At 44.1% G+C, this 115,343-nt stretch carries 113 protein-coding genes (2 of these 113 running past the window's edge); 89 read left to right on the plus strand and 24 right to left on the minus strand.

What is annotated here, in order from left to right:
• Both argS and PPM_RS10330 read left to right on the plus strand, forming a co-directional pair.
• Window positions 1-226: the final stretch of an arginine--tRNA ligase gene (gene argS / locus PPM_RS10325; RefSeq protein ID WP_013370768.1), read on the plus strand. 1,499 nt of this gene lie to the left of the window's left edge; the window shows 226 of its 1,725 coding nt (coding positions 1,500-1,725); its start codon lies beyond the left edge, outside the window; its stop codon occupies window positions 224-226.
• 276 nt (window positions 227-502) lie between these two features.
• Window positions 503-1,471, plus strand: a complete 969-nt coding sequence (locus PPM_RS10330) for an S-layer homology domain-containing protein (protein ID WP_013370769.1) — start codon at window positions 503-505, stop codon at window positions 1,469-1,471.
• A 113-nt stretch (window positions 1,472-1,584) separates the two neighbouring features.
• Here the strand turns inward: PPM_RS10330 and PPM_RS10335 are convergent, their stop codons facing one another.
• Together PPM_RS10335 and PPM_RS10340 are read right to left on the minus strand one after the other, a co-directional pair.
• Entirely contained in the window at window positions 1,585-3,675 is a 2,091-nt protein-coding gene (locus PPM_RS10335; protein WP_013370770.1) for an ABC transporter ATP-binding protein, read from the minus strand.
• On the minus strand, window positions 3,675-5,432 hold the full coding sequence (locus tag PPM_RS10340; protein ID WP_013370771.1) for an ABC transporter ATP-binding protein: 1,758 nt from the start codon (window positions 5,430-5,432) through the stop codon (window positions 3,675-3,677). The genes PPM_RS10335 and PPM_RS10340 overlap by 1 nt, the downstream gene beginning before the upstream one ends.
• A gap of 50 nt (window positions 5,433-5,482) precedes the next feature.
• Here PPM_RS10340 and PPM_RS28455 point away from each other — a divergent pair, with 50 nt between their 5' ends.
• Both PPM_RS28455 and PPM_RS10345 read left to right on the plus strand, forming a co-directional pair.
• Complete coding sequence (locus tag PPM_RS28455) at window positions 5,483-5,683, plus strand: hypothetical protein (protein WP_013370772.1); 201 nt, start codon at window positions 5,483-5,485, stop codon at window positions 5,681-5,683.
• Between the two features lie 335 nt (window positions 5,684-6,018).
• The gene (locus tag PPM_RS10345; protein WP_013370773.1) at window positions 6,019-6,321 is read left to right on the plus strand and encodes a HesB/YadR/YfhF family protein; all 303 of its coding nucleotides are present in this window, start codon (window positions 6,019-6,021) and stop codon (window positions 6,319-6,321) included.
• Between the two features lie 132 nt (window positions 6,322-6,453).
• Here the strand turns inward: PPM_RS10345 and PPM_RS10350 are convergent, their stop codons facing one another.
• From PPM_RS10350 to PPM_RS10360, 3 genes are all read right to left on the minus strand, one after another.
• Window positions 6,454-6,966 carry a hypothetical protein gene (locus tag PPM_RS10350; RefSeq protein WP_013370774.1) on the minus strand — a complete coding sequence of 171 codons (513 nt, stop codon included), beginning with the start codon at window positions 6,964-6,966 and terminating at the stop codon, window positions 6,454-6,456.
• A gap of 139 nt (window positions 6,967-7,105) precedes the next feature.
• Complete coding sequence (locus PPM_RS10355; protein WP_013370775.1) at window positions 7,106-7,549, minus strand: DUF441 domain-containing protein; 444 nt, start codon at window positions 7,547-7,549, stop codon at window positions 7,106-7,108.
• A gap of 22 nt (window positions 7,550-7,571) precedes the next feature.
• Window positions 7,572-8,543 carry a YpdA family putative bacillithiol disulfide reductase gene (locus tag PPM_RS10360; RefSeq protein WP_013370776.1) on the minus strand — a complete coding sequence of 324 codons (972 nt, stop codon included), beginning with the start codon at window positions 8,541-8,543 and terminating at the stop codon, window positions 7,572-7,574.
• Between the two features lie 261 nt (window positions 8,544-8,804).
• Here PPM_RS10360 and PPM_RS10365 point away from each other — a divergent pair, with 261 nt between their 5' ends.
• The 3 genes from PPM_RS10365 to PPM_RS10375 all read left to right on the plus strand — a co-directional run bounded on the left by PPM_RS10365 (window position 8,805) and on the right by PPM_RS10375 (window position 11,396).
• Complete coding sequence (locus PPM_RS10365; RefSeq protein WP_013370777.1) at window positions 8,805-9,401, plus strand: metalloregulator ArsR/SmtB family transcription factor; 597 nt, start codon at window positions 8,805-8,807, stop codon at window positions 9,399-9,401.
• A gap of 476 nt (window positions 9,402-9,877) precedes the next feature.
• On the plus strand, window positions 9,878-10,975 hold the full coding sequence (rsgA, locus tag PPM_RS10370; RefSeq protein WP_013370778.1) for a ribosome small subunit-dependent GTPase A: 1,098 nt from the start codon (window positions 9,878-9,880) through the stop codon (window positions 10,973-10,975).
• An 82-nt stretch (window positions 10,976-11,057) separates the two neighbouring features.
• Complete coding sequence (locus tag PPM_RS10375) at window positions 11,058-11,396, plus strand: L,D-transpeptidase (RefSeq protein ID WP_013370779.1); 339 nt, start codon at window positions 11,058-11,060, stop codon at window positions 11,394-11,396.
• 35 nt (window positions 11,397-11,431) lie between these two features.
• Here PPM_RS10375 and PPM_RS10380 read toward each other — a convergent pair whose 3' ends face one another.
• Entirely contained in the window at window positions 11,432-12,451 is a 1,020-nt protein-coding gene (locus tag PPM_RS10380) for a hypothetical protein (protein WP_013370780.1), read from the minus strand.
• 215 nt (window positions 12,452-12,666) lie between these two features.
• On the opposite strand from PPM_RS10380, the gene PPM_RS29610 reads away from it, so the two are divergent.
• A complete protein-coding gene (locus PPM_RS29610; RefSeq protein WP_013370781.1) occupies window positions 12,667-12,816 on the plus strand; it encodes a hypothetical protein in 150 nt (49 codons plus the stop codon).
• Window positions 12,817-12,944: 128 nt separating this feature from the next.
• Here PPM_RS29610 and PPM_RS10385 read toward each other — a convergent pair whose 3' ends face one another.
• The gene (locus PPM_RS10385) at window positions 12,945-13,184 is read right to left on the minus strand and encodes a hypothetical protein (RefSeq protein ID WP_013370782.1); all 240 of its coding nucleotides are present in this window, start codon (window positions 13,182-13,184) and stop codon (window positions 12,945-12,947) included.
• A gap of 390 nt (window positions 13,185-13,574) precedes the next feature.
• On the opposite strand from PPM_RS10385, the gene PPM_RS10390 reads away from it, so the two are divergent.
• The 9 genes from PPM_RS10390 to PPM_RS10430 all read left to right on the plus strand — a co-directional run bounded on the left by PPM_RS10390 (window position 13,575) and on the right by PPM_RS10430 (window position 24,901).
• Complete coding sequence (locus PPM_RS10390) at window positions 13,575-13,895, plus strand: hypothetical protein (RefSeq protein ID WP_013370783.1); 321 nt, start codon at window positions 13,575-13,577, stop codon at window positions 13,893-13,895.
• Between the two features lie 67 nt (window positions 13,896-13,962).
• Window positions 13,963-17,958, plus strand: coding sequence for a type VII secretion protein EssC (essC, locus tag PPM_RS10395; protein ID WP_013370784.1), 3,996 nt, complete (start codon window positions 13,963-13,965; stop codon window positions 17,956-17,958).
• Window positions 17,959-17,974: 16 nt separating this feature from the next.
• On the plus strand, window positions 17,975-18,817 hold the full coding sequence (locus tag PPM_RS10400) for a hypothetical protein (protein ID WP_013370785.1): 843 nt from the start codon (window positions 17,975-17,977) through the stop codon (window positions 18,815-18,817).
• Window positions 18,818-18,822: 5 nt separating this feature from the next.
• Entirely contained in the window at window positions 18,823-19,359 is a 537-nt protein-coding gene (locus tag PPM_RS10405; RefSeq protein WP_013370786.1) for a WXG100 family type VII secretion target, read from the plus strand.
• 258 nt (window positions 19,360-19,617) lie between these two features.
• Window positions 19,618-19,893 carry a WXG100 family type VII secretion target gene (locus PPM_RS10410; RefSeq protein WP_007430133.1) on the plus strand — a complete coding sequence of 92 codons (276 nt, stop codon included), beginning with the start codon at window positions 19,618-19,620 and terminating at the stop codon, window positions 19,891-19,893.
• Between the two features lie 202 nt (window positions 19,894-20,095).
• Window positions 20,096-22,138, plus strand: coding sequence for a membrane protein (locus PPM_RS10415; protein WP_013370787.1), 2,043 nt, complete (start codon window positions 20,096-20,098; stop codon window positions 22,136-22,138).
• An 84-nt stretch (window positions 22,139-22,222) separates the two neighbouring features.
• Window positions 22,223-22,975 (plus strand): vWA domain-containing protein, encoded by a 753-nt coding sequence (locus tag PPM_RS10420; protein ID WP_013370788.1) that lies wholly within the window; start codon window positions 22,223-22,225, stop codon window positions 22,973-22,975.
• A gap of 12 nt (window positions 22,976-22,987) precedes the next feature.
• Complete coding sequence (locus PPM_RS10425) at window positions 22,988-23,824, plus strand: hypothetical protein (protein WP_013370789.1); 837 nt, start codon at window positions 22,988-22,990, stop codon at window positions 23,822-23,824.
• Window positions 23,825-24,091: 267 nt separating this feature from the next.
• Complete coding sequence (locus tag PPM_RS10430; protein ID WP_013370790.1) at window positions 24,092-24,901, plus strand: SDR family oxidoreductase; 810 nt, start codon at window positions 24,092-24,094, stop codon at window positions 24,899-24,901.
• 749 nt (window positions 24,902-25,650) lie between these two features.
• Here the strand turns inward: PPM_RS10430 and PPM_RS10435 are convergent.
• Window positions 25,651-26,871, minus strand: a complete 1,221-nt coding sequence (locus tag PPM_RS10435; RefSeq protein WP_013370791.1) for a peptidase M56 — start codon at window positions 26,869-26,871, stop codon at window positions 25,651-25,653.
• 272 nt (window positions 26,872-27,143) lie between these two features.
• Here PPM_RS10435 and PPM_RS10440 point away from each other — a divergent pair, with 272 nt between their 5' ends.
• The 11 genes from PPM_RS10440 to PPM_RS10490 all read left to right on the plus strand — a co-directional run bounded on the left by PPM_RS10440 (window position 27,144) and on the right by PPM_RS10490 (window position 37,676).
• Window positions 27,144-28,046 carry a copper amine oxidase N-terminal domain-containing protein gene (locus PPM_RS10440; RefSeq protein WP_013370792.1) on the plus strand — a complete coding sequence of 301 codons (903 nt, stop codon included), beginning with the start codon at window positions 27,144-27,146 and terminating at the stop codon, window positions 28,044-28,046.
• A gap of 795 nt (window positions 28,047-28,841) precedes the next feature.
• Complete coding sequence (locus tag PPM_RS10445) at window positions 28,842-29,270, plus strand: hypothetical protein (protein ID WP_013370793.1); 429 nt, start codon at window positions 28,842-28,844, stop codon at window positions 29,268-29,270.
• Window positions 29,271-29,604: 334 nt separating this feature from the next.
• Window positions 29,605-30,198, plus strand: a complete 594-nt coding sequence (locus tag PPM_RS10450; RefSeq protein WP_013370794.1) for a chloramphenicol phosphotransferase CPT family protein — start codon at window positions 29,605-29,607, stop codon at window positions 30,196-30,198.
• Window positions 30,199-30,835: 637 nt separating this feature from the next.
• The gene (locus tag PPM_RS27990) at window positions 30,836-31,192 is read left to right on the plus strand and encodes an IS110 family transposase (RefSeq protein WP_148266402.1); all 357 of its coding nucleotides are present in this window, start codon (window positions 30,836-30,838) and stop codon (window positions 31,190-31,192) included.
• A 646-nt stretch (window positions 31,193-31,838) separates the two neighbouring features.
• Window positions 31,839-32,105 (plus strand): transposase, encoded by a 267-nt coding sequence (locus PPM_RS29965; protein WP_419775817.1) that lies wholly within the window; start codon window positions 31,839-31,841, stop codon window positions 32,103-32,105.
• Window positions 32,106-32,433: 328 nt separating this feature from the next.
• Complete coding sequence (locus PPM_RS10460; RefSeq protein WP_013370797.1) at window positions 32,434-32,628, plus strand: hypothetical protein; 195 nt, start codon at window positions 32,434-32,436, stop codon at window positions 32,626-32,628.
• A 164-nt stretch (window positions 32,629-32,792) separates the two neighbouring features.
• Entirely contained in the window at window positions 32,793-33,317 is a 525-nt protein-coding gene (locus PPM_RS10465; RefSeq protein WP_014599682.1) for a hypothetical protein, read from the plus strand.
• Window positions 33,318-34,447: 1,130 nt separating this feature from the next.
• Complete coding sequence (locus tag PPM_RS10475) at window positions 34,448-35,302, plus strand: hypothetical protein (protein ID WP_013370800.1); 855 nt, start codon at window positions 34,448-34,450, stop codon at window positions 35,300-35,302.
• Window positions 35,303-36,149: 847 nt separating this feature from the next.
• Window positions 36,150-36,569, plus strand: coding sequence for a hypothetical protein (locus PPM_RS10480; RefSeq protein WP_013370801.1), 420 nt, complete (start codon window positions 36,150-36,152; stop codon window positions 36,567-36,569).
• A 540-nt stretch (window positions 36,570-37,109) separates the two neighbouring features.
• Window positions 37,110-37,349, plus strand: coding sequence for a hypothetical protein (locus tag PPM_RS10485; protein WP_013370804.1), 240 nt, complete (start codon window positions 37,110-37,112; stop codon window positions 37,347-37,349).
• Window positions 37,350-37,676, plus strand: a complete 327-nt coding sequence (locus PPM_RS10490; protein ID WP_228392897.1) for a hypothetical protein — start codon at window positions 37,350-37,352, stop codon at window positions 37,674-37,676.
• Window positions 37,677-37,783: 107 nt separating this feature from the next.
• On the opposite strand, the gene PPM_RS10495 is transcribed toward PPM_RS10490, so the two are convergent.
• A complete protein-coding gene (locus PPM_RS10495) occupies window positions 37,784-38,146 on the minus strand; it encodes a hypothetical protein (protein WP_013370806.1) in 363 nt (120 codons plus the stop codon).
• Window positions 38,147-38,612: 466 nt separating this feature from the next.
• Between PPM_RS10495 and PPM_RS10500 the strand changes: the two genes are divergently transcribed.
• Window positions 38,613-38,897, plus strand: coding sequence for a hypothetical protein (locus PPM_RS10500; RefSeq protein WP_013370807.1), 285 nt, complete (start codon window positions 38,613-38,615; stop codon window positions 38,895-38,897).
• Window positions 38,898-39,071: 174 nt separating this feature from the next.
• Here the strand turns inward: PPM_RS10500 and PPM_RS10505 are convergent, their stop codons facing one another.
• Window positions 39,072-39,434, minus strand: a complete 363-nt coding sequence (locus PPM_RS10505) for a DUF4181 domain-containing protein (RefSeq protein ID WP_228392898.1) — start codon at window positions 39,432-39,434, stop codon at window positions 39,072-39,074.
• Between the two features lie 527 nt (window positions 39,435-39,961).
• Here PPM_RS10505 and PPM_RS10515 point away from each other — a divergent pair.
• A complete protein-coding gene (locus PPM_RS10515) occupies window positions 39,962-40,861 on the plus strand; it encodes a copper amine oxidase N-terminal domain-containing protein (RefSeq protein ID WP_013370810.1) in 900 nt (299 codons plus the stop codon).
• A 108-nt stretch (window positions 40,862-40,969) separates the two neighbouring features.
• Window positions 40,970-41,851: a copper amine oxidase N-terminal domain-containing protein gene (locus PPM_RS10520; RefSeq protein WP_013370811.1), complete on the plus strand. Its 882-nt coding sequence runs from the start codon at window positions 40,970-40,972 to the stop codon at window positions 41,849-41,851.
• A gap of 194 nt (window positions 41,852-42,045) precedes the next feature.
• Here PPM_RS10520 and PPM_RS10525 read toward each other — a convergent pair whose 3' ends face one another.
• Complete coding sequence (locus PPM_RS10525) at window positions 42,046-42,528, minus strand: hypothetical protein (protein WP_013370812.1); 483 nt, start codon at window positions 42,526-42,528, stop codon at window positions 42,046-42,048.
• Window positions 42,529-42,717: 189 nt separating this feature from the next.
• Between PPM_RS10525 and PPM_RS29970 the strand changes: the two genes are divergently transcribed.
• From PPM_RS29970 to PPM_RS10560, 8 genes are all read left to right on the plus strand, one after another.
• The gene (locus PPM_RS29970; RefSeq protein ID WP_013370813.1) at window positions 42,718-42,939 is read left to right on the plus strand and encodes a hypothetical protein; all 222 of its coding nucleotides are present in this window, start codon (window positions 42,718-42,720) and stop codon (window positions 42,937-42,939) included.
• A gap of 196 nt (window positions 42,940-43,135) precedes the next feature.
• A complete protein-coding gene (locus PPM_RS10535; protein ID WP_013370814.1) occupies window positions 43,136-44,050 on the plus strand; it encodes a copper amine oxidase N-terminal domain-containing protein in 915 nt (304 codons plus the stop codon).
• Window positions 44,051-44,227: 177 nt separating this feature from the next.
• Window positions 44,228-45,112 carry a TolB family protein gene (locus PPM_RS10540; protein WP_013370815.1) on the plus strand — a complete coding sequence of 295 codons (885 nt, stop codon included), beginning with the start codon at window positions 44,228-44,230 and terminating at the stop codon, window positions 45,110-45,112.
• Between the two features lie 88 nt (window positions 45,113-45,200).
• Window positions 45,201-45,371: a hypothetical protein gene (locus PPM_RS10545; RefSeq protein ID WP_013370816.1), complete on the plus strand. Its 171-nt coding sequence runs from the start codon at window positions 45,201-45,203 to the stop codon at window positions 45,369-45,371.
• A 329-nt stretch (window positions 45,372-45,700) separates the two neighbouring features.
• Window positions 45,701-47,119, plus strand: a complete 1,419-nt coding sequence (locus PPM_RS10550; RefSeq protein ID WP_014599685.1) for a helix-turn-helix domain-containing protein — start codon at window positions 45,701-45,703, stop codon at window positions 47,117-47,119.
• 303 nt (window positions 47,120-47,422) lie between these two features.
• A complete protein-coding gene (locus PPM_RS28475) occupies window positions 47,423-47,590 on the plus strand; it encodes an aspartyl-phosphate phosphatase Spo0E family protein (RefSeq protein WP_013370820.1) in 168 nt (55 codons plus the stop codon).
• A gap of 100 nt (window positions 47,591-47,690) precedes the next feature.
• Window positions 47,691-47,885, plus strand: a complete 195-nt coding sequence (locus PPM_RS10555; RefSeq protein WP_013370821.1) for a Rha family transcriptional regulator — start codon at window positions 47,691-47,693, stop codon at window positions 47,883-47,885.
• Window positions 47,886-48,000: 115 nt separating this feature from the next.
• A complete protein-coding gene (locus tag PPM_RS10560; protein ID WP_043885934.1) occupies window positions 48,001-48,375 on the plus strand; it encodes a DnaJ family domain-containing protein in 375 nt (124 codons plus the stop codon).
• Between the two features lie 64 nt (window positions 48,376-48,439).
• Here the strand turns inward: PPM_RS10560 and gluQRS are convergent, their stop codons facing one another.
• Window positions 48,440-49,435, minus strand: coding sequence for a tRNA glutamyl-Q(34) synthetase GluQRS (gene gluQRS / locus PPM_RS10565; protein WP_014599686.1), 996 nt, complete (start codon window positions 49,433-49,435; stop codon window positions 48,440-48,442).
• A gap of 344 nt (window positions 49,436-49,779) precedes the next feature.
• Between gluQRS and hrpB the strand changes: the two genes are divergently transcribed.
• From hrpB to PPM_RS10590, 5 genes are all read left to right on the plus strand, one after another.
• The gene (gene hrpB, locus PPM_RS10570; protein ID WP_014599687.1) at window positions 49,780-52,308 is read left to right on the plus strand and encodes an ATP-dependent helicase HrpB; all 2,529 of its coding nucleotides are present in this window, start codon (window positions 49,780-49,782) and stop codon (window positions 52,306-52,308) included.
• A 122-nt stretch (window positions 52,309-52,430) separates the two neighbouring features.
• Window positions 52,431-53,015: a general stress protein gene (locus tag PPM_RS10575; protein ID WP_013370825.1), complete on the plus strand. Its 585-nt coding sequence runs from the start codon at window positions 52,431-52,433 to the stop codon at window positions 53,013-53,015.
• Between the two features lie 240 nt (window positions 53,016-53,255).
• Window positions 53,256-54,428, plus strand: coding sequence for an acyltransferase (locus PPM_RS10580; RefSeq protein WP_013370827.1), 1,173 nt, complete (start codon window positions 53,256-53,258; stop codon window positions 54,426-54,428).
• Window positions 54,429-54,746: 318 nt separating this feature from the next.
• A complete protein-coding gene (locus tag PPM_RS10585) occupies window positions 54,747-55,109 on the plus strand; it encodes a helix-turn-helix transcriptional regulator (protein WP_013370828.1) in 363 nt (120 codons plus the stop codon).
• Window positions 55,110-55,128: 19 nt separating this feature from the next.
• Window positions 55,129-56,133 (plus strand): Gfo/Idh/MocA family protein, encoded by a 1,005-nt coding sequence (locus tag PPM_RS10590; RefSeq protein ID WP_013370829.1) that lies wholly within the window; start codon window positions 55,129-55,131, stop codon window positions 56,131-56,133.
• Window positions 56,134-56,247: 114 nt separating this feature from the next.
• Here the strand turns inward: PPM_RS10590 and PPM_RS10595 are convergent, their stop codons facing one another.
• Entirely contained in the window at window positions 56,248-56,817 is a 570-nt protein-coding gene (locus PPM_RS10595; RefSeq protein WP_013370830.1) for a TraR/DksA C4-type zinc finger protein, read from the minus strand.
• Window positions 56,818-56,960: 143 nt separating this feature from the next.
• Here PPM_RS10595 and PPM_RS10600 point away from each other — a divergent pair, with 143 nt between their 5' ends.
• The 7 genes from PPM_RS10600 to PPM_RS10630 all read left to right on the plus strand — a co-directional run bounded on the left by PPM_RS10600 (window position 56,961) and on the right by PPM_RS10630 (window position 61,039).
• Window positions 56,961-57,338, plus strand: a complete 378-nt coding sequence (locus PPM_RS10600) for a DivIVA domain-containing protein (protein WP_013370831.1) — start codon at window positions 56,961-56,963, stop codon at window positions 57,336-57,338.
• Between the two features lie 97 nt (window positions 57,339-57,435).
• Window positions 57,436-57,870, plus strand: a complete 435-nt coding sequence (locus PPM_RS10605) for an Rrf2 family transcriptional regulator (RefSeq protein WP_013370832.1) — start codon at window positions 57,436-57,438, stop codon at window positions 57,868-57,870.
• A gap of 25 nt (window positions 57,871-57,895) precedes the next feature.
• On the plus strand, window positions 57,896-58,396 hold the full coding sequence (locus PPM_RS10610; RefSeq protein WP_013370833.1) for a metallophosphoesterase family protein: 501 nt from the start codon (window positions 57,896-57,898) through the stop codon (window positions 58,394-58,396).
• Between the two features lie 36 nt (window positions 58,397-58,432).
• Complete coding sequence (locus PPM_RS10615; protein WP_014599689.1) at window positions 58,433-58,759, plus strand: (2Fe-2S) ferredoxin domain-containing protein; 327 nt, start codon at window positions 58,433-58,435, stop codon at window positions 58,757-58,759.
• Between the two features lie 128 nt (window positions 58,760-58,887).
• Entirely contained in the window at window positions 58,888-59,166 is a 279-nt protein-coding gene (locus PPM_RS10620; protein WP_013370835.1) for a hypothetical protein, read from the plus strand.
• A 106-nt stretch (window positions 59,167-59,272) separates the two neighbouring features.
• Window positions 59,273-59,875 (plus strand): nitroreductase family protein, encoded by a 603-nt coding sequence (locus PPM_RS10625; RefSeq protein ID WP_013370836.1) that lies wholly within the window; start codon window positions 59,273-59,275, stop codon window positions 59,873-59,875.
• Between the two features lie 240 nt (window positions 59,876-60,115).
• Window positions 60,116-61,039, plus strand: coding sequence for an NAD(P)/FAD-dependent oxidoreductase (locus tag PPM_RS10630; RefSeq protein WP_013370837.1), 924 nt, complete (start codon window positions 60,116-60,118; stop codon window positions 61,037-61,039).
• A gap of 10 nt (window positions 61,040-61,049) precedes the next feature.
• Here the strand turns inward: PPM_RS10630 and PPM_RS10635 are convergent, their stop codons facing one another.
• Window positions 61,050-61,379: a hypothetical protein gene (locus PPM_RS10635; RefSeq protein WP_013370838.1), complete on the minus strand. Its 330-nt coding sequence runs from the start codon at window positions 61,377-61,379 to the stop codon at window positions 61,050-61,052.
• Window positions 61,380-61,523: 144 nt separating this feature from the next.
• Window positions 61,524-61,844: a winged helix-turn-helix transcriptional regulator gene (locus tag PPM_RS10640; protein WP_014599691.1), complete on the minus strand. Its 321-nt coding sequence runs from the start codon at window positions 61,842-61,844 to the stop codon at window positions 61,524-61,526.
• Window positions 61,845-62,135: 291 nt separating this feature from the next.
• Here PPM_RS10640 and zwf point away from each other — a divergent pair, with 291 nt between their 5' ends.
• The 8 genes from zwf (at window position 62,136) to PPM_RS10675 (ending at window position 70,211) form a co-directional block, all read left to right on the plus strand.
• Window positions 62,136-63,638 (plus strand): glucose-6-phosphate dehydrogenase, encoded by a 1,503-nt coding sequence (gene zwf / locus PPM_RS10645; RefSeq protein WP_014599692.1) that lies wholly within the window; start codon window positions 62,136-62,138, stop codon window positions 63,636-63,638.
• Window positions 63,639-63,695: 57 nt separating this feature from the next.
• Window positions 63,696-64,589 (plus strand): phosphogluconate dehydrogenase (NAD(+)-dependent, decarboxylating), encoded by an 894-nt coding sequence (gene gnd, locus PPM_RS10650; protein WP_013370842.1) that lies wholly within the window; start codon window positions 63,696-63,698, stop codon window positions 64,587-64,589.
• A 159-nt stretch (window positions 64,590-64,748) separates the two neighbouring features.
• A complete protein-coding gene (locus PPM_RS10655; protein ID WP_013370843.1) occupies window positions 64,749-65,423 on the plus strand; it encodes an SOS response-associated peptidase in 675 nt (224 codons plus the stop codon).
• A 378-nt stretch (window positions 65,424-65,801) separates the two neighbouring features.
• Complete coding sequence (locus PPM_RS10660; RefSeq protein WP_013370845.1) at window positions 65,802-67,010, plus strand: MFS transporter; 1,209 nt, start codon at window positions 65,802-65,804, stop codon at window positions 67,008-67,010.
• A 55-nt stretch (window positions 67,011-67,065) separates the two neighbouring features.
• Window positions 67,066-67,512 carry an OsmC family protein gene (locus PPM_RS10665; RefSeq protein ID WP_013370846.1) on the plus strand — a complete coding sequence of 149 codons (447 nt, stop codon included), beginning with the start codon at window positions 67,066-67,068 and terminating at the stop codon, window positions 67,510-67,512.
• A 69-nt stretch (window positions 67,513-67,581) separates the two neighbouring features.
• Window positions 67,582-68,673, plus strand: coding sequence for a lactonase family protein (locus PPM_RS10670; protein ID WP_013370847.1), 1,092 nt, complete (start codon window positions 67,582-67,584; stop codon window positions 68,671-68,673).
• 699 nt (window positions 68,674-69,372) lie between these two features.
• A complete protein-coding gene (locus PPM_RS29615; protein ID WP_013370850.1) occupies window positions 69,373-69,528 on the plus strand; it encodes a hypothetical protein in 156 nt (51 codons plus the stop codon).
• A 173-nt stretch (window positions 69,529-69,701) separates the two neighbouring features.
• A complete protein-coding gene (locus tag PPM_RS10675; protein WP_013370851.1) occupies window positions 69,702-70,211 on the plus strand; it encodes a hypothetical protein in 510 nt (169 codons plus the stop codon).
• Between the two features lie 136 nt (window positions 70,212-70,347).
• Here PPM_RS10675 and PPM_RS10680 read toward each other — a convergent pair whose 3' ends face one another.
• Window positions 70,348-70,974 (minus strand): FMN-dependent NADH-azoreductase, encoded by a 627-nt coding sequence (locus tag PPM_RS10680; protein ID WP_013370852.1) that lies wholly within the window; start codon window positions 70,972-70,974, stop codon window positions 70,348-70,350.
• A gap of 240 nt (window positions 70,975-71,214) precedes the next feature.
• Here PPM_RS10680 and murI point away from each other — a divergent pair, with 240 nt between their 5' ends.
• The 6 genes from murI to PPM_RS10710 all read left to right on the plus strand — a co-directional run bounded on the left by murI (window position 71,215) and on the right by PPM_RS10710 (window position 76,721).
• Window positions 71,215-72,069, plus strand: coding sequence for a glutamate racemase (murI, locus tag PPM_RS10685; RefSeq protein WP_013370853.1), 855 nt, complete (start codon window positions 71,215-71,217; stop codon window positions 72,067-72,069).
• Between the two features lie 91 nt (window positions 72,070-72,160).
• A complete protein-coding gene (locus PPM_RS10690; protein WP_013370854.1) occupies window positions 72,161-73,012 on the plus strand; it encodes an aminoglycoside phosphotransferase family protein in 852 nt (283 codons plus the stop codon).
• Between the two features lie 14 nt (window positions 73,013-73,026).
• Window positions 73,027-73,449 carry a metallothiol transferase FosB gene (fosB, locus tag PPM_RS10695; RefSeq protein WP_013370855.1) on the plus strand — a complete coding sequence of 141 codons (423 nt, stop codon included), beginning with the start codon at window positions 73,027-73,029 and terminating at the stop codon, window positions 73,447-73,449.
• Window positions 73,450-73,516: 67 nt separating this feature from the next.
• Complete coding sequence (locus PPM_RS10700; RefSeq protein ID WP_013370856.1) at window positions 73,517-74,911, plus strand: MATE family efflux transporter; 1,395 nt, start codon at window positions 73,517-73,519, stop codon at window positions 74,909-74,911.
• A 194-nt stretch (window positions 74,912-75,105) separates the two neighbouring features.
• Complete coding sequence (locus tag PPM_RS10705) at window positions 75,106-76,086, plus strand: S8 family peptidase (protein WP_013370857.1); 981 nt, start codon at window positions 75,106-75,108, stop codon at window positions 76,084-76,086.
• A 149-nt stretch (window positions 76,087-76,235) separates the two neighbouring features.
• Window positions 76,236-76,721 (plus strand): tetratricopeptide repeat protein, encoded by a 486-nt coding sequence (locus tag PPM_RS10710; protein ID WP_013370858.1) that lies wholly within the window; start codon window positions 76,236-76,238, stop codon window positions 76,719-76,721.
• A gap of 155 nt (window positions 76,722-76,876) precedes the next feature.
• On the opposite strand, the gene budA is transcribed toward PPM_RS10710, so the two are convergent.
• A complete protein-coding gene (budA, locus tag PPM_RS10715; RefSeq protein WP_013370859.1) occupies window positions 76,877-77,623 on the minus strand; it encodes an acetolactate decarboxylase in 747 nt (248 codons plus the stop codon).
• 163 nt (window positions 77,624-77,786) lie between these two features.
• On the minus strand, window positions 77,787-79,490 hold the full coding sequence (gene alsS, locus PPM_RS10720) for an acetolactate synthase AlsS (protein WP_172800005.1): 1,704 nt from the start codon (window positions 79,488-79,490) through the stop codon (window positions 77,787-77,789).
• Window positions 79,491-80,010: 520 nt separating this feature from the next.
• On the opposite strand from alsS, the gene uxaC reads away from it, so the two are divergent.
• From uxaC to PPM_RS10735, 3 genes are all read left to right on the plus strand, one after another.
• Entirely contained in the window at window positions 80,011-81,435 is a 1,425-nt protein-coding gene (gene uxaC, locus PPM_RS10725) for a glucuronate isomerase (RefSeq protein WP_013370861.1), read from the plus strand.
• Window positions 81,436-81,586: 151 nt separating this feature from the next.
• The gene (locus tag PPM_RS10730) at window positions 81,587-82,987 is read left to right on the plus strand and encodes a glycoside-pentoside-hexuronide (GPH):cation symporter (protein ID WP_013370862.1); all 1,401 of its coding nucleotides are present in this window, start codon (window positions 81,587-81,589) and stop codon (window positions 82,985-82,987) included.
• 87 nt (window positions 82,988-83,074) lie between these two features.
• Window positions 83,075-84,079 (plus strand): LacI family DNA-binding transcriptional regulator, encoded by a 1,005-nt coding sequence (locus PPM_RS10735; RefSeq protein WP_013370863.1) that lies wholly within the window; start codon window positions 83,075-83,077, stop codon window positions 84,077-84,079.
• Between the two features lie 93 nt (window positions 84,080-84,172).
• On the opposite strand, the gene poxB is transcribed toward PPM_RS10735, so the two are convergent.
• A complete protein-coding gene (gene poxB / locus PPM_RS10740; protein ID WP_013370864.1) occupies window positions 84,173-85,897 on the minus strand; it encodes a ubiquinone-dependent pyruvate dehydrogenase in 1,725 nt (574 codons plus the stop codon).
• A 314-nt stretch (window positions 85,898-86,211) separates the two neighbouring features.
• Here poxB and PPM_RS10745 point away from each other — a divergent pair, with 314 nt between their 5' ends.
• The 4 genes from PPM_RS10745 (at window position 86,212) to PPM_RS10760 (ending at window position 90,828) form a co-directional block, all read left to right on the plus strand.
• On the plus strand, window positions 86,212-87,705 hold the full coding sequence (locus tag PPM_RS10745; RefSeq protein ID WP_013370865.1) for a tagaturonate reductase: 1,494 nt from the start codon (window positions 86,212-86,214) through the stop codon (window positions 87,703-87,705).
• 17 nt (window positions 87,706-87,722) lie between these two features.
• Window positions 87,723-89,222, plus strand: a complete 1,500-nt coding sequence (locus tag PPM_RS10750) for a UxaA family hydrolase (protein ID WP_013370866.1) — start codon at window positions 87,723-87,725, stop codon at window positions 89,220-89,222.
• A 124-nt stretch (window positions 89,223-89,346) separates the two neighbouring features.
• A complete protein-coding gene (locus PPM_RS10755) occupies window positions 89,347-89,793 on the plus strand; it encodes a GNAT family N-acetyltransferase (protein WP_013370867.1) in 447 nt (148 codons plus the stop codon).
• Window positions 89,794-89,970: 177 nt separating this feature from the next.
• Entirely contained in the window at window positions 89,971-90,828 is an 858-nt protein-coding gene (locus tag PPM_RS10760; protein WP_013370868.1) for a hypothetical protein, read from the plus strand.
• A gap of 167 nt (window positions 90,829-90,995) precedes the next feature.
• On the opposite strand, the gene PPM_RS10765 is transcribed toward PPM_RS10760, so the two are convergent.
• Complete coding sequence (locus tag PPM_RS10765) at window positions 90,996-91,886, minus strand: hypothetical protein (RefSeq protein ID WP_013370869.1); 891 nt, start codon at window positions 91,884-91,886, stop codon at window positions 90,996-90,998.
• A 254-nt stretch (window positions 91,887-92,140) separates the two neighbouring features.
• Between PPM_RS10765 and PPM_RS10770 the strand changes: the two genes are divergently transcribed.
• The 6 genes from PPM_RS10770 (at window position 92,141) to PPM_RS10795 (ending at window position 99,429) form a co-directional block, all read left to right on the plus strand.
• Window positions 92,141-93,133: an ABC transporter permease gene (locus PPM_RS10770; protein ID WP_013370870.1), complete on the plus strand. Its 993-nt coding sequence runs from the start codon at window positions 92,141-92,143 to the stop codon at window positions 93,131-93,133.
• Window positions 93,134-93,147: 14 nt separating this feature from the next.
• A complete protein-coding gene (locus PPM_RS10775) occupies window positions 93,148-94,035 on the plus strand; it encodes a carbohydrate ABC transporter permease (protein ID WP_013370871.1) in 888 nt (295 codons plus the stop codon).
• 26 nt (window positions 94,036-94,061) lie between these two features.
• Entirely contained in the window at window positions 94,062-95,708 is a 1,647-nt protein-coding gene (locus PPM_RS10780) for an extracellular solute-binding protein (protein WP_043885936.1), read from the plus strand.
• Window positions 95,709-95,752: 44 nt separating this feature from the next.
• A complete protein-coding gene (locus PPM_RS10785) occupies window positions 95,753-97,714 on the plus strand; it encodes a sensor histidine kinase (RefSeq protein WP_013370873.1) in 1,962 nt (653 codons plus the stop codon).
• Window positions 97,686-98,486 carry a response regulator transcription factor gene (locus PPM_RS10790; RefSeq protein WP_013370874.1) on the plus strand — a complete coding sequence of 267 codons (801 nt, stop codon included), beginning with the start codon at window positions 97,686-97,688 and terminating at the stop codon, window positions 98,484-98,486. Before PPM_RS10785 ends, PPM_RS10790 begins: the two co-directional genes overlap by 29 nt.
• Before the next feature lie 130 nt (window positions 98,487-98,616).
• A complete protein-coding gene (locus PPM_RS10795) occupies window positions 98,617-99,429 on the plus strand; it encodes a DUF3891 family protein (RefSeq protein ID WP_013370875.1) in 813 nt (270 codons plus the stop codon).
• A gap of 129 nt (window positions 99,430-99,558) precedes the next feature.
• On the opposite strand, the gene PPM_RS29620 is transcribed toward PPM_RS10795, so the two are convergent.
• The gene (locus PPM_RS29620) at window positions 99,559-99,696 is read right to left on the minus strand and encodes a hypothetical protein (protein WP_013370876.1); all 138 of its coding nucleotides are present in this window, start codon (window positions 99,694-99,696) and stop codon (window positions 99,559-99,561) included.
• A 255-nt stretch (window positions 99,697-99,951) separates the two neighbouring features.
• Here PPM_RS29620 and PPM_RS10800 point away from each other — a divergent pair, with 255 nt between their 5' ends.
• The 6 genes from PPM_RS10800 (at window position 99,952) to PPM_RS10825 (ending at window position 109,471) form a co-directional block, all read left to right on the plus strand.
• On the plus strand, window positions 99,952-101,097 hold the full coding sequence (locus PPM_RS10800) for a glucose-1-phosphate adenylyltransferase (RefSeq protein ID WP_013370877.1): 1,146 nt from the start codon (window positions 99,952-99,954) through the stop codon (window positions 101,095-101,097).
• Window positions 101,098-101,120: 23 nt separating this feature from the next.
• Window positions 101,121-102,224, plus strand: coding sequence for a glucose-1-phosphate adenylyltransferase subunit GlgD (gene glgD / locus PPM_RS10805; protein WP_013370878.1), 1,104 nt, complete (start codon window positions 101,121-101,123; stop codon window positions 102,222-102,224).
• A 46-nt stretch (window positions 102,225-102,270) separates the two neighbouring features.
• Window positions 102,271-104,724, plus strand: a complete 2,454-nt coding sequence (locus PPM_RS10810; protein ID WP_013370879.1) for a glycogen/starch/alpha-glucan phosphorylase — start codon at window positions 102,271-102,273, stop codon at window positions 104,722-104,724.
• Between the two features lie 133 nt (window positions 104,725-104,857).
• The gene (locus PPM_RS10815; RefSeq protein ID WP_013370880.1) at window positions 104,858-105,466 is read left to right on the plus strand and encodes a DUF2062 domain-containing protein; all 609 of its coding nucleotides are present in this window, start codon (window positions 104,858-104,860) and stop codon (window positions 105,464-105,466) included.
• 154 nt (window positions 105,467-105,620) lie between these two features.
• Window positions 105,621-106,637 carry a hypothetical protein gene (locus PPM_RS10820; RefSeq protein ID WP_013370881.1) on the plus strand — a complete coding sequence of 339 codons (1,017 nt, stop codon included), beginning with the start codon at window positions 105,621-105,623 and terminating at the stop codon, window positions 106,635-106,637.
• A 158-nt stretch (window positions 106,638-106,795) separates the two neighbouring features.
• Window positions 106,796-109,471: a YhgE/Pip domain-containing protein gene (locus PPM_RS10825; RefSeq protein WP_013370882.1), complete on the plus strand. Its 2,676-nt coding sequence runs from the start codon at window positions 106,796-106,798 to the stop codon at window positions 109,469-109,471.
• A gap of 87 nt (window positions 109,472-109,558) precedes the next feature.
• On the opposite strand, the gene PPM_RS29515 is transcribed toward PPM_RS10825, so the two are convergent.
• Complete coding sequence (locus PPM_RS29515) at window positions 109,559-109,738, minus strand: hypothetical protein (protein WP_043885938.1); 180 nt, start codon at window positions 109,736-109,738, stop codon at window positions 109,559-109,561.
• On the opposite strand from PPM_RS29515, the gene PPM_RS29205 reads away from it, so the two are divergent.
• Together PPM_RS29205 and PPM_RS10835 are read left to right on the plus strand one after the other, a co-directional pair.
• Window positions 109,737-109,889 (plus strand): hypothetical protein, encoded by a 153-nt coding sequence (locus tag PPM_RS29205; protein WP_013370883.1) that lies wholly within the window; start codon window positions 109,737-109,739, stop codon window positions 109,887-109,889. The two genes, PPM_RS29515 and PPM_RS29205, sit on opposite strands and share 2 nt — an antisense overlap.
• Window positions 109,871-110,845 (plus strand): aldo/keto reductase, encoded by a 975-nt coding sequence (locus PPM_RS10835; protein ID WP_013370884.1) that lies wholly within the window; start codon window positions 109,871-109,873, stop codon window positions 110,843-110,845. Before PPM_RS29205 ends, PPM_RS10835 begins: the two co-directional genes overlap by 19 nt.
• Before the next feature lie 77 nt (window positions 110,846-110,922).
• Here the strand turns inward: PPM_RS10835 and PPM_RS10840 are convergent, their stop codons facing one another.
• Window positions 110,923-111,903 carry a multidrug resistance efflux transporter family protein gene (locus PPM_RS10840; RefSeq protein ID WP_013370885.1) on the minus strand — a complete coding sequence of 327 codons (981 nt, stop codon included), beginning with the start codon at window positions 111,901-111,903 and terminating at the stop codon, window positions 110,923-110,925.
• A 185-nt stretch (window positions 111,904-112,088) separates the two neighbouring features.
• On the opposite strand from PPM_RS10840, the gene PPM_RS10845 reads away from it, so the two are divergent.
• On the plus strand, window positions 112,089-113,285 hold the full coding sequence (locus tag PPM_RS10845) for a GTP-binding protein (protein WP_013370886.1): 1,197 nt from the start codon (window positions 112,089-112,091) through the stop codon (window positions 113,283-113,285).
• Here PPM_RS10845 and PPM_RS10850 read toward each other — a convergent pair.
• Entirely contained in the window at window positions 113,282-114,148 is an 867-nt protein-coding gene (locus tag PPM_RS10850) for a LysR family transcriptional regulator (protein WP_013370887.1), read from the minus strand. The two genes, PPM_RS10845 and PPM_RS10850, sit on opposite strands and share 4 nt — an antisense overlap.
• Window positions 114,149-114,278: 130 nt before the next feature.
• On the opposite strand from PPM_RS10850, the gene PPM_RS10855 reads away from it, so the two are divergent.
• A complete protein-coding gene (locus PPM_RS10855) occupies window positions 114,279-114,608 on the plus strand; it encodes an antibiotic biosynthesis monooxygenase family protein (protein ID WP_013370888.1) in 330 nt (109 codons plus the stop codon).
• Between the two features lie 79 nt (window positions 114,609-114,687).
• On the plus strand, window positions 114,688-115,343 hold the 5' portion of the coding sequence (locus PPM_RS10860; RefSeq protein ID WP_014599695.1) for a daunorubicin resistance protein DrrA family ABC transporter ATP-binding protein. It continues 364 nt past the right edge of the window; only the first 656 of its 1,020 coding nucleotides appear in the window; the start codon lies at window positions 114,688-114,690; the stop codon falls past the right edge of the window.

The following is a 115,343-nucleotide window of genomic DNA, read 5'->3' on the forward strand; positions in this document are numbered from 1 at the left end:
GCAGTTGGATCGCTATCACGGACAGCTAATACGTGCTGCTAGGCAACTGGAACCTTCAGTTATTGCGAGATTTGCATTAGATACAGCACAAGCGTTCAACCGTTTTTATGCTAAGGAAAGGATTGTCGATGGTGGACAATGGCGCATTCAGTTGGCGGAACAGACTGCGGATATGCTGGCAAGTACACTGCGACTTCTTGGACTGAAAGCCCCTAACCGGATGTAAGCTACCACAAGTGGGTATTTTTGTTAGGTACACTGCTGCTTTTGCTAGCTAAATTACTGCGAGTCAGCTCTTTTTCTCTAAAAGGTGCTACAAAAGGAAAACTGTCATAGACACTTTTGGATTTGCATGGAGATGGTGAGCAGAAAAGAGCAAGACGGGTTACACTATTCGCATGGTATTCCATTGTTTTGCAACCAATTTGTGCATATTTGAAACATTTGATGGTTTTATTGCGTCCGTAAGTATAGAAGCAAAGTAAACATGGAGGTGTATCTCATGATTAAAAATAAAAGCGTGGCAGCTGCGCTGCTTGTCGTCTGTTCATTGGCTGTGGCTACGTCGGCTTCTGCTTTTCGTGATATAAAGGGAGCTGAGCAGGAGAAGATCGTAAGTTCACTTCAGGACAAAGGAATTATTCAAGGGATAACCAAGGATAAATTTGCACCAGATCAAACACTCACGTATGCACAAGGAGTACACTTGGTTGTTCGTGCGATGGATCTTCAGGTTATGCCTGATTTCACAACGGGCTCCTTTGCAAACATTCCGGCTTCCGCATGGTATGCCGATTCCTACCGGATTGCAGTCCAGCACCAAATCCCTCTGTCACCGGATATTGATCCGAGCACCCGTATGACAAGGGAACAATTCGCGAATATTCTGTATAAAGCAGTGAGTGCAACAGGTGAATATCCTACGGTCCGTATGTTCATTAATGTAGCAGATGGCAAAAAATTAGACCAAAACTCGAACGAAGCAGTGCAATTTCTCCTGTTGACCAAAATTGCAAAATTGGACGAGGAGAGCAACTTTAACCCGGATCGTAAAGTAACACGGATGGAGGCAGCAGAAATGGTCTACCATGCATCCGAGTTTGTACAAAGTCATAAACCGGTGCAAGCCACTCCGGAAAATCCAGCTGAGCCTGTAGATCCGGTCCAACAAACCAATATTAGTATGAACATAGAGAAGGCGAATGATCAGCAGAACAAAGTGACCATCACCCGTCTGCAGGCACCTAACCCAGGATACGGCATTGAAGTGGATCACATCGACTACGTAGATGATACGAATGCAGTCATTTACTACAAGCTGACTAGTCCAAAACCGGGGGAAATGAATATTCAAGTCATTACGGATACCCACACCAGTACATTGGTAGACAGTAAGTATAAGGTTACGCTCAAAGCAGTCGATGGAACTGTGCTTCCGCCCACGGGAACAGGCACGTCTGTAGCTAAATAAAACTTTAAGCCATATGTCAATATATAAAATAAAGCCAGCGAGTTTCCATAAGAATGGGGACCGCTGGCTTTTTCTTGCTAAATGTTAATTGTAAGCCCAAGCTCTAGTATCATTTAAGCTTTAAATGCGATTTTGCCTGTAAGTAAGTCATTTTGCGCAGAAGATGTAGCTGAGGAAGACGCAGATTCTGCTGCAACCGTTCCTGACTGGAGTTGATACATTTGGAAGTAACGTCCGCCTTGGGCCATAAGCTCGTCATGGCTACCCCGTTCAACAATTTCACCCCGATGCAGCACCAAAATTTGGTCTGCACTACGAATGGTGGACAAACGGTGGGCAATGATAAAGGTCGTACGTCCCTTTTTAAGCACCTCAAGAGCAGATTGGATGAGTGCTTCCGTTTCGGTATCAATGTTGGCGGTAGCTTCATCCAGAATTAAAATGGCAGGATCAAAGGCTAACGCGCGAGCAAACGAAATAAGCTGGCGTTGCCCGGCGGATAAGGTACTGCCTTTTTCAATAACAGGCTCATCAAATCCTTGGGGCAAATGGGCTAACAGTTTGTCGGCTCCAACGTCATGCAGCGCTTTATTTACCTGCTCTCTTGTAATTCTGCTGTCTCCGAGACTGACATTAGAGGCTACCGTGCCTGTGAACAAATATGGATCTTGAAGAACAATACCCATATGATGGCGAAGCCATTGCTTAGGAATATTTTTGACAGGCGTTCCGTCAATGGTGATCGTCCCTTTTTGCGGATCATAGAACCGGAATAGCAGGTTGATAATCGAACTCTTACCTGATCCGGTATGCCCGACAAGGGCAACCGTTTGGCCAGGCTGTGCTGTAAAGGAAATATGCTTAAGCACATCATCCTTTTTGTAGGCAAAGGAAACGTCGTTAAATTCTACCTGGCCTTTGTAACGCGGCATAGTACCGTCTGTCACCGGCTCTCCAGTTTCGTCCATCAATTCAAATACACGTCCTGAGGATACGATGGAAGTATCCAGTACGGCAAGCTGGTTGACCATACCCGTAATAGGTTGGAACAAACGACCCAACACATCGACGAAGGCATACAATACCCCTAATGATATCGCACTACCTGTAGTGCCAAGCGCCGCAGATCCAAAATACCACAACACGACAGCGAAGGCGAGGTTTCTCAATACATTGACCAAATTATGCGAAGTAAAAGCGTTCAAATTCAGCATTTTATTCTGATGCTTCATATAGTCATCATTCAACTCTTCAAACTCTTGCTGTGTTTGTTTCTGATGCCGGAATACGCGAATAATGGACATCCCCTGAATGGATTCATTGATAATCGCATTAATCTCACTGAGTCTGGACCGAATGATCGTGTTATAGCGGGTTGCAACCTTGCGGTACAATATGATCCATAAGATCAGTAACGGTACAATAAATAGAGAGATCAGACCCAGTCTGAAGTCCAGTAAAAAGAGCGCAACATATACCCCTGTCATCGTTACAATCCCTGAAGTGAAGTTGGAGAGTACAGCCACAAACAAATCTTTGACTGCTTCCGTGTCATTCGTAACACGGGATACGACCTTGCCTGCGGGTAAGTTATCAAAAAAGTAAACTGGCAAGCGCTGAATGTGTGCGTAGAGATCAAGTCGAAGTTTCTGAATGACCTTGTTCGCCGAGGATTGCAGCCAGTATGTTTTGCCGAATTCGGCAAAAATCGAAACGACCAAAAAGAAGCAATACCACCCAATCAGCTGAAAGATGCCGGGCATTTCTGGTTTATAAAAGCTATACAGCTCATCAGCGGTTAAAGCCTTGGCTTTGTAATGAAAGGTGTCGGAGCTGCGTGTCACGGTCAACGTACCGTTCGTAAAGGATCGGTTACCATCCGCTACTTGGATAGAGCCATCGACAAATACAAAAGATTTGCCAACTTGTAAAATCCTCGCTTCGCGCCCTTTGGCCTCCCCGGCTTCAAAGCGATCTTCACGTTTAAAATGGGTTCCAGCGTAACTTACAGCGCCGTCCACACTAGTCGTCTCATAAAATGGTTTTTCAATAGCGAGCATATGGTCGTCAATCATCGTTTTGGCGATGAAGGGACCGGCCAGCTCGGCGGCTACTCCAATAGCCAAGGCGATAAGAGCGGCAATAAAACCCGCTTTGCTCGTCAGTGCATACTGGAACAGTCTTTTGCCGATATTGGGTTTCATTAGGATACCTCCCCTGAGGTCAGATCAGATTCCACTTGTTGCCGTTCATATTGTTGTCGGTACCATCCGTCAGCCTGAAGCAGCTCGTTGTGGGTTCCTTCCTCAATAATGCGTCCTTGCTCCAGCACGACGATCCGGTCTGCATGCTCTACAGCCGATAGACGGTGAGTGGAGATCAAGGTTGTTTTACCCGAGCGCTTATGCCGGATATTGTCAATAATACGTGCTTCCGTGCGAGCATCTACAGCTGACAGTGCATCGTCGAGCACTAGAATATCTGGATCACCGATAAAGGCGCGCGCAAGCGAAACACGCTGCTTCTGACCACCGGACAGGGCGATGCCTTTTTCTCCGACCAGTGTATCCAGCCCATCGGACAGGGTACCCAAATCTTGGTCAAAGGCAGCCGTACGGATCGCTTCCATGATGTCGTCATCATCTGCCCCGGGCTTCCCGAACTGAATGTTCTCGCGCACCGATTTGGAGAACAAGATTTGTTCTTGCGGCACGTAGCCAATCCAGCTGTGTAATTGTTCTACTGCAATGTCCTCCAGCCGGGTGTCGGAAATTAAAATATCACCACTGCCAGTCGGATATTCATGCAATAGCTGTTTGAGCAAAGTGGACTTCCCGCTGCCTGTTCGACCAACGACACCTAGTGTTTCTCCGCGTTTGAGCTCCAGGTTCACATGTGACAGATTGTCAACAGTGGAGGTAGGATAACGGAAAGTCACGTCTTTCATGGTGATGGATTCGGGACGATCCACTGGAACAGGTTGAGCTACATTCTGAACGTCTGGCTGGACATCGAGAGTTTCATTGACCCGGTCCAGAGAAGCGCTACCGCGCTGCATAATGTTAATCAGCTCGCCAATAGCAAACATCGGCCAGATCATCATTCCTAGATACATGTTAAAAGATACTAGTTCGCCTAGCGTGATATCGTTATGAAATACCAGATATATACCATACCCGAGACCGATAACGTAGCTAAGTCCTACACATAAACGGATCGTCGGTTCAAAGAGAGCATCCATCCGGGCAACTGCCAAGTTTTTACGAAACACATCCTCAGTAATATCGGCAAAACGTTTTTCGTCCATTCGTTCTTGCACATAAGCTCGAATGACACGGATACCTGCCACCGACTCCAACACTTGGTCGTTCATATCGCCAAATGCATCCTGTGCCAGTGTGTAACGCTCATGTACGGCTTTACCGTAAATACTCATGGCCAGCGCAATAAAAGGAAGGGGCAGAATGGCCGCCAGTGTTAGCTTCCAGCTAATCAGGGTGCCCATGGCAACCAATACAACGGTAAGGTAGACAGTGGAGTCTGTTAATGTCAACATACCGAAGCCTGCTGTACTTGCTACAGAGCGAAGGTCGTTCGTGGCACGAGCCATCAGATCACCTGTACGATTGCGTTCAAAAAATGGAGGGGTCATCCGCAGCAAATGATTCATAAAACGTGTGCGCAATAAGCGCTCCACCAGATTAGCACCACCAAACAGCTTGTGCATCCATATGTACGTAATGTAGTAGATGACGGCAAGAATCCCTATGATGTACAAAATATAACGCCAAAGCGAGGACCAGGAAATCGAACCACGTACAATCTCATCAATGGCGCTGCCTAGCAGCCGAGGTGGAGCGAGCTCCAAAACGCCAACCGCAATCAGCAAAAACAATCCAATAGAGTATCGGCTTCGTTCTCTTTTAAAAAACCAGCCTAAATTTTTGAGTACTGAAAACAAGAGGAATCCCATCCTTTCATGTCAAGTTCATTCGAGAGTTGTGTACCATTTTGAAGAAACAACAGCGGCTTGCTGCCACAAGTATAATTCGGCAACAGGCGCAAAAAAGGCATACCGTCCGCAGACGATATGCCTTAAATCTCAATATCATATGGCGCGCAGGTATTCTCAGCATACTCGCCACTGAAAAACTGCTTAAACGCAGGCAGCCACTCGTATTAAACCATACAACAGGAATGGCCCAATTCTGAAGGATGCGACAGGGGAGATGCTCCGGTATGAAGTTGTTGTGTTTGTAGATGTGGGTGAAATACAATCATAAATTTTAGCACCGGAAACACTCCTTTCTTCCTCAAAATGGGTTCATTCTTACATGAGTTATCGTTCAAATTGGTAATAAATTTCAAAATGGATCTCGTATGGTTGAATCTTAACACCCTCTTTTGCGAATTGTCAAACCTTTTTCAAAAAAATGTATATGACTTGTCCAGGAAGACGCATGGGGAGAGACGGTTGGTCGTTATTCCAAAAGATGCTATGATATAGTTGGCAAGACGTCATTTGTACAAGGAGATGAGCATAACGCATGAGCATACAGGTAACTGAACCTGCGGCACAGTGGTACATTAAGGAGCTTGGTTTGAATCGTGGAGATTCCATCCGTTTTTTTGTTCGCTATAGTTCCGGCGGTGGGTTGCATCCAGGCTTTTCTCTGGGAATTGCCGTAGAGCCTCCGCAGCACCCCGCATTACAGCATGAAGCGGCTGGCATTACGTTTTATATGGAGGATCAGGATTACTGGTATCTGAAAGGCCATCATCTGGAAGTGAAGTATTTGAAGGAACATGACGACATTATTTACACCTATGAAAAGGATGAACAAGCTTAATGCCTCCACGTTAAAAATAGCGTGCCAGTAATGGTTTTTGGACATGAAAAGCGGCGGAGTATCGTGTGGCAGGAGATGAAGCTGCACATGATACTCCGCCGCTTTATTGTGGTTAGGGCAGGATGTTGTATGTTAAGGGTTGTTAAACATCGGACCATCGACTGCAAAATCAAAATCATCAATATCGTACACATGTACAGGTACGGAAGCTTCGATAATGCGGTGGATCCAGTCCAGTTGATCAGTCAGGATGGGTAATGCTTCACGCTGAGCTGTCAACACCAGTTCGGTTTCAATCGGATCAAAATATTCTCCGTAATGCGCCGTATCAACTGCATTAATGACAATGAGTGATGTATTGGCATCGAATAGGATCGGCAAGCTTTTCGCCCAAGGCATCTGAAGGGCACGTCGAATTTTTTTCTGATTCAACGGTTCTTCAAAATAACTGATCAGCTCACTTACCTTTCGCTTCACATGTTGATCGTCCATAGGGTTATCCATGAGAGGCTCTGTGCTGTCCTGGAATTCGTACAGCTCTAGCAGTGATGTGTAGGGCACTATATATTCCACAGGGGCGGGAGATGTAAGCAACTGGCCGTATATAGCCACCATTACAGCTTCCGTTACAAATTGTCGAGACATCGGTCAAGCCTCCTGCATTTACCAAATTATGCGATATGAGTATAACACAAAGCGGGACTGAATTCAGCCAGATATGCAGATTGCTATCATTCATTTGTATATTTGTTGAACGGCTCTTTTTAATCCTGTGTCTAGAAATTTAGGAGCGACCGATTAATAAGGAGAGCAGCCCGGCAGCAATCAGAGGTCCAACCGGAACCCCTTTAAAGAAGGCAACGCCAATGACGGTCCCAATCAGTAGACCTGTTACAATAATAGGCTGTCCGGACATCAGAGTTACTCCGCGGCCGCCAAGGTAGGCTACCAGAATTCCGATACCAATCGCGAGCAGGGACTTCCAGTGCAGGAAGGACTCTGTCACCTGATTGATGCTGATTTTACCGCTGGCTAGCGGGGTCATGACCCCAATCGTCAAAATAATTATTCCGATCGTTAGGCCATACTTTTCAAGCCAGGGGAAAGCAGTATGAAAGCTGGTTACCCGCAGCAGTAGTAGTACAACCATAGCAATCGTCACGGTTGAGTTGCCACTGATAATTCCAAGGCCGGCTAGTACCAGTAAGATAAGTGAGCTGTAATCCATTCAGTTGTTCTCCTTCGATCGTTTAACTTTGGATATGTTCGGCGATTTGACGCCCGTGCCAGCGCCCTGTTTCAATAAACACTTCATTGGCATTGCTGCCTGAAGCGATAACTCCGGCGACATATATACCTGGGATGTTAGTTTCCATCGTGGTTGGATTAAATTCAGGTTTGTCCAGGTCCTCAGCCATGTGGACGCCGACAGACTCCAGTAGTTTTCGTTCTGGGTGAAATCCTGTTAGTGCCAGTACAAAATCGTTTTCGAGCTGGAACGCTTCTGTATTCATCGGACTGACGATGACATGGTCTGGATGAATTTCGGTAATGCGTGCGCCTAAGTGCAGCGTGATCTTCCCTTTTTGTACCATACTGTCGAATAATGGACGAACCCATGGTTTGATATATGGGGACAACTCATTACGACGATAAACCATATCAATCGTAGCCCCGACCCGCACCAATTCCATTGCAGCATCTACCGCAGAGTTACTGCCGCCGATGACTGCGACTCGGGTTCCTGTATAGGGATGAGCTTCGCTGAAATAGTGAGTGACTTTATCCAATTGTTCCCCAGGAATGCCTAAATAGTTCGGATGATCAAAATATCCCGTAGCCACTACGACATAGCGTGTCGAATAGCTCTTGGATATTTCCCGTTTGCTTAGGGTATGTACGGTAAATGTACCGTCTTCCTGCCGCTGAATGGATTGAGCCTCCTCATAATGCTGAATGTCCAGGTTATAATGTGAGGCTACTTTGCGATAGTACGCTAGTGCTTCATGACGAAAAGGCTTGTCATTGGGAGTGCTGAACGGAACATCACCGATTTCCAATAGTTCGGCGGTGCTAAAAAACTGCATATTTGTCGGATACAGAAAAATGGAGTGAACGATGTTGCTTTTTTCAATAATGATCGTTCGCAAACCTCTGCGGCTGCATTCGATTGCAGCGGATAGTCCGCAAGGTCCGCCACCGATAATGATTACGTCGTGCATTTGGATGAACCTCCAGTTATATTGGTTTATTTCGTCAAACGGATCTCAGAATTGATGCAAATAGCACAGTATGTGAGAAGTTTTCAAATAATAATCCTACCGTAATGTGTGCATAATATCCAGCCGTTTTCAGAAAGAGATAATGTGAGGGAAGAATTGACAGACACTTTTAACATACATATAATTAGATGAACATCTATTTAGATTAAGCGAATTCGCTTGCTTAGCAAACCTGTAGTAGTGAAAAGAGGTGCAGTTACAATGCAACTAGATAAAATGGTCAATTATCATAAAGCACTTGCGGACCCGACACGTATGCGAATATTACTCCTTTTATCCCGTGGGGAGATGCATGGCCAAGCTTTGGCGAAAAAGCTAAACCTATCACAGCCTACAGTTACGCATCATGCTTCCAAACTCCGTGAGGTTGGGTTAATTAAGGAACGACGTGATAAAAACACGGTGTATTTTACACTGAATCCAGAGCTGATTCGGCAGCATGCCGAGGCGACTGTGCGTTTTATCTTTGAAAAAGGAGAGGAAGAGGAAGATATGTCCGAACTGAATGAAACGTTGGAAGCAACGGTTTTACGCAATTTTTTTGCCAAGGACGGCAAGTTACGTCAAATTCCTGCCCAGTATAAGAAAAAATTGATCGTACTTCAGATGCTCGCCGAAAAGCTGGAGCCAGGCCGCATCTATCCTGAACGTGAACTAAACGAATGGATCAAGCAATACCATGAGGATTTTGCAACGATTCGGCGTGAACTGATCATGCATCAGTTTATGTACAGAGAGCGGGAAATGTACGAATTGAATCCGCGTGAAATGTGGACACGATGGGATCAAGTGCGTTAAACGAAACTTGAAATAGTTTAAAATATTTGAAATCAGCCTTGACAGACAATTGATGGACTTGTATGATAAAGGAAATTTTAGGAGGAGGCGATGTTATATGCGTACGAACATGAGTGGATGGGTTCAGCAGCAGAATGACTTGTCTCCCGCACGGACGATGCACGGCTAAAGACTGTTAGATCTATAGTCTTTGCTCAGCAGTTGGTTGGACAGTAGAACCAACGAAATCCGCAGGGAGTGATTCCCTGCGGATTTTTTTATGGTCAAGTGTTTTGTTATCCGTTTGTTGGTTTTGGGAGTGGTCTATGTAAGACTGCTTGCATATGTGAACGAACGGATCACATCGCCTGAACTGTATAGCCTCCGCAGGGGTTTCCCTGCGGATTTTTTGCGTTGTTTGCTTGCGGAGAGAAAATGTACACCTATCGAGTAACGTTACATCCAGAAAAATTAAACATAATTTCAGGAGGAAAATAATGAGTATACACGAATACGGTTGGTCTGATTACTGGAACGGTTTTTGGGACCAATGGAAGCAAAGCTATGAGGAACGAGCAGGAAACACGCAGATACGTCCTGCCCGCTTGATTGCCGATTATGGGCAAAAGGTGAAGCTTATTACGATGGATGGGGAACGCTGGGGAGCTGCTTCAGGTAAGCTAAGGCATGCTATGGTTGATCCAGCGGAAATGCCAGCTGTAGGGGATTGGGTGGCCATCACCACGTCGGACGAAGTATCGGATGCAGTAATCCATGCTGTCTTGCCACGCAAAAGCCAAATATCTAGACAGGCCGCGGGCTTTGAGACGAAAGAGCAACTCATCGCAACCAATGTAGATACGCTTTTTCTTGTTAATGCGTTGAATCATGATTTTAATATGCGCAGATTAGAACGGTATTTAATAATGGCCTGGAATAGCGGCGTAAACCCGGTTGTCGTGTTGAGTAAGAGTGACCTTTGTGACGATGTCGAACAGCGGGTTGCAGAAGCGGAGGGAGTTGCTCCTGGAGTACCTGTTATCGTTATTTCTGCTTTGCAGAACGAAGGCAGAGAGCAGCTGGAAGCGTTTCTTCAACCTGGCTGTACGGTTGCTTTGACTGGCTCTTCTGGTAGTGGCAAATCCACAATAGTGAACTGGCTTTCCGGAGCAGAAGTTCAACTGACACAGGATGTGAGGGAGGAAGACAGCCGAGGCAGGCATACAACCACACACCGACAACTTTTTCCCATTGCAAAGCAAGCTGTTTTGCTGGATACACCCGGGATGCGCGAGCTTAATCTGTGGGATGATTCCAAGGGTGTAGCTCATACCTTTGCCGATATTATGGAAACCGCGCAGCAATGTCGTTTTGCCGATTGTAAGCATAAGGGAGAAGCTGGCTGTGCGGTGGAGGAAGCTATCCAAAAAGGGGAATTATCAGAATCTAGAGTAAACAATTATCGCAAGATGCAACGGGAACTAGAGTATCAGGCACGCAAGGAAGCAGACCGACGTAGAAAGGATAGCCGTTCAAGTACAACTCCGGGCCGTAAGGATCAGCGAAGCGGTTGGCGACGTGATGTGGAGTGGTAAGTCGAGCTGTTTTGTAACATCATTTGTAGAAAAATAAGAAAATCTATGTGGTAGTCGGCATATGGTGTAAAGGGGTGAACATATGCCGAACTACAGCATTGTGGTGGATTTATCGGATCGTCGTCTATATTTAAAAGATGGAAGTCAGATCGTTCTTAGTTATCCAGTCGGTATTGGGAAGGTGGCTACACAGACACCGCATGGGCAGTTTACGATTATTAACAAACAGCCCAATCCGGGCGGTCCTTTCGGAGCGTTCTGGATGGGGCTGTCCAAGCCGCATTATGGCATTCACGGCACCAATGAGCCATCGTCCATTGGCCAGATGGTGTCACATGGCTGTATTCGAATGCAGAATAAGGATGTGCTGGAGCTTCAGGAGAAGGTAAGTATAGGAACGCCGGTCACGATACAGCCATAACGTCTAGACGATATAGGATTCCTTTGGCTGCCTAGTTACGATTTGGGTTGAATTTGGACACGGGCTTCAATCCGATTGGAGCCCTCTTTGTCGTCTGCGGATTTAACTAAAGATCCCGCAAGACGTTCTCCATTTGTACCGTAAGCCTGTTTGGCGTTGGTCCACATATCTTCGTTTGGTTCGAAACTTATGACCAGGGTGTAGCGGTTGGCAAGGCTCGGCTTTTTGACCCTCATGCTGAAGGAACCATCAGGCATGACCTTGGTTTGATCATCGTAGCCAAACTGCCATCGTCCCGGAAAATCAATTGTGAGCTTGACGTCCGAACCCTCGAGCAAATTGCTGCGTGCATATACATGATAATAATTTCCTTTCTGCTTCACATCAGGCTTAATCCACACTTGAGGGCTACCGTAGTCCTTTGGTTTGTTCCAGACAGGCTTGATTAGAGGGACATGTCGATCTTGTTCAGGATCAAACTCAGCACCTATCCGAATTTCTTGCAAAAGTTGTTCGTTTTCTTCGTATTGATATACATAAGGGCCTTCTAATTTATTGCCACCACTACCATACAAATTTCGTATTTCTTTGTCTTGGTCATCCGGGCGAAATAGAACAGTCAGATCCATACTACCCTGTATACCAGGTCGGTGCACTTGGAGTACAAAACTTCCGTCCTTTTGAATAGTTGCCTCGTCCGTGTATCCGGTTAACATAGAGTTTTTGACTGCAAGATTCCCTTTGATCCGTGCTCCAGAAGGCAGGTTAGAATGTCCTGTAACCTTCACTGTATTTTTATCAATACTTATGTCACCTGATATTTCGACATAGCTACTGCCTTGCTGATGGACAGGTGCATCGTTGGCGGCTCGTTCATCAAGGGATGATGCAGCTTGGTTCGGATTACCTGTCACGGTATAGGCACGTGCTTCAGCTTCGTGTTGGGCCATACTTCGAGTTGAGGCTTTCTCCCTGCTGCATGCAGCCAGCATAATTAGGATGAAGAACATACATAAAAGGTTCCAGCTTATTTTGGTCATCATGTGCTTACTCATGGTTTTTGCTCGCTCCTTGTCCGTAGCTTCCAGGCTATACTGATAAAACTTTCGAAACTTTATGTATTTACCCTATTTAAAGGGTATGTAATCCCGCCTGCTTTATCCTAGTCAAAGCGTGCGTGTTTAAACAACAGGTGGAATGGTTAAAAATGGATAGCCTGACCATCCCCTTGAAAAGCAGGGGCAGCTTGCTGTAAAGGAGCCTGAGTCATATGTCCATTGACCGTTTTATCTTAAAAAAGCTGGACAACTGCCAGGAAGAGCATACACGCGCTAATTTACTAGAACTGTTTAGAATACGAATTGAGAAGGCGCAGAATAAGGAACGAGGCGGTAAAAAGGGTTATCGCAGAATACTATAAATAGAGTCCGATCAAATGCATAGGCTGAGGTAAGTCATATGTAGCATGTTTCAAAACCGCTGATTTGGAGAGGGTGCCGAAATGCCCCTCTCTTTTTTGTGTCTAATGCAAACAAAAAAAAGTCCCTCTTAATAGAGGGACAATGCCAATGAATCATTTTCACTAACGCTATGCAGGATGGCTTCACAACCGACAATCTCTATACTGATCAAAGAGTTAAGACATTTTTGAAGGGCACGCTTGCCGCTGGAGATTTTGTTCTCCAAAGTATTACTTAGAAGTTTTAAGGTTTTTTGTACCGGTTGCTTATTTTCTTGATTGAAGTATACGGGAATACGTTTGTTTTGAAATGTAATTAATGTTCTCACAAAAATCACCTCACCTGAGTTATTTCATGGCTTTATTGTAGTGCCCGTTTCTTAAAATTACCTTAAAAACACCTTATAAAAACATAAAGGTCTGAAAAATTTACAAAGTGTTCACAACAATTTGGGTAACAATCGAATTTAGTTCTAACTAATCGACAAAATAACGTAAGCACGCAAATTAAATTTTGTAAATACCTATTTTTGATTCATATGACTCTAGCATTAATTTTAAGCATGCCTAAAGTCATTGTTTTATTTTGAGCGTGGGTATTTTGTAACAAATTGACAGTCTAATAGACGGATGCTACAGTTACGATAGCCATATTTCCGTAGAAATAGGCTTTTTGCGTGAGTATTGCTGTATAAATTAAGGATCGGGAGGGATGACAGATGATCCTGACCGTGCTTTCAGGACGACAGGAAACAGAGTGGTTTGATATTGAGGTGGCTGATGAATACTCGGTGGAACATTTAAAATTGATGCTGGGTGTGCGTATTTTTGGTGAGCCTCCGGCTGAAGGCATGCAATATATTATGGAAGCAAAATTCCCAGAAGGGCTTTGGTTCAGAGTGGAGGATAACCAGCTACTCACAGGAGCAGGTTTGCGGGAAGGCTGTACTGTGCGCATTCAGCGAGCTTTTTCGACAACTCAGGACGAGGCGCCTGTATATGGAAGGCGTTCTTTGTTTCAAACTGAAAAAAATGGGTAAATACACACATGAAATAATATGAAACCTTGGTAAAATGAAATAGTAAGCGAAAAGGGGGACTTTTGTCTTGAATGTATTATACCAGCGATCCCCGAGATTAAGACCGGCCCTCCGGGAGGAGAAGCTGGAGATTTTGCGGCCTCCGGCTGAGCCGAGCAAGCCGTCTTTTTCTATTATATCTATACTTATTCCGTTAATGATGACGTTGGTGACTGTAGGCTTTTACGTATATATGAGCAGAACAGGCAAGATGGGCAACAGTAACTATTTGATGTTCCAAATGGTTACTGTGGTCATGATGCTTACATCTTATACGATTCCTTTTTTCGTCTATTTAAATAATAAGAAGGAATATAAGCGCAAGTTGGAGGAGCGGGACCGAATGTATCGGGAACAGCTCCAAAAGCATCGTGAAGAACTCGAAATGAAACGCGAAGAGCAAATTCGCACACTATATGAAATTCACGGTGATCCGCAAATATGCACTCAAATCGTAAAAAACCGCAACAGTTCTCTTTGGGAACGATCCCCAGAGGATGAAGATTTTTTGCAGGTACGTATCGGGACCGGACAAGTTCCCTTTCATATTAAACTACAAATTCCACGACCTGACGGTTATGACCGTGATCCCTTGTTGGGGGCTGCAGATGAACTGGAGGAAGAATTTCGTTTGGTGGACGCTGCTTCCATCACATTACCGCTGTTTCAATCCAAAGTGGTTGGATTGGTCGGCGAGCGGGAGCATACCCTGGCTGCGTTAAGAGTCATCTTGGCACAAGTGACGGTTCGTCATTCGCCGGATGAAGTGAAAATTGCCTCCTTCTATGATGAGCGAGAGGAAAGTGAATGGTCTTGGATGCGCTGGCTCCCGCATGTGTGGGATGATGACCGAATCCAGAGAATGATGTCAGACCGCAGTAGTAGCGCCCATCAATTAGCTGACTTTCTGTTTGCCAGATTGAACCGCCGAAAAAATAATCGCAATGACCGTCAGGGCAAAGGTATGGAAGCGCCGTGTTATGTCATTGTTTTATCTGATACCCAACTGATTGAGGAAGAACCTTTGCTGCCGTTGTTGCTAGAGGACGGCCGAGCCATAGATGCGTGTACGATTGTGCTGGCTTCTCGTAAAGAGGCTTTGCCAATGCAGTGTCAGCTGATTGTGGAGGCTTCCAAGGAACAGGGTGTATATGCCCTTAAATCAGAATCAGCGGAGGTTGAACAGCAAAGTTTTAAACCGGATCGTTTGTCCAAAGAGGAAGCCGATGCATTGGCGCGGTACATGGCGCCTATTCGTTTGAAGCGTTCTTCGGCTTCTGATATTCCCGCTGTTCTGCCTCTTTTTGATATGATGAGTGTAGCAAGTGTGGAAGAACTGGATGTGGCAGACCGGTGGCGACGTAACCGCCATCCTGATACATTACCCGTCCCGATGGGCGTGCGGGCAGGCGGCAAAAAGATTATGATTAACCTGCATGATAAAATAGAGCGTCAAGGTCATGGTCCCCATGGCTTGATCGCCGGTACGACAGGTTCAGGGAAGAGTGAGGTTATTCAGTCTATCGTAGCCTCGCTCGCTGCTGAGTTTCACCCGCATGATCTTGCTTTTATGCTGATCGATTACAAGGGTGGAGGCATGTCCAACACGTTCGTTAACTTGCCGCATGTTGTGGGCACGATCACGAACCTGGACAATAATTTGATTGAGCGTGCTAAAATATCTCTTAAAGCAGAACTAGTTCGTCGACAGAAGATATTGAACGATGCGGGCAATTTACAACATATTGATGAATATTACAGACTACTCCGGCAGCGGCAGGAACAACCGCTGCCTCATCTGGTTATTATTATTGATGAATTTGCACAGTTAAAGCGGGATCAGCCAGAATTTATGGACGAGCTAATCAGTATTGCCGCAATTGGGCGGACATTAGGTGTCCATCTGATTTTGGCGACTCAAAAGCCTGCTGGTGTTGTAGATGATAAGATTTGGAGTAACTCCAGGTTCCGGATCTGCTTGCGGGTGCAAAGTGAAGGTGATAGCCGTGATATGTTGAAAATACCGAATGCCGCGTGGATAACGAAGCCGGGACGAGGATATTTTCAAGTGGGTAGCGACGAAGTGTTTGAAGAAATGCAATTTGCTTGGAGCGGTGCGCCGTATATAGGCAACAGAGACATTTCTTCTGCCTTACCTGTTCATGAAGTGAGACTGAACGGGAAACGTGAAGCGCTATTGACGGGTGGCGAACGGGCAAGCTCAGGCTTAAAAGGAGAAGAAGCTCCCAAACAGCTTCAGGTATTTATTGATTATATTGCAAAAGAAGCAGCTAAGGCAGGAATCGAACGTCTTCAGGGACCGTGGCTTCCGCCGCTGCCAGAAATGTTGGATTTAACTAATCTACCGCAATGTACCGAAATAGATAGTACATCATCATCCTTGGAGCTCAAGTCTCTTATTGGGCTGGTCGATGATTTGCCGAATCAACGGCAGGAGCCGATGTATGCGTCGCTGGATCATGGTCATTGGGCTGTGTATGGCATGCCGGGCATGGGGAAGACGACTTTTTTGCATACGTTGCTGATGTCCGCGGCTCAGCGTTACGCTGCGAATCATTGGAACGGTTATATCATTGATATGGGTCGAACCATGCGCGACTTTGGAGAGCTTCCACAAATCGGTGCTGTTATGATGGCCGAGGAGGATGACCGGATTAAACGGTTGTTCCGCTATCTGTTCAAGATGGTGGCCCTACGCAAGGAAATGCTTTCTGAGGCTGGCGTCAAAACAATAAGTTCTTTTCGACGTTCTGCTGTCGAGGATGTTCCGCAAATTGTCGTAGTTATTGATGGATACCTTAATTTTCGAAATGCCTATCCGGATGAAAATGAACTGCTGGAATCTCTTTTGCGTGAAGGTGGCAGTCTAGGTATCACGTTTATCATTACAGCGAACCGGATTACCGATGTGTTTGAGAAGTTCCGCAGTAACATACCTAATGCTGTTTCTTTCGAATTGGCTGATCCTAGTGACTACTATTATGCGGTAGGACGACCAGCCAAAACACCAGGACCGTTAATTCCGGGTCGGGCTCTGGTTAAAGGGCATGTTCCTCCGCTGGAGTTCCAGACGGCACTCCCTTCACCAGGAGAAGATGAGGCGGAACGATCAGCACAACTGCGTCGCAATATCGCTGGCATTGTGCAGGGATGGAAGGGCAAGCACGCACCCGCCATTCTCCCATTGCCTGAGCGGGTTCCACTGTTGGAATTACTTCAGCAGTGGGATCGGACGAGTGGACCATCAGGTGCGCTTCCTTATGAAGTACCTGTAGGCCTACAGAGTGACGATCTTGAGCCTTTTCTCCTGAATTTGAAAGAAGGGCCTAATTTTATCGTAGGTAGTCCAATGGAGGGTGGAAAAACCTCCTTCCTGATGAGTTGGATTATTTCGCTCGCTTATTACACGTCACCGGATCAAATGCAAGTCTATACGATCGATACACGCTATGGAGGCGGGGGACTATCCCGATTACGACATCTTCCTCATGTCAAGGCTGCTGCCGAAAGCGAGGAGGAAATGGGACCTCTGGTACAACAGGTGCATGATATCATTCAACAACGGAGCAAGGATGGGAATGATCCCGAACTGCTCCTGGTCATTGATGATGCGGATATGTTAAGCAAGCAACTGAACGATTTTATGATAAAGGATCAGCTTTCCGCCATTGTACGGTTGGGACGTGATCGCAATGTGCATGTCGTGCTATCGGGTGTGCCATCTGATTTCCCTACCTTTGGTGTGGACTGGTTTAATGATGTCAAGGCAAGCCAAAGCGGTATGCTTTTTGGAACACTGGATTCGAATGATTTATCGTTCTTTCGTATCCCTTATTCGGAAGCAAATGCTGCTGCTGGTGGCCTAAAAGTCCTGCCTCCTGGGCAGGGATACTACGTACGACGCAAATTTACCAGGATAAAAGCGGCGATTCCCTTCTCAGAGCAAATGAGCTGTGAGGATTGGATAACGAAAATTCGTGACCGATGGCATGTTGTAGTTTGAAGGGAGGTGGCTCATAATGTTAACGTTTCAAGCTTCCAAGCAGAAGTTAATAACCCTCAAGGCAAAGGAACTGTTTTTTCTGGCAGGCGTATTGGGTTCTGACAGACTGCTTGGGGTGGAAGATCCGTTTAAGGGCTATCTAGCAGAGGAGTTGGCGGAAGAGTGGGAGCAGGTTAAAGCTGCTCTTCTGGAAAAGGGTTATCTGAAGCAGGCCGATAAGGGCAAAGAGCTGGCTATGCCTCCTACCGTTTTTTCAAGAGTTGCTATCGCGGGATTATCCAACAGGGCTTGCCGTATACGCTATGTAAGGGGAGGTAAGCAGTTTGAAGGCTATCTTCATTGCACGAATGAGCGTGTGGTGGAGCTTGTGAAATCTGTTGACGAACCCGATGAATATCGTCTGTACGATCTGGGTAATGTGGAAAAGGCTTGCGAAACATTGATTGATAAAATGGGCTGGGTTGATCGGCTTGTACCTGAATCTCCCGCGCTTATGTTTTCCAAGCAGGCTTTTAATAAAATTTACGAGCAATCTGCTGGAGAAAGTTTGTCTCAAATCAGCAGTAAGCTAACCGAAGCTAGCGGAGATGAAGAGGGGGCGATGAGACTGGCTCAGTCTTTGAGTTCCCGTGTAGCCGAGGGAGAATTGCAATTGCTGGTCTGGAACGGCAGAGAGTGGGAGTCACAACGGGCAGCTTTTGTCCTGTGTCCTGCAATGAACTGGATATTTCGGATGAGCTCTGCGGGTAACGGAGACTGGTTGATTGCAGCTATGGCTTCAAGAGAACAGTTTGTGGATTTATTATTGAATTGGTTGAAACAGTCGGCAGTGACTGAAGAAGTGACAGAAGAAGGGTGATGGATATGCGCATTCGAGTTGAACCGGATGTGCTTCGGGGGCTTAGCGGGCAGCTACAGCATGCGGCGGAGCAAATTCAACAGTTAACAGCAGGTTTGGAGCAGGCGTTACAATCGCTGGATTGGGATGTATCTGCACGTGAGGCGATCTTGAATCAGTGGATGCAAGCCAAGCGGATGTCAGAACAGATTCATGCTTATCTCCATACATCAGGTACACAACTGAACCGAAAGGCAGAGCAGTTTCAGTCTGTTGACCACAACTATCAAACGATTCTGCCATTTGCCAGCCAACCATTGGGACGACCCGTCACGATGCTCGATTGGTCGAATCAACAATCACCGTCTATTCTGCCTGGGCAAGCTTCGGAAGGAAGCAGTCTAATTTCCAACCCGCAGTCTGTCGTACATGCTATTGCAGGTGTACAGCCTTCGGATGTAGGCACCCTGCATCAGGATATTCTGAAGCAGGCGTCTTCTAGCAGTCCGCAGGATTGGTATTTTACTGACCCGTCTATAGCAAGAGATCAGCCTGTCGCTTAGTTCGGATCGTTCCGAGATGATCTGGATCGACTTGTAAATCCATATGAATTTGTTATACCATTCCCGGTTTTATGGGACTAATATGGGACTTATTAGGTGGTTGTTTTATTAAGATTGTACTGTTAGATGCTGCTTTCTAGTTAAAAAGTGGGATTATTGCAATTAGGTCCTTTGCCTTTTGTAGGGAATTAAATAGCCATAGTACAATTTGAACCAGCTAAACAAAAACATTTTTTATCATCAAGGAGGACGCAAAAAATGGCAGGACGCATTTTAATTACCCCAGAACAGGTTGATCAGGTAGCTAACCAATTTAAACAAAGTGGTGAGCAAAGCCAGCAGATCGTTTCCAGCTTGACTCAATCCATCTCCGGTATGGAAGGTCAATGGGAAGGTATGACTAAACAACGCTTTTTCCAAGAGTTCCAAGAAGCTAGCAAACAAATGCAAGCTTTCGTAACGACTTTGAATAGCATTAGCCAAGAATTGACAGCTATCGCTAACAAATTCCGTACGGTTGACCAAGCAAAATAAGTTGTCATGCCTGATCGGCATTAACTTATCATATATCACTCTATAAAGAAGCAATATGTGAACCCATTCCTCACGGTTTGGCACAGATTGTACAGGAAAAACCGGGCGATCTTCGGATACCCGGTTTTCTTGCCATCCATAGACGTATATAATAAGGTGAGGAAAACTAGCATACTGAACGATATAAGGAGAGGGATGTTTCATGTCTTTTCAACCGAATCCGGGAGACGAATTGATCATAAACGGCACAGCTTATGTGGTTGGACGACATCCCGCTGCACCCGGTTTAGCCTATGCACAAGCAGGGAGGCAGGGAATTGTATACCAGCTGATTGCCAAAAACGGAGCACCGCATGAGGCGAAAGCCCTTAAAGTGTTTTTTCCGAAGTTCCGCATCCCGGCTATGGTTTATCAATCTGAGCATATGGAAACATACGGGGATATTCCCGGTTTGCAGGTATGCAAGCGTGATGTGCTCACTCCAGAAAGAAACGGAAGTCTGATCGCTGAGCAGCCTGATTTGCTGTACGCGGTGCTGATGCCATGGGTTCATGGTATGACATGGTTCGATTGTCTCACAGATCAGCGTCAGCTTGAGGCTTCCGATAGTCTGGCTTTAGCCAGAGCACTGGCAGGGATCGGTTCAGCGATGGAGCAAAAAGGATTGGCTCACTGTGATTTATCGGCGCCTAATGTTATGCTTCCGTTTTTTTCTGAAGTGGAACTGCCTGAAGGCACGTCAGCTGTCGAATTGGTAGACGTGGAGCAAATGTATAGCACCAAAATGGATCGTCCAGATGCACTATTAGCAGGATCGCCAGGGTATGCTGCACATCGTACCGTTCACAGCGGGTTATGGAGTGCATATGCAGACCGTTTTGCAGGGGCTATCATTATTGGGGAGATGCTAGGCTGGTCTGACCGTGTGGTGGTCGATAAAGCGTGGGGCGAAAGTTATTTTGATCAGCATGAAATGCAGACGCCTTGCGAACGTTATTTTATTTTACGGAAATCGCTTGAATCCCGTTGGGGCAGCAAGGTGGTAGAACTATTTAGTCGTGCCTGGGATAGTCAGGATTTAAGTAGTTGTCCTACCTTTGGCGAATGGTTGGTTGTACTTAATGCGGTTACTGAACAGGAAATTCCTGTTGAGACTATAGAAACTGAGCCAGCTGTGACAGAAACAATAGAATCGGCGGCGGCGGGGTCCTCAAGTGAAACGGTATCCTCTTTGGCAACCCCTGCACCGCTCAAAGCTGAACAGGCTGCATTGCTAAATCAGGATGTCCTAGAGCAGGGAGAGCGTGGAGTAACGGACAAGCTGTTTCGACAGGCGCGTGAACTGGAGCAGCAGAACAAACCTGCTGCAGCGTTGGAAGTCTATCGTTCGTTGTATCACTTTGTAGAAGACGGCAGTCCTTTGCATGTGGAGGTGTCGGCTGCGATTACAGGACTGGAGGAGCAGCTGAATCCCAAGATGCCAGAGCAACCTGAAAAATCGAAAGCCTGGTATCGCTCCAAAATGTTTATCGTTACAGCTTCGGCCGCAGTTGTTCTTTTGGCAGCTGGAATCCCAACTGTGAGTATTCTTGCAGATCAGTCTAATCAGCGACAAATCGAGGCTACAAAGCAAGAAGAGGCATTGAAGGCTGCAAAAGCGGCCGAGGAAAAGTTGGCAGCTGAGCAGGAGGCCGCTCAAAAATCGCTAACGGAGAAACAACGGCAGGAAGCTGAACAGCAGGCCAAACAACAGGCTCTTGCTGCTCAAAAGCAACAGGAAGAGCAAAAGAAACAACAAGCTCTGATCGCTCAACAGGTTAAATATGAAGCTTATCTCGCCCAAAAGGAACAAAACAAGCAGGCTGCTGCCAAGTTGGCGAAGCAAAAAGCATATGATCAACAGGCAAAGTATGAAAAATACCTGGCCTTGAAAAAGGAGCAGGAAGCTCGTGCCGCCAAGGAAGAAGCAGCTCGTAAAGCAGCAGCTGAGGCGGAACAAAAGCGAAAAGACGCTATACAGTCACGTAACAAGGAGAATGTTCTCCAGCTTATTTCCTTGTACAACAAGGCGTATGCTTCTCAGGAAGGTGGAAGCACGACGAAGGCAAAGAGCTTTGCCAAACGTTTTAGAGCATTATATGACAGTAATCCTTCTTATTATCGTTCAGTAGGTGAAGTGGGCTATCGGGCTTCCTCTATTTATAACTTTTTAGGAGATACGAATTTTAGACTGCCTAAAATTTGATGTTTCATATGTTTATATATGGAAGAATGATAGATTAGGAAACAGAGGCAGATCGAAGGTAACTGAGGGGAGCATGTACAAACCATGAACTATACAATACAGGCTTCACAACGTACTCCCGCCCTGATCATTTACCTGATTGACATCAGCGCGTCGATGAACATGCTGATGGAAGGGCGGCGGCGTATTGACGTTGTATATGAAGCTATATCGCTGGCGATCCGACAGATGGTTTTCCGATCGACCAAGGGAAATCGGTTGACTGCGCGCTATCGGATTGCAATTTTGGCTTATAGTGACGACGTGTATGACCTGCTGAATGGTGTCAAGGGAATTGATGAAATTGCGGCCATTGGTTCGTTGCCTGATTTGACACCCAAACGATTCTCAGATTCAGCAAAAGCCTTCTTGCAAGCTGAACGTATTTTGCAGGCGGAATTACCAGGGATGCAGGATTGTCCTGCACCTTTGGTCTGCCATATGACAGATGGTGTTTCCACAGGCGATGATCCGGAACCGATTGCGAAGCGCATTATGAACATGAGTGTACCAGACGGCAATGTACTGGTGGAAAATATATTTTTATCCGACAGGTTGCTGGAAACGCCTATTCAGGACCCACGTCGCTGGAAAGGGCTGACGCATAATACGCCGTTGCAGGATGAACATGCTGTGAAATTACGTAATATGTCTTCTGTACTTCCTGAAAGCTATCGGGAAATGCTGTTTGAGGCAGATTATCAGTTAGGTGAAGGAGCCATTATGATGCTACCTGGAACCTGTGCGGAACTGGTGTCCATTGGTTTTCAAATGTCAGCGGCAACGCCTGTACGGTAAGGAGGTAAAAGCATGAATCCACTGCTGTCCCTGCTCCCCACGAGCAAAAAAAAAGGATTGAATGCAAGGCTGACTCAGCAATTTGCTTACATAAGCTCTCAGACAGGCGATCAGCCTTTATCATCTCATCACAGTCGCTTTATGTGTCGTTATGGCTATGGAAGGTCTGCCGAATCTGCCAGCATGGGGGAAAGCGGACAGGATTTTGCCGCAGTACGTATTCATAAATCTGTCTGTTGTTTTGTCTTGTGTGATGGTGTCGGGCTCAGTTACCGAGGAGATTTTGCAGCCCGCTATCTAGGGTCTTCTTTACTGGATTGGATGGAACAGAGGCAGGATCTGTCTGCTAATCAATTGAAGGAGTATCTTGAGCGTCTGGCAGGTACAGCTACTGAGGAACTGGATCGGCAGCCTCTGGATCACGAATCAGGCTTAATGCGTTCAGTACTGGAAGATAAACGTCGTCAGGGAAGCCAGTCCATGTATATTTGCGGTAAAATCGAACTGCCGAAACGAGGTACCCGTGGTCGTCTCCGACTTGCCTGGCAAGGAGATTCACGTTTGCGATTGTGGAACGGTGCGGAAGAAATCAGCGAACTGTTTGATCATACCTTCTCTACTGCGGAGCGCTGGTCTACAAGCCGTGGGCCGATTGGAGGGAAGCCGCATTGGTACGAAAGAAGCATACCCGCAGATATGCCAATGAGATTACAAGTATATACGGACGGTTTGTCCGATTTAGATCCTATTCGCGAGCCTGTCCCTGATGAGCAGATACAGGTATTGCTGGATGCGTCTCATACCGGGGGACTTGATGATGATGCTGCATTTATTGAGCTGCAGTGGTAAATGAATAAGCCAAAGGACGTATACATCCATTATTTATGGTTGTAGAACGTCCTTTTTTTGATCAATCCATAGAAAACTACGAATAGGCAAGATATTGACGGAATGTAGCGAGAGAGAAGAAGAAAAGAAGTACTAATGCACGAAATATTCGATCTTTTCCTGAATATCGCAACGGAACAGCAAAAAATGCGCAAAAATGGTGATTATAAAGTATACCCTTTTGGGTAATCTTGTGATTATACAGATTATTAAAAGGGAGCGATACATATGAGCTACACATATGCAGGAGGCGCACGGTTTGAAGGTAAAACTGCTCTAATTACGGGGGCTGGCTCTGGCATTGGTAAGGCAACGGCCATTCAAATGGCTAGAGAAGGAGCAAATGTCGCTCTTTTTGACGTAAGTAATGATCGTATTTTGGAGACGGAAAGAGAAATTAATGCCATACGTGAAGGGGCAGCCCGGGCTTTTGACGTGGACATTGCCGATCCGGTGCGTGTGGAAAAAGCAGTTCTGGAAGCGGTTGAATTGTTTGGCGGACTGCATATCATTTTTGCCAATGCGGGGATTAACGGGGTCGTCGGACCGATCGAGGAGCTTAGCATTGAGGATTGGCGGCAAACATTGTCAACGAATCTGGATGGAACCTTCCTGACGGTGAAGTACACAATACCACATTTGAAAAAGAACGGTGGCGGCAGCATTATCATTACCAGCTCGATTAATGGAAATCAGCGTTTTACCAGCTTTGGGATGTCAGCCTACAGCACATCAAAGGCAGGTCAAACCGGTTTTGCTAAAATGGCAGCCCTGGAGCTGGCCAAGTTCCGTATTCGTGTCAATGTCATCTATCCAGGGGCTATTTCGACGAATATTGATGAAACCACGGAGAAATCAGAAGGGTTAAAGCAGATTACCATCCCTGTGCAATTTCCTGAAGGAGATCAGCCGTTGGCAGATGGACCGGGGCAACCCGAGCAGGTTGCTGATTTGGTGACATTCTTGGCATCTGATCATTCGCGTCACATCACTGGCGCACAAATTGTGATTGACGGGGCAGAGTCGTTATTGTTTTAGAACAAACCTTATAGTGTTTTTTATATTGCAGCCTATTGATATTTTTTTGATCAATGGGCCATATTTACACAGTTTCCTTATAAATATACTGGATAAATCTCTGGAATATATTTACTTTACTTTACTTTACTTTGCTTTATTTTATTTAATAGAAAAATAAGGGTTAGTAGAATAAACAGATACAATGAACAGTGGTTTTTTTTGAATACGACTTAAGTGCATGAGCACTAAATAGTTGGATTGCTCAGCATCTAAATTCCTGATTGTTTACAGATAAAGCAAATAGCACAACCGAAGAAAATGAATCCTTGCTTTACGTAAGAAAAAGCTAGTTGTAGTCGCGTCATCAGACGATGGTAGTTTTTCACCTAATTAAAGGAACACTCGACCCAATAAAGCTCTTTATAGAGCTCTAGAGTCCAAAATCATAACTGGGGTGTACTTGATATTTTTACCTGTTAGGTTGTATAGGCACCAAGTAACACGCTTCCTCCACCCGAATCGAGTAAGGAAAGCGTGTTTTTAAAAAAAATCATCCCAATACCCGCTTTCTGTTAGAGTCGAAAGTAGAAGCAGATTAATTTTCAATAGCAGAGGAAAAAGGAATGAGCTAAATTACTTCAAAGGACGCCTTCACAGACCATTCATTGGGTAACATTACTTTCGACAGAATCCCTTTTCAATTTAATAACACACTAAGCCTCCCAAATTCATAACTGGGGGGGATAACTTATTATGCAACTTCAATCTTATTGAAGAGGAGTGAGAACTAAAGGCCTCAAACTATCTTCCTGGTTTTTATCCAGACCTAGGAAGGCCGTAGCATAATAAACATTATTTTGCTTCCAAAAGTAGTAGGTTTGACTTTTGAGCTTTGATTTGTCGTTGCTGGAATAGAGAGGTCCAAAGTAGATGTGGTTGTTGTCGGCGTAAGCCGAAATTTCAACCCCACTAATCTCCAGCTTACGAATGAACGAGAGCTTAGTCGTTTCAAAAAGCGGCACTTTACTTTGATAGAACAAAATTTCGTCATTCGGGTCATCATAAATTGTGGAATTGTACGGTGCACGATAGGTGTTCCACAGAGCATCTGCAGTTTGTCTAAACGAGTAACTAGTATTCTGATCCTCCGCCCTCAACAAGATCGAGTCATTCAGCGTAAGGTGAGTGTTCAGCAAGCTGTCCGGAAATTTCACTTTAAAGCCTAGAATATCCTTCACTGCAAGTAAATCCGTCTCATCGTACAGAGGAAATGAATTCCCTTCTCCGTCGTAACGAACACGTTGGACTTGCTGTGGGAAAGTGAAGGATTGTACAACCTTTTCAATTTCTTTTTGTGTGAGCTTCTCCCAATTGATTGCATACGATACACCGTTATCCTGCCAGACAAAGCTGTTGGCTGCTTTTCGATTATGCTGAGAGCCTTGCTTTTTCGTGAATAACACGCCTTTTACATTTCCCAATGTAACCTCACTTTGTTGGAAAAACTGAGTTTGTGCTAACTTTTGTGAGTTTGGGGCACCCCACAGTAAATTATGTTCCAACATATTTCCTTTCCCTTTGGAAGCCAGCATCTCTATAAATTGCTCATTTTTGCTGCCAAATTTCGATACGAACATTATGGATACGACATTAAGAAGATCAGCTTGGTTGGCATCAGAAAAAAGCGTACTCAAATCTACAATTTCAAGCTGATAACCCTCGGGCAGATGATCAGGAACTTTAAAATCAAATTTTTTAAATTGGATTGCCCGATCCAGACTATGAAACCATTGAAACGAGCTGTTCAGCCTGTCAATTTTGAACGAGGAAGTGTCTCCTGCTTTAAGGACTGTGCGAGCAATCATATCAGGATCGGCGATCTCTTCTGTATGCGTCAAATTGATGAGCAGGATAGCACTCAAGAAGAGCAACAAGAGAAATACCACGGCAAAAAGCTTGTACAAGCGTCTTTTGTTTTTGAAGATCAATGTAAGTCTCCTTTTCATTTTTGTTACCATAGAAAAATTTGATAGATTCCCCGGTAGGAAGTAGTATCTCAATTACCAGTAAGGAATTAGCTTGGTACTTTATAGTTCGATTATAGAAAATAATACCATATAAAAGTTATTCATGGTAAACTAGATTATCTTCTTTGGGGATGAAGAAAAATTGGATGTGAAGAAAGGGGAATCTAGGCACGATAGTCATTCAGCGTCAAAAATAAGGAGTATCAATCTAAAACAGATAAGGAAGAATTATATTGAAGAAAACTTTTCTTAGTATTGTTGTTCTGCTTATACTTTCAGGAAATATGGCTAACGCAAAGGCGAAGCCCATTCAATTAAACGCAAATGGCAATCTTCTTACTGATATGAAAAGTCCCATTGTTTTAAACAATACTAGTTTTGTACCTATACGTGTTGTAGAGTCTTTAGGAGACTACAAAGTCGGTTGGAATAGTAAAAGTAAGACGATAACTGTGATTTGTGATGGCGATAGTCTACAGCTAACTGTTGGTAATAACGTTGCTCTTAAGAATCATAAAAAAATAAGCCTTAGCACTCTTCCAGTTATGAAAGACGGCATGGCTTATGTTCCTTTGAGATTTATTAGCGAGAATTTTAATGCTATTGTAGATTGGGACTCCAAGAACAATGGTATTGCTATTATAAACCCTGATCAAAATGAACAAATGTTGATACAAAGTGGTGATTTGGCAAAAGCTAGATTGGGAGTTATTGGACTGCAAAGAGTTCAGTTCTATGTATCCAAAGATCGACCTGAAGGAGAAAGTTTCAGCTTTATTTTTCCAGAGAATGATTTTTCCAAGATGTATTTTATTTGGAGTGACAGTATTTATTATTACGAGTTGAAAAATGGTTATATGAGCTTAGCTTGGGAGGGAAAAAAGACTTTTTCTAAGCTGGATGGAACACACAGTTCTTTGTCTAAATACTTGGGGGGAGACATAGAAAGTATATGGGGTGAACAACCAGCTGTGACTAAACGACTTGTTTTCTTTAACGATAACACTGGATCAGTTGGGATGGTCGGTGAATATGGGATTATAGACACAAAGGGGAATGTGGTAGTATCCCATAAAGTACAGGATGCTAAACAGCTTGCAGACTTAATTGTTAACGTGCAAGAGGAAAAGAAATAATTAAGTTTATTTACCCCATTGTCTAATTGAGCAAAATGCTTGCGTGTGATTATGGAGACTCATTTAGTGAACCTGGAGGTCCTGACAGGGAGACAGTTGAGCGACTGATCCATAGCGCAAACGCTGCAAACGATACCACAAGCCAAACATTTTCTTTAGTAAGCTACGTCAGAGGGATTCCTGGTCTTGGAAATACAGCAGAAGCATTCCGAATTCGGGGCGCTTCTTGTTCCTATTCTATTTCCTAGTATTTCGTTTATGGTCCAATTAATAGGATAAGATAACCGGTGGGAAATGACACGGCTAAGCTACTCGAAGAGGGGCTGCCCCGTCTCTTGAACTTATCGTGAAGACTCTTGACGCTGTGCTAAAGGTGGTCAGTAATTACTACTGGTCTGAAGACTTTGGTTCAGGCATGAAAACAATCACGCAAAGACAAGAAAAACCACCGAGAATAGGTATGGGAGCCTAGGAATCCGGTGGTTTTTCATTTCGTATTGAACTGAAATCTCGCCGTGGTTGCCCACCGGCCTTTGTCGGGTAGCCGTGATGCGCTAACATCGCGGCTACTTTTATTTATATCCATTATACCACAAATACATGAGGATGAAATGTCTGCTTATTTATGCAGGTATTTTTATTCTATACGATTATTCGGAGAAAATAAGTGAACTAGCAATACAAAAAGTCTTTTCCCTCAGTGACAGGTATGCTGTACTACTCCTCTAAAGACTTGTATATATAATAAAGTAACCAATCGAATTATATTGCCACGTTTTTAAAAGGGGATGGTATATGAATATGCTTAATAGTAAATTTAAGAAAATTGGTTTATCTAGTGCTATTTTTGTTATTTTAACTATTACTTTTGTTTGTTCTTATCAAGTTTATCAAAATGTAGAAACTGTCCATAATTACTTTTCTCCTAAAATAATCTCAGTTATGGCTATTGAAAAAGAAACTGATGAATGGAACAGTATTAAATTTGATGGTCAAGATTACGTCAAATTTGATAGTGTTTTTTGGGATAAGACAATCATAAATGATGCAAACAGTGCAGGTAATGTGCTTGTGAAAGTTAAAGATGAACAGGGAGATATCGTGATTGATGAGTTTCAGGTGTCTCCTGGCAATAGCAAACAACTGATCGGTTTAAATAAAGATAAACAATATTACTTTGAGATCAAAGCTGCAAAAGGACAATTCACCATTAATGCAATATAGTGAAAGAAGGGCATCCCTTGGGGGATGCTCTATTTTCGATTTTTTAATATTAAAAGAAAATAAAGTATTTTCTTAGTGCTTAGGTTAAGATAAGTTCCCTGTTTAAGCACTACATGCTACCCGCGTACGCTCTTTAATAGGTGATTGGAAATGGAATATAATGAGGAGGACGTAGCCCAAGCGAAGGCGCGGGAGCGTTCTTTTTATTGAACTAACTGACAGGATAGTTCAATCGTTTCTCGAATATTTTCTGAGTTGGATAATTTAATGAACTTTGTGAATATAACGTTATCTGAAAGATACGAAATAATTATTTTTTGAAGGGATGATTAAATTGAAGCAAGGGATATTAGTTTTTCTAAATGGAACTTCAAGTTCCGGAAAGACCTCCATATCGACTGAACTGATAAATCAGAAAGAGATCCTTTTTTATCATTTATCAATTGATGATTTTTTTAATAATTACTATGATTTTATTAATAATAAATTTCCAGATGATCCTCCAAAAGAAATAGATCATCAAGTTGTCTCACAAATACTTGATGATTCCATATTCTCAGTGTACCATTCGACAATTAAATTGTTATTAGAATTGGGTTTTAATGTAATAGCAGATACCATAATCGACAATGACAAGAGGTTTAATGAGTTTATTGATCAATTTTTCGATCAGCCTACGTTATTTATAGGTGTAATATGCTCGGAAGAAGAACTCATAAAAAGAGAGCAAACAAGAGGAGATAGACAGATTGGACTAGCAGCTTCACAGTTCAGCAAAGTATATTGCATTGATGAATATGACCTCGAAGTAAATACGGAAGAGATGAATCCAATAGAATGTGCCGAAAAAATATTAAGTTTTATTAAGTCCAATAAGGATTACTCGGTATTTAAGAAATTAAGTAAAAGAAATGTTAGTGTTTCCTAGATGGCGTATCCATCAGATAACAACCTATTCAAACATTGGGACTATCGCCCCTCGGTCTGCCCGAGAGATTTCGGAATTAAGCTAACGAGGAACGTTAGTTCAATAAATAGGCTTTTACCACTTTTGAGCAACATGCTAAAATACCGTAGTACCTGTTAACCTCTGAGTCTAATGTGGAACTTAGAAAGACTTCTATAAAGTATTTGTGGTAACTGGTACCGTATTAGAAGGAATTAGCCCTTAATAGGCGTATATATAATTGTGCAGTGACCTCTCAGGGAACAACCGCCCAGAATAGGTTTGGAGCCGGCAGGACATCCTTCTGGACTTCTTTAACAGAAATGAGGAGCTCCATATTTTGGCGCTGCACATTTGATGATTATTCAACCTGTCGAAATGACAGGTTTTTTTGCGTAGAAAAATAGAGAACTTAATAGAGAAAGAAGGGAATTGTTTCCTTCTGTCGAAAGAACTTAACAGAAGCCCTTTCAAGTTATTGAGGCGGATTCTCGACCTCTCAGTTTATTATGGGTAATGCACCGAATCTAAAACCTGACATACTACATTGGGGCCATTGCGGAGCTCTTAAGAGAACCTGGTTAATCTGGTGCAAATGATTCGAATAAGTGATCATAAGTTGAATGATTTTATGTTTACGGATACGAGCATTATTGAAGACCAAGACAACTCAAGAGCTTTTTATCCCTTCTATGTTGGAATAGATATTGGTTCGGATTTCCATGTTGCTGCTTGCATTCCATTTGAAAAGTCCCGCAGTGAGAAGAAATGGAAACGTAGTAAAACAATGAACTTTAACTCAGATAGCCAAGGGATTACAAAGTTTATCCATGCTTTAGAAGATATTCAAGCACAATTCGAGTATAAATCCCAGGATTTCTTTATATTACTGGAACCAACGGGTGGGCATTATTCATATTTAGTTGTTAGAGTTCTATTAGATCGAGGCTACTCTATATATCGGGTTGAAAAATAAAGCTGTAAAGGATTTTCGTGAACGCCAGCTAGGGCTTAATGAAAAATCCGATGAAATTGATGCTAGAATCATGGCCTATATGGGATGGCACAAAACCCTTCATCCTGATATGCGTTCGGCGCGTATAGTTCGTCCTCAAGTGCAGAGCAGGTTTTATACCGCACATTAACTAGGGATCGCTGGTTGCTTACTACTCAATAAACGAGACGTAAGAATCAAGTCCAGCAATTATTTTCGGTAACCAATCCTGAACATAAACGAGCTTTAAAAAGACAGGTGCGTTAAGTGTCCTCAAATTAACTCAGAAGTATCCTACAGCGCAAGAAATGGCCCAGGTAACTCGAGATGAACTTAGGCAAACTCTAATAACAAATGGTGCAAGAACTACTGCTACAAAAGCCTCTATGACCTTGGCAGAACTGTTACCCAACACATTAGCCTTGAACCTTCCACGCCTAGCTGAACGGCAAACGTAGCTTATTGAAGAGGCCTTGCGTATAGATGAAGCGATAAAAAGCATGGATAAACAGATAACTTCCTTGCTTTATGGGAGTAAAGAAAAAGGATATAAACCTCATCCTTATACAATGATACTTATGTCCTTCCCTATCATGAGTGAATCTATGGCCTGTACATTTATCGGTGCATTGGTGATATTGAACGTTTCTCAACATATTTAGAACTTAAAAAGTACCTTAGTGTAGCTGCGGAGAATAAAATCTCGGGAACATCCGTTTTTAAGAGTAGGCAGACATACGAGGGTGTTAGAGATACTCGCAGAGTTCGATTCTTAATGACTTTGCTAATAATATCTCCAAAAATAAGTGAAAATAGTTTTCGTGTTTACTATAAACGATTAGTTGATCGAGGAATGGCAGAGAGAAAAGCAAACACGCGAGCAAAATGGGAGTAATCCTTGACGGTGATAAAGTAAGATTAAAGATCCCAGCTAATTTAGAAGATTACGAACGCCAAGCGGATGAGTTAGCAGATAATGATGTCTTATAAATGACCAGTATCTTACACTGCCTTACACTGAACATAAATAGCTCATTGCATGTAAAATTGGAAATAAGAAGATTCCGAATTTTTGTAATGGGCTCATTTACATTTTTCTAAACGCTACACTACATTAGACTGACGTTGCTTCATTAAGCTAACGGGCAGGAGAGTTCCAATACGTAGTATTATTTAGGGGGAATCGATTCGGGAATAAATACTAGGACAAGGAGCGTTGTGACATGAAGATGATCAAAAATTTCGCGTTAGCCGTTGTGAGTCTTATTAGTGATTTGTGGCTTGGGTTAGGAGTTAAGCCAGAGGTTTATGATAACCGAAGCAGTGTGAAAACTAAAGCCGGTTATATTTTATTTGTTTTGATAGCCGCATTAATTGCAATAACAACTGTTGTATGGGTAAGTTCTCGGATTTATTAAATCAGTTGGTCTCTGCACTAACGGGCATTTTAGTTCAACAAGTAATCTTATTTCCGAAAAAACATGTTAAACAGTATTTTACTAATCTCATAAATTTGATTTGTAACAAATTTACCTCGTCTATCGTTGAATAATTAGGGTCGAATAAAGATAGGAGGGTTTATTTGAAGAATACTGTCATCTTGTTATTCGTTATGGCACTAACTCTTATATGTGTAGTTGGTTGCATGGGTCTTCAGCCAAAAAACACGGACCTTGAGGGAGGGAAACCACCAAAGGTTCAAATTCAGATTGATAAACGAATATACAAAACAAAACTTGGCACATATTGCTGGACAACATCTTGTGTGGATTCAGCTGGTCCAGTTGAACTTTTAAAAGGGAAAGAGCCGATTCCAGTAAAGCCTGGTGATGTTGTAAAATTCCTTATGAAATATGAGCCCCAACCGAATAAATTTCATGTCGAGCAATTCTATGAAGGGAGACTTACAGAAGTTTTATTGAAAGAAAATAGTTTTCAAGTTCCTACAGAAAAAGGGACATATTTTTATTCATATGGGGTATGGTGGATGGATGAAGATATAGAGAACCAATCTCGTGGCGATGCGTTTTATCATTTTGCCTTAAAGGTCATAGAGATTAAGATAACTAATGCTACACGATGGTATCATAAGAACAGGCTGCCGTAATATCGGCTGCCTGTTGAGCTAACGGGCAGGATAACGCAACAAATTTACTGTTCCTACGTATAGCATATAATTAGGAAATCAACTCGATGAGAATTGTAGCCAAAGGGCTACAATTTGCAATTTGCAGGGGAGCGAAATGAAGTGACAATAAAAAGACCGTTTGGTACTGGGTCATTTGCAATAGTTGTTCTAACTTTAGGTTTTTTATTTAATTTTAAATTTCAAAACGACTTCATGTTGAGCCTTTATCTTTTTAAGTTATTCAATTGGGATATATATACGAATGAAACCGAGGGGTATCACATTCCATTTATGGCTGCTATTGTATTTTGGTTACCAGCAGTGATAATTTCGAGAAAATATCCAAATAATTTTGGAACTTCCTTGTGTTATAGGGTGGGAGGGGTTATGTTTATTCTTAGTATTATAGTGTTTGCAGTTTACTTGTTTGGAACTCTTGTATAGAAACAAGCGATGATTAAGGTTCGTCGTTTGGTTAAGCTAACAGAGAACGTTAGTTGAATGACAACAGTGGCAAGGTAACAAAAAGTAGCTCCTGCATTGCCTGCAGGAGCTACTTTTTGTTGTGTATTAAATTTGTTTCAATTATTGATGAAATGTGGCGTTCCTAAAAGCATGATTTTTGACATGCCACATCGGGGCGGAAGCGGGACTGAGTTGGAGGGGGGGACATCATTCTCGCCAATCATGCGGTTGGGAATAGGGGATGCACATCCGTTACTCGACTATGAGCAAGATTTGAGCCGTTACGAGAAATGGTATTTTTGTATGACGGTGAATTAAGCTAACGGGCAGGTTTGTTTAAAAAGTCCCTGATTGTATTTATCTATGCTTAATGTTAATCTAAACCATAGAGATGCAAACAAAGGAGCATACCTTATCATGTGGATTACTCTGTAAAGATTAACAATTCGAAAGGATGCCTGTAATAGTGAATACACTATTTTATTAGGCGTGCTTTTCTTTAATCTTACAGGGTATGCAGGGAAAGGTGTATCATAAACCCATGCTGCGGATACCTGATGGTATCCGCTTTTATTCGTGGGAAACTGCGTCTCTATTGATTCCTACCTGCTTATCCTCCTACTAGCGAATGGAGGAGCTTTTTGATGAGATCGAAGTTAGTTTTGATTGAGGGATTGCCAGGATGCGGGAAAACAACAACTGCTCAACTCGTTTATGAAATTCTTACGGAAATGAACATTACATCCCAGCTGTTTTTAGAAGGAAATCCAGAATATCCTGCTGATTATGATGGAGTCGCTTTCTTTAAGAAAAATGAATGCGATGAATTATTGAATACACATGAAAAGTTTAAAGATTTGTTAAGTAATCTCATGATTAAACAAGGTAACGATTACATCCTAGAATATCGGAAAGTAAAAATTGAATACGGGCCAAATTTTCCAGATGAATTGCTTCATGCAGTTTTCAAACATGATATTTATGAATTATCGCTAGATCAAAACAGGAAACTGATAACCGAACGATGGATGAAGTTTGCGGACCGTGTTTTAAATGGTGCGGACACTTTTGTTTTTGATTGTTGTTTTATTCAAAACCCTGTAACAATGGGGATGATTAAACATGATGCGAAGAAGGAAGACGTTATAAGTTACGTTATCGAACTGGAAACAATTGTAGCTCCACTGAATCCATTGTTGCTTTACGTAGATCAGAACGATCTTGATCATTCCTTCAGAAAGGCTGTAAAGGAAAGACCTCAGGAATGGTCAGAGGGATTTATTGAATATTATACGAATCAAGGGTATGGTAAAAAACAAAATTACAAAGGGTTAGAAGGAACGCTGCAGGTTCTTAAAGCAAGAAGAGAACTAGAAGAAAAAATTTTTAATGGCTTCAACATAACCAAGATAAAAGTTGATAACTCTTCTTATAATAAAAACGATTATAAACAAGTTTTAAAGGGCATTTTATCAAATTATTATAAACAAACAAACTAACGAGAAATTGGATTCTAATGATCGCTGCAGGAATCATGTATCAAAGGAACAGTATCGAGTACGCCAGGAAATGTGAAGGCGTGGAATCAAAGTTCTGGAGCAACATCAACTGGAGGACCGTATTACGGCCAAGTATCTTTGTCGGGGATACACACACGAACTAAGATTTCTCTGGAGCAAAGTCAAAACAGACACAGATATGCGGCTGGGAGAATATTTAGGCGTGGACATAAGCTCATTAAGTGTCTGAAGCTTATTCAAGATGGGGGGCGATTTGTCCAAACCAAAGAGTTTGTCCGGATCCCCTTTGTTCAGTGAACTACGGACAGGAAAACCAACTGAATACATAAATGAATGTGTTACAGAGCGATGCAAATCGCTCTTTTTGTCGTGCCCAGGTATTTCTGCCGTAGCCAAGTAATTCAGCTTCACATGGATCATCTTTTTTTGAAAAATCTATCATATATCACTAAAGCGACGACTATAGTAAACACCTGGATTAAAAACTGTGGCACCAAGATTAAAAAATCCATTTAATTTCCTCCTTATTAAGTTTTATTCTTAGCAATGCTGGACATAAACTACGATCCTAAACGATGTATAACTTTTTTCCTGAATTTCGATTTTAACAAAAATAGTATTATATGATCGATTAATAGTTATTTACTATAAAATGATTGAAAACACTAGAATATTTAACAAATTATCGCTATAACAGTCGCGAGTCTTACAAATATTAAAAAATGAGTGATTGATTCCAAGTTGAATTTGGCAAAAGTACATCCAAAGATTTTACTTACATAGATCAAAAAATTAATGGAAAGAGGGAATTTGGAATGAAGAAGAAATGGTTTACGCTACTTGCTACACTTACAATGGTGCAGCATTAGGTACTTCTGTATCCGCTGCATCTGTTGTTCCGTCGGCTGATACTTCAGTTTCGGTTTCTGCTTCAGAAGCTTTAACAAAAGATCAAACTACATCCCAAGCTACTGTCGATCAATCCGAGCAAGAGGCTCAAAAAGTTGTTGCAAAATACTTAATTGCTGTGCACGAAAAGAATTTTTCGGATGCAGTAAGTCTAGTCAAAGATTCGTGGTATCTCAGTGAAGAAAAACAAATTCAGAAGTATGAGGAATACAGTAATAGAACTGATTTCGATAAAATTGAAGTTGTTGGTACCCAAAAAGAGTCCAATTCGAGTGTAGCAGTTACAATCAAAGAGGATGGGAAAAAACAAAAAATTGAAAGTAATCAAAGATGGTGAAGAATGGAAGTTGGTTCTTGGTGATGGCAATCCTGCAACCGTTAAAGCACTGAATCCATCTGAAAATTTTCTATAAATGCAACTGTAGACTATTATAGACTTAGTGGGGTTAAATATGGAACTGTACTAATTGGGGACGACGCTTTTTCTGTTGGTGCATCCCATTCAGCGACAATCAAAGGATGGCAAGACACAGGTATTAGTGACGTAGAAGCTACTAATAGATATGAGATTGTGCAAGATGTATGGAATGGATGGAAAGAATGGAGTGTCCCAGAGAAAATATTTGGAAACAGTTCTGAAAATGTTTCAAAAACCTGATACAGTAGAACTTTTGATGGTATCCCGGCAGGTAGTGGATATCATATCAGAATCACTGGACTAACTCAACCAAAAGGTTACGGTGCAAGCGGAGCAGGGAATGTTTACGTAAACTAAAAGGTGAATTTAAGAACAGGTTCCTTTTTACTGAGTCCTGTTTTTTCTTTTTTTCACTAGCTTTTACAGCTATACTATTTTGTAAAGGGAGGTGAGTGAAATTTGAAAAAAGCAATAGTATTTTTTGTTATGTTAATTGTAGGTCTAGTTGTAACCGAGCAGGCAGTTGATATTCTTACGACTCGTGGACGTGGAGAAGCAATTTACAAGATGGGTATGTTAATCCCTGCCCAAGATTTTTATCTATATTTGTACGGGTCCATTTTTTTATTGTTAGGGCTTTTGCTTATTTTGTCTCCTTTACTATTTAAAAAGTGTTTTATAGCCAAGAAGAGCGTCTAAATGCAAGGAGATCTGAAGCTTTGCTCTTCAGGTCTTCTTGCTACTTTGTTTTATGGAGGTAGCTATATGGCTTTTCTAGAGGATAGTTCTAAAAAAGAAGAAATTCGAGAACGTTATGAGCAATTATGGAGTGAACTTTTAGTTAGAGATGAAGAAGAAGCAGAAAAGGTTTTAGAAAAATTGGAATATAGATTCCTTCCGACTAGCCAGAAGATAATAAGACCATTTAAGACTCATCTTACTTGGATTATCCCTCTTGGCGTGATTATATTCTTTGTTTTAGCTTACGTCATATTTATTTATATAGCATTATGGGTAGAAGATTAGTTAGTAGGTGCTCTTGGAAAATCAGAATCTTTCCAGGAGCATTTTTTATTATGGTTTAATAAATGGGATCTGCTTGATATGACCGGCCTTTATAGCATAGGAGCGGATTAATTCCGCTCTTTTTGTATGATCTCTTTAAAAGTATAACCGCTATAAATGAGGAAATAGGATTCTCCAATTAGAAAAAGTAACTTATGCCACCATGTTTCTTGTGACATAAATAAAAATAGGATAATTCCAACTGAGATCATAACCATAATCACTTCTACAACCATGTCAGTTACAATACTGGTTCTATGCTTATTTTTGTATTTTTCGTACAACGTCCGACCGATCAAACGGATGGCGTATATACCCATCAACCAATCATAAATATAATGGGGTGGATTATTATATACAAGTCGCACTGTTAGGGTAGCCAAGAAAACTATCAAAATAAGAAAAATTGGATTCTTCAGCTTCGTCAGCATAGTTCTCTCCCCCCACTCCATTTACAATTATTATACAATATCTTTTGAAAACTTCATAAAATAAACATACTTCGCAAAGGAAGGTAATTCATCGCGATAAAAGGGTGTTTCTGGCTCAATCTAGGAGCCCTCTTTTTTTTGAGCCGGTTGTAACCCTAAAGGCTGGTAAAACGCTAATCATTATGTATACCTGCATAGAGCAGAACCATGTTCCGCTGCGTTCCATCATCGTGCTATCGAAGTGAAGTTGAAGAAGATGGTTGGCAGCAGCTGAGAGCGCATTTTACAAGGACGACTTAGTTTCCTATCCGTAAGCTTCAGGAAGTTGATATGGCTGAAGAACAGGAAATTGGTAATTCCGTGAAGGTAAGAGGACATGTTTACGAGAATTAAGATTAGATGCAAAGAGATCTGAAGTTTTGTTCTTCAGGTCTTCTTGCTACTTTGTTTTCTATGGAGGTTGCAAATGGTTTTGCTAAAAGATAGTTCTACTAAAGAAGAAATTCGAGAGCAATATGAACAAATTTGGAGTGAACTTTTAAATAAAGATGAGAAAAAAGCGGAACATGTTTTAAAGAAATTGGAATATGAGTTGTTGCCTACCCGTCAAAGAATCCTAAGATGGTGGGGGAAAATCCTATCTCCATTAAAAAAACGTTTTATCTGGATTATCCTTTTTAATGTGATTGGGTTCTTCCTTTTAGCTTACGTACTATTTATATACGTATCATTGTGGATTGAAGATTATTAAAGACGTTTCTGGGGAACCAGAAGCGTCTTTTTTTATGATCCGGTTGAAACCTAAAGGCTGGTTTTACCAGCCGGGGTATCTGTAGCAAATAGGCTGGATGATCGGCAAGTAAGGGAGCGAACAGGACAAGAGTGGGGAAGCTGGCACATAACCGCACAAATGTGCGGGCTTTTGTTAAATTAGAACGTAAACAATTGTACCAACTACAGATATAGCCATCATCAATAGTGAAGTAATATGTTTTTGTGAACTTCGAATATATTTCCATTGGAAGATAGATCGAACACCGAACACTATAATAAGTAATACGCCAATCCAAACATATTTATAAGGGGGTTCATTAACAAAAAAAAGCGATAAAAATATACCAATACCCCCAATCACAACGAACCACCTGTATGGGATAAAACCATCCGTGTCTGATATCTTCTCATCTGTTTTGCTGATAATTTTATCCAGAACAAATTGAATCACAGCTGCAATAAATAATACAAGATAAAAGCTCACTTGTATCACCTTCTTTTTCCATTTATTCAACTGTACTACACCAATACAAATTTTTCATGCATAATAAACATATGATCTAATTCCGCCCTTTTCTTCTGATTTCAAAAATATTAACGCACACACCAATAAGTAAATATAGCTCCGCAAGCAGAAAAATTAATTGATCTGACCATGAAAAGTCTTTAGTTGAAAATATGGATATGATAACTCCGAATGAAATGAGTAGCATAAATAATTCTACAATCCTATCAGTTATCCTACTGATCTTCTCATTTTTCTGATATGTTGCATGAATAGCACGTACAATTAAACGGATTATTAATGATGCTAACAACCAGTTATAAAGAGTATTCGGATAATTATATGAAATTCGCAGAACTAGACTAGCTATGAGCCATACCAAAAGAACAAAAGTTAAATAATAAGGATTTTTTAGCATCGTTCTTTCCCCTCACCGAATTTACAGTTATACAATTATTATACATTATATTAGAAACTTTTCGGATAATTCATACGTCTTATGTATGGGTACTTATTGAAAAAGGAGGTAATTTATCTTGAAAAAGGTTATTATGTTTGTGTTTTTCTTCGTACTTACGTTTCAAACCTGGGCGATTGCTGATGCCGCCAATCCGAAATCCGTTAACGCGGTGAATGTGAATGGAAAGTTTATAGCAACTGATGTTTCACCTATTATTAAGGACGGGCGTGTTTTGGTTCCTATACGCACGCTTGCTTCACTTGGGGTAACCTATCAATGGGATAGTAAAAGTCAATCTGCTCTCATCACAAAAGGCAAAGATCAAATTAAGCTGACGGCCAACAAAAAAGAAGCATTTAAAAATAACCAAGCAGTTCAGGTAGACGTTCCTGTCCAAATGACTCAAGGAAGGATACTGGTACCTATTCGTTTTGTGTCGGAGAACTTTGGCTACAAGGCAAACTATGAGAAGATTCGGTCTATTTTATTTATTCAAGACGGTAATTATAAGGTTGATCAAGAGAGCCTACAGGCTGAAGATTTACAAGCAGCTCGTCAGGCTGCTATATCGCTGCCGGTTCAATTTTCTTTCAATTCGCTTTCTTCTTTAGAAAAGCCGGGGGCTAACAAAGAATATACTTACGTTTTCCCGAGAGGGGATTCGTCCAGATACATGTATTTTAACAATGATTGGTCAGCTGGTAATACGATAGTTGAAATTAAGGATGGAGTTGCTAAGGCAGTTTGGCAATTTACATCAGGAAATGGTCTGGATGATATTGTATCCAGTGCTGGCCAAAGACCAAGTTATAATTACGTCGAATGGGTGACTGATATCTTGATGTTTAATGATGAGAATGGGAATATCAAAGCTGTATACAAAGATGATAAAGGTCAACAAAAGGAGCTCAATGCAAAGGCGAAATCCTATATAGATGTTATCCAATCTATTCCTAATGAGACGAGAAAACAATAGCTACTACTGATTCAGTTTATTAAGGACGTCCTTAGCAAGGGACGGTCTTTATTTTGCTTTTGGATTCAAAATATAAGCATGAATTTCAAATTTGGAGGCTAGTTGGGTATGAAAAATATCTTTCTTTCATCTATGCTTACTTTAAGCATGCTCTTAACATTTGCTATCCCGCTTTCTGCTGCACCGTCGATTCAATTGGTCATAAATAGTGAGGTGGTACATTCAGATGCTCCCCCTGTTTCTGTCGCAGGGAGAACTATGGTTTCTTTGGCTTCATTGAAGCCACTAAAGCTTAATTTAGTCTGGAACGCGGACAAGAAGACGGTGACTGTCAATGCTCCTGGGGTGAAAGAGAAACTTGTGCTTACGATCGGCCAAAAAGAAGCTTCTTATGGAGAAAAAACACTTACTTTGGACGTGCCTGCTCAATTAAACAAGAATCGCGTTGTTGTGCCTTTGCGTTTTATCAGCGAAGCCTTTAAAGCAGAGGTGGAGTGGAAAGCGGACAAAAATACTGTCATTATCCGGAGTGCTGATCAAGTAGAAACATATAAGAAGCTGTATCAAGGTACGGATTTGGTGGCGGCACGTAAAATCGCTGTAGACCTTCCTTCGAATGATGAAAATACGCTTCATAATACCGAGGAGGGTGTTTATTATCAGTATATCTTTCCTGAAGGAGAAGCATTGAGATATTATTATGTTGTTGGTAATTTATATACTTACTATGAAATTAAGGATGATGTTAAACATTTAGTTTGGGAAGGTGTAGAAGAAGATTCGAGAAAGAAAATGAAAGAAAAAGGAAAGCATCCATCGGAAGACAAAACACAATATTATTTTTTACAAGAACGTGTGGATCATAGTGTCACATATGGTAAAGTGGGGACCGAGAAGCCAGTAACGCAAGTTTTGCCTAAAAATACTACGGGATTAGCGGATATTATTGTACCTATTTCCGGTGAAGTAAGGAAAGATCGAATGAAATAGAGTATGATTCAACTTCATCTAAGGACGACCTAGTGTACTAGTGACGTCCTTTGTCTCGCTTGTGGCTTAAAACTAGCGCCAAAACTGAAGATTATAAAAGTCCCATCTTTATTTCCGCTTATGCTTATCTAAAACTTCTTGAAACTTATCTGCATTATAAATGTCGTTATTGACCTTCCACGTGCCATTCTCTTTTAAAAAAATGAGTTGGCCTTCCAAGGGGATTTTTTTATTTTATCCTTCAACATAAGAGTTGCAGAATTTGTTAAGTCAATGTTTTTTTTGGTTACACTTTTCTCTTGAAATTGAAGGTCTTCAATTGATAAAGTGGTTTTCTCAAGCGAAGCGATTTCCAGAGGAAGAGCGATTTTGCGATTATCGACTTGTTTTTTTAAAAAATTTGTTGTCATTAGTGGTTCCAATTTACTTTTTCTTTGTTTTATCCAATTCGGTGTAATCGATTTATTATAATCACTTACTTCAAATTCGGTTTGTTTAAATTCCGTAGCAATCTGTGTAACATTTAGAATCTCAGTATCATTTTTATTTTCTTGAGTAATTGGATTGTATGTTTTCTGTTGTGAATTTTTCGTGGAAATTGCTGGTTCTTGATTGGAACAACTTATAGCTGTTGTTAACAATATTGTGGATGTTAGAAGGTAAATGGATTTCTTCATAAACAAATCCTCCTATATAGCTATAATACTTGTTAATTTTACCATGGAATACACTTAAATCATATAAAGTTAGAGAATAAACTCAGCAACTTTGCAAATTGTATCGTAGCATAGGCCATTTCAATCAAACCAGCAACTGGCTGTCAAGGAAGGAGCGAGGTTGCGAGACCTCAAGACAGTAATTATAAAGTGGACCAAGAGAACTTACAGGCTGAAGATTTACAAGCAGCTCGTCAGGCTGCCATATCGCTACCGGTTCAATTTTCTTTCAAATCGCTTTCTTCTTTAGAAAAACCGGGGGCTAACAAAGAATACACCTACATTTTTCCAAGAGGGGATTCTTCCAGATACATGTATGGAAACAATGTTGGTAATACGGTAGTTGAAGTTAAAGATGGAGTGGATGTTTAATGATGATAAGGGGAATATCAAAGCTGTATACAAAGATGATAAGGTCAACAAAAGGATCTCACTGCAAAGGCGAAATCCTATACAGATATTGTCCAACCTATTAATAGCTAATTCTATTCGATTTATTTAAAGTCTATAAAGTTCAGCTTAGTTTGGAAGGCTGCAAAAACATATTATTGAGGTGGCTAATCAAATCATGAATAAATTTTCAAGAGCGGCTTTTGCATCTGCAATATCTTTTAGCGTACTTGCAAGCTGTGTTTCTGGTGTTTCTGCGGCGGCTTCCAAGTCGATTATTGTACAGATAAATAACAAGCCTGTGTCAGGAGATGCAGAGCCATATATTGAGAATGGTTCCACGTTGGTGGCATTGAATATGATAAAATCGATTCCAGGTGTAACGATCAACTGGGATAATACTTCTAAAATGGTAACTGTAGATAATAACGGAACAAAATCAACACTGGTGGCTGGCAAAAAAGAGGCAATGGTAGGTGGTGCAAAAGTAACACTGTCTATCTCTTCTGTAATGAAAAATGGTCGTGTTATGGTGCCGCTACGTTTCATTGCAAATGCGTCCGGTTCTCAAGTGTACTGGAATGCTCCAGATCGTACAGTTTACGTAGTTAAACCGACAGAAGATATACTGAAAGAAATCCAATCTAGTGATATTTCTGTAGTTCGTCATAGTGCATACAGTCTTCCACGTATTGTCAAAGTTAATGTACTGTCAGGTGAAGAAGGGGATAGTATGGCTTATATTCGCTACTTCCCAAAAAAACAATCCAGTGAATTTTTTGAACAACATATGGACATTGTGAATTACTATCGTATCATTGACACACATGTAGAACTCCTCTGGTCTGCAAGGCTGAATCTGCAACAGGAAGCCAAAAATGCAAGTCTGCCTTTCCTCAACAACAAAATTATTGAACAAAGCGGCAAAATGCCGATGATCCCAAAAGGGTTCATTTATTATAACTATAGTGTTCCGGGCGGCACCACGTTCGGGACTATTGATAAAACTGGTAAAAAAACTCTTCTAGGTGAAGCAACCGAAGATCAAGCAAAGCAAATGTTTTTCTCTATCCCAGAAGAAGAACAACTATAAAAGATAATTGTCAGAATGGATACATGCAATTCTTTTTTTAGACAGAAAGGAAAGGGAGGACTGATTGTAAAGTATATTACTTGATTATATGTACAGTTGACTAGTACTTTAGCTTTAATATATTACATATACAAGTGACGTAGGAATAACGACACGTTGTATACTAAGGAGGAATATATGAAATCCGCGCAGATAATGACTGTAGGTGCAATAATGGTGTTGGCCATTTCAGGGTGCAGTGGTAATGCAAGTTCAAATCAACAACTGCCTCAGAACGAAGTGAAAAATATTGAGGTTAACAACACAAAGGAAGGTGTAAAAGAAGTTGAAGAAAAAGTAACTATAGAAACATCTAAAGCAACTGACAAAAAGATGAATTCTGTAGATTATTCACAGTATTATAATAATCAAGATAAATTTAAGGTTGTAGTTTCGGGAAAACAGATTGTATGGAAAACTAAAGATGTTACTTTTACCGCAAAATTAACTAAGGCTAAGGGGGAAGAAGCCGCCGAAGCCAATGAAGTTGTGGATTCTATGAAAATAAAAAGTAAGCGCGGAGAGCAACTTATCAAGCTCAACCCACGACCTTTGAGAGTTAATTCACTTTCCTTATCCAAAAACAACCAGGTAGCTCTCCATGTAAGCGATCATGAGGGGAGTAGACTTGTTCTAATTAATTTATCTGAGGGGGCTCAAACTATTGTAAACATGTTTGAGATGAATAGTGACGGAGCAGGAAGTGAAAAGATTGATGCATATAATTGGTCACCAGATGGAAAAAAGATTGCGTTTGGAATCGGTGATCTAGGTTCAAGTTATATCGGAGTATACGATGTAGAGCGTAAGAGCTATACGCATGTGTCCGATAAGGATTTTACACTGATCTCCTCTATAGTTTGGCATAAAGATGGGAAAAGCTTTGACTTTGTTAGTAAAGGTGACGATTCTCCACAAGCAATACTCTATACTTACTCGGAAACAAAAAAATCCATTTTAGAAAGTGGGGCTTTATCTAAGAACGATGAACAGAAGCTAGCTGAATTAACATCGGAATTTTGATTGGACATATACAATGTTGATAATTGACACCAAACATTTATAATGGTTGAAGTATAAATTAAGGTGGGAGTTGCTTATGAGGATTTCCATGAGTAAGGTTCTAAAACGTTATGCAACGATTCTATTGAACTACGCAATAGTTATAGGGGTATTTTACGCTTTGGGATATAAGATGAGCGCTATGGGTATCTATGCAATTCTGACAGGAATTGTGACTGGAGCAATAATCAACTTGGCATTATCAAAGCAAGAAAAATGAACCTATGTATCCCTTGATTACATCAAAATCAGGGGATTTTCATTTGATTAAAAGGTCTCGTGAGTTTCTGCATGTGACCTCTATATCATTGCTGGTGGGACTGCACATGGGGAAATGAATTAGTCATGTCAACTCATTGAACCTTTTACTTGGATCAATCCAATCATTTCAGGATGTCGTTCGTCTAACCTGTCTCAATATGTGTAAGATATGCTTAATTTTCGTTATAAACATTAGTTGCATAATATATTGACAGATGGTTAATTTTGGAGAAGAATAGAGGGTGATTTTTTAAAAAATGGAATTTTTATGTGAAGGGTGGTTATGACTTGAAGCATACACCTACGATTTCAGCGGAGTTTGAGGATTATTTAAAACAAAATGATATGACGTTGAGTCAATTTGCCGAATATTCAGGGGTTCATCAAAGAACGCTTAGTAATTGGATTACTCAGCATCGTCCTGTTTCTGTCCAGCAGCTAGACCGAATTACTGTGGCTATGGATTTTCCAGAAGGCTATTTTTACGATCTATACATAGAAAATTATATCATTGAACTTTCTCCGAATTTTAGGCGAATCGAGCCATTATTGTATCGTTGTGCGGAGTTGGACAAGCTGGATGCAATCCGTCGAATGGTTGGTCATATTATGGACAATCCGCTGTATGCGTCCAGACTATTTGATATTGCAGAAGAATTATTTGAACAGGGAAGACATGCTGCTGCGCTGCTGCTTTATGAGAATGTCGCAGAAGTGGAGAAATATCAGCATTCTGAACGCTTGGCCATATGTCAATATCGCATATTTACGATTCAAGTTGGAGACGATCAAGGTCTTAATCTCAAGGCAGCGACATTATTTGAACCTTTCGTGGAACGACTGGATGAAATAGATCAGCTTGATGCCTTAAAGGATTTGGCGAATGTGTATCGTTCTTTGCGTTTATGGGACAGGCTTGATGTGATTGCTCGCAAAATGAAAGATAAAGCTGAAATCCAATACACATTGGAGCATCAGCAGAAAAAACGAAAGCCTACGGAAATTGAAAAGAGGCTGAACCGTCCATTGTTTGTGTACATTACATATTCTGATTTACTGTGTGCCAGTGTATATGAGGCCGAAGGCGATTATGAGCAGGCATTAGAATATACATACGCCTACGCTAATTTAGATTGGGTCAAAGAGACTGACGAGGATACTCTGCATTGGATTAAACAGTTTCAAGATTGGGCAGAAGGTAATATCTACACCTATAAACTATTATCTGGAGATATAAGTGTACTAAACAATTATGTTGAATATATTGCTGCATCGCCAGATGCTTCTGAAAAAGAAATGGTTACAAAAGTGTTGAATGTTATGTCGGCGGCAAACCAGTATAGTATAGATGTAGATCATATACTTCGAAGGTTTAAAAAGAAAATTGACTTATTTGCCCAACACAATCCGTCATCTGATATGTATACCCAACAAGTGATACCAGAACAGTTTGCACGTCTTGGATACGAGTTAGCTTATTACTATTTGCATCAAGGGAGGTATAACGATGGTTTTAAACACTTGATGTATGCAATGCTAAAGTCACATATAATAAATAATGAAACTTATTTTATAAACTGCATGGGATTATTCTTACATTTCAGAATGAATGCAGCACATGATACAAAGACGCAGTTTTTAAATTTCATTGAAAAGGTGTGGTTAGACAATGTTAAGAAAAATGGTTCTTCTGATCGTCGCAGCTAGCTTTTTATTTATCGTGGCTGTACCTAATCATGATTATAACCAACACCATATTATTCAGCTTAACGATACTATTGGAGGTGCTTAAAGGTAAAATAAGAATTAACACTCACTAAACTTTTTTGTTAATGGGTGGTGTTGTTGATTGAAACTACCCTGTGAACAACTTGAAACCAACTAAAAATAAACATATACCGACAAAAAGTGCCTCTGGAATATTCCAGAAGCACTTTTTTTGTTAAGCGTATTTTAAAAAAATCCAAAAATTTACGTTTTGCATTAGAATATGACACAGAAGGGGGAATCATGCTGATGAATCCAGGTGTGACTTTACTTCGTGTCGAACGGGCCAGAAAAAGACTGTACCAAGTGCAGAAAAAGTATGGGTTTTTAACGCATCCTAGAGTAATTGAACAATCTATGAAACTGGATGAACTATTGAATCAATACCAAACCTGCAAAATGAAATCTTAGCTAATGTGTGTGCATGATGCATTTTAAAGGAAGACGAACTCCAATCTCCAAACTCCAATAAAGATCCTAAATTCTATACTATGAAGAGGTGGTAGCGCTGTTGAACAAACGAAATCCTGTAACCCCTTTGGGCTGGAAAATCAAACAAAAGCTAGTTGAAATTCAAATGGACCAGAGAACTTTTTGTGAGACCTATCACATTCCTGCTAGCCGCTTATCCAATCTCATTCATGGAACACGCAAGGCCAAAAAATATAGAAAACAAGTATGTCAGTTGCTTGGGATCGAAGAATAACCATCACTCTCCTACAGGAATACAGTACAACCTCATAATATGTAAGCTAGAGTGGCAAAGGAATCCAGGTTTATTTAATATAGATTGTACATAGGATGCTTAATACAAGGAGTGGATGAAAATGTTCTCTAGAATGGCAGAGCAGAAGATTGCCGAGGCGATGGCCAAAGGCGAATTTGATCATTTGCCAGGAGCGGGCAAGCCACTGGTGATTGAGGATTTGTCACATGTTCCAGAAGAGCTGCGGATGTCGTACAAGCTGTTGAAAAATGCAGGCATTTTACCAGAAGAGCTACAGCTGCAAAAGGAATGTGTCCAGCTACGTGATTTGCTTCACGCATGTCATGAGGCAGGAGAGCAACAGCGGATCAGTCGCAGGCTGACTGAAAAATCGCTTCGTCTTCGGATGCTGCTGGAGGAAAGAGGGCTGAATACGTCGTCTGTATTTTATGAATATGAGTCTGCTGTGCGTCAGCGACTGGAGGAATAGAAGTGAGAGGAGCAAAGGGCGGAGTGCCCTTGCCCGTACATTTTGCTTTCCGTGCTTTGTCCCATTACCGTTGCAGTGCAGATAATTTCATGAGGCATTGCTTCGTTAGGATGACGGGTTCTTTGGGCAGTTTGTCCAAATGAAAGCCATCGATTAAATCCACAGCCTTCACAGGCTCGGGAGTATCCAGCAGCCCGGAAAAGTAGGCGAGCCAGCCAATGACGGCTTCCGGTGTAACTCCTTGCCGACGCATGGCACGGAGTGCTACGCCACCATGTCGCTTGGCCAGTCTTCGTCCATCCGGACCCAGGACAAGGGGAACATGTGCAAAACGCGGCGGCTGCAGGCCGAGGGCTTGGTATAACAATAGCTGACGGGGAGTCGAATCAAGAAGATCATATCCACGCAGCACATCGGTCATATGCATATCCGCATCATCGATGACGACGGCAAGCTGATAGGAAAACATGCCGTCTGCCCGTTTGATAATAAAATCGCCCCCCTCCGCCGCGCCGAAGGATACGTGACCAGCTATCTGATCATAAAAAGAAATAATAGCATCTGGATGTTGCGGTACTTTAAAACGAAGTGAAGGGAGTTTATGCTGTGCTTTAGCCAGGGCTTCATGAGAGCTAAGATTACGACATGCCCCTGAATATGCGGGTCCTTCACCAGACAGTCCGTGCGGAGCATGGGCGGCAGCCATAATGTCTGCCCGACTGCAAAAACAAGGATACAGTAAATCTTGCCCCTGAAGTTTCTCCATTGCAGATTGGAAGCGTTCCAGCCGCTCGCTTTGAGTGTAAGGACCGTAGGGACCGCCAATATCGGGTCCTTCGTCCCAATCCAACCCGATCCAGCGCAAATCCTCCATTATTCCTTGCGCCAATGTGCTGCGAGCTCGCGTCATATCAATATCTTCCATACGTAAAATATAGGTTCCGCCCAGGGAACGAACATGCAGCCAGGATAATAAGGCGGTGCGAGCGTTTCCTAAGTGTATCCATCCCGATGGTGTTGGGGCAAAACGTCCTCTAATGGGTTGAGTTTGTAATTCCATACGAAAGTTACCTCGATTCTGTATCCCGTGTTTCTATATTCCGTCCTTCAGCAATCCTTATTAACCATATTATAAAACGATCTTGGCGCGAGCGCATCTCGACAGGTATAGGAGCTAGCACCAGAAAGTATGCATACTTGCGATGACCAGACGGGAAATTTAAATATCTGTATAATAGATTTAGAAAACTTAGGCACAACAGGTCGAGGTGAAATCCCTGTACTGGGGACCAGCTTAACATTTTTTACTCGTTTTTCAATAATTACAGGTAGTGAAAAATTCACAATAATAAAGGAATTCAAACTTAGATTCTACGCCACAAGCGTATCATTGGAGAGATTTCATTGACAGATAAACAGTTGCCTATTATGCAAGTCATCCCCGAGCTTAAACATGCGTTACTATCCCATTCAGCAGCGGTACTGATTGCACAGCCGGGAGCGGGGAAAACAACAGTAACACCATTAGAACTGTTGCATGAGCCGTGGCTGGCGGGGCAAAAGATAATCATGCTGGAGCCGCGACGTTTGGCAGCACGTGCGGCAGCAGCACAAATGGCGAAAGCACTGGGTGAGTCCACCGGGAAGACCGTGGGTTACCGCGTTCGTATGGATACCAAGATAGGGCCAAGCACGCGGATTGAAGTGGTTACGGAGGGTGTGCTGACCCGGATGCTGCAACATGATCAGGCTTTGGAGGGAGTCGGTCTGATTATTTTTGATGAGTATCACGAGCGCAGCCTGCATGCAGATTTGGGCTTGGCACTTGCCCTGCAAAGCCAGGCGCTGCTGCGACCGGATTTGAAAATATTAATCATGTCTGCCACCCTGGAGGCAGAGCCTGTATGCAGATTGTTAGGAGATGCACCCTTACTGGAATGTCCAGGCACCGTGTTTTCAGTAGAAACCTTGCATATGCCCAAGCCTTCGTCAACCTCATTAGAATCCTTTGCAGCGGAGATCGTAGAAAAGGCGCTTCATGCTCATGAAGGCGATCTGTTGGTGTTTTTACCAGGGACTAGAGAAATTCATAGAACGGAACGAGAGCTGACGTCCAGAAATTTACCGGCCTACGTCAAGATCATTCCGCTGTACGGCAGTATGAAGCTGGAGCAGCAGGATGAGGCACTACGCCCGTCGGTTCCGGGCAGCCGAAAGGTGGTATTGGCCACCTCAATTGCCGAGTCCAGCTTGACCATCGCCGGGATCACAGTGGTAATTGATAGCGGACTGTCACGGGAATCGGTATTTTCCCCGCGTACCGGCATGAGCCGTTTGACCACCGTCACGGTGTCCAAGGCCTCCGCGGATCAGCGGCGCGGACGGGCGGGCCGTCTCCAGCCGGGCGTGTGCTATCGGCTGTGGAGCGCGCAGGAGCATACCGCGCTCCCTGATGCCAGCCGCCCGGAAATCACGGTGGCGGATCTGGCACCGCTCGCATTGGAGCTGGCGACCTGGGGCGTGCACGAACCCGCCGAACTGGCCTGGCTGGATGCCCCGCCTGAGGCGGCATACCGTCAGGCCACAGGTCTGCTGCGTCAGCTTGGCTGCCTGGAGGCCGCGGCCGATGGTACAGCAGGCGGCATTACTGCGCATGGGCGCGAGGTATCTGCCTTGGGCACGCACCCGCGCCTCGGGCACATGCTGCTGCGCGCAGCAGCTCTTGGCTTGGCTCCGACTGCCAGCCGTCTGGCGGCGCTGCTGCAAGAGCGGGACCCGTTCCGTGCTCATGGCGGAACGGATTTGCGCCCGCGGCTGGATGCTCTGCGCGAGGCGGCTCACGCCCGCAGTACGCACAGCTTGCTGGGGGCGGCAGACGATACGGTGATTCGACGTATCGTGCAGGAGAGTCGGCAGCTGCTAGCCACGCTGCCGGACGCAGCCGCAACGCAGGACGAGCCCGACGGCTCCGCGGCCTGCGGGCTGCTGCTGGCCTTCGCGTATCCGGATCGGATCGCGCAGGGCCGAGGAGATGGCCGTTTTTTGCTTAGCAGCGGCCGGGGGGCGCGACTCCGACAAGTGGAGTGGATGTCGCGTTCGCCCTATCTCGTCGCCGCCGAAGTAGACGACGAGGGAGCAGATGGTGCCATTCAGTTGGCGGCACCGATTGAACTGCAAGAGCTGATCCAGCATTGCAGCGATTTACTGCTGGAACAAGCGAACGTATATTGGGATAGCTCCGCTTCAGCCGTGAGAGCCCGCAAGGTAATTCGGCTGGGCTCGCTCATCTTAAAGGAGACGTCTTACGAGCGACCTCCGGCAGAGGAAATCGCGGCTGCCTTAATGCAGGGTGTCCGGGAACGTGGTCTCAAACTGCTGTCCTGGAATCGGCCAACTCTTCAGTTGCAGGCACGTTTGATTTTTATGCACTTCTCAGCACCTGAGGAATGGCCAGACAGTTCAGAATCCGCGCTACTGGATTCACTGGAATCGTGGCTGTTGCCTTTTGCACTTGGAGCAAAAAATTTAGCTGATTTGCAACGACTGGACAGTAGCGAATTGCTGCTTGGCAGGTTGAATTGGGAACAGCGGCAGCAGCTTGAACAGGAAGCACCGACGCATATACGTGTACCCAGTGGTTCTCGTATTCCTGTCGATTATTCGCAACCTGAGGCACCTTCGCTGGCAGTGAGACTACAAGAACTGTTCGGCATGAAGGATACGCCCCGTATTGGACGTGGACGTGTACCGATTGTGCTGCACCTTCTGTCACCAGCCCAGCGACCTGTGCAAGTGACATCTGACCTGTCCAACTTCTGGAGCGAGACTTATTTTGAAGTTAAAAAGGACCTAAAAGGCAGATATCCCAAGCATTATTGGCCGGATGATCCACTAGAAGCTGTGGCGACTAACAGAGCAAAACCTAAGCGATGATCGGAAGCCGAACTTGAAGTAGACATCATTGCGAATTTTGTAAAATCGTTTAAACGTCAGGATAGTGGGGTAATAAAAAAACGAACCACTCAACAACAACAACATATTGGGAGGTAACTATCATGGCTAATAACTTAAACGATTATAATGAAAAGAAAATTGTTGGTGTTTTTGATACCGAGCAAGAAGCATCTCGTGCGATTGGACAATTGCAGAGCAAAGGAATCCCAAGCAGTGAAATTTCTGTGATTACACGTGACCGTGACGACCTCAGGACGATTAGTGAGGAGACTGGCACCAAAGCACCAGAGGGCGTGGCTACAGGAGCGGCTACCGGCGGTGTTGTAGGCGGCGTCGCTGGCTTGCTGGCAGGCATCGGGGCTCTGGCGATTCCGGGTATTGGACCTATTCTTGCTGCTGGACCTATCGCGGCTACCCTTACGGGAGCAGCTGTCGGAGCGGGAGCAGGTGGCTTGGTCGGTGGACTGGTTGGACTGGGCATTCCAGAAGATGATGCTCGTCAATACGAGACATACGTCGATCAGGGCAAGATTTTGGTCCTGGTAGATTCCGCTGATCACCACCGGGATGTATACGATATTTTCCGCACCAACCGTTCTCTGAATGCGGATCGTTACAGAACATATGATGATACGGTGGCGGATACGCGGACAGATGCGTACACAGATACTAGAAGGAACCTGTAACCATCACATGGCTGGTGGAAACGTAATTTACAATAATTTGGCTCCGTCCTCTTTTATAGGTTTTCTAAAGCAGCAGTCTCCCCGTGAGGAGACTGCTGCTTTTATGTGCTAGCTACTGATTGAATATACCTAAGATAGATGATGCTTTGCTTGGCATTGGCACCATTATCCCTCTATATATTTTTACAGGATTGTCGTTATAATAGATTTATAAATTGCTAGATGTAACAGGAGAGTGACATGAGTCAAAAAGAGAGAATTTCCGAAGTCGCTTTGCTGAGAGGGTTGGCTTTTGCAGCCGTTGTTCTTCAGCATTCCGTCGCACACTATGCGGTTGCGTCGGGGGCGCGCATCCAGGACGGAGTTGTAATGACCCTATTACTGCTGTGTTCCAAATTTGCGGTACCTGTGTTTGTGTTCATTACTGGAATGGTGCTATTTTACAATTATGATGGGGCCTTAAAATATGGTACGTTTTTACGTAAACGATTCATGGACATCATCGTTCCTTATATCATATGGTCTCTTTTATACGAGTTGGGGAATCAGCTTGCCCAAGGTGGAGGATTTATTCACCCGTTAGATTTTTTCCAGAAGCTGTTGAACGGGAAAAGCAGCTATCATCTGTGGTACATCATTATGATTATCCAATGTTATGTGTTATTTCCCGTGTTTCGTTATGCTGTACGTCGTTTGTCTGCGCTACTGCCGTCAACATGGCGACCCGCTGCATTGGCTGGATTCGGCGTCCTCTATATTTTGCTTATGTTGGCGGTGGGACCCGTATATCAAGCGATGGATCAGCTCCAGCTTCCCGTCATTTCTTCTTGGTTTACCATATACGCTGACCGGAATGTGATCTATTTTTTCTTTTATTTTATATTAGGAGCGGCAGCTGGGGTGAATGTCAAGCGTTGGAATGCTTGGGTTATCAAGGCGCAGTTGATATACTGGCCGCTCTTTATCGTGATCACAGGATACTTGCTGTATGAGATGATCGGTCAGTTCCAGACGCCGCGAGGTACGGTCCTTTCTTTTAACTATTTGTCTCTGCTGCGTCCGGTTATGGCTGTATATTGCATCACGTCTATTTTTGTAGCTTATCGGGTAGCAACGTGGATTGCTCACAAGGGAGGACGTGCGGCGCGGATGCTGACCGTCATGGGAACGTTGTCCTATGGAGCATATCTGATGCACGCCTTTATGCTGCGCGTAACCTACTATTTTGATGGAACGTTGTTTACAGATTGGAGTCACGTTCTTCGTACACTGGCTTCATTCGTTCTCTGTATAATCTTTTCTCTTGTTGGAACATGGTTGCTGGCACATTTGCCTTTGGGCAAATGGATTGTGGGGCTTCGAATTCGTCCCCGCCCGGCTGGAAGTCCGCCAGCCTTCCAAAAGCAAGCTTGATTCAGCGATAAAGTTACATTATTTCACAAAAAGTATCCCGAAGCTTTCAGAAGAAGGCCGAGGGATACTTTTTTAAGTTTTATTATGTTGTTTCAACATATGAAAAATTCACAATAGAAAACCATAAAATCACTCCTCAGCGCTATGCACACTACTCTATAATGCTTCATTCCATAGCTCTCGTCACCTTCAAGCAGGTCTCAAGGGACGGAGAGTTCTCGTAAACTCTCATATTTATGAAAGGAAATAGTCTATGGACGCAGAGTGGTTTATAATGGAAGATAAGAGACTTGAATAAGATGTAGAGGAGGTTGTGAAATGGCGTTTATGATATCCCAGCGGGCTTTTATCAAAATTTATCTGATCACAATGGTAGAGAGGCATCGCGGATATGGATATCAGATGCTCGAATCGATGAAAGATGAGTTTAGTAGTTTCGGATATGTTCCGCCTCAAAGCGAGGTGTACCGGGCACTGCATGAACTGGTTCAGGAAGGTGTTTTTTATCGTACCAAACGATTAAAAGGAACAGACCCGCGTGTAGATTTTCAGGAGATTGTGCTTTATCATTTTACAGACGATGGGGAGGAGAAAGCCCGATTGTACAAAAAGCAGGTCAAAGCTGATCTGGATCGTTGCTTAGGTATGCTGCATAAAGCGGAACAAGACAACTATTCCTAACTACGAAAGGATGAGAATGATGGGTAGAAAGCTGAAATGGGGAATTTTAGGCACGGCGGAGATCGCCAAAATCGCTGTAATTCCGGCGATTCAGCAATCCGAACGCGGAGAAGTACTTGGAATTGCTAGTCGTAATGCGGATAAAGCCGCTGAGGCCGCCCGGGAGTTCGATATTCCGAGAAGTTATGGAAGCTATGAAGAGCTGTTGGCTGATCCCGAAATCGGAGCGGTGTATATACCATTGCCAAACCATCTGCATGAAGAGTGGACCATTAAGGCAGCGGAGGCCGGGAAGCATGTTTTGTGTGAAAAACCATCTTCGCTTAGCTCGGCCGGGACAAGCCGCATGATTGAAGCATGTCGCCGTGCCGGAGTGACATTTGCGGAAGCTTTTATGTATCGCTATCATCCCAAACATCGAAGAATTAAGGAAATCATCAATAGTGGGGAAATTGGTGACATTCGCGGTATTCATTGTACTTTTACATTTAACAATACTGATCAGGCAGATAATGTACGCTTTAATAAAAGCATGGGCGGCGGCTCGTTATATGATGTGGGCGTGTATCCGATCTCAGCCGCTCGTATGTATTTGGATCGAGAGCCGGAGGCAGTGACGGTACATGCTTTATTTTCCCCTGAGCATGATAACGTTGATATGATGGCCTCCGGTCTGCTGGAATTTCCGGGTGGAGTCAACCTTACTTTCGATTGTGGCATGTGGGCAGCCAATCGTTCCAATATGGAAATTCTCGGTAGCAAGGGTACGATTGCAATGCCTAAGATGTTTGGTTGGGAAAGAACGTCTGTTGTACCGCAAATTTTCGTTCACGTTGGTTCGGTTACGCGTGAGGAACGTTTGAAAGGTTTTAATTCCTTTGAACTGCAAGCAGATGCTTTTGCCGAAGCGGTGCTTGACGGTATTCCGTTGCCATATGAGCCAGAAGATGCGGTAAGCAATATGAAAGTAATCGACGCTTGTATTGAGTCAGCTCGCAGTCGAAAGCGGATAGAAATTGGGTAAGCGTGATCATCGTATTTCCGGAAGACATAGAAAAGCAGCCTGTCTATGGACAAGCTGCTTTTCTAGATGAACAAATACATAGATATTTTTAATGAGTTTTTGTACATTCGAGCATCACATATTTTCATCATAATCTGTGACATCACGCTTGGCGGCTGTCGCAGGCGAGTTTGATGTGCCGTATTTTTCCACTGCGTCCCATGCGCCCGCATCGTCAAATCGTCCTGCATTCCGTTGGTGAACCTCACCTGCACCTTTGGGCGGCGGAGTCATAACCTGTTCCTCGATTGGACGATCATTCGATAATTCTCGTGTTGGAGTGTGCTCAACTGTATAGGCTGTATATGGAATGGCTTGTAACCGTTCAAAAGGAATTTCTTCCCCGCTCTCCACACATATTCCATACGTCCCATCCTTCATCCGTTTCAGGGCCGCATTAACCTGCTCCAGTTCGTTTTCCAGTGACTCATTAATCGCCAGATCACGAGAACGTTCAAAGGTTTCCGTCCCTATATCGGCGGGATGGTTATCATAGGACGAGAGCTCACCTGTAGAATCTGTCAGTGTTTCTCCCAATTGTGTGTTTTCCTGACCGTTTTGTTTAAAATGTTTTTCTAAATCATTTTTCTGCTCCAGTAACATATGTTTCAGCTCTGCAAGCTGTGAATCGTTCAAATGGTTCATGATCATCTCTCCCCTTCATGGTCTGTATGAGTGGTGTGTATGCTCTTTTATACCCGTTCATAGACCTGAGCAATCAGCAGAGACTTTTATTCCCAGCCTAGAATGTGATATAAAAAGAATAGTGTGTTAAGGAGGGAAAACCGATGGATGAACATATGAAGCGTCGTCTGGATAAGCAAAAGCAGTTGTTTAAACAACTGGGCATTCAGCTGGACGCGCTCTCCATTCATGAGAAACAGTTTAAAAATAAAATGCGCGGCTATGATCCGGATGAGGTGGATGCCTTTCTGGATGAAGTGATCAAGGATTATGAACGCTTTTATGCCAATATAGCCGACCTGATGGACAAGTGGCAGGAGCAGCAGGCAACCATACGTGATTTGAAAAATGCACCCAAGCCTGCAGCCGACTTTAATGCACTTGACCGTCGTCAACTGGAGGATATCATTAAGCAGTTGGAATATAGTGTGCGCCAATTAAAAGTGCGAGTACGCCCAGAAAATGACTATTTTCCAGAGTAAGGAGTAGTAAGCACTGTGTCGCTGCCTCTAATGTGGTATGATGGAAACATGCATTTTATCAAACATTTAATGAGGCACACATATAAAGGTGGTTAACATGAGTACCCATTTTTCCGTTAGTATCCATTGTCTGCTTCTTCTGGCTGAAGGGGCACCTGAGCGAATGACTTCGTCACTTATTGCTTCCAGCATTAATACAAATCCGGTAGTTGTGAGAAGAATTATGAGCCGACTCAAGCAAGCTGGTCTGGTGGATTCGTCACCGGGAGCGCGCGGCTTTCGTCTAAGCATGTCGAGTTCAAACATCAATCTGAAAATGATCTATGAAGCGACCAAGGATGAAGGCCCGCTGTTCGCCATCCATACCGACAGCAATCATAATTGCGAGGTTGGCAGGAACATAGACGCTTTATTGGATGGTTTATATACGGTGGCAGAGCAGAAAATCCAGGCGTTTTTCGAGACCGTTACGTTGCGAGATCTGGAGCAGGCTCTCAAACAGCGGGTTGGACAACAAAGTTCATCCGTGTAAAAGACGCCAGTAAGGAGAATTTGATATGAAAATCATCGTACTTTCAGACACCCATATGCCACATAGAAGCAAAACGCTGCCTAGTCGGCTTGTACAGGAGCTAAAAGACAGTGACCTCATTCTCCATGCTGGAGACTGGACGGATTGGTTCGTATATGAACGTCTAGCTGAATTTGCGCCTGTACAAGGCATTGCCGGAAACAATGATGGAACCGACATCGTGGAGCGTCTAGGCTATCAACGTATTGTTGAAGCCCAAGGCAAGCGGATTGGTATGGTTCATGGTCACGGCTGGCGCGGCTCGACAGAAAATATAGCACTGAATACGTTTAAGGGAGAAACGCTGGATTGCCTGATTTTTGGACATTCTCATATTCCTGTGGTCAAAAAGATAGATAATCTGCTTGTCCTTAATCCGGGGTCTCCGACGGACAAACGCGGTGAAGACGAATATTCATTTATCGTGCTGACGATTGAAGACGGGCAGATGGAGGCACAGCTTGTTCTTTATCCAGATAAACATTGATTTAAAAACCAACAACTGTTGATTAAAGGGGAAGCTATGGCTATTTTTGATTTAGAACCTATGAAGTATCATGTGTTGATCTGCAATGGAGGCACATGTATGCGACATGAGGGTGAAGAAGTTACCCAAGAAATTCGGGATGAAATTCGTAAACAACATGCAGAAGCATATATTCACACAACCAGAACTCGTTGTAATGGGCGCTGTCATGATGCAGCGGTTGTAATCGTATATCCGCAAGGGGATTGGTATGGTCAAATGACTCCGGCCTCAGGTACAGAGCTGGTGCAGAAGCTCGTAGCGGGAGAGAAGCTGGAGCCTCATCTTTTTCATGAGTGTACACGTAAATCCAGCTCGCAATAATCCAGTCAACTATTAATAAGAACATGAGTAGAGAAAATCTTTCGGAGATTTTCTCTTTTTTGCGTTTAATCCCTGATCTGAAAGGTAAAAGTATACTGTGGACACAATCCGATAGGGAGGGAAGAAAGATGACCCCATTTGAAGATAATTTGCACGGTGAGAATGAGCAAAAAAGCCAGACGGGGAAAGGAACAACAGAGTCTAAACATCAGGAACAGCCGATTAATCGTGATCATGCCGAGCAGTATCCGACAGAGCAGGAAAGCTTGTTTGACCGTTTTGAAATTGAACAGACGGTAGATGCCATTCCCGTAGAGGATTTAAAGATGGAAAGACAGGAGGAGAGAGACAAGGATGCAACCAAGCACACCTCTTCCAGTGAGAAAAAATATAAGGACGGCGTATAATTTTCAACCAACTGGTAATATTTAAAAAGAAATCTCTTGACTTTAAGATATGTAGGATGTATATTAAGTTACGAAAAGTAATTAATTTTTCTCAGGAGGTAACAAAATGACTAAAGACTTCTTCACAGCGCTGAAAGACAGACGCTCCTATTATGGCATTAGCAAAGAACAAGTAATTTCTGACCAACGGATTCAAGAGATCGTAGAGGAAGCTGTGAAGTATACACCTACCTCTTTCAACTCCCAAACTTCACGCGCGGTAGTGTTGCTCGGAGAGCATCATGATAAACTGTGGAATATTACAGAAAATATTTTGCGGGAAGTGGTAGGCAATGAAGAACAATTCAAATCTACTGCTGAGAAAATGAACGGTTTCCGCAGCGGTTACGGAACAGTGTTGTTTTTTGAAGACAACAACGTGATAGCTGGTCTGCAACAACAATTTGAAGCGTATGCAGACAATTTCCCAATCTGGGCCAACCAATCTAACGGCATGCTGCAACTGGTTGTATGGACGGCTCTGGAGCAAGAAGGACTGGGTGCATCCCTTCAGCACTATAATCCTTTGATCGACGAAAAAGTGAAAAACGAATGGGACATTCCTGAGCATTGGAAACTGATTGCTGAAATGCCATTTGGTAAACCGACATTCCAACCAGGTGACAAGGAATTCCAACCTATTGAAGAACGGGTAAAAACATTTAAATAATGATCATAATAGTATGATTTTTCAGGTTTAACCTGAATACAGCGCTGCGGATTATCCGTAGTGCTGTTTGTCGTTTCATTTTTTGGTTATGTAACCATTTGGATATATGAAGAAGAGAGGTTAATTCATCCGTATGTAGGTGATATTATGTTTGAAATTGGATGAGAAGTTTACATAAGTGTGATTGCTTTTTTTGGCAGATGTTTAGCATTTGCGCGTATTTGAAGGAGGAATTAGGACATGAAATACGATTGCATTATTGTCGGTGGGGGAATCGCCGGATTGCAAGCAGCAATTCAATTGGGCAGATACAGCAGTCATCGGGTGCTGGTGATAGATTCGGGCTACGGTCGATCTACGCTGTGCCATCAGTATCATAACATTTTGGGTTTTCCTGACGGGATTTCTGGTGAAGAGCTACGAGGGCTTGGACGTAGTGAAGCCATGAAGCTTGGCACTGAATTTGTTGATGGCAAGGCGGTAAAAGCGACCAAGAGAGATGAGCTTTTTGACATTGAAGTGGAGGCAGGGGCAGTATATACGTCAAAAACGCTGCTATTGGCGACAGGGCTAACCGACCGTTTTCCAAAGCTGGAAGGGCTACAAGCCTGCCTGGGCAACAGTGTGTATGTGTGCCCTGACTGTGACGGGTATGAGGTTCAGGATCGCAGGACAGTCGTCATGGGGGCGGGCAAAGCGGGAGCTTCCATGGCGTTGATTTTGTCAGCACGTACCGATCACCTTGTTTATGTCAATCATGAGCGTTCAGAAGTACCGAACGAGCTGATCGTGAAGCTGCGGGAAAAAGGAATTGAATATAAGGAAGCAGCCATTTCTGAGATTATCACGGGACAACCGGGCTGTTTTGAAGGAGTGCGGCTGGCTGACGGACAAGTGGTTCAAGCAGAGCGGGGGTTCTTAGCCTTTGGAAGCAACCATGTTCATTCAGAGCTGGCGGAACAACTGGGTGTACATCTGCTGCACAACAAGCATATTGAGACGCATCCCCGCAGCAAAATGACAAACGTGGAAAATGTATGGGTGGCCGGGGACTTAGGGGCTCATGCCGAGCAAGCGACGGTTGCGATGGGAGAAGGAGCTATGTCAGCGATCTGGATACACAAGGTATTATCTGGTATGAAAACAAAAGTACCGCAACTCTGAGAGCTGCGGTTTAGAACGTTGGGCGTGTACTTGGTTGAAGATGAGGCTCGAAGCGTCTTAATTGATCGCTCATGCCATACTTGCGTAAAATTTCCGTCTGTTTGATACCGATGAGATCAAAATGAGGATAGGGCTGACGCTGATGTATATATTGGGGGTCCAATCCGTTATGCTTGCACCATAAGCGCAGCTTATCCAAGTCAGAGCACCCCACCTTGGTGACAGTTGTAATGCCTGGAAAGCGGTCATCCAGCCAGTAATGCGTTAGAAAAGCAATCTGGCCACGACTGACCTCTCTTTTCCAGCTCATCAGTTCCTGCCGGGTAATGCCAAATGCCATCGGTCTCATCCTTTCCTGGCTCATATCTGAAAACATGAGCTATTGCGCGGTTGTCCCATTATTTTCGTCCTATTGCTTGTATTATGATCCACATGGAGTAACACAATAACAGGAGAGCGTAATTGGCGATCTCCTGTTAGCGGTTTAGAGCCATCTTTCGGCCCAGCTCTCCACACCATTCAATGCATCACCTAGCTCTTTACCCTTACGTGTCAGCGAATATTCGGTCCGCACAGGCCGCTCTGTGATGACATTGCGAAGGATTAGGCCGGAAAGCTCTAGTTCCTTGATGCGCTCGTTCAGCATGCGTTTGCTAAGATCAGGTATGGAAACTTGAATTTCACTAAATCGTTTGGGATGTTCCATCAAAGTATGAATGATGAGAGCGGTCCATTTTTTGCTGATGATCTGAAAGGACTGTTCCACCTTACCGCACAAAAGCTTAGGCTGCCTGTCGTCGCTCATCTGAATCCCCTCAATTTCATTGTTGTTTTAAACAGTATACTAAAAGTAACTCTGTATACCAATAGTAACTATAATGCATTGTATCAACTGTGACAATTTTAACAGTTTTTTCTCTTTCCTATCGTCAATCATACCACAGAAAACGTTATCATTACAGGATATATCGAATGTTCACGATTTCGCTAAAATTTGATTGACTTGCCCCTTATTTTGGGTGTATTATGGGTTACGTTAATTCCTCAGGTAACTTTTAATAACCTCATCTTTTATAATGGGAAGAAGGAATATTTCATGGATTCAATGACATTTGTCTTATTTGGAGCGACAGGGGATTTGGCTAAACGCAAAATTTACCCTGCCTTGTATAATTTGTTTGTAGAAGGTAAAATTCCGGCTTCCTTTTCTGTAATTGGGATGGGGCGTCGTGAAGTGGCGGACGAACAATTTCAAAGTAATGTAGAGCAATCTATTAAGGATTTTTCCAGACATGTGAATGATGACCGTGCACAGATGGATCAGTTCTTAAGTGCTTTCCGTTACTGTGCATTGAACGTTAACCACCCGGAAGATTATAAAAAGCTGCTACAGCTTGCTGAGCAACGTGAAAATGACTTGGGAATTCCGGGGAACCGCATGTTTTACTTATCGGTGGCACCGGAATTTTTTGATGTGATTGCCCACAATATTCGGGAAAGTGGTTTGGCTGAAACAAAGGGTTGGAAACGACTTATTATCGAAAAACCATTTGGGCATGATTTGGAATCGGCACGCGAGCTGAATGATCGCCTGAGCAGAACCTTTGCTGAGAATGAGATTTATCGTATTGACCATTACTTAGGTAAGCCCATGGTTCAAAACCTGGAAGCTTTAAAATTTGCTAATCCATTGCTTCAAGGGGTTTGGAACAATCAGTACATTGCCAATGTGCAAATTACCGCTTCTGAGACTGTAGGCGTAGAGGAGCGAGCAGGATACTACGATCACTCCGGTGCTATTCGTGATATGGTGCAAAATCACATGCTGCAGGTGTTGATGATGACGGCTATGAACAAGCCGGGACATATTACGGCCGACCAGGTGCGGGATGAAAAAAGTAAGGTGATGGACGCGCTTCGTGCCCTTGATCCTTCTGATATTGCTTCCAACGTGGTTAGAGGACAATATACCGCAGGTGAGATCAACGGAAAAGCAGTTCCTTCCTATAAAGAGGAGCCGGACATTGGACCTGATTCGCAAAATGATACGTTCATTTCAGCTCGCCTTTGGATTGACAATGAACAATGGTCGGGTGTGCCGTTCTATATTCGTACCGGCAAACGCATGAAAGAAAAATCCACTCGCATCGTTGTGGAATTCAAAAAGGACAATACAGATCCTTATGCTGCTCAAGGGCAGCCGACCGATCCGAACTTGCTGATCATTCATGTTAACCCGGATGAAAAGGTAACGCTCCGTCTGAACAGTAGAGATCCGCTGAACAATGGCCAGTTGGAGACGGTTCTGATGAATTATCATTCCGAGGCCAAGGATGTTCCAGAAGCCTATGAACGCCTCATCTTTGATGCGCTGCGCGGCGATTCGACCTTTTTTGCTCATTGGAATGAAGTGGAGCTTTCATGGGTGTGGGTTCAACCCGTACTCGAAGCTTTTACCCGTGGCGAAGTCCCGCTTCACACATATGCGGCAGGCTCTTACGGTCCAGAAGCTTCAGATCAATTGTTGGAAGAACAAGGCTTTACATGGTGGTTGGACGAAAAGTCCGAAAGCTCTAAAAAAGCAGTCGTTCGTGCTTAGTCCAACAAAAAAAGTTTGTACAGAAATATATTTTTGCTACGGCAGGAGGCCTTTATAATGCAAGTAGGATTAATTGGTTTGGGAAAAATGGGTTTGAATCTTGGTAAAAACTTGATCGATCATAAGCATGAAGTTGTGGCTTACGACGTCAATGCAGCCGCAATTCAAGAAATGAAGGAGTATGGAGCTGCAGGTGCTTCTACTTTGGAAGAGCTTGTACAAGCAACTCAATCCCCTAGAGTGCTGTGGATTATGGTTCCTCACCAAATTGTTGATTCTGTGCTGGATCAGCTTCAACCAATGTTGTCCAAAGGGGACATCATTATTGAAGGCGGTAATTCTCATTACAAAGAGTCCATTGCTCGCCATGCTCGTCTGAAAGAATACGGTATCAGCTTTATGGATGCAGGAACTTCCGGCGGGATGGAAGGTGCACGCAATGGCGCTTGTTACATGATCGGTGGCGATCCAGAAGCTTGGGCGGTTGTTGAGCCGATTTTCCGCGATACAGCGGTGGAAAATGGGTATTTGTATGCTGGTAAATCCGGTAGCGGACATTTCCTGAAAATGGTTCATAACGGTGTGGAATACGGTATGATGGCTTCCATCGGTGAAGGTTTTGAAGTGCTGGAGAAAAGCAACTTTGACTTTGATTATGAACAAGTAGCGCGTGTGTGGAACAACGGTTCCGTTATCCGCTCTTGGCTGATGGGCTTGACTGAACGCGCATTTTCCAAAGATGCGAACCTGGACGAAATCCGTGGGGTGATGCACTCTTCCGGTGAAGGTAAATGGACTGTTGAGGAAGCGTTGGATCTTCAGGCAGCAACTCCGGTTATTGCCTTGTCGTTGCTGATGCGCTACCGTTCGCTGGATGCTGATACATTCAACGGCAAAGTAGTTGCTGCGCTGCGTAATGAATTTGGCGGCCACGCTGTAGAGAAGAAGTAATAACGATATAAGTTAGTATCTATCCCCGTAGCTTCATGACTGCGGGGATATTGCTATATATTTTTTTGCTCATCAGGTTTTTGTAAAATCCTCGCTTATGCATATTTTTCCTTGTATATCCGCACAATAGGTAAAAAAAGGCGGAAGGATGAATTGCATATGTGCAAAAGATTTTCGTTATCGGCTGATTTGGATGAGGTAAGGGATCATTTTGGTATACAGCGTGTGATGTATTATTATAAAACACGTTATAACATGAGTCCCACCCAGCATGTTCCAATTGTGCTGCATCAGGATGGAGAACGGGTGCTTGATGAATTTCGCTGGGGTTTTATTCCTTATTGGGGTAAGGATTGTGTTAATGCAGACCTGAATACTGTTCGGGTAAATCCTAGTTATCGGAAGATGGCGGAAACCCGCCGCTGTATTATTCCTTGTAATGGTTTTTATTATTGGCGAAAATTAGGCAAACGCATGTGTGCTGTCCGAGTGGTATTGCCGGAACAGAAAATGTTTGCGGTCGCGGGGCTCTATGAAATATGGCAGGATAGCCGAAAGGAGCCGTTACGCACCTGTACGATGATGACAGTTCAGGCCAATACGGATATACGTGAATTTGACAGCCGGATGCCCGCTATTTTGGAAGCAGACCAAATAGATTCATGGCTAGATCCGTCGATCCAGAACATTGATGAGCTGCTGCCCTTATTACGCACGTATGAGCAAGGTGGTATGAGCATCTATCCGGTGACCCCGCTGGTGGCCAATGATGAACATGATAGCCGTGAATGCATTCAGGAAATGGATTTACAGTGGTCCTGGATTAAACCTTAAATGTATGAAGATTTGTATCCATTATTGATCATAAGCTTCCCGCCACCTGCATAGGTATGTATTGGGGAACAAGCGTCATAATCCGGGGAGAGGGGAAACGGCCGAAGGAGTATCTCATATGGGATGGAGGCGATTGGAATGAGTAACGATACACTCATCCAGCTGCTGGTGCTCATGGTGACGATCATCGGTCTGGTCCAAAACCGGTAACTGACAGGTTCCAGAAGGCGGGGGAATTGCCGTAGGCAATCTTCCGTTTTTTTTGCATTAAAAAGCTCGCAGATTCAGGAAGCTTGCGGTACAATAGATGCTGGGCACAGGTGACAAGACACCTGAATATACGTCTACATACGATGCATTTTTAAGGGAGAGCGAATCATGAGTGAATTAACTTCATTACCCCCAGCTAAAAAAAGAAAATTGCTATTTAGCGCAGGCCTTAGCTGGCTGTTTGATGCTATGGATGTGGGACTGCTTTCATTTATAGTGGCAGCTTTGGCTAAGGAGTGGCATCTCGGATCAGAGCAGATTGGTCTGCTGACTGCGATGAATTCAATAGGAATGGTGTTTGGAGCCGCCTTGGCAGGGATTTTGGCAGATCGTTACGGTAGACGCGCTATTTTAGTGTGGACCCTGCTGATTTTTTCCGTAGCCAGTGGCTTGTCAGCTTTGGCGACAGGTCTCGGAATGCTGCTGGTGCTGCGTTTTATTGCTGGTGCAGGCTTGGGCGGGGAATTGCCTGTTGCTTCGACGCTGGTGTCAGAATCAGTGCCTGTAAAAGAACGAGGAAGAGCAGTTGTGCTGCTGGAAAGCTTTTGGGCGGCAGGCTGGATTCTTTCGGCTCTTATTGCTTATTTTGTTATTCCGAAATACGGTTGGCAAATGGCATTTATTCTCGGCGCAGTACCTGCGCTGTACGCTCTTTATCTGCGCAGAGCTATTGATGATTCACCGCGTTATAAGCAGCAAAGCGTCAAACTTCCGCTGCGTGCACGATTGGCTTCGATTTGGTCGGGACCCCATCGCAAGTCTACGCTAATGCTGTGGATTTTATGGTTTACAGTTGTATTTTCATATTATGGCATGTTCCTGTGGTTGCCAAGCATGATGTTTATGAAGGGATTTGAACTGGTTAAAAGCTTTGAGTATGTCCTAATCATGACACTTGCACAATTACCAGGTTATTTTACCGCTGCCTATCTGATTGAAAAGCTGGGTCGCAAATTTGTACTGATCATCTACTTGTTGCTCACGGCAGTGTCCGCTATTTGGTTTGGAACATCGGAAACGGCAGGGATGTTGTTGGCTGCTGGTATCTGCTTGTCCTTCTTTAATCTCGGTGCATGGGGAGCCATGTATGCTTATACCCCGGAGCTGTACCCAACGTCTGCTCGTTCTACCGGTGTGGGTATGGCAGCTGCATTTGGTCGTATTGGCGGTGTGATCGGGCCTTTTGTGGTAGGTATACTCGTAGGACAAGGCATAGCGTTACCATCTATCTTTGCGATTTTTTTCGTAGCGATCCTGATCGGAGCAGCTGCTGTATGGTTGCTGGGTACCGAAACTAAAAATCAGGAGATTGACTAACCTTTACATTCACCTGTGTAAAGATTCATAATACAAGAGAGAGGAGTGACCTGAAATGGAGCATACCTTTCTGCTCAAGGCAGACTGGAACGGGGGACGCAATAGCGATGGGCGTATTGAGGCCGGACAGTTGCGGACTGCGATTTCAATTCCGGCTGAAATGGGAGGCCCTGGTGTGGGCACCAATCCCGATGAAATGCTGCTCGGTGCCGCTGCTACCTGCTATCTGATTACTTTGGCGGCGATGATGGAGCGTGCCAGTCTCCCGGTGGTATCATTGGCACTGGAATCCGAAGGGATTGTCGATGTAACGAACAACATTTTTACATATCGCCGAATCGTGCATCGTCCGCGAGTTCTATTGTCCGTCGATGCAACAGAATCGCAAATCGAACAAGCATTGCGCCTTGCAGAGCAGGCTGAAACCTCATGCATGATCTCGCGTGCCGTAGCAGGAAATGTAGCATTGTCTACAGAACCTGTGGTGAAGCGCGCCTCTTAAAGTAGTATCTGTAACAGGAGCAATCATTCCAATTGCCCGTCATTTTTTTAATCCAAGGAGGACACAACCATGACAGCACAACAAAAATTGCTCGTATTCGCAGGCTCTTACGCCGAATTGGAAGGTAACGGAGTTTATTCGTATACTTTTAATGAACAGACAGGAGCCCTGACACTACAGGATGAGTTCTCCGGCTTGAAAAATCCTACATTTCTAAATGTAGACGTTAAAAATCGGAAGCTGTATTCCATTGGCGAGACGACTTCCGCTGCAGGAGCGAAGGTAGGCGAAGCCTCTGCTTTTGAAATTGACCCGGTTAAAGGCACATTTACTTTGCTGAATCGCGCGGAAAACGTAGGCTCCACAACATGCCACATTCAACGTGATCCATCCGATCGTTACCTGATTGTAGTCAGCTACCACGGAGGTATGGTAGGACTGATATCTCTGACTGAGGACGGGCGTATCGGTGAATTGCTGGATGTAAAACAGCACGAGGGCAAAGGAGCGCATCCTGAGCGTCAGGATCGTCCACATCCACATTCCAGTTTCTTTAGCCCGGACGGCCGCTTCCTGTTCGTACAAGATCTTGGACTGGATCTGATCCGTATTTATACCATTGATGACAGCAAAGGGCAACTGGTGCTGCACGGTGAAACGAAAACCCATGCAGGTGCAGGCCCACGTCACTTGACGTTCCACCCGAACGGTAAATTTGCTTTTGTTATTAATGAAGTGGATTCTTCCATTACTTCTTTCGCATATGATGCAGAAGCTGGCAAGCTTACTGAGCTTGAGAGCGTACCGACATTGCCGTCTGACTTTACTGGCGAAAACACAACTGCAGAAATTGCGATTTCACAGGATGGCGCTTATCTGTACGGTTCCAACCGTGGACATGATAGCATCGTGGTGTACGCTGTAGATGGAGCCACTGGCAAGTTGAGCTTGGTTGAGCATGTATCTGCCGAAGGCGAGCATCCGCGTCATTTTGCTTTGACACCTAATGGTGACTATATGCTCGTGGCTAACCGCGACACCAACAATATTGTTACCTTCAAAGTGGACAAAGCAAGCGGTCGCTTGACCTACACTGGACAACAAGTAACTGTGTCCAAACCAGTATGCGTGCAGCCTTTTTACTTTTCCGTGTCAAAATAGGGCAACTTCTATATCATGCGGAGTGCTAAAGTGACGGTATGCGGCTTGTGTTCACTACGAGAACGGATTATTCTTCCGGTCGCTGTTGCCCCGGATTTCTTGGTTGTATGTTCAAGGGTATAAATCCGGGGCAAAGGCGAACGCTCCGCTTCTTCAGACAATACCGTCCTCTCCGCTGCTTTATTTCTTTTGGCAACCACTTGTTTATACAGAAAAAATGAATTTGCATATGTTGATGGTTTCGGTGAATTAACTAGGCATAAAAATTTATTAGTAGAAACGGCTCGTAGGATAACCTACAGCCGTTTTTATTTTAGCGCTTAGTCACTTCTAAGAAAGGTCATTGCTTACAAAATTATTCTGAAGTTTTAAGATCACAAATAAGATACGAATAATTTCGGTAAGAAAAGGGTACATATGTTATAAGCAGAACAGTTATCCCATTTGTAAATTTAGGACAGGCACTGTGACTCCATATAGAAGTTGGGTATTTTTATAAAAATTTACATTTTAGCTGAGCATCGGTACTAGTTTGCTAGATGGTTGTTGTTTTGAGACAAACTTATGAAAAATGAGGATGACAAGGATAAGCTGAGTACGAAGCGGACAGATGGGTTTGGAGCAGCGATCGGAGAAACCATCTATTTGCGCAGTGGGCTACACACATTGCACGTATTCTAAAAAGAGAGAGGGATTCAAATGAAAATAATCATTACACAAAAGGAAGCCGCCGACAAAGGAATCTGGACAGAGATTATGGGGATGTTTGCTGTAACCAAAGAGGATGAGGTATGGCAAAATGAAGAGTTTATTCTCACTGAGGAACAGGCACGTCAGGTGGGATTACTAAAATAACAAAGGTAAATAGGACATGTCATCAAGTTTTAAGACCAAGTCTTAAAAAATCGTAACTTATTTTTTATGTATCTGATACACTTTTTAACCGTTCAAAGTTTATGATAGGTACACAAGGGTAATGAAGCTTACAGACACCGTGTACATACCCAAACGGCAAGGAGAGATCAGACATGATGAAATTAGCTTCGAAATGGACCGTATTAACTTTGATGATGATGCTGATTACGACGGCAGGGGCAACAGCACAAGGCTACACACCTGTTGCAGATGCTGAAAATCAGGAGACCGTATATATAAACGAAATGGACATTCGCGATGGACAAATTTATTTGTCAGCAGATCCGATTGAATGGTACGAAGGCGCAGCAGCAGACAAAGCATTTGTGGAGCATGAAGGAAATACAGGATTGGACGGAGCGCCGGATGGCTACTACATCGTAAACAATTCCGTGCAAAATGACGTGTATCAGGTTGCACCAGATGCTTCGGTAGAGGTGCAGATTTATGATCACACAGGGAATATAGAAGATACAGACGTGCAATGGAACGAATCCATTCCTTTGGCACAATTTGAGAAGGATTTTGCCAAAAAGGATGTTCTGGACCTCAGCCAATTTCCATACCATGTTACGCTTCGTGACGGTAAGGTTGTAAAAATCGTGCAGCAGTTCATTCCTTAAACAATAAGCTTATACAGACACGTACTTCTTACTTGATCACAGATCAGGGAAGTACGGTTTTTTATATTTTGTAACAAAAAAAGAGGATATCCATCCCATAAAGGGTGCGGATATCCTCTTCTCTTCATATATATAATTAGAACGATTTTGCTGCGTCTACTGCACGTTGTACGGCAGAAGCAACGATCTCTTGTGCTTGGTCAGGAGCTTGGTTATGTCCTTCCAGTACAACCTTCACGATGTCTTTTACGCCGAAGAAGGTTAAGATGTTACTCATGAAGTTCAAAGACATTTCAGCAGCAGCAGCAGGCCCTTCGGAATAAACGCCGCCTCTTGCATTCAACAGGGCTACTTTAGTGTCAGTTACAAGACCTACAGGACCTTCAGCAGTGTATTTGAATGTTTTACCAGCTTGGTTCAGGTAGTCAATGTATGTGTGCAGTACAGCTGGAATAGTCATATTCCAGAGTGGGAAAGCAAATACGACTTTGTCTGCTGCCAAGAATTGATCCAGGTAACCATTAGCGATGTTTGCCAGGCGAGCTTCTTCTGTATTCAGCTCCATGCCTCTTGCGGATTTGAACGTACCGTTGATCATGTTAGCGTTCAGATAAGGAAGTTCGACGGAGAACAGGTCCAGTTCAGTGATTTCATCAGATGGGTGAGAAGACTTGTAGCTTTCCACGAATGCGTTATACAATTTAACTGTTGCGGATTCTTCAGCTGTACGATCATTAGCTTTGACAAATAATACTTTAGACATGATTTTATTTCCCCCTAAGTAAGTTGAATAGGTAAGTTTAGTTAGTAAGTTACCACGTAATATTACAATATAAAGATAATATCTGTCAACACTTCTATATTAAATTTACTTTGGACAGCTACTTTATTTTTTACACTGTAAAATTTGCGTGTTTCTTTTGCAAAATATCATTTTTGCGGTAAAATTTAAATGTAAAGTCTAATGAAGAGAATGCTTAGATAGGCGAAGAAGGAAATGAACATGGTGCCAGCAAGATATAACACCATAGTTGAACGAAAAAAGGTGAGTAGCTTGAAGATAGGTTTTTTTGATTCGGGATTGGGTGGAATTACAGTATTGTCTGAGGCGCTAAGACGTTTGCCAAACGAAAATTTTGTTTACATGGCGGATACGCTTCATGTTCCTTACGGAACGAAAACACCCCAAGAGGTGCTTGGTTATGTCAAGGCTTCGGTACAAACGATTCTAAAAGAGGATATTAAGGCATTGGTGATTGCCTGCAATACGGCTACAAGTATCGCGGTGGCAGAGCTAAGGAAGGAATATAAATTTCCGATTATCGGAATGGAACCAGCAGTGAAACCAGCGGTCGAGATGAACCGTGCCAATGGTAAAAGAGTTCTGGTGCTGGCGACACCGTTGACTTTAAAACAATCTGGTTATGCAGCACTGGTATCCAGAGTTGACGATCATGGAAGTGTGGACTCACTGCCTTTGCCGGAGCTAGTACAATATTGCGAACAGTTGAATTTTGACCGAACAGAATTGTTCAATTATTTTAACCATAAGCTGTCTTCGTTTAACCTAGATATTTATGGTACGGTCGTATTGGGATGTACACATTATCCATTCTATAAGGAAATTTTGAGAGAACTGCTGCCTTCTCATATTCAGCTCATTGATGGGAGCCACGGAACGGTCAAACGCTTGAAACAGGTGCTGTCCGAGCGTAATTTGCTGGCATCACCGGTAAAAGTGGGTCAACCGCAGGAGGGACACGTCACTTTTCTATGCACCAGTCAGGATGAGACCTATGTCCATAAGATGGAGCGGGCGCTTGAAATCTATGCGGAGCATGAAAAAATCTATTTTTAGGGAAAGAACGGCTGGCGAACAGGTGGGCTAGATCAGCAATCTGAAGCGCCAGCCGCATTATTTATGGATCAGATGCATAGGGAGGTTTTACATGGACATTCAATTCATCCTGAATGAGCTTTATGAAGCAGGCGTGCTTGAAAGCCATATGCAAAATCTCAAACCGCTGACTGGCGGAACTTCGAGTGAAGTGGTTGTTGTTATGGACGGTACCAGACCACGATATGTAATTAAACAAAATGATCCCGCGATTGTAAAAGCCGAGGCAGAATTTTTACTTACCTATGCACAGATTGAGAAGCTATCTCGAGTGATTTATGTAGATTCCCTACATCGTTATTTGGTATATGCGTTCAAGCCAGGATTCACTAGGCAATATAGTGAAGGAAATAAGGGTGATTTGCTGCTCAGTCTGGCGACAGAAGTCATTGCACACTACAAATCCCTTGGAGAAGAACGCGAGTATGGTTATTCGGATCATCCGTTTGTGGAATGGAGAGATTTTCTTCTTCACAGAACAAAAGAATCCGAAAAGATTATACAAGACGTTTTACCCCCAGAGAATCATCGGTTCGTCCATATTCTTGTGGCCGGATCGCCGCAACGGAATCTTAAATATTTGCTTCATGGCGATTTCGGAGTACATAATTTTGTGTTTACCGAAAATGGTACATTGACAGGTATTATTGATCCTGATCCAGTAGTGGGAGAGCCTCTGTATGATTTGATATACGCCTTTTGTTCTTCACCGGATAGGCTGACCATCGATACCATTTTGCCAGCGGTAGAGACGCTTAGGCCAGAGATGACAGGGGAATATGAGCTGAACAGGGAAGTGTTACAGGGATTATACTTTCGGATAGCTACCTGCATTCGCCATCATCCGGGAGATTTAGGCCAATATACAGAAGCGTGGAACTACTGGCTGAACAGGGTTCGCTGAAAGGAATAGAAAGCATGAATATACAAGGATGGAATCACATTTGCTTTTCAGTGTCTAATTTGGAGAAGTCTATACAATTCTATCAGAATGTACTAGATGGAAAACTACTCGTTAAAGGACGTAAGCTGGCTTATCTGGATTGTCTAGGAATGTGGTTGGCTCTCAATGTGGAAGAGGATATTCCGAGAAATGAAATTCATCATTCCTACACGCATATTGCATTTTCGGTAGCGGAAGCGGATTTTGAAAGTATGCTTAATAAGTTGAGAACACTTAATGTCACCATTTTGCCTAGACGGGAGCGGAATGAACAGGATAAAAGATCAGTCTATTTTACAGATCCAGATGGACATAAGTTCGAATTCCACACAGGACAATTGCAGGATCGCTTGGAATATTATAAAAATGCTAAAAAACATATGACTTTTTATGAATGAGTAAGCGTTATCAAAAAATGATGAGCAAATTTTGATTTTACATACGGGAGCGGAGGAATACAGAAGTATGTCATTGTCGCAGGAAAGTGGCTCCAAGCAAGCGCAGGCCGTCAAAACGATGACGGTTTTCGCAATTACTTGGCCGATCTTCATAGAAATGCTGTTTCATATTTTAATGGGTAGCGTGGATACGTTCATGCTGAGCCATGTTTCAGATGAGGTTGTCTCGGCTGTCGGTGTATCCAGACAGTTGATTGAATTTACGATTATACTCTTCAATCTGCTTGGTCTTGGAGTAGGCGTGATCATTGCTCAGTTATTGGGTGCGCAAAAGCATGTGGACGCAAGCCGTGTTACCGCATCGGCACTAACCTTTAATCTGGTATTTGGCCTGGCGCTAAGTTTGATGTTTATCGTAAGCCGGGATTTTTTATTATCCTTCTACCATATTACTCCGACAATCAAGGAAAATGCAGAAATCTATATGATGCTGGCAGGGGGTTCGCTGTTTCTGGAAGCCCTTATGCTAACCGCAGGGCCGGTCATTCGCTCGCATGGTTTTACCAAAGATACGATGATCGTAGGCATCGGCATGAATATATTGCATGTTGTGGGGAATGCATTGCTCATATACGGCTGGTTTGGTCTGCCGCAAATGGGAGTGGCGGGAGCAGCGATTTCAACGGTTATTAGCCGTGTCGTAGCATGTGTGTGGATTTTTATCCTGCTGTACAAACGTGTAAGTGCGCCCATTCGTATCCAATATTATGTACAGCTTCAATGGAGCAAGCTGGTGGCGATCCTCAAAATTGGTATTCCTGCCGGGCTGGAATGGCTTTCTTATCAGCTTAGTCAAATGATGGTGACCCGATTTGTCAGCTTTATGGGTACAACAGCGATTGCAACTCATTTCTATACGAATACGATTGTGTATTTTTTTATGGTATTTGGAATGGCCGTCGGCGAGGGAACCGAAATTATTGTGGCTCGCCTGATTGGAGCTGGAGACAAGGAAAAAGCATATCATCAACTTTTACGTAGCCTGAAATGGTCACTAGTCATTACGATTGCTGTGATCGTGGCTGTATCCTTTTTCCGATATGAAGTGATGGCAATCTTTACGGATGAGCCAGCGATCATTCAATTAGGGGCAGCGATTTTGTTGTTCTGTATATTGCTGGAGCCGGGCCGTGTGTTTAACCACGTGGTCATTAACTCCTTGCGAGCAGCAGGAGATGTTCAGTTCCCGTTAATGATGGCCATCATTTCAATGTGGGGGATTAAAATCCCGTTAGCATATGTGCTAGGCATTCATATGGGATATGGTGTGCTGGGTGTGTGGATTGCACATGCATGCGATGAATGGGTACGAGGTATTTTTCACTATTTACGCTGGAAAGGCCGGAAATGGCAACACAAATCGCTGTTATCAAAGGCTGAGTTACAAGCGGAATCAGCATAAAGCTCATAGAGTTACTAGAGCAGACATTTTCCAATTGAATTGGTTGATGTCTGTATTTTTTTGCAAAAATAAGAAAATTGGGATGTTCAAACTTTTCAAAAATTGCTAGAATATAGTAACCTCGAACACAGTAGAGGTTTTCAAAGTTTCAAAGACGGATGGTTTCCGATTGAATCCATGAAGGAGGGAATAAGATGGAACGTAAAGTGCATATCATTCCTTACCAAGTGATCAAGCAGGAGCAACAAGTGAATGAAATACCGCGAGGAGTGGAGCTGATCCAGGCTCCTGCGGTATGGAACCAGACTCGAGGCCGAGGAGTAAAGGTAGCGGTGCTGGACACGGGCTGTGATTCGGACCATCCGGATCTGAAGGCGCGCATTATTGGTGGCCGCAATTTCACGGATGATGATGAAGGTGATCCGGAAATTTTCAAGGATTACAACGGTCACGGTACACATGTGGCAGGAACCATTGCGGCAGCGGAAAATGAGGATGGTGTCGTAGGTGTCGCCCCGGAGGCGGATTTGCTCATCATCAAAGTGCTAAACAAGCAGGGTTCCGGTCAATATGACTGGATTGTCCAAGGTATCTATTATGCGATTGAGCAACAGGCAGACATCATCTCGATGTCGCTTGGCGGCCCTGAGGATGTGCCTGAACTTCATGAAGCAGTAAAAAAGGCTGTAGCCAGCCAAATCCTGGTCATCTGTGCAGCTGGAAATGAAGGAGACGGTGACGATAGAACGGACGAGCTCGGCTACCCCGGCTGCTACAATGAAGTAATCAGCGTAGGTGCTATCAACTTTGACAGACATGCCTCAGAATTCAGTAATTCTAATAATGAGGTGGATTTGGTTGCACCAGGAGAAGATATTTTGTCCACCGTTCCGGGCGGAAAATATGCGACCTTTAGCGGAACTTCGATGGCTACTCCGCACGTAGCAGGTGCATTGGCGTTGATTAAACAGCTGGCAAATGCAAGCTTTGAGCGTGAACTCACCGAACCGGAATTATACGCCCAACTCATCAAACGCACGATTCCACTCGGCAATTCTCCTAAGCTGGAGGGCAACGGACTGCTGTACTTGACAGCAGTGGAGGAGCTTTCCCGTATTTTCGACACGCAACGCGTAGCGGGAATATTGAGTACAGAATCGTTGAAGGTTAAATAAGTCGTAACCACGGATTATAGCGACTCTCCTAAGCGGAGAGTCTTTTTGTGCGCTTCATATATTTGGCACACCTCCATTTACATCGCATTCATATGTCGGGTAACATGTATTTTAAGGAAATAGTATAGAATAAAAAGTGGGGAAATAGCATGGATCATATGATTGAAAAAGCCAGCCAGCTAAGACATACAGGACAGGCCAAGGAAGCGCGTAAGCTTCTATTAGAGGCGCTGGAGCAGGAGCCTAAAGATGCGGAGCTATGGTATCAGACAGCCTGGACGCATGACTCATTGGGCTTAGAGAGGGAGGCGGTTCCCTTTTATGAAAAAAGTCTAGGTATGGCACTATCCGCAGAATCCAGGAGAGGAGCCATCCTGGGATTAAGCAGTACATATCGTGTACTGGGAGAATACCACAAAGCCAAAGCGTGGCTGGAAACCGGGATAAACGAATTTTCGGACTACAGACCGTTTCGGGTATTTTACGCTATGGTGTTATATAATCTGGGAGAATACGGGAAGGCCATGGAGGGGCTGCTCATGGAGTTAGCTGAAACGACTGCTGACATATCCATACAGGAGTACTCCCGTGCAATTCAATATTATGCTGATAAGTTGGACCAGATCGAGGAATAAGTAGGCCGGAGCAAGGGCATAAAGTGCATTGTGTATATGCGTTTCCTACATAAAAAGATCACAGTCAGAGAGCATGGAGCCTCTTTATCTGACTGTGATCGTTTGCTTATTTATTGTCTAGCTATAGGACCGTATCTGGATGAGCTATGCTGCAATTATTGCGCACCCTCAGTAACAGCGATTTCTTTCTCCAGGTTTTCTCTGGACAGGTTGGCGGTCAAGTAATCCGGTGTATCGGGTAGCACAAGATGTAGATTGGATTTTTGGCAAATGCGAATTGTGCACTTGTCGACAACAAAATCAAAAACATGCCCGCCTCCAGTGCGTTCATCATTGATAAAATGGAGATGAAATCCGGCTACTCCAATCCCTTGGGCATAAGCAGGTGTCCAAAAGCCTGTGATCACGCCGGAAGCGTCATTAAAAGTAAAGGTAGGCTGTGACTTGGTTGCTTCGATAAAAGGTTTGTAAGGCTTCACTTGATGAGGCACGGTACGTGTCTTTACTTCACGAAAAGTGCCATCCATACGGAATGCATAGAACAGATTCCGGCTTGGAAACAGCTTTAGCAGCAGAGCTTCCAGCTCTTCACGGTGCATGGGATGATCAACAGTATATGTGAAATCTTCGCGGAAAAAGGTGACGGTGGAAAACGGAGTGGTTTCTTCCGGTTTTACGCGATGGGCCGTACCGTCTGGAAGCAAGTGATAAAATTCACCATCGAACGCGATCATCTCGCCATTCAGTTGATCAAAGGTACCGAGTCCAAAATCCCCGTGCTTTTGCAGCTCCTCAAAGGCAACAACTCCGTCATAAAGACCATCTAATAAAGCAAGCATGGTGGACGTTTGGTAAATATCATGATCAGTTTCTTGCTTGGTTTCCAGTTCTGCAACGGTCATGGCAATACACTTCCTTATTATAATTGTATGCATTTATTTTTGTTCTTTTTCAATAATAAACGTAAAATTTCAGTAAATAACATAAATAACTCAAAAAAATCATTAAAAAAACCTCAAACTTCCTAATTGTCATAAAGCCGCCACGAGTGATCCGTAGTCAAGACTAGTTTAATTGGTTTGGCAGCAGCTTGCGTCCCAATTGGACATTATCCTGATAGTCAATCGGGATATCAACGACCACAGGACCATCCGTAAGAAGTGCCTGCTGCAATACGCTTTCCAGTTCTTCAGGAGAGTGCACGCGTAATCCGGTAGCCCCAAAACTTTCTGCATATTTGACAACATCGACATCTCCAAATTTTACGCCAGACGTTCTGCCGTATTTAATCTGCTGTTGAAAGGCAACCATGTCATAGGTACCATCTCTCCATACGATATGCACAAGCGGAGAGTTAAGGCGTACAGCGGTTTCCAGCTCCATGGATGAAAAAAGGAAACCTCCGTCTCCAGAAATAGAAACGACTTTTTGACCAGGGTTGACGAGTGTAGCAGCAATCCCCCAAGGCAGTGCTACGCCCAATGTCTGCATTCCGTTGCTGAACAGCAGGCGCCGCGGTTCATACGAACGGAAATAACGTGCCATCCAAATGTAGTGTGAACCGACATCACAGGTGACTGTGACGTTATCATCAATCAGGCTGCGAAGTGTGCGAATAAATTGCAATGGATGAATCAGAAAATCATGCTTGTGGGCTGGAACAGCTGCTTGCTCGTTCAGATCATGGCGTAGACGATTCAATTGGTCGCAGGAGGATTTAGGTAGCTTTAAGGTAGGTAACTCTTCTGCGAGTCCACTCACAATCAGGCCTATGTTCCCGATTAATTCGTAGTCTGGTTGATAATCATGATCAATATCGGCTTGATGGTCATCCAGATGAATGAGTGTACGGTTTGCCGGAATGTTCCAGTTTTTTGGGTCGTATTCGATAGGATCATAGCCAATCGTCAGTACCAAATCTGCGGCTCCAAGAAGCATATCACCCGGTTGATTTTGGAACAGCCCCACTCTTCCAAAATAGTGGTCTTCCAGTTCACGGGAGATGGCTCCAGCGGCCTGGAAGGTTTCGACAACAGGCAGATCTGTATCTCGAATAAGAGCACGGATAGCTGCGGTGGCTTCAGGCGTGCTGGCTTTCATACCGAGAAGAAGTACGGGCAGCTTAGCTTTTCTGATTTGGTCTGCGACTTGTTTGATGAGCGCGGCAGGAGCGGTTCCAAGTTGGGGAAGGGAAACCTTCTCAATGGCTGTTACTTCGGATGACGAAGTCAACACGTCCTGCGGCAGGCTGACAAATGTGGCTCCAGGCTGGGCTGAGGTCGCAATCCGAAATGCATTAGCAATTGCTTCGGGTACATTATCGGGGTGTTCTACTTCAACACTGTACTTGGTGATGGGTTCGAATAGTCCGGCATTATCCATAGATTGATGTGTGCGTTTCAAGCGTTCGGATCTTGGGACTGCACCCGCAATGGCGACGACAGGATCACTTTCTGCATTCGCGGTGACAAGTCCTGTCGCCAAGTTAGACGCGCCTGGACCTGAGGTAACAATGCATACGCCCGGTTTACCGGTTAATCGACCGACCGCCGCTGCCATAAAGGCGGCATTTTGTTCATGACGACATACGATCAATTCGGGCCCCCGATCTTGAAGAACATCAAAAACAGAATCAATTTTGGCACCTGGAATGCCAAAAATATGGGTAACCCCTTGCTTGATCAAGCAATCGACAACAAGGTCGGCTCCTTTTGTATCGGATATAGTTTTAGTTTCAACAGCTTGCACTTTTGTACTCAATGCTACCACCTCTTCTTCTTCGTCTGTGAAATAAATTAATGAAATACTTTCAATGTAAATCAATGGATGTATATTGCAATTATAATACAATAACTGGTATTTTCAAGAAAGAAATTTTCAGAAAAAAGAAGAAAATCATATAAAACGTTTTCAAAGTTTGATTTATCGCGGAAATTAAAATTTGTGGAATTTTCTTGTGGTTTCGGTTATCGAGAAGGGTTAAGAACAGATCTCCCCAAAGGGGGGGAGATCATTTTTATCCGCTCACATGATAAAAATCACTTTCCTCTACAAAGGATAGCGGTTACAATGTAATTGTTGTTAACGTAAACATTAAATTTAAGGTGAAGTAAACCAGTATGACATGATGTACAGGTATCATATTATAGCTGTATTGCCCTGTACAAATCATATGGATTTCTTACTGCTATGGACAATGTAATTGTTAAAAGGAAAGTAGTGTCTCGAGCATTTTTGTTAACGTTAACAAATAGCTAAGAAACATGATTATAGAAGGGATGAGAAAGTAATGACCAAAACGTTTTTAGACGAAAACTTTTTGTTGAGCAATCCAACGGCTGAAACCTTGTATCATCAGTATGCCAAGGATATGCCGATTATTGACTATCATTGTCATTTAAGTCCACAAGAAATTTATGAAAATAAAAAATTCAAGAATATTACGGAAGCTTGGTTGTACGGTGATCATTACAAGTGGAGACTTATGCGGGCCAATGGGGTCGAGGAGCGATTGATCACGGGTGATGGTGAGGATTATGACAAGTTTCTGGCTTGGGCCAAAACTGTTCCTACATTGATCGGTAACCCGCTGTACCATTGGACGCATTTGGAGCTTCAACGCTTTTTTGGTGTCTATGAGTTGCTGAATGAACAGAACGCACCTGTGATCTGGGAAAAGGTAAACCAAAAGCTGCAAGGACCGGGCTATGGGGCACGTGAATTGATTGTGAACTCAAAGGTAACTGTGGTGTGCACCACGGATGATCCGACCGACCATCTCGAATACCACAAACAAATTAGCAAGCTGACCGATTTCCCAGTAGCTGTGTTGCCAAGTTTCCGCCCCGACAAAGCTTTGGAAATTAATCGTGAAACCTTCCAGCCATGGGTGGCTCGATTGGGTGAAGTCAGCGGATTGGATGTTTCCGGGTTTGAAGGATTTTTGAATGCGCTGGCAAGCCGGGTGCGCCATTTTCATGCTGCCGGAGGTCGGGTATCTGATCATGCGCTGGATACTGTAGTTTTTGAAGAAACAACACCGGAGGAAGCAGCAGCCATATTTAGCAAGGCGCTGGAGGAAGGCCATGTGACTCCTTTGGAAGAGGCGAAATATAAGTCGTACGTTCTGGTCTTCCTTGGCAAACAGTATGCAGAACACGGCTGGGCGATGCAGTACCATATTCATGCGCTGCGTAACAACAACACTGCGATGTTCCGTCGATTGGGACCGGATACAGGCTATGATGCTGTAAATGATGGCTCCCTCGCTCGTCCACTGGCAGCATTGCTGGACGCACAGGAACTGGCAGGAGGATTGCCGAGAACCATTTTGTATTCGCTTAATTCGGTTGACTATCCAGTATTGGCAAGTCTCGCAGGCAGTTTCCAATCCGGCGGTACAGTAGGGAAAATCCAGTTTGGTACCGCATGGTGGTTTAACGACCATATCGAAGGCATGCAGGAGCAGATGAAGCTGCTGGCTAATTACGGAGTGCTGTCCCGCTTTATTGGCATGCTGACGGATTCCCGCAGCTTTCTATCCTACACACGTCATGAATATTTCCGACGTATCCTTTGCGATTTAATCGGAACGTGGGTTCAGGAAGGCAAGGCCCCTGAGGATCTGGAACTGCTCGGAGCCATGGTACAAAATATTTGCTACAATAACGCCGAGCAATATTTTAACTTCCCAACGGTTGTTCATAGTAAGTGATGCTACTCTCTAAAGTGAGAACTCACTAACTTCAGAGAAAAGGAGCTCTTGCTAGGAGCTTGTACCAAACTCCCGGCAAGAGCCATTGAAAAACAAAGTAGATATCAATGAATATGTGAAAATAATTACAAGTATAGAGGAGTGTGTAGGTATGGGAGTGCCTATCGTGCAGGAGAGCGTCCAAACTGACAACAAGACAGGTGAGCATATTAGCCTGAAAGAAAAGATTTCGTATGGTATGGGTGACTTTGGAAACGGATTCATGTTTGATTTGGGGCAGCTGTATTTGCTGAAATTTTTTACGGATGTAGCAGGGGTCTCTGCTGGAGCCGCCGCAGGCATTTTCTTGGTCAGCAAGCTGTTTGCCGCCGTCTGTGATCCTATTGTCGGGTCCTTTGTTGATTATCGCAAACATATCGGTACACGTGGAAAATTTAGACCTTTTCTTATCGTTGGAAGCGTTATCCTTGCAATTCTTACGATTCTTACCTTTATTTCGCCGAATATTTCACCCACAGGCAAACTCATTTACGCCTACGCGTCCTATATGATCTGGGGGATCGGCTACTCTATTGTTAATATTCCATACGGCTCGCTGGGTGCTGCCATTACGCAGGATACTCAGCAACGTGCTTCGTTGTCATCTTTCCGTCAGGCAGGATCACTAGGCGCATTATTCGTAACCAGTGTCGTGGTCATGCCGCTTATTTTATTGTTTCCTAACCATCATGTCGGCTATCCGGTGGTCATGGGAATTATGTCATTCATTGGTGTGATCGCTTTCATCATATGTTACCGTGGAACGAAAGAACGTATTATTAGCCAGTCCGGGCCAAAAGAGAAGCTATCTTTAGGCGTGATTGTGCATACCTTTACGAATAATAAACCCTTGCTGGTACTCGTTTTAATGACGATTTTCACCATTTCCGCTTACAATATCAAGTCCGCACTGTTGATCTATTTTGCCGAATATAATTTGGGGCATGTAGAATTAATGGCGTATATGAATTTTATTATTATCGGTTCGTCACTGCTGGGTGTATTGTTCCTGCCCAAACTGGTGCGGCGCTTTGGTAAACGAAAAACAGCCATCTTGGGAATGCTGGTTAGCGTCATAGCCGATTCCATTAATTTTTTGATGCCTTCCAACGTATATATTTTCACAATTCTGGCGAGTATTTCGTTCATTGGTATTAGTATTCCCAACGGGGTTACCTGGGCATTTGTGTCCGATATTATTGATTACGGCGAATGGTCATCCGGGGAGCGCAAGGAAGGGATTACCTACTCCTTATTTAACTTTTCACGTAAATTGGCTCAATCCTTGTCTGGCTTTCTATCGGGTATTGGACTGGCGCTTGTCGGGTATGTACCGAATGTGGTTCAATCCTCTGGAACGCTGCTTGGAATCAAAGCCTTGCTTTGTCTTTATCCGGCTGTTGCCTTGGCTTTGGCCATGCTGGTAATCGGTAAAATGTACAAGCTGACGGACAGCAGACATGCAGAAATGGTTCAAGAATTACAGCGTCGACATGCGGACAACCGCGTATAATTTGTGAAAGTCTTCTTTTCCGGGCGGCTCCTGTGGTATGGTGGGTATATAATTTTTTTAGAGCCTCACTAAGGAAAGGATACGTATATGGCAGCTACTATTAAAGACATTGCCAAACTGGCTAATGTTTCCCATACAACCGTCTCCCGGGCGCTCAATAACAGCCCGCTGATTAAAGAAGATACGAAACGCAAAATTATGGAGTTGGCAGAGCAACTCAATTACATTCCAAATTACAATGCTAAAAGCCTGGTTCTCCAGCGCTCGCATACGATCGGCCTGTTTTTCACCAGTATTTCTGAAGGCACCAGCTCCAGCTTTTTTGCGGATACCATCCGTGGAGTTAATAACGTCATCGGGGTGGATTACAATCTGTTTGTGCGAGGAATTGACGATTACGCTGATTTTTCTGCTATTCATCGCAAGCGTTTTGATGGCATCATTCTGATGAGCCAAAGCGAAGCGGACAACCCTTTTATTTATCATGTACTAGGTCAAGGCATCCCGCTAGTTGTACTGAACCGGCAGGTGTCCGGGGCCGGGATTGTAAATGTGATTTCTAATGATAAGGAAGGCTCCTATGAAGCTGTTTCCTTTCTCATTGAAAGCGGGCATGAACGCATTGCGATCATCGAGGGGGTAGAAGGCTTCAAATCGACCCAGCAACGCCGCGAGGGTTTCATGAATGCATTAATTGATCGTGGTAAGCCAATCCGACACGAATATATCGTGCAGGGTCACTATGATACTGAAAGCGGAAGTCTGGCAATGAAGCAGCTGCTTGCCTTGAAAGAACCACCGACAGCGGTGTTTTGCTCTAACGATGATATGGCTATTGGTGCGATGAATGCGGTATTTGAAAACGGCTTGAAAGTACCAGAGGATATCTCTGTCATTGGTTTTGACGATATTGGTTTCTCGATGTATACGACTCCACCATTAACGACGGTCAAAAGACCGATTGAGCAGATTAGCGAGCGCGGAGCCGCTTGCATTCTGGAACGAATTCAGTCACCGTCCAATGAGGGCGAGCTTATATTTATGGAAACCAGGCTCATGAAGCGGAAATCGACGGCAGACAGACCACGCTGAGTTTTGTTATGTAAAAGAGGCAGGAACAATGCTCAAGCTCAAGCACTGTTCCTGCCTCTTTTTTGTTAAAATGAGCACTGCTTCGTCATGTATTTAACGAAAGAGATTGGTTTTAGCCAGTTCAACAATCTCGTCTCCGCGTCCGTTCAGCACGGCTTTCATCATCCACAGTGTAAAGCCTTCTGCTTGCTTAAGATTAATTTTAGGTGGCATGGACAGCTCCTGACGGTTCACCACCACATCTACCACAACAGGGCCGTCATGAGCCAATGCTTGCTGAATGGCATCCTCCAACATCGTAGGATCTTCAACCCGAATGCCCTTGAGTCCCATGGCTTGCGCTACAGTACCAAAATCAGGGTTAACCAGTTCAGTTCCGTTTTCCAGAAATCCGGCTGCTTTCATTTCCAACTCGACAAAGCCAAGAGCGCCATTGTTGAAAACAATAACTTTTACAGGCAGTTGATGCTGTTTTAGGGTGAGCAGGTCGCCCATCAGCATCGTAAGTCCGCCATCGCCTGAGAGGGCAATCACCTGTCGGTCAGGCTCAGTGGCCTGCGCACCGATTGCCTGCGGCAGTGCATTTGCCATCGTACCATGATTGAAGGAACCGAGAAGTCGGCGCTGACCGTTCATTTGTAAATAACGCGCTGCCCATACTGTGGGAGTACCGACATCACAAGTGAAAATAGCATTTTCCTCGGCGGTATCACTGATAACTTTGGCGAGATATTGCGGATGGATCGGCATATGACCTGGCTTACCAACCGCCAGATCGTCCAGCTCCTGGCGTACCTTGGCATAATGAGAGACGGTTTTTTCCAAATGCTTGGAATCATGCTCTGACGTTAAATGAGGAAGCAGCATTTCCAACGTTGCTTTTACATCTCCGCATAAACCATACGTCAACGGAGTGCGTCTGCCGAGATGGGACGGCTCTATATCTACCTGTAGGACAATCGCATCTTCAGGATAAAATTGTCTATAAGGAAAGTCTGTTCCAAGCATGAGCAGAACGTCACAATCCATCAAGGCATGGTACCCGGAAGAATACCCGATCAGTCCCGTCAATCCAGCATAATAAGGGTTGTCATATTCCAGATATTCCTTGCCTCGCAGAGCGGATACCATGGGAGATTTTAGCTTGTCACACAGCTGCATAAGCAAGTCGTGAGATTGAGCACATCCAGCGCCACATAGCAGCGTAATTCGTTTACCGTTATTCAAATATTCGGCCAGCCGGGAAATTTCAGAAGCGGACGGATGGACGACAGGTGCTGTGGGGTGATAGACATGTTCAGGGGTGGGTACCTTTTCCGCTTCCAAAGCTGCTACATCACCGGGAAGAACAATGACGGAAACACCTGAACGTGAAACTGCCTCCTGAATAGCCATGGTCACTGTTCTTGGAATTTGACGCGGTGACGTAATTACCTCACAAAAGTGACTGCATTCTCCAAAAAGATGCTCGGGGTGCGTAGCCTGAAAATATTCACTTCCGATTTCATCACTTGGAATATGAGCCGCAATAGCGAGTACAGGCACCCGATTTCGGTGACAATCATATAAACCGTTAATCAGATGCAGATTTCCGGGGCCGCTACTACCGGCACATACGGCAATACTGCCACTAAGATCAGCATCTGCTCCGGCTGCAAAGGCAGCCACTTCTTCGTGCCTTACATGAATCCATTCAATTTGACCATTGCTGCGAATGGAATCAACCATATTATTTAATGAATCTCCAACGATGCCATAGATTCGCTTGACCCCTGCATTGACCAAAACTTGTACAATAGTATCCGCGATTGTCTTCATAGATGCTCCTCCTGCCTAGTAAGTAGTGTTATCCTACCCGTGCTTTCTTGCGTCTATTCTGCTGAAATGTATATATGAACAAGGTCTCGGGAGAGGGTAATAGTTAGCCTTAACCGCCTTGGAACAGGTGCGAAACAACACATGAAGGACAATATACTTGCAGATTTTTATATAAACGTATATGTTAACGTGTTCATATTATTGTCATTATTATTTTTTAAAACTAAAAATATTGATAAAACTATTTTGTTAACGTGTGCATTATGATAAAATAACGGTGAAATCATTATGGTACTAGTGGGAGGCTACTCCGGATGAAACAAGTAGATGAATTAGACCAATTAAACAGAAAAAGCTTTATCATTACAGAACCGCATCGCGAGAGGGTACTACAATTCGGGGAAGGGAACTTCCTGCGTGCTTTTGTAGACTGGCAATTTGACAAAATGAATAAGCTGGCAGAATGGAATACAGGGGTTGTGATTGTACAACCGCAGCCAGGAGGTCTTGTGGAGAAACTTAACGTGCAGGATGGTCTTTATACGGTTATCCTTGAAGGAATTAAGGATGGGCAGGCCATGAAGGAACATACCGTTGTGGAGTGTGTCACCCGTGGAATTAATCCTTACGGTCCGGAATTTTTGGAGTATGAAGCGTTATCCCAAAAGCCAGAGCTGCGCTTTATTGTTTCGAACACGACGGAAGCAGGAATCGCTTATGCACCTGAGGATCAATTGGAAGATCGCCCGCAAAAAAGCTTTCCAGGCAAGCTGACCGCCTTTCTGTACAAGCGCTTTCAATTTTTTGAGGGCGATCAAAGCAAGGGACTGGTCATTATTCCGTGCGAACTCATCGACCGTAATGGAGACGCTCTCAAGGAAATCGTGCTGAAATATGCGAACCAATGGGAGCTTGGGGCTGAGTTTATTGTATGGATAGAGGAAGCAAATACGTTCTGCAACAGTTTGGTGGATCGGATTGTACCTGGTTATCCCAAAGACCGGATTCATGAAATCCAAGCGGAATTGGGTTACAAGGACGATTTGGTTGTTGTGGGAGAACAGTATCATTTATGGGTTATTGAAGGGCCACAGTGGCTTAAAGAAGAATTACCTGCTCATTTGGCCGGATTGAATGTACTGATTGTCGATGATATGGCACCATATCGTACACGAAAGGTGCGCATTTTGAATGGGGCCCATACGGCGCTTACACCTGTAGCTTATTTATATGGCCTGGATACGGTAGGGCAAGCGGTCGAGCATGATGTTATGGGCGAATATATCCAGTCATTGATTCGAGAGGAAATTATTCCGACACTGGACTCGCCAGCAGCGGAATTGAATGTATATGCCGACGATGTGATTGAACGGTTCCGTAATCCCTATGTAAGTCATTATGTCATGAGCATCGCATTGAATTCGGTGTCCAAGTTCAAGACACGGAACTTGCCATCCTTGCTCCAGTATGTGGCACAGCACAAGGCGTTGCCTGCCAAAATCGTATTTTCGCTGGCGTCCTTACTCGTATTCTACCGGGGAGACAGAAATGGCGAGTCGATTGCATTGGCAGACGAAGCGGAAGTATTGAGCACATTTGGCGAACTGTGGAGTACCTATGACGGAACTCTCGCCGGAGCGAAGCAATTGACTGAGCAGGTACTCAGCAAACAGACATGGTGGGGGCAAGATCTGAATCAGGTCGAAGGGCTGGCTGAACAAACAGCGCAGCACGTGTATGAAATTACAAGCAGAGGAATGAAGGAGACGCTCGATTCTCTAACCGGGAACAGCGTACCCGGAGCATAAGCAAGGAGGAGACTGGAATGCTGGAATTCATTCAAATTCATGATCAAGATAACGTGGCTGTCGCTTTGCGTGATTACAAGCAGGGAGAAACGCTGGCATGGGGAGCACAAAAAGAACAATGCGTGGAGCTGGCCGAGGATGTAGCGCGTGGGCACAAAATTGCGCTACAGGACATACCTGAAGGTGGGCATGTCCTGAAATACGGATATCCCATCGGTCATGCCATTCAGCCCATTCAGGCAGGTCAGCATGTGCATACGCATAATACGAAAACGAATCTGACAGGTGTGGAGGAATATACTTACAAGCCTAAGCCAGCTCCTCATATATATGAACAGGAGAGTCGGACGTTCCAAGGATTTCGGCGAAAGGACGGTCGTGTAGGGATTCGCAATGAGTTGTGGATTGTGCCGACGGTCGGCTGTGTGAATGGAATTGCCGAACTCATTTTAAATCGTTTTAAGCAGGAAGTGGGAGATATCTCACCTTTTGAAAATGCACTTGTGCTCAAGCATAACTATGGATGCTCTCAATTGGGCGACGACCATGCACATACGCGCACGATTTTGATTGATGCCGTGAAACACGCAAACGCGGGTGGCGTTCTGGTACTTGGTTTGGGCTGTGAGAACAATGAAATGAAAGAATTCAAAGAAGCCATCGGTGAATACGACTCGGAGCGGGTGAAGTTTTTGCTTTCCCAGGAGGTGTCGGATGAAGTGGAGGAAGGGGTAAAGCTGCTCCATGAAATATTTGCGGCCGTGCAAGAAGATCGACGGGAGCCTGTACCTTTGTCTGAGCTGAACATCGGCTTGAAATGCGGTGGATCTGACGGCCTGTCGGGTATTACTGCCAATCCACTGCTTGGGCGTTTGTCGGATTATATGGCAGCACAGGGTGGAACGACCGTACTGACGGAGGTGCCCGAAATGTTCGGCGCGGAGACGATTTTAATGGAACGCGCTGCCGATGAGCAAGTATTTGATAAGATCGTACATTTGATTAACGATTTTAAACAATATTTTCTGGATTATAAGCAGCCAGTATACGAAAATCCGTCACCAGGCAATAAAGCAGGGGGCATCACGACACTGGAGGATAAATCACTGGGCTGTACGCAAAAATCCGGGTCTTCCACGGTCACCGATGTCATTCAGTACGGGGAGCGTCTCAAGACCAAGGGACTTAATCTGCTCAGCGCGCCGGGGAATGATCTGGTTGCTTCTTCAGCTCTTGCTGCAGCGGGCTGTCAGCTCGTCATATTCACAACCGGGCGTGGCACGCCTTTTGGCTCCTTCGTTCCGACAATGAAAGTGTCAACCAACTCGCCGTTATATAAGGCTAAACCTCACTGGATTGACTATAACGCTGGTTCACTGGTGGAGGATGTCAGTATGGAAGAGGCGCTACGCAACTTTGTCGATTACATTATCGATGTAGCCAGCGGAACCTGGGTGAATAATGAGAAAAACAATTTCAGGGAGCTTGCTATTTTCAAAAATGGCGTTACGTTGTAAAGGGGTTGTAACCTAAAGGAGGCGGATGGATCCGCTTCCTTTTTTGTGTTTGAATACTTCTAAATACGCTGTTAAACTTACTGCAAAATATACTATATGGATATTCGCATAAGGGGGAAATACAGTGCAACATAAAATTATTGCTTATCGGGAAGAAAATCATGATCAACTCGTAGATATTTGGCATCGGGCAGTACGCCAAACGCACACATTTTTGTCTGAAGAAGACATTCAATTTTACCATCACATCATAAGTAACGGCGCTTTAAGAGAACTTGAAGTTTGGATGGAGTGTACGGTACTTCAGGAGCCGATAGGGTTTATCGGGCTGGACGGGCAGAAAATAGAAATGCTGTTTGTCGACCCTGAATGGCACGGACAGGGCACAGGCAGCCGACTCATCCAGCATGCTGAAAAAATAAAAGGGACGCACCTCAAAGTGGATGTGAATGAGCAAAACGAGAAGGCGCATGCTTTCTACAGACATTACGGCTTTGTACCAACAGGACGATCTGCGCTGGATGGATCACGCCGGGCATTCCCTTTGCTTCATATGGAACTGAACAAATGAATGCTCTATAGGCATCTACATTTTGAAAATTGGAATATATTATAATTTCCTTGCCACATGTCTGATTTTATGATATAACTTAATTACGCAATAAATACGTAATTAAGTTATTTTTAGTTGGAATATAGATCATGTTTTGTTTGATGAGTACAAAAGTCGGACAAGGAGGTGGGGAGGGTGGATGATCTTGTTCACTCCGACATCACAGATCTAGACACACTTGTTAACATGATTAAGCTGTCCTTTTCATTTATGGATAGTACCAATATGATCGCTTTATGCGACCAGCTGTATTCCCATGTCAACCAGAAGTATCAGGAGTTGCAGCTCTACAAAGCGTGCAAGAAACCTATACAACCCATACATACCAAACGGCCGTTAGTCTACTACTACGGCTACAGTCATCTTATGAAAGGCATGGCCTTCCAAAAACAAGGCAAGTATGAGGCCGCTCGAGATTGCATTGAAAAATATGCAGAGTTAGGCTGGTTTAATGGTCTCGATCCGTATGGAGAAGCAGAAGTGGAATATTATCGCCATGCTGCAAGAGCCAATTTATATGCTCTTGATATTTTATCGGGTCGTTCCGAGGTATTGCAGGAATACGTTCAATTTCTTCGTGACAATCCAGAAGAACTGTTACCGGGGCTTCTTTCCATTGTTGAGGGAGCGGCCAGACACGACTATCCTTTAGAGCGTGTGCTTGAATCATTTGCCGAACAAATTGAAGATTTCAAATATTTTGAAGAGCCTGTGAATGTATCCTATTATTTTCGCTTCTGCTATCAGCTGGCTCTTTATTATATAAAGCTGCGACAGTTTACGGTTGCGTTGGGCTATATTCTGCAATCTCTCAAGCTGTCCGATACCCTGGGTATGGAACATGAGCATGAGTTTAGAAAATGTACTGCTATATTTGAGATTTTCAGATCCCAAGCTACAGCAACACAGCAAGACCAATATATAACGATTCTGAAAGGAGTGTTAAAGGATGAAAAAATTGATTTCACGGCCGCTATCGCTCAGTCTGTTTAGTTTGCTGGTGTTTGTTACTAGTCATGATCTCATCACTGTGTTTTATCATGGAGCCAATCATTAATAAGGGAAAATGGTAGAAAATTAGTTGTTTTAATTAACCCAATAGCAAGTAAGCTCATTAAGATCAGGGCTTGCTTGCTATTGGTTTTTTTTGCGAGGAATATTTAGGCAGTGGTAGGCTTGTGCAACAAACTTTGTTCTAATGGATGCAATGAAATCCTTGTCTGTTGGTAAACGGGGAATGTTTCTTCCGTACTGTATGATCCAATCTTTAACGCTGCGTCCAGTGCCCGTAGCAAGGAGCCCACGAATTGCTCTGGCGAAAAGTAAATACTTTTCCCGACCATATGAATGTGAAGCTCGTTATGGTCACGGTTGCTTACAGACAGCAATAAACCTTGACCCTGAAAACCCGTACCGATTGCACGTATTTTGTTTATACTCGATAGCAGCATTTCCGTTTTCAGCGCACGTCCTTGTTCCTCTACAAACACAGATATCAGCCGTTTGTCTGTAACGATAACAATTTGGTTGCCCTGAAACGTATGGCTAAGGTGCAGGAAATCTTTATACACTCCAATAGTCTGCTCATGCGGAGAAACAATCCCCATTCGTACAAACTCATCCAACTCTGTGACGTCAGGCTCCTGATGATTTTTAATTCGTTTTTTGATACTGAACTGAATGGTCAAGATCCCCAAGATAGCTATAAGAAAAGCACTAAGACGGACGTGATATATAAAGAACATTAGGACGATAAAGCCGCCGAGTATCCATTGTCCCCAAGTCAAATAACGCAGCTTTTGCTGTGCCGTACGGCGATAATAACCGTATCCCTTTCCCGGTCGATACTCTTTATTAAACTTCGTCATACCACGCATCATGGTTAATCCATAGATTGATAAGACTGTCATTGCGAGTCCCAGAAGCGCCATAAACCATTCCTCAGCTGCAATGCCAACTAAAGTACACAGGCCAAACATGATGAGCCCTGCCCAGCAGGCAAACCTTTTTATCCGAACCTGTTTCTGAATCGAACGAACCAATTCTTCCATTCTTAATCCTCCTGATCTAGGTCATAGGTAATGATTGGAATTCTATATAGTCTTATCGTACCATCTGATAGTTTTTTTTGTGAATTAATAGATATAGAAAATCCAAAGGCTGGAAGAAACTTTTTACGTATTGTCCTATCTCCACCTGAACTTTAGACACCAAAATCAAAAAATCAAGTACTACTCATTAGAAACAAAAGCCCCTAAAATAATAAATGTAAGTGCTTACATTATAGAGAAGGGAGGTCTTCTGTATGAGTACAGGATGGAAAAATCCACAACCACAACCACAACCACAACCACAACCACAACCACAGCCATCGGTTCGATCGGGGAGATGGACGTCACTAGCCCGCAGATGGGGGGGGCAAAAACATTTGCAGACCATGGCACTACTTGGAGTGGTATGGATGATTATTTTCCATTACATTCCGATGTACGGCATTTTGATTGCTTTCAAACATTTTGACATTATTGGTACTATATCAAGCGCACCATGGGCGGGGTTAGAGCATTTTCGCGCCTTCTTAGAGGATGATAACTTCTGGTACATTGTCAAAAATACACTGGGTATTAGTCTGCTCAAGCTGGCGATCGGGTTCCCGTTACCTATTGTATTTGCTTTGTTTCTGAATGAAATCCGGTCTACGCGGTTCAAAAAATCCATTCAGACCATTTCGTATCTTCCTCATTTTCTGTCATGGGTCATTCTTGGCGGGATTTTAACCACGTGGCTGGCAGATACCGGATTGATCAATCAACTGTTACTAGCTTGGGGCTGGATCGACCAGCCGATTAGTTATTTAGCGGAGCCGGGCTATTTTTGGACTATCGTCGTCAGCTCGGATATTTGGAAGGAGCTTGGATGGTCAGCCATTATTTATTTGGCAGCAATGGCGGGCGTATCTACGGACATGTACGAAGCGGCCACCATTGATGGAGCAGGACGGTTTCAGAAAATGTGGTATGTCACACTTCCTGCGATCAAGGGTACAATATCCATTTTGTTTATTTTAGCGGTTAGCGGCATATTGAACTCCAACTTTGATCAAATTCTTGTCCTGCGTAACTCGCTGAATGAGAGTGCAAGTAATGTAGTTGACATTTATGTGTATCAGGTGGGCATTCAGCAGGGACGTTTTTCGTATTCTACTGCGGTAGGATTGCTGAAATCGGTTCTTGCTCTCATTTTGCTGCTGATAGCCAATTCTGTAACCAAACGGATGAATAATACCTCTCTATTTTGAAGGAGGACGGATGTATGCAGCTATTGCGACGCAGAACAGCAGGCGAAGCGATATTCGATTTATTTAACAACGTTTTTATGCTGGTCATTTGTTTTGTAACGTTATATCCCGTGTGGTATGTGCTGGTGAACTCCTTTAACGAAGGGGCAGACGCAATGCGAGGCGGCATTTACTGGTGGCCGAGACTCTTTAGTCTCAGCAGCTATCAGGCTGTATTTGCCAACAGCGGCATTATGACTGCGATGGGAGTAACGGTCGCCAAGACGCTAATCGGCACGATTGTGCATGTGTTTTTTACCGCCATGATTGCATATGCATATTCCCGTAGAGAGCTGATCGGGCGCAAGCTGTATATGCTGATCGGCACCATTACCCTGTTTTTTGGTGGGGGCTTGATTCCAACGTATTTGCTGATTCGTGATCTCGGGCTACTGGACAGCTTTTGGGTGTACATTATTCCTGCGATGTTCAGCTTTTTCGACCTTATTATTTTTATGGCTTTTTTTCGGGAACTGCCGGATGCACTGGAGGAAGCGGCGAAAATAGACGGAGCCAACGATTTCGGCATCTTTTGCCGGATTGTGCTTCCTGTATCCATGCCAGTAGTAGCGACAATTGCCTTGTTTCATGGGGTGTACCAGTGGAACGATTATTTTACAGGAATGATCTATATCAATAATACGGATCTTCAGCCGATTCAGACGTATTTGTACCGGGTTGTTGCCCAATCCAGCTCTAATCAAATGATGTCTGCCGCACCCGGGATTGTCGCCCAGTCCGTTACTTCACAATCGATCAAGCTGGCGACGATGGTCATAACGACTTTGCCGATTGTGCTGGTATACCCATTCCTGCAAAAATATTTTGTCAAAGGGCTAATGATTGGCTCGGTTAAGGGCTAGCACATCATCTAAGGGGGAGATTTATGATGAACATTCGTAAATGGCAAAAGGGGCTGTTGGCTGTTGTTCTGCTGGTAGGACCGCTCGTGGGATGTACGTCCGGTGGCAATGGCACTGCCACGGAATTGAAAGATGAGAAGACAAAGGCTACGGCAGATGCGCCGGGCTGGAAGGCGGATACAGAGCCGATAACGTTTGACTGGTATTTGAATTTTTCCTGGTTCCCGAACAAGTGGGGGACGGATATGACTTCGAAGTATGTGACGCAAAAGACTGGAGTCAGTGTTAATTTTATCGTACCCGCAGGAAATGAAAATGAAAAACTGAATACCATGCTCGCCTCGGGCAAACTGCCTGATTTTGTCACGCTCAGTTGGGGAGAAGATGCAATCAAAAAAATGATCGAGGGCAAGATGGTGCTCCCACTTAACAAGTTGGCCGAGAAATATGATCCATATCTGATTAAAGTGGCAGACCCAGCTAAAATGTCATGGTATCGTCAAACAGACGGGAATGTATATGGGTATCCTAACGCGTCCTCTTCACCGCAGGATTACCAAAAATACGGCCAAAATTTTGTCTCCAATCAAACGTTTATGGTTCGTAAGGATATGTACGAGGCGATTGGCAAGCCGGATATGAGAACACCGGAAGGATTTTTGAAAGCGCTTCAAAAGGCGAAAGAGAAATTTCCGGAGGTGAACGGTCAGCCGCTGATCCCGATAGGGTTCCACGAATTTACGGATAACGGAAATTATTCTTTTGAAGACTATTTACTTAATTTTCTTGCCATTCCTCACGAGAAGGGCGGAAAACTGTATGACCGTCGTTCGGACGAAGAGTACATTCGCTGGCTCAAAACATTCCGCCAAGCCAATGAGCAGGGCCTGATCGCCAAGGACGTATTTATCGACAAACGTCCGCAAATGGAAGAAAAGGTGGCACAGGGACGGTATTTTGCCATGCTATATCAGCGGTCTGATTTTGCTACACAACAGGTGACATTGCATGCGAAAGATCCCAACTCCGTCTACATTGCAGTGGATGGACCTTCCAACAGTAAGCTAGAGCCGCCAACGCTGGCTGGGCCAGGCATTTCCGGATGGACAGTGACACTTATTTCGAAGGATGTGAAAGACAAGGAGCGGGCTATTGAATTTCTGACTTATCTGATTAGTGAGGAAGGGAACCGTGATCTGTATCTGGGGGAGCAGGGAAAGTTGTGGGATACAGTTAACGGTAAGCCAGCCTTCAAGCCAGAGGTACTGGAGCTGCTGAACAAGGATCGCTCTGCTTTTGACAAAAAGTATGGCGCCTCCTCCACCTTCTGGATGCTGATGGATACAAATATGAGTTTGCAGTGGGCGCCGCCCAGCGTCGAGCCGTATAAGCAGCCGGAAGATTGGACGAAAGGCAAGACCCACAGCTTCTCCCAATATGAAAATATCAAACCGACCGGAACCTCGGCAGAAGGCATTGCGTCAGGCCAGATAGACAAAATTTGGGGCAAGGCATTACCGAAGCTGTTGCTGGCTTCCTCGGATGAGGAGTTCGATCAGCTGTTTGCCCGCTTTTTGGAAGACCGCAAAAAAGCAGGCTATGACAAGGTATTGGCTTATCAGCAAAAAGCCTATGAGGAAAACATCAAAAAAATGGAACAGTTCACGAAATGATCTCGTTCAATACTTTATTTATTGAATGCTAAGGATGTGATTTCATGTCAGGCCGTGTACGTTCACAGATGAAGAGCCTGCTGCGCCGCCACATATGGCAGTGGCTGACGGATACGGCCGATCAGCTAGGCGGTTGCTCTCTTCAAGTCAAGCTCATTGTCGCTTATATCGGAGTCATTTTAATCCCGGTTGTAGTGTTCTCGCTTTATACCTTTCATCAATTGTACGAGAACACCATGCACGACATTACCGTACAAAATCAGTATGTACTCGATACAGAACTGGCCCAGATTCACAGTAATATGGAAATTATGGAGCGGACCGCACAGCTTGCGATTTCAGATCGCAACGTACTTCATTATCTAACCGAGGAACGTGAAATAAGCAGCGATGAGCTGGTTCAATTTAACTTAAATGTGTTTCCCAATTTACAGCACTTGCTCTACAGCAATCCCAACATTGAGAATATCCGGCTGTATACAAATAATCCCCAGGCCCATGAAATATGGCCCATGATTTTCAATGAATCACGCCTGCCTAAAACTTCCTGGCTGACAACAGCTCAACATCAGCAAGGAAGAATATGGTGGGATATATACAAGGGACCTAAAAGCTTATTGCAGGGGCAAGCAGGGCAGGAAAATGAAGCGGTACAGTATATGGCATTGCTGCGTGAAATTCAGGCAAGCGGAGGAAGACACGCAGGTTTGGTGGAAACCAATATGAGGCTAGAGCTCTTTTCGCCTAGAGTATTTGGTACCCCACCACGTGATTATGCATGGCAAATGTTCATTCTAAACGCCGAGGATTCCATTCCAAACGGTGGAAAATTAGTGTCTTCTACCGATATAGCTACAGCTTCCATTCAGCCTGATCCCATTCCGATCCCTCTGTCCCATGTGCACCATCTGTTACAGTCCCGCGTTCAGGGACAGGGTGGTGCTTTTGACTTTACCTATGGGAATAAGCCTTATCTTGGTTTGTACCGTTATATAGAAGGGCTGGATGCCTATCTGCTAAATATAGTGGCGCTGGACGGTCCGCTGAGTGACCTCCGTCACAAACGCAATGCCATGCTACTCATTATTTGTATATTGATATTGTTAATGTCCGTCATTTCTTATACCTTGCATGCTCTTATTCTCAAGCAGCTGCATACACTGCGTGAATCTATGAAAAGAGTACAGAAGGAGGGCGACTTTCAGCTTACAATCCCGGTATATGGGCGGGGAGAAGTCGCGGAGCTGGCTCTATATTTTCGCAGTTTGCTAAGTCGGATTAACGTGCTCATTGCTGAGGCTGTACAGAAGCAGGCCGCTGCTCAGGAGGCAGAATTGCAAGGACTCAAGCATCAGATTGATTCCCATTTTCTATATAATACATTGGAAAATTTAAAAATGATGGCGGAGATGGAACGACAATATCCGCTGTCAGATGCTCTCACTTCCCTGGGTTCGATGATGCGCTATAATCTTCAATGGTCCCGGCCGTGTGTTGCGTTGCGCGATGAAATTCGTCATATTCAGCATTATGTGGCCATTATGAACATTCGCCATGACAACCAAATTGGGCTGGACATCCGCCTGTCGTCAATGTTTATGGAACTGGAAATGCTGAAAATGTCGCTGCAGCCTATAGTCGAAAATGCAATAAAGCACGGTTGGAGTACATTGCGAAGACCATTCCTCATCACCATTGAAGCCTACTCCAAGCAGGATATCGTTGAATTGCGTATACAGGATAACGGAGTGGGGATATCTGAAGAAAGAAAGAATGCCATTATGGCTGGTCTGATGCATTCGGATATGGATTCCTACGAGCCCGGAATGCATGGAGGGATCGGCTTGTATAATGTGCATCGCCGTTTGAGTATGCAGTATGGCGTAGGTTATGGCATTAAACTGGACAGCATTCCCGGCCAATCGACGACAGTAACCCTGATTTTGCCTAGACGTCATATCACGAGGGGGGAGGACTATGACGACCAAGCTGTTGATTGCGGATGACGAAAAGAACATTCGAATGGGGCTTCAAGCCATGATCGAACGGGAATATTCCGGTCTCTATGAATGCGTGCTGGTTAAGGACGGAAAGGAAGCCTGGCAGCATGTAATGGAGTTTTCACCCGAGTTGGTGATAACGGATATCCGTATGCCGGTTATGGATGGAATTATGCTGATGCAGCATATTCGCAAGCTGGAGCCAAGAGACAGACCTTTGGTGATCATTCTTAGTGGATATGACGAGTTCCAATATGCGCGTGAAGCGATTCGCTGCGGAGCACGGGAGTATTTGCTGAAGCCGATCGTGAGGGAGGAGCTGTTCGGTGCGCTAGCAGTTTTGAACGAAGAATTGCAGCAACGGAACTCTCTACTAAACGATCGTGTTGATAGCGGGGAGATAGATAGACAGCCTAGCAGAACGGACGTTGCTAGTGCGATTGCTGATAGAAGCGGCAGCATGACGCGAGCAATCCAGTACATCCATGCTCATTTCAGCGAGGATTTGAACATGGCGGTAGTATCCAATTCAGTATCCTTGAATTATACGTATTTTAGTCAGGCATTCAAAGCCTATACAGGTCTTAGCTTTGTTCAATATTTAAAGAGGCTGCGCATTGCAGAAGCCAAAAAGCTGCTGGGGCGTCAAGAGGGCAAGATTTATGAAATTGCGGCTACTGTGGGCTTTGACAATGCCAAGCATTTTAACAAGGTGTTCCGTGAACTGGAAGGGATGTCTCCGCAGCAGTTTCGATTGAAGAATCTAGGGGGTAATTGAAAGTGAGGATGGAGAAAACTTCACTGCCTTTTTACCCTTATCCTGATATAATGAATGAAGGTAAACATAACCATGGCCTTCGATAGTTTGTACACATATCAGATAGACGCCTAACGGAAGGGGATAGCATATGGTTATTTATGAAACGGATCAAGCTTATATCATGACGACGCAGCATGACCATGCCCATATTTCAGGTGAGTTGGCTTCACAGTGGGAAGACAGTGCCTTTAAGAATAGACGCCATAAACAGGATTTTATATATGCAGCGAGGGAGCATGACCGGGGATGGATTAGGCTGGACGCTGCTCCTTTCTGGAATGATTATGTGTCAGCACCTTATACGTTTATCGATTTTCCGCTTAGTCCGCGTTTTGTTTTTTATCGTCTTGGGATTGATGAAGTCGAGCAAGAGAATGCGTATGCGGCGTTGCTGTGCAGCTTGATGTACAAGGAGCTCGTCGGACGGACCGAGCATGAAAAAGCTCAGGACAAGCAGATTACGCATGCTTATCAAGAGGCAGAGGAACAGCGTCGCCAGAGGCTCAGACAGGAGCTGACATGCGGCGTAACCTTCGAACATCAAGTGCGGACGGATGTACGGAGAATGTTGTTTTGCGACGAATTAAGTCTGTTTTTATGCAGCCGAGAGCCGGGTACCCCTACAGCAGATTATGAATGGTTTGCTGAAGGGTTGAGCTTCCCGGCTGTTCGTCATGAAAGCGAACGGGTTCGGGCTGAGTGGTTATCGGATCAGACGGTAGGTTTGTCCTTTTTTCCTTTCAAGGGCAATGTAGAGATTACTCATACCTTCAAGAAGGTGAGTAAAGAGAACATTCGTACCTCGGGTCTTCTAGAAGCGTACCGTTCCTCCGAATGCACGCATCGAACCTTTACCATTGAACATATCATGGAAGTAGAAGAACAGAAGGAGAATGCTTGACCGTCTAATCATTCAGCCTCGAACCGATGTGTTGTGCGTTGTTCGTGGTTGCAGAGCAGCGTCAAAGCAGAGCCTCCCTGAACAATTATTCAGAGAGGCTCGCGTGTTTCTTGCTTTAAAATTTAACGATTACGATTTTGCAGATGTTTTTGCACGGTTGACCATCGTCTGTACCTTATTCAATACCTTATCGCGTGCTCCTTTATTTTTCATCAGATACGTTACACCCATTCCCAATGCTGCTACTACCCATTTTTTATTCTTCATCAATAACGCCTCCTTATGATCATGTTGTCATACGCTAATGCCTAAAAAGCATCCAAAATGTGAAATGATGAACGGGATTTTACGATTTAGTGATTCCTTGCACTTGTTCCGCATAACTATGATTTACCCTTTCCATCACATCTTACCCGTTCCCTTGGTAATGAAACGATTACGACTGTCTTTTCACGTTTAATGGATATTATCAAATATCCTGCCACAATGGCTTCAGACGCACATGACAGGGAGGTCTTTGTTATGAGAAAGAAGGAAGTGGTTGCCATGCTGCTCGCCGGCGGACAAGGCAAAAGACTCAAAGGACTGACCCGCACACTGGCCAAACCAGCAGTATTTTTTGGAGGAACTTATCGTATTATTGATTTCCCTCTCAGCAATTGCTCTCATTCGGGAATAGACACCGTGGGCGTATTGACCCAATATGAGCCGTTGGTGCTTCATTCCTATATCGGCGTAGGCAGCGACTGGGATTTGGATCGCCTGGATGGAGGAGTTTTCGTTTTACCACCGCACGAGAAAGAGAATGGAAACAACTGGTATCGGGGCACAGCGGATGCGATTTATCGGAACCTGCATTTCCTAGATCAGTATGACCCGGAGCATGTGCTCATTTTGTCAGGGGATCACATTTATAAAATGGACTATAGTCGAATGCTCGACTACCACAAGGAAAAGGGAGCCGATTGCACCATTTCTGTCATCAATGTCACGATTCAGGAGGCCCAACGATTTGGGATACTGAACGCCGATGAGGACCTGAGAATATACGACTTTGAGGAGAAGCCTGAACAGCCGAAAAGCACACTGGCCTCTATGGGTATTTATTTATTCAAATGGGATGTGTTGCGTCACTACTTACTGGAAAGCGCAAGTGATTCTGAATCTTCACACGATTTTGGCAAAGACATCATTCCGCTATTGCTTCAGCATGGCCGGTCGCTGTATGCGTACCCGTTTGCTGGGTATTGGAAGGATGTAGGCACAATTCAGAGCTTGTGGGAATCTAATATGGATCTTCTGGTTCAGGACCCGCCGCTAGATCTGAATGACCCGTTCTGGCGCATCTATACCCGCAGCCCCAATCAGCCTGCCCAGTATATAACCCAACGGGCGATCCTGAAAAACAGCATCGTAAATGAAGGCTGCATGGTGGATGGAGAAGTAAGGCACTCCGTACTGTTTTATGGGGTTGAAGTCGGTGAAGGGAGCGTTATTACCGATTCTGTCATCATGCCGAATGTAAAAATCGGACGCAATGTACGTATTCATCGGGCTATCGTAAATGAGAACATGGTTATTGAAGACAACGCAGTCATTGGACCTGAAGATAGTCTGGATGAGATTATTTTGTTCGATCAGGAAAGCCAGCTTCATGCACGAATATAACTCGGATAAGGACGGTGTCCGCTATGAGCCGACTCATTGGAGTGATCAACCTGGATCACGAATTGGATCAATTGAAGGAGTTGACTTATTTTCGGTGCGGGGCCGCCGTACCCTTTGCTAGTCGATATCGGCTCATTGATTTCACCTTATCCAATATGATGCATGCAGGGGTGCATGATATTGCACTGTTTATCCGCCGCAAATACCGTTCGTTGCTGGATCATTTGGGTGAAGGTCGGCCATGGGATTTAGACCGCAGAAGAGGCGGGTTGTTTATTTTGCCACCGGACTGGAACGATCCGACGGACACATCACGTGGGGATTTGCAGCATGTGCACAACAATCTGGACTTTTTCCATCGCTCATCAGGGCAAACCATTGTTCATGCAGGAACTCAGCATATCAACAAGGTTGATATAGAGGATGTATACCGATATCATCTGGAGAAGAACGCGGATGTCACCCTCGTATACAAACCCATACACCAGCTCGAAACGGAGCATGCACCGTGTGTACGGCTGGAGATTGATGAGAGCGGACGAGTGACCGGTATTCATCAGGAGCAGGATCATCATAATATTTATCTAGAAATGTTTGTGATGGACAAAAGCTTGTATCTGGATCAGGTAAAGCATTGCATTGCTCATCAGGATAGTCATTTCTTTCGCGATGCGATTCAGAAAAATCCAAGTGGCCTGCGCATCTACGCGTATCGCTATGATGGTTATCATGCAGTTATTAATTCCATTGAAAGCTACTATAAAAATAGCATGAAACTGCTGGATCAGGAGCAATATCAAGCTCTGTTCCAGAATCAGCCGGTGCATACCAAAATCAAGTATGAAGCCCCGACTCGTTATACGTACAGCGCCGAGGTGGATCATTCCCTTGTTGCCAATGGCTGCACCATTGGGGGAAAGGTCGAGAACAGCATTCTTTTTCGTGGCGTGCGGGTAGAGGAGGGCGCGCGGGTAAGCAACTCGATTATTATGCAAAAATGCGTCATCCGTAAAGGGGCAGTTGTGCAGAATGTGGTTTTGGATAAGGACGTGCAGCTTTCACCGGATCGAACTCTGATTGGCGACATTAGAGTTCCCTATGTGATTGCCAAGAATAGCGTGATTTAATAGATCATACTTAGCCATAAAAACGGAATTAACAGGAGGTACAACTTTGTTCAGCAATAAAGAAGCATTTAAGCAGGCTTTTCGAGAGCAACTGGTCGGAAGGCTGGGTAAATCGATGCAGGAGGCTCAGTCGGAAGACGTATATAAGGTTTTGGGTGGCATGATTCGTGAACAAGTCGGCAAGAATTGGGCCGAAACAAACCAAGCCTACAAAGAAGGACAAGAGAAGCAGGTTTATTATTTTTCACTGGAATTTTTAATAGGTCGTCTATTGGGCAATAATCTACTGAATTTGGGCGTATTGGATATGGTTCGACAGGCATTAGGGGAATTGGGCTGGGATCTGGAGGAAATTGAAGCACAGGAAGCGGATGCTGGGCTAGGCAATGGTGGTCTTGGCCGTCTGGCGGCTTGTTTCATGGACTCATTAGCATCCCTTGGCTATGCAGGACATGGCTGCGGAATTCGATATAAATATGGTCTGTTTGAGCAGCGTATTGTGGACGGAAATCAGGTCGAACTACCGGATTACTGGCTACAGAAAGGGAATGTATGGGAGGAACGCCGTCCTGACAAAAAGGTCGAGGTTCATTTTTGGGGACGCGTGGAAACCCGTGAACAAGATGGACGTCTTGTGTTCGAGACACGGGATGCCGAAACAGTCTGGGCTGTCCCTTACGATATTCCGCTGGTCGGCTATGGTCATGCGCAGGTAAACACGCTGCGGATTTGGAGTGCGGAATCCGCGCTTGATCCCGTTCGAGGACCAATTCGAGGAGAGGGCGGTTATTACCGCTTTCTCGACTACAATCGATCAGTAGAATCCATCTCGGCCTTTCTCTATCCGGATGATTCCAATTATGAGGGCAAGCTGCTTCGCTTGAAGCAGCAGTATTTCCTCTGCTCGGCTGGATTACAGAGTATTTTGCGTACGTTTGAGAAGCTTCGTTTACCTTACAGCCAGTTGCCCGATAAAATAGCACTGCACATTAACGATACCCATCCGACGCTGGTTATACCGGAACTGATGCGTATTTTGATGGATGTGAAAGGCTTGGGGTGGGATGAAGCGTGGGATATTACGACACGGGCCATTTCATATACGAATCATACGATATTAAGTGAGGCGCTGGAACAATGGCCCGTCAACATGGTGAGAGAACTGCTTCCTCGGATTTACTTGATCATTGAAGAAATGAACAAACGTTATTGCGCTATGCTATTAGAGCGTTATCCGGGTCAGGATATCAAAATTGGCGAAATGGCGATTATTCACGGTGAACAAATTCGCATGGCTCATTTGGCTATCGTCGGCAGTTATAGCGTTAACGGAGTGGCTGCATTGCATACGAAAATTTTGAAGGAACGAGAGATGAAATCATTTCATGAACTATATCCTGACCGGTTTAATAATAAAACAAATGGGATTGCCCATCGCCGTTGGCTGATGCACGCCAACCCGGAGCTGGCAAGCTTGTGTGATGAGACGCTCGGTGTACGCTGGAGAACCCATCCACGTGAGCTCATCGACCTGCTTCGTTACAGTGAGGATGAGGCGTTCCAAAAACGAATTCAGGCGATTAAGCAAAATAATAAGATCAGGCTTGCTGAGCATGTATTTGCAAAACAGGGTGTTCGACTGGATACATCCTCCATTTTTGATGTGCAGGTCAAAAGGTTGCACGGATATAAGCGACAACTGCTCAATATTTTGCATGTGATGCATCTATACAACCAGCTCAAAACTAATCCTGCACTGGATGCAACGCCACGCACATTCATTTTTGGTGCGAAAGCAGCCCCCGGTTATTTTCTCGCCAAACAGACGATTAAGCTCATTAACAATGTGGCAGACACCATCAATCGGGATATAGATGTCAAGGACAAGCTGAAAGTCGTTTTTCTTGAAAATTATTCGGTCTCGTTGGCGGAGCTGATTATTCCTGCGGCGGATGTCAGTGAACAGATTTCTACGGCAGGCAAGGAAGCATCAGGTACAGGCAACATGAAATTTATGATGAACGGCGCACTGACTCTGGGCACATTAGACGGTGCTAATGTTGAAATGCACGAAATGGTAGGCGATGCCAACATGTTCATTTTTGGATTGAAGGTAGATCAGATTGAGGACTATTATCAGAATGGACAGTATTCGGCACGCAAAACAGCCAACAGTGATGAAAGATTGCGTGAAGTGCTGGATCAACTGGTGAATGATGCTCCTTTTACGCGGCATGAACGGGAATTTGAGGCCATTTATCAATCCCTGATTGATCATAATGATGAATACTTTGTGCTTAAAGATTTTGCCGCTTATGTAGATGCGCAGGCTCATATTGAGCAGGTGTACCGGAATCCCTCGGAGTGGACACGACGTGCTATTGTAAATATCGCTCATTCTGGAAAATTCTCCAGTGATTGTACAATCCAGCAATACGCGACAGAGATTTGGGACCTTGTACCTTTATCGAGCGATGTCAATAAGCGAATTGTGTTCTAAAATAGCGAAACAGGCGGAATAGCATTGCTTTTCGAACGCTGAGGGTTATAATGACAGTATAGACTAAGTAAGGATGGGAGTTGTTCGACCTCATTCCTGAACTTGAATACGTACTGTTGAAGGAGTCCTCCTATTGATAAAGTTCAATCCGAAAAGGCTCAAACCTCATAAATCAAAGAAGAAATACAACGTGTTTCAAAATATATGGCGGGCAATTCGTCTGAATTTTATCAAGCTGTTGCGCGCCCCTGGAGGAGTTAAAAAGATCTCTTTGGGCTTCGCCATTGGCTTTGGTCTGGAAATGATCGTGATTTCCACGGCTTCTCTGGTATACCTCGTGTTTTATCCGATTGTTCGGTTGTCTGGTGGTTCGCTGCCTGCGGCCATTGTGGGAAACGTTGTAGGCAAGCTGACCTTTTTGCCGATTGTACTGATGCCATTCGCCAAGCAACTGGGAGCTTGGATTTATCCATCACATTATCCGGTGCATGTCAGGGGCGGTCGACTTCACGAGCATTCTTTTATGGAGCTTTTTCACGGCAACTGGTCTGTATTCAGAGACCTACTGCACGGAGGTCTCCACATCCTGATCGGCATGTCCATTTTCGGTATCGTGCTGGGTATAATTTCGTATTTTGTCATTCAGGTTTTGTATAACCGTTCGCTGCACAAACGGTTGGAAAAACGGAAGCTGCGTCATGGCGCAGGATTTTCGCCTACCCGATTGCTGAAGAATGGATAATTTAATGCAAAAGAAGAAGCTCCTTAAGCCTATCTTGTAGGCCTAAGGGGCTTCTTCTTTTGGATTTATGCAACTTTTTACTTTTGTGGCACGTCTAAGGATTATGTGTACTTGTATCCTATGAGTATTTATAGACACAGGAGGAATCGACGAAATGAACAAATGGAATTCTATCACAGCTACAGTCGCAGCACTCTCAATCCTGTTGGGAACGGCTCCAGTTGTAATGGCACAGCAACCCGCTGCTGCCACAACCACAGCTTCAAATGCACAAACTTCTGTTAACCTGGACCCGACCGCCACTAAGCGTCTGACGGATGTCCTAAACACATTAGCAGGGAAACAAACGATAGAGTTTACAAGTGCGGACACTGACGCATGGACGGTTTACGGTACCTTGAAAGGGACAGCAAATGCAGATTTCATCCAAAATTATGATTCCAAGAAAGGAATCGTGCAGTCCACCAGCATCATTTATAAGGCCGCTGATATGGATAAGGTGATGCCCCCTAATTTGCGCAGTAAAGTTGCGTCATTCCTGAAAACATTCGATACCGATAAAGTTTTCAAAATAGAGGCCATCTGGCGTGTATATTCCCCGATTGACGAAGGAGGATTCAAAAATTACTGGGTGCTATGGGGGAAAAACCAAAGCATTTATATTCACCTTGATCAAGGAAATAAAATAACGGCCAGTTTTTTGTATTCACTCAAAGACGTTAAAGCTGCCCTGACCAACAAAGCGAACCGTTCGCTAAAAACACTGGGCATTCCTACAACCAAACCGTTTGAATATACGCTTCGTCAGCAGGAGAAGAACGATACCGTCTGGCACTTCAGGGATGAGGATGATATAAACAGCGTGCAGATCGGCGTGAAAACCGGTAAAGTATGGGCTGTAAAAAATGAGTATGGCAAGGACTGGGATGGAGATAAGGATTTTGCCAAAGCATTTGCCAAGCCCAAGCTCAGCAAAAATCAGGCACTTTCAGCCGCCAAGTCGAAAGTACAATCCTTTTTTGGAATTAATCTGAAGGGATATATTGTGCAAATAAAGAAAAACGAATATACATTCTTGAAAAAAGGTGCAGCTACCGTTGTGGGGAAAATCAATAAAAAGGGCGTATTCTACTCACTGGAAGCTATACCTGCAAATGGAATTAGAAATTAAGTAAAAGGGATTTCATAAAAAGCGTATGATCTGTAAAAGAGTCGTACGCTTTTTAGCAATCATTTTTATAATATTCGCTTCTGCCGCTCAAATCGTTTACAATACGTGTGCATACAACACTGGACGAAAGGTTAATGTACATATGAGGAGTGGTGAAGTTGCGGAAGATATGGCAAATCTACTTAACAGACTGGAGAAATGTTTTCAAAGTATCGACCGGGACTTTATTAGTCATTGGCATCATTCTTTTGCCTTCTGTCTATGCATGGGTGAATTTGAAAGCAATGTGGGACCCATATGCGAATACATCTGGTATTAAAATTGCAGTAACCAGCCAAGATCAGGGTGCTGAGGTGAATGGTAAAAAGATTAATATCGGTGACGAGGTTATACATAACCTTCAAAATAACAAGAAGCTGGGTTGGACTTTTGTTAATGAAGCAGAAGCACGAAAAGGGGTACTGAACGGTGATTATTATGCCAGCCTACTGATTCCGAAGGATTTTTCAGAGAAAATTACAAGTGTGTTGACGGAAAATCCGCAAAAGCCGGAAATTGATTATGCTGTGAATGAAAAAATCAATGCAGTAGCTCCGAAAATTACCTCCTCAGGGGCAACCTCTCTGACAAACCAAATTAGTCAAAACTTTATTGAAACGGCTAGCCAAGCAGTTTTGACGAAATTGAAGGAAGCCGGAGTCAAGCTGGAAGAGGAGCTTCCGACAATTCGCAACATTGAAAATCGGGTGCTGGAGCTAAATAATCGATTGCCTGATATCGATCGATTGGGTAAGCAGGCATTGGAGCTGGAGCAGAATTTACCGAAAATTAAGGCTCAAGGACAAAAAATCATTGCATTGAAGGAAAAAATACCTGAAATCAATCGCGCGGGCGACCTGGTGCTTAAAATAGATAAAAACTTGCCTGAGCTGGACAAGGTGGCCGCAGTCATTTTGGATATCCAAAAAAGACTGCCTGATATTCAAAAAGCCGGTGATCGAATTGTTGAACTGGATCAGAATTTCAGTAAGGTAGAAAGCGCACTGGCCACCGCCTTGGAGGACACGCAAACGGCCCTTAAGGTCATTAATGCTGCCCGGACAGCACTGCCGGAAGTACAAAAAATAGCCGATACAGGCAAGGATTTTACAACTGGTATTCTTGACTTTCTGGATAAAAACGAGGGTGCGCTTGATTCGATCGGAACCGTAGTAAAAGAAGATTTACAGCTGGTGCAACAAATTGCGAATGAAGTTTCACAGATTACAGGCATCATTCGTGGTGTGGATTTTGATCCCAAAGCAGCACAAGCTGCAGCGAATCGGATTAGCGGCAGGCTCACGACTGCTGTAGGTGTGTTGGATCATATTTCTCAATTGCTGAACCGTGTGAATGGGTATTTGCCTAGCCAGCCACTGGATTCACTTATTTCCCGGATAAGCGGGGTAGAGGATCGCTTTCGCCGATTGAATAGCACGGTTACTAGCATTGGGGATGCTATTCAGCGCGGTGAGAAACCAGCCCAAAATCTGCTGGATGATGCTGACCGCCTTGCAGGAGAAATCAGTAGCGGAATTGACAGCATTTTGGACAATTATGATACGGAATATGCACCTGCCATTCAAAAGGCGCTGGATCAAATCAAATCCGTTGCCCGCAATTCTGCCAATGTGTTGACCACTGCTCAAGAGCAGCTCCCGAATATTGAAAAGCTACTAAATGACGCACAGGCCGCTGCCGAATTCGGGCAGCAAGAGCTAACACGTCTCCAGCAGGACTTGCCACAATATCGTCAAAAACTGCATGAAGCCGCTACGACGATTCAGGGACGCATGGGCAAGTTTACGAATGCTGTGAACAAAGCGGCAGACTTCGTGAAGCACGATTTGCCAACGGTTAAAAGTAAAATTCATCAGGCGGCAAACTTTGTACGTAATGATTTGCCGAAGGCGGAACAACAGTTTATTAAGATGGCGGACTTGATTGAAAACAAATTTCCTGAAGCTGAAAAAGCGGTACATCAGGTAGCCAATTTTGTCAGAACCGATCTTCCTGCTGCCGAGGATTCCATACGTCAGGCAGCAGACACGATCCGCAAGCTTAAGGGTGAAAATGCACTCGGAAGAGCGATTGCGTTGCTTAAGGGAGATGTGAAAAAGGAAAGTGATTTCCTCGGTAGCCCGGTATCGCTGAAGCAGGAGCGGATATACCCGATTCCTAACTACGGCTCTGCGATGTCACCTTTTTATACTACATTATCGATTTGGGTAGGTGCGATGCTGCTAGTCTCCATGTTTAGGGTAGATGTGGATGACCCGGAAGGTCAATATAAAAGCTACCAGGTGTATTTCGGACGGCTAATGACCTTCTCCACAATTGGTATTTTTCAGGCGCTAAGTGTATCTCTCGGTGATTTGTTTCTGCTGGGAACATATGTGGATGCCAAAGTAGCATTTGTACTGTCCTCTATGCTGATCAGTCTGGTGTTTACGGCCATGACCTATACCTTGGTTTCAGTGTTCGGCAATATCGGCAAGGGTCTCGCAGTCATCCTGCTGGTGCTCCAATTCTCCAGTTCAGGGGGGACATTTCCCATTGCGACGAGTACAGCTTTCTTTCAGACCCTGAATCCGTTCGTACCGTTCACCTATGCGGTTAGTCTGTTGCGGGAAACGGTAGGAGGGATGTTGCCTTCAACGGTAACACGAGATGTAGTGATGCTGTTTGTGTTTATCGGAATTTGCTTCTTGTTTGGATTGGTGCTTAAGAAGCCGCTCAGCAAACATACGAAGAAAATGGCTGAGCGAGCGAAAGAAACGAAATTAATTCCTTGATTGTTGAAAAAAGAGTGAGTTACGGTGGTTGAGGTGAGCGGCTCCGCGAAGGATTTGATCTTACGATCGGTGTTGCCACGGGATTCTTTAGATTGGAAAGGAAAAGGTAAGAATCCCGTGGCAAAGGCGAACGTTCTGCTTCTCCAGATTCAAATCCACCGCTCCGCTGGTAACCACCTTAAAGTCACTTCTTTTAACATTCGGTGGGTAGTATGAGGAGGGCCTCCGCATGTAATGCTTCGGCATGGTGCGGAGGCTTTTTTGCATGCGCTATCCACCTTTTAAAATGCATTTTGGGGTGTTTCAAAGGGGGGTTATTCTGGTGAATGAAGTGGGTATGGTCTTTATTTATGCAATTTTTACGGTATTAAAAATCCTTAAGCAAAGGCGGGAAACAGTATGGAGTATTCATACTTAGGAAAGTCAGGCTTGAAGGTTAGTCGGTTATGTCTGGGCACAATGAATTTCGGACCGGAAACTGAAGAAAAGGATGCTTTTAAAATTATGGATGCCGCGCTGGATGCGGGCATTAACTTCTTTGATACGGCTAATGTATATGGCCATGACCGTAAAGGCTGGACGGAAGAAATTATCGGACGATGGTTCCAGCAAGGCGGTGGAAGACGCGAAAAGGTCGTATTGGCGACCAAGGTTTACGGGGACATGAAAAATGAAAATGACGGACCCAATGCAGGATCAGGCTTGTCTGCCTACAAAATTCGCCGTCATTTGGATGCGTCGCTGAAACGTCTGCAAACCGATCATGTAGAGCTATATCAAATGCATCACATTGACCGCAATGTGTCATGGGATGAATTGTGGGGTGCATTCGAGTCCGTGGTGGATCGTGGACAAGTTGGTTATATCGGTTCCAGTAATTTTGCAGGCTGGCATATTGCGGTGGCTCAGGCCGAAGCGAAGGCACGTCGTTTTCTGGGTCTGGTATCGGAGCAGCATCTGTACAACCTGAACGAACGTTCGGCTGAGCTTGAAGTATTACCGGCAGCTCAAGAGCTGGGTCTGGGTGTAATTCCATGGAGCCCGTTGGCGGGCGGACTGCTGGGACGCAATGCGTTAGCAGGTACAGGTTCCCGCAGCGCACGTGCCAAGGAGAAGGTAGAGCAGAATCGTGCGAAGCTGGAGCAATTTGCGGCGTTATCTCGCGAGCTGGGTGAAAAGGAAGACGTGATTGCCCTGGCTTGGGTGCTATCTCATCCGGCCGTGACGGCTCCAATTATCGGACCACGGACATTAGAACAGTTAGAGGATGCTCTGCGGGTACCTGAGGTTAAATTAAGTGAAGATGTGCTTGCTAAGCTGGATGAGATTTTCCCGGGTCCGGGAAAACCTGCACCAGAAGCCTACGCTTGGTAATATTGATTGACAGTAAATCGGCAAAAAGCAGCAGATCAGAAGCATCTTCTTTTCTATGATCTGCTGCCCAATATGCACTAAACGGAATCTGCCTTTTTAGTTAGTATTTGTTGAACACTCGTCTTTTGATGTGATACATAGCTATGCAGACTCATGCCAAGGATGACAATGAACATACCCATCCATGACCAAGCAGAAGGGAGGGGGATAGACAAAAAGATTAATTCCCCCATTAGTGCAAAAAGCACTTCCAGCGATTGTGTTGCTTCTACTGTGGCCAGCTTTTGCATATTTCCATGTACCTGATCTGTAGCCTTAAAAAATAAAACCGTAGCAATTACCCCTGAGAACACGGCCACCAAAGCAGACTGTATGGTCTGATCCTTGCTTGGCATTCCTGCGCTGAAAACTCCATATAATGAAAGCAATAACCAAAAAGGCAGGCTGGCTATAGTCATTCCGAGCACACGTTGATAGGCATCTAACCGCCCTGCACAGACTTCCATCATTTTGCGATTACCTAAAGGATAGGCGAAAGAAGCCAGTATGACAGGCAATATACCGAATAAAAAATCTTGAGTAGAAATAGATTGCGACTGTTCGACCTGCATCACAATAATTCCGATTAAAATAATCAGAGACATCAACAATCCTTGGATCGGTATTTTTCCTCGTACTTTGACAGGGCCGTTCTCCGTTTGGACAACCTCAGCAAATAAAGGAACAAGCAAAGAACCGGAAATAATGGTTATTTGCCAAGTCCCTGCAATCAACCACCCCGGTGAATATGCGGATGCGAAGCATAACGGAGCATAAAATAAACCAAATCCAATGAAGCTCCACCACAGCCACATTCCCGGTTGTTCCTTCATGACTTTCCAAAGAGGCTTGAGCTTATGTTGGGCCATTACAATGACGAACAGCATAGGAACCATAAACAGATAGCGTAATGAAGCACTCCAGATCCAGTTCCCCCCAGATAGCTCCATGGACCGGTTGAGAACAAATGTAAAAGCAAAAAAGAAAGCCGCTAACACACCTAACCAGATTGAGCGCATAGCATTCTCCTAATTCTTTAAGTATCGTTATTTCTCATATTAATTACTTTAGATCATTCATTTCAAGAGTTTCTTTACAGTTGACAAAGCAAAAGGAATGCTGTATATTTCTGAATGCTGATTTAATAGTAATTATTACGATTAATGGTTGATAATAAGCTAATATTAAGGGGAGTGAACCAGCAATGAATAAGAAACCAATCCCGGTAACCGTGTTGAGCGGGTATTTGGGTGCAGGAAAAACGACGATTTTGAATCATGTTTTAAACAATCGAGACGGAATGAAAGTAGCAGTCATTGTCAATGACATGAGTGAAGTAAATATAGATGCCGAGCTGGTTAAAAAAGAGGGCGGCTTGTCCAGAACAGAAGAAAAACTGGTCGAGTTGTCTAATGGTTGTATTTGCTGTACATTACGTGAAGATTTATTGCTTGAGGTCAAGAAGCTAGCGGAACAAGGCGAGTTTGATTATATATTAATTGAATCTACGGGCATCAGTGAACCCGTCCCCATCGCTCAAACCTTTACCTACGCCGATGAAGGAACGGGCATTAATTTAGCTTCGCTGGCAAAACTGGATTGTATGGTGACTGTAGTGGATGCGAACCGTTTCTGGCATGACTTTGAATCAGGAGAAACGCTGCTGGATCGTAAGCAGGCTACTGGAGAAGATGACACACGTGATATCTCGGACTTGCTAATTGACCAGATTGAAACTTGTGACGTATTGATTCTGAATAAGTGCGATCTGGTTCAGCCCGCAGAGCTGGACAAGCTGGAGGGTGTGCTGCGGAGATTGCAACCTGAAGCACGAATCATTCGCACTTCCAAGGGAAAGGTCGCGCCTTCGGACATTTTAAATACCGGGCTGTTCAACTTTGACAAAGCTAGTCAATCCGCTGGATGGATTCGCGAGCTGGAGCTGGAAAGCCACACACCGGAGACGGACGAATATGGAATCAACTCTTTTGTTTATCGGCGTAGAAGACCGTTTCATCCTGCAAGATTGGCAGAATTTACGAGCTACTGGCCGGAGGAAATCGTTCGCGCCAAAGGCTTGGTCTGGATTGCAGCCCCTCAGGATTGGGCGGCGAGCATCAGCCAGGCAGGGCCATCTATTCAATTTGGTCCAGCGGGAAGTTGGCTTGCGGCGTTGCCAGAAGAAGAACGGCAGGAAATCATTGCGGCCAACCCTGAGGTTCTGGATCATTGGGAGGAGCAGTGGGGCGACCGCATGAACGAAATCGTTATGATCGGTATCGGAATGAATCGGCTGAACTTGGAAGAAGAGCTAGATGAATGTCTGCTGAACGATAGCGAAATGGATATGGACTGGTCCAGCTTTGAGAATCCGTTGCCTTGGCCAACAGGAAGAAGCTAGTTGATCCATTCAGTAATAAAGTCCATACACTTTTTGGCGGCTGGAGCCATGTTCTTTAAGGAGACAGTAGCGATACCGACGGAACGGGAATATCGTCCATCCAAGGGCCGAATACAAATGTCATAAGGGTTTTGGACTAAAATCATTTCGGGAAGGATACTTACGCCCAGGCCATTTTGCACCATAGCCATAATGGCATGATCATCTTCTAATTCATATTTGATTTTCGGAACAAGCTTGTGCTGGGAAAAAATTCTCTGTACATCTGTATCACAGCCTGAAGCCGGCATAATGAAGGGTTCATTGAGAAGCTGATCCACACGTATGCTTGTCTGCTCCCGAAGCACATGATTAGACGGAAGTACGCACAGCATTCTTTCTTTTTTTAACGGTAATACTTCCAGTCCATCGAGAGTAGGCAGATTAACGAAGCCAAAATCAGCTTCTCCGCTAGCTATCCAATGCTCTATGTCATGGTAGTTCCCGTCGAGCAATTTTAGTTCAATAAGTGGGAACTGCTCGTTAAACTTTTGGATGATCCCAGGCAACCAATGGATGGATACACTTGAGAATGTACCTATCTTTACAGTTCCGGTCTCCAGTCCTTTGATGAGGGCGACCTCTTGATACAGCTTTTCATTCATTTGGATGATTTCTCTGAAATGCTTCATCAGACGTTCTCCGTTGCTAGTCAATTGGATGCCTGAACGTCCTCTAATTAAAAGAGTTAGGCCCAATTCATGCTCCAAAGCAGAAACGGCATGGCTAATAGCGGATTGTGTAAGATTGAGAAGTGCTCCTGCTTTGGTAAAGCTTCCTGCTTCTATTACGCTAAGAAAGACCTTATATTTAAACAAATTCATGTGTCCTCCAACATAGAATGAAATATATTCATACATAGTATCATATATATTCATTTTTTTTATCTCAGCTTTGTAGTTATAATCGAACTTGAGAAAATGCCGATTAACCATTCATTTCTGGGAGGTACCTATGAGTTCAATTGCAAAAACACCACAGCCCCCTTATTATGCAGCTATTTTTACTTCTGAACGTACGGAAGGGGATGGCGGATACGGAAAGATGGGGGACAAAATGGTGGAACTGGCTGCCAAGCAGCCTGGATTTCTAGGTGTGGAAAGTGTTCGTGACCAAAACGGAGTGGGCATCACCGTGTCCTATTGGGAGTCCTTGGACGCTATAAAACATTGGAAGGATAACGAGCTACACAAGCTAGCACAGGAGAAAGGAAAATCTGATTGGTATAAAGCATTCGGTTTAAGAGTGAGCAAGGTAGAACGAGATTATTTTTTTACAGTGTAAATAATTAAGTAAAAGGTCTGTTCATATTCAGTTCATAAAAGTGGATTATTCTCTCTATAGAAATCGTTGTAGGGAGGAAATGAAAGTGGATTATACAGACAAAAAAGAAACCCTGGCCATTGAAGCAAGAGGACTAGTTAAAACTTTTGGTGATAAGTATGCGGTACATGGTGTCGATCTAATTGTGCGTGCCGGCACGATCTACGGAGTGCTTGGTCCCAATGGGGCAGGTAAGACGACGACCATCCGAATGCTGTCAACGTTATTGCGACCTGATGGGGGATCGGCGCGTATTTTTGGACACGATGCAGTAAAGGAACCGCAGGTTGTTCGTCAATTAATTGGCGTAACGGGTCAGTACGCATCGGTCGATGAGTCGCTTAGTGCTACCGAGAATCTGATTATTTTCTCCAGGCTGCTCGGACTGGAACGTGCTGAGGCACGTCATAAGGCAGCGGAGCTGCTAGAGGAATTTGGATTGTCTGAAGCAGCCAAGCGACCGTTAAAGCATTTCTCCGGAGGCATGCGCCGCCGACTGGATTTGGCCGCAAGTCTTATTGCCAAGCCGCCACTAATCTTTCTGGATGAGCCGACTACCGGACTGGACCCGCGCACGCGTGTTCAGATGTGGGACACGATCCGGCGTCTGGTGAAGACGGGTTCCACCGTATTGCTCACGACCCAGTATCTCGATGAGGCGGATCAGCTTGCTGATCGAATTGCGGTGATCGATCA

This window comes from Paenibacillus polymyxa M1 (genome assembly GCF_000237325.1).
GTDB classification, from domain to species: domain Bacteria; phylum Bacillota; class Bacilli; order Paenibacillales; family Paenibacillaceae; genus Paenibacillus; species Paenibacillus polymyxa_C.

Excerpts from the sequence above, each read along its gene's own strand:
- zwf (WP_014599692.1), top strand. The coding sequence starts at position 62,136 with ATGGATTCAATGACATTTGTCTTATTTGGAGCGACAGGGGATTTGGCT.
- PPM_RS29615 (WP_013370850.1), top strand. The coding sequence starts at position 69,373 with ATGAAAATAATCATTACACAAAAGGAAGCCGCCGACAAAGGAATCTGG.
- PPM_RS10850 (WP_013370887.1), bottom strand. The coding sequence starts at position 114,148 with ATGAATTTGTTTAAATATAAGGTCTTTCTTAGCGTAATAGAAGCAGGA.
- PPM_RS10425 (WP_013370789.1), top strand. The coding sequence starts at position 22,988 with ATGAATCCACTGCTGTCCCTGCTCCCCACGAGCAAAAAAAAAGGATTG.
- poxB (WP_013370864.1), bottom strand. The coding sequence starts at position 85,897 with ATGAAGACAATCGCGGATACTATTGTACAAGTTTTGGTCAATGCAGGG.
- PPM_RS29205 (WP_013370883.1), top strand. The coding sequence starts at position 109,737 with ATGCGCTATCCACCTTTTAAAATGCATTTTGGGGTGTTTCAAAGGGGG.
- PPM_RS10520 (WP_013370811.1), top strand. The coding sequence starts at position 40,970 with ATGAAAAATATCTTTCTTTCATCTATGCTTACTTTAAGCATGCTCTTA.
- PPM_RS10585 (WP_013370828.1), top strand. The coding sequence starts at position 54,747 with ATGGCGTTTATGATATCCCAGCGGGCTTTTATCAAAATTTATCTGATC.
- PPM_RS10405 (WP_013370786.1), top strand. The coding sequence starts at position 18,823 with ATGCGCATTCGAGTTGAACCGGATGTGCTTCGGGGGCTTAGCGGGCAG.
- PPM_RS10605 (WP_013370832.1), top strand. The coding sequence starts at position 57,436 with ATGAGTACCCATTTTTCCGTTAGTATCCATTGTCTGCTTCTTCTGGCT.
- PPM_RS10800 (WP_013370877.1), top strand. The coding sequence starts at position 99,952 with ATGAGAAAGAAGGAAGTGGTTGCCATGCTGCTCGCCGGCGGACAAGGC.
- gnd (WP_013370842.1), top strand. The coding sequence starts at position 63,696 with ATGCAAGTAGGATTAATTGGTTTGGGAAAAATGGGTTTGAATCTTGGT.
- PPM_RS10660 (WP_013370845.1), top strand. The coding sequence starts at position 65,802 with ATGAGTGAATTAACTTCATTACCCCCAGCTAAAAAAAGAAAATTGCTA.
- PPM_RS10535 (WP_013370814.1), top strand. The coding sequence starts at position 43,136 with ATGAATAAATTTTCAAGAGCGGCTTTTGCATCTGCAATATCTTTTAGC.
- PPM_RS10670 (WP_013370847.1), top strand. The coding sequence starts at position 67,582 with ATGACAGCACAACAAAAATTGCTCGTATTCGCAGGCTCTTACGCCGAA.
- PPM_RS10390 (WP_013370783.1), top strand. The coding sequence starts at position 13,575 with ATGATCCTGACCGTGCTTTCAGGACGACAGGAAACAGAGTGGTTTGAT.
- gluQRS (WP_014599686.1), bottom strand. The coding sequence starts at position 49,435 with ATGGAATTACAAACTCAACCCATTAGAGGACGTTTTGCCCCAACACCA.
- PPM_RS10775 (WP_013370871.1), top strand. The coding sequence starts at position 93,148 with ATGCAGCTATTGCGACGCAGAACAGCAGGCGAAGCGATATTCGATTTA.
- PPM_RS10655 (WP_013370843.1), top strand. The coding sequence starts at position 64,749 with ATGTGCAAAAGATTTTCGTTATCGGCTGATTTGGATGAGGTAAGGGAT.
- PPM_RS10620 (WP_013370835.1), top strand. The coding sequence starts at position 58,888 with ATGACCCCATTTGAAGATAATTTGCACGGTGAGAATGAGCAAAAAAGC.
- budA (WP_013370859.1), bottom strand. The coding sequence starts at position 77,623 with ATGACCGTTGCAGAACTGGAAACCAAGCAAGAAACTGATCATGATATT.
- PPM_RS10635 (WP_013370838.1), bottom strand. The coding sequence starts at position 61,379 with ATGGCATTTGGCATTACCCGGCAGGAACTGATGAGCTGGAAAAGAGAG.
- murI (WP_013370853.1), top strand. The coding sequence starts at position 71,215 with ATGGTGCCAGCAAGATATAACACCATAGTTGAACGAAAAAAGGTGAGT.
- PPM_RS10420 (WP_013370788.1), top strand. The coding sequence starts at position 22,223 with ATGAACTATACAATACAGGCTTCACAACGTACTCCCGCCCTGATCATT.
- uxaC (WP_013370861.1), top strand. The coding sequence starts at position 80,011 with ATGACCAAAACGTTTTTAGACGAAAACTTTTTGTTGAGCAATCCAACG.
- PPM_RS10700 (WP_013370856.1), top strand. The coding sequence starts at position 73,517 with ATGTCATTGTCGCAGGAAAGTGGCTCCAAGCAAGCGCAGGCCGTCAAA.
- PPM_RS10845 (WP_013370886.1), top strand. The coding sequence starts at position 112,089 with ATGAATAAGAAACCAATCCCGGTAACCGTGTTGAGCGGGTATTTGGGT.
- PPM_RS10615 (WP_014599689.1), top strand. The coding sequence starts at position 58,433 with ATGGCTATTTTTGATTTAGAACCTATGAAGTATCATGTGTTGATCTGC.
- PPM_RS10675 (WP_013370851.1), top strand. The coding sequence starts at position 69,702 with ATGATGAAATTAGCTTCGAAATGGACCGTATTAACTTTGATGATGATG.
- PPM_RS29610 (WP_013370781.1), top strand. The coding sequence starts at position 12,667 with ATGTCCATTGACCGTTTTATCTTAAAAAAGCTGGACAACTGCCAGGAA.
- PPM_RS10600 (WP_013370831.1), top strand. The coding sequence starts at position 56,961 with ATGGATGAACATATGAAGCGTCGTCTGGATAAGCAAAAGCAGTTGTTT.
- PPM_RS10640 (WP_014599691.1), bottom strand. The coding sequence starts at position 61,844 with ATGAGCGACGACAGGCAGCCTAAGCTTTTGTGCGGTAAGGTGGAACAG.
- PPM_RS10560 (WP_043885934.1), top strand. The coding sequence starts at position 48,001 with ATGAAAATGTTCTCTAGAATGGCAGAGCAGAAGATTGCCGAGGCGATG.
- fosB (WP_013370855.1), top strand. The coding sequence starts at position 73,027 with ATGAATATACAAGGATGGAATCACATTTGCTTTTCAGTGTCTAATTTG.
- PPM_RS10330 (WP_013370769.1), top strand. The coding sequence starts at position 503 with ATGATTAAAAATAAAAGCGTGGCAGCTGCGCTGCTTGTCGTCTGTTCA.
- PPM_RS10680 (WP_013370852.1), bottom strand. The coding sequence starts at position 70,974 with ATGTCTAAAGTATTATTTGTCAAAGCTAATGATCGTACAGCTGAAGAA.
- PPM_RS10575 (WP_013370825.1), top strand. The coding sequence starts at position 52,431 with ATGGCTAATAACTTAAACGATTATAATGAAAAGAAAATTGTTGGTGTT.
- PPM_RS10410 (WP_007430133.1), top strand. The coding sequence starts at position 19,618 with ATGGCAGGACGCATTTTAATTACCCCAGAACAGGTTGATCAGGTAGCT.
- PPM_RS10400 (WP_013370785.1), top strand. The coding sequence starts at position 17,975 with ATGTTAACGTTTCAAGCTTCCAAGCAGAAGTTAATAACCCTCAAGGCA.
- PPM_RS10840 (WP_013370885.1), bottom strand. The coding sequence starts at position 111,903 with ATGCGCTCAATCTGGTTAGGTGTGTTAGCGGCTTTCTTTTTTGCTTTT.
- PPM_RS10625 (WP_013370836.1), top strand. The coding sequence starts at position 59,273 with ATGACTAAAGACTTCTTCACAGCGCTGAAAGACAGACGCTCCTATTAT.
- PPM_RS10750 (WP_013370866.1), top strand. The coding sequence starts at position 87,723 with ATGCTGGAATTCATTCAAATTCATGATCAAGATAACGTGGCTGTCGCT.
- PPM_RS28475 (WP_013370820.1), top strand. The coding sequence starts at position 47,423 with ATGCTGATGAATCCAGGTGTGACTTTACTTCGTGTCGAACGGGCCAGA.
- PPM_RS10460 (WP_013370797.1), top strand. The coding sequence starts at position 32,434 with ATGAAGATGATCAAAAATTTCGCGTTAGCCGTTGTGAGTCTTATTAGT.
- PPM_RS10500 (WP_013370807.1), top strand. The coding sequence starts at position 38,613 with ATGGTTTTGCTAAAAGATAGTTCTACTAAAGAAGAAATTCGAGAGCAA.
- PPM_RS10820 (WP_013370881.1), top strand. The coding sequence starts at position 105,621 with ATGAACAAATGGAATTCTATCACAGCTACAGTCGCAGCACTCTCAATC.
- PPM_RS10630 (WP_013370837.1), top strand. The coding sequence starts at position 60,116 with ATGAAATACGATTGCATTATTGTCGGTGGGGGAATCGCCGGATTGCAA.
- PPM_RS10540 (WP_013370815.1), top strand. The coding sequence starts at position 44,228 with ATGAAATCCGCGCAGATAATGACTGTAGGTGCAATAATGGTGTTGGCC.
- PPM_RS10745 (WP_013370865.1), top strand. The coding sequence starts at position 86,212 with ATGAAACAAGTAGATGAATTAGACCAATTAAACAGAAAAAGCTTTATC.
- PPM_RS10350 (WP_013370774.1), bottom strand. The coding sequence starts at position 6,966 with ATGTCTCGACAATTTGTAACGGAAGCTGTAATGGTGGCTATATACGGC.
- PPM_RS10770 (WP_013370870.1), top strand. The coding sequence starts at position 92,141 with ATGAGTACAGGATGGAAAAATCCACAACCACAACCACAACCACAACCA.
- PPM_RS10360 (WP_013370776.1), bottom strand. The coding sequence starts at position 8,543 with ATGCACGACGTAATCATTATCGGTGGCGGACCTTGCGGACTATCCGCT.
- PPM_RS29515 (WP_043885938.1), bottom strand. The coding sequence starts at position 109,738 with ATGCAAAAAAGCCTCCGCACCATGCCGAAGCATTACATGCGGAGGCCC.
- PPM_RS10705 (WP_013370857.1), top strand. The coding sequence starts at position 75,106 with ATGGAACGTAAAGTGCATATCATTCCTTACCAAGTGATCAAGCAGGAG.
- PPM_RS10345 (WP_013370773.1), top strand. The coding sequence starts at position 6,019 with ATGAGCATACAGGTAACTGAACCTGCGGCACAGTGGTACATTAAGGAG.
- PPM_RS10335 (WP_013370770.1), bottom strand. The coding sequence starts at position 3,675 with ATGAAACCCAATATCGGCAAAAGACTGTTCCAGTATGCACTGACGAGC.
- PPM_RS10355 (WP_013370775.1), bottom strand. The coding sequence starts at position 7,549 with ATGGATTACAGCTCACTTATCTTACTGGTACTAGCCGGCCTTGGAATT.
- PPM_RS10595 (WP_013370830.1), bottom strand. The coding sequence starts at position 56,817 with ATGAACCATTTGAACGATTCACAGCTTGCAGAGCTGAAACATATGTTA.
- PPM_RS10730 (WP_013370862.1), top strand. The coding sequence starts at position 81,587 with ATGGGAGTGCCTATCGTGCAGGAGAGCGTCCAAACTGACAACAAGACA.
- PPM_RS10475 (WP_013370800.1), top strand. The coding sequence starts at position 34,448 with ATGAGATCGAAGTTAGTTTTGATTGAGGGATTGCCAGGATGCGGGAAA.
- PPM_RS10710 (WP_013370858.1), top strand. The coding sequence starts at position 76,236 with ATGGATCATATGATTGAAAAAGCCAGCCAGCTAAGACATACAGGACAG.
- PPM_RS10445 (WP_013370793.1), top strand. The coding sequence starts at position 28,842 with ATGAATATGCTTAATAGTAAATTTAAGAAAATTGGTTTATCTAGTGCT.
- PPM_RS10790 (WP_013370874.1), top strand. The coding sequence starts at position 97,686 with ATGACGACCAAGCTGTTGATTGCGGATGACGAAAAGAACATTCGAATG.
- PPM_RS10375 (WP_013370779.1), top strand. The coding sequence starts at position 11,058 with ATGCCGAACTACAGCATTGTGGTGGATTTATCGGATCGTCGTCTATAT.
- PPM_RS10495 (WP_013370806.1), bottom strand. The coding sequence starts at position 38,146 with ATGCTGACGAAGCTGAAGAATCCAATTTTTCTTATTTTGATAGTTTTC.
- PPM_RS10545 (WP_013370816.1), top strand. The coding sequence starts at position 45,201 with ATGAGTAAGGTTCTAAAACGTTATGCAACGATTCTATTGAACTACGCA.
- PPM_RS10735 (WP_013370863.1), top strand. The coding sequence starts at position 83,075 with ATGGCAGCTACTATTAAAGACATTGCCAAACTGGCTAATGTTTCCCAT.
- PPM_RS10430 (WP_013370790.1), top strand. The coding sequence starts at position 24,092 with ATGAGCTACACATATGCAGGAGGCGCACGGTTTGAAGGTAAAACTGCT.
- PPM_RS10480 (WP_013370801.1), top strand. The coding sequence starts at position 36,150 with ATGGTTTACGCTACTTGCTACACTTACAATGGTGCAGCATTAGGTACT.
- PPM_RS10415 (WP_013370787.1), top strand. The coding sequence starts at position 20,096 with ATGTCTTTTCAACCGAATCCGGGAGACGAATTGATCATAAACGGCACA.
- glgD (WP_013370878.1), top strand. The coding sequence starts at position 101,121 with ATGAGCCGACTCATTGGAGTGATCAACCTGGATCACGAATTGGATCAA.
- PPM_RS10590 (WP_013370829.1), top strand. The coding sequence starts at position 55,129 with ATGGGTAGAAAGCTGAAATGGGGAATTTTAGGCACGGCGGAGATCGCC.
- PPM_RS10365 (WP_013370777.1), top strand. The coding sequence starts at position 8,805 with ATGCAACTAGATAAAATGGTCAATTATCATAAAGCACTTGCGGACCCG.
- PPM_RS10690 (WP_013370854.1), top strand. The coding sequence starts at position 72,161 with ATGGACATTCAATTCATCCTGAATGAGCTTTATGAAGCAGGCGTGCTT.
- PPM_RS10780 (WP_043885936.1), top strand. The coding sequence starts at position 94,062 with ATGAACATTCGTAAATGGCAAAAGGGGCTGTTGGCTGTTGTTCTGCTG.
- PPM_RS10835 (WP_013370884.1), top strand. The coding sequence starts at position 109,871 with ATGGAGTATTCATACTTAGGAAAGTCAGGCTTGAAGGTTAGTCGGTTA.
- PPM_RS10795 (WP_013370875.1), top strand. The coding sequence starts at position 98,617 with ATGGTTATTTATGAAACGGATCAAGCTTATATCATGACGACGCAGCAT.
- PPM_RS10785 (WP_013370873.1), top strand. The coding sequence starts at position 95,753 with ATGTCAGGCCGTGTACGTTCACAGATGAAGAGCCTGCTGCGCCGCCAC.
- PPM_RS10855 (WP_013370888.1), top strand. The coding sequence starts at position 114,279 with ATGAGTTCAATTGCAAAAACACCACAGCCCCCTTATTATGCAGCTATT.
- PPM_RS10665 (WP_013370846.1), top strand. The coding sequence starts at position 67,066 with ATGGAGCATACCTTTCTGCTCAAGGCAGACTGGAACGGGGGACGCAAT.
- PPM_RS10610 (WP_013370833.1), top strand. The coding sequence starts at position 57,896 with ATGAAAATCATCGTACTTTCAGACACCCATATGCCACATAGAAGCAAA.
- PPM_RS29620 (WP_013370876.1), bottom strand. The coding sequence starts at position 99,696 with ATGAAGAATAAAAAATGGGTAGTAGCAGCATTGGGAATGGGTGTAACG.
- rsgA (WP_013370778.1), top strand. The coding sequence starts at position 9,878 with ATGAGTATACACGAATACGGTTGGTCTGATTACTGGAACGGTTTTTGG.
- PPM_RS10765 (WP_013370869.1), bottom strand. The coding sequence starts at position 91,886 with ATGGAAGAATTGGTTCGTTCGATTCAGAAACAGGTTCGGATAAAAAGG.
- PPM_RS10580 (WP_013370827.1), top strand. The coding sequence starts at position 53,256 with ATGAGTCAAAAAGAGAGAATTTCCGAAGTCGCTTTGCTGAGAGGGTTG.
- PPM_RS10525 (WP_013370812.1), bottom strand. The coding sequence starts at position 42,528 with ATGAAGAAATCCATTTACCTTCTAACATCCACAATATTGTTAACAACA.
- PPM_RS10380 (WP_013370780.1), bottom strand. The coding sequence starts at position 12,451 with ATGAGTAAGCACATGATGACCAAAATAAGCTGGAACCTTTTATGTATG.
- PPM_RS10490 (WP_228392897.1), top strand. The coding sequence starts at position 37,350 with ATGCAAGGAGATCTGAAGCTTTGCTCTTCAGGTCTTCTTGCTACTTTG.